General features: G+C 46.1%; 80 protein-coding genes, 1 other RNA gene, 1 pseudogene and 1 other annotated feature (2 of these 83 cut by a window edge). Of the genes and pseudogenes, 3 read left to right on the top strand and 79 right to left on the bottom strand.

All coding sequences use genetic code 11. The features are described 5' to 3' along the window. The 63 genes and pseudogenes from BLR06_RS00680 to yunB form a co-directional block, all read right to left on the bottom strand. Positions 1 to 868, bottom strand: the 5' portion of a protein-coding gene (locus tag BLR06_RS00680; RefSeq protein WP_092067285.1) for a peptidase U32 family protein. It extends 359 nt beyond the left edge of the window; only the first 868 of its 1,227 coding nucleotides appear in the window; its start codon is at positions 866 to 868; the stop codon falls past the left edge of the window. Further along, positions 861 to 1,472, bottom strand: coding sequence for an O-methyltransferase (locus BLR06_RS00675; RefSeq protein WP_092067283.1), 612 nt, complete (start codon positions 1,470 to 1,472; stop codon positions 861 to 863). Before BLR06_RS00675 ends, BLR06_RS00680 begins: the two co-directional genes overlap by 8 nt. Further along, positions 1,472 to 2,476 carry an endolytic transglycosylase MltG gene (gene mltG, locus BLR06_RS00670; RefSeq protein WP_092067281.1) on the bottom strand — a complete coding sequence of 335 codons (1,005 nt, stop codon included), beginning with the start codon at positions 2,474 to 2,476 and terminating at the stop codon, positions 1,472 to 1,474. The genes BLR06_RS00675 and mltG overlap by 1 nt, the downstream gene beginning before the upstream one ends. Before the next feature lie 173 nt (positions 2,477 to 2,649). Continuing rightward, positions 2,650 to 3,402, bottom strand: coding sequence for a class I SAM-dependent methyltransferase (locus tag BLR06_RS00665; RefSeq protein WP_092067279.1), 753 nt, complete (start codon positions 3,400 to 3,402; stop codon positions 2,650 to 2,652). A gap of 141 nt (positions 3,403 to 3,543) precedes the next feature. Next, positions 3,544 to 3,867, bottom strand: coding sequence for a DUF1292 domain-containing protein (locus BLR06_RS00660; RefSeq protein ID WP_092067277.1), 324 nt, complete (start codon positions 3,865 to 3,867; stop codon positions 3,544 to 3,546). Positions 3,868 to 3,922: 55 nt separating this feature from the next. Then, on the bottom strand, positions 3,923 to 4,351 hold the full coding sequence (ruvX, locus tag BLR06_RS00655; protein ID WP_092067275.1) for a Holliday junction resolvase RuvX: 429 nt from the start codon (positions 4,349 to 4,351) through the stop codon (positions 3,923 to 3,925). Positions 4,352 to 4,373: 22 nt separating this feature from the next. Further along, positions 4,374 to 4,628 carry an IreB family regulatory phosphoprotein gene (locus tag BLR06_RS00650; RefSeq protein ID WP_092067273.1) on the bottom strand — a complete coding sequence of 85 codons (255 nt, stop codon included), beginning with the start codon at positions 4,626 to 4,628 and terminating at the stop codon, positions 4,374 to 4,376. 141 nt (positions 4,629 to 4,769) lie between these two features. Beyond that, the gene (gene alaS, locus BLR06_RS00645) at positions 4,770 to 7,388 is read right to left on the bottom strand and encodes an alanine--tRNA ligase (protein WP_092067272.1); all 2,619 of its coding nucleotides are present in this window, start codon (positions 7,386 to 7,388) and stop codon (positions 4,770 to 4,772) included. Between the two features lie 91 nt (positions 7,389 to 7,479). Continuing rightward, on the bottom strand, positions 7,480 to 8,505 hold the full coding sequence (locus BLR06_RS00640; RefSeq protein ID WP_092067270.1) for an AI-2E family transporter: 1,026 nt from the start codon (positions 8,503 to 8,505) through the stop codon (positions 7,480 to 7,482). Positions 8,506 to 8,571: 66 nt separating this feature from the next. Continuing rightward, positions 8,572 to 8,781 carry a hypothetical protein gene (locus BLR06_RS00635; protein WP_092067268.1) on the bottom strand — a complete coding sequence of 70 codons (210 nt, stop codon included), beginning with the start codon at positions 8,779 to 8,781 and terminating at the stop codon, positions 8,572 to 8,574. A gap of 41 nt (positions 8,782 to 8,822) precedes the next feature. Further along, positions 8,823 to 9,002, bottom strand: a complete 180-nt coding sequence (locus tag BLR06_RS00630) for a hypothetical protein (protein WP_092067266.1) — start codon at positions 9,000 to 9,002, stop codon at positions 8,823 to 8,825. 14 nt (positions 9,003 to 9,016) lie between these two features. Continuing rightward, positions 9,017 to 9,532 (bottom strand): PRC-barrel domain-containing protein, encoded by a 516-nt coding sequence (locus tag BLR06_RS00625; RefSeq protein ID WP_092067264.1) that lies wholly within the window; start codon positions 9,530 to 9,532, stop codon positions 9,017 to 9,019. Between the two features lie 98 nt (positions 9,533 to 9,630). Next, positions 9,631 to 10,725, bottom strand: coding sequence for a tRNA 2-thiouridine(34) synthase MnmA (mnmA, locus tag BLR06_RS00620; protein WP_092069722.1), 1,095 nt, complete (start codon positions 10,723 to 10,725; stop codon positions 9,631 to 9,633). A 7-nt stretch (positions 10,726 to 10,732) separates the two neighbouring features. Beyond that, a complete protein-coding gene (gene nifU / locus BLR06_RS00615; RefSeq protein ID WP_092067262.1) occupies positions 10,733 to 11,107 on the bottom strand; it encodes a Fe-S cluster assembly scaffold protein NifU in 375 nt (124 codons plus the stop codon). A gap of 19 nt (positions 11,108 to 11,126) precedes the next feature. After that, the gene (gene nifS / locus BLR06_RS00610; protein WP_092067260.1) at positions 11,127 to 12,332 is read right to left on the bottom strand and encodes a cysteine desulfurase NifS; all 1,206 of its coding nucleotides are present in this window, start codon (positions 12,330 to 12,332) and stop codon (positions 11,127 to 11,129) included. Positions 12,333 to 12,335: 3 nt separating this feature from the next. Continuing rightward, positions 12,336 to 12,770, bottom strand: a complete 435-nt coding sequence (locus BLR06_RS00605) for an RrF2 family transcriptional regulator (protein ID WP_092067258.1) — start codon at positions 12,768 to 12,770, stop codon at positions 12,336 to 12,338. A gap of 201 nt (positions 12,771 to 12,971) precedes the next feature. Continuing rightward, on the bottom strand, positions 12,972 to 14,285 hold the full coding sequence (locus BLR06_RS00600) for a replication-associated recombination protein A (protein ID WP_092067256.1): 1,314 nt from the start codon (positions 14,283 to 14,285) through the stop codon (positions 12,972 to 12,974). 4 nt (positions 14,286 to 14,289) lie between these two features. Continuing rightward, on the bottom strand, positions 14,290 to 15,321 hold the full coding sequence (gene ltaE / locus BLR06_RS00595; protein ID WP_092067254.1) for a low-specificity L-threonine aldolase: 1,032 nt from the start codon (positions 15,319 to 15,321) through the stop codon (positions 14,290 to 14,292). Positions 15,322 to 15,445: 124 nt separating this feature from the next. After that, a non-coding RNA gene (gene ssrS, locus BLR06_RS00590) (6S RNA) lies at positions 15,446 to 15,623 on the bottom strand. Positions 15,624 to 15,709: 86 nt separating this feature from the next. Further along, positions 15,710 to 17,500: an aspartate--tRNA ligase gene (aspS, locus tag BLR06_RS00585; protein ID WP_092067252.1), complete on the bottom strand. Its 1,791-nt coding sequence runs from the start codon at positions 17,498 to 17,500 to the stop codon at positions 15,710 to 15,712. 2 nt (positions 17,501 to 17,502) lie between these two features. After that, positions 17,503 to 18,768, bottom strand: a complete 1,266-nt coding sequence (gene hisS / locus BLR06_RS00580; RefSeq protein WP_092067249.1) for a histidine--tRNA ligase — start codon at positions 18,766 to 18,768, stop codon at positions 17,503 to 17,505. 14 nt (positions 18,769 to 18,782) lie between these two features. Continuing rightward, on the bottom strand, positions 18,783 to 20,297 hold the full coding sequence (hemZ, locus tag BLR06_RS00575; protein WP_092067247.1) for a coproporphyrinogen dehydrogenase HemZ: 1,515 nt from the start codon (positions 20,295 to 20,297) through the stop codon (positions 18,783 to 18,785). After that, positions 20,287 to 20,739, bottom strand: coding sequence for a Fur family transcriptional regulator (locus BLR06_RS00570; RefSeq protein ID WP_092069717.1), 453 nt, complete (start codon positions 20,737 to 20,739; stop codon positions 20,287 to 20,289). Before BLR06_RS00570 ends, hemZ begins: the two co-directional genes overlap by 11 nt. A 9-nt stretch (positions 20,740 to 20,748) precedes the next feature. Beyond that, positions 20,749 to 21,789 (bottom strand): AI-2E family transporter, encoded by a 1,041-nt coding sequence (locus BLR06_RS00565; protein WP_092067245.1) that lies wholly within the window; start codon positions 21,787 to 21,789, stop codon positions 20,749 to 20,751. Between the two features lie 78 nt (positions 21,790 to 21,867). Then, a complete protein-coding gene (locus BLR06_RS00560; protein ID WP_218039423.1) occupies positions 21,868 to 22,488 on the bottom strand; it encodes an MBL fold metallo-hydrolase in 621 nt (206 codons plus the stop codon). A 28-nt stretch (positions 22,489 to 22,516) separates the two neighbouring features. Continuing rightward, complete coding sequence (locus BLR06_RS00555) at positions 22,517 to 24,730, bottom strand: RelA/SpoT family protein (RefSeq protein WP_092067243.1); 2,214 nt, start codon at positions 24,728 to 24,730, stop codon at positions 22,517 to 22,519. A 30-nt stretch (positions 24,731 to 24,760) separates the two neighbouring features. Then, positions 24,761 to 25,279, bottom strand: a complete 519-nt coding sequence (locus tag BLR06_RS00550) for an adenine phosphoribosyltransferase (RefSeq protein ID WP_092067241.1) — start codon at positions 25,277 to 25,279, stop codon at positions 24,761 to 24,763. A gap of 14 nt (positions 25,280 to 25,293) precedes the next feature. Beyond that, the gene (gene recJ / locus BLR06_RS00545) at positions 25,294 to 28,839 is read right to left on the bottom strand and encodes a single-stranded-DNA-specific exonuclease RecJ (RefSeq protein WP_092067239.1); all 3,546 of its coding nucleotides are present in this window, start codon (positions 28,837 to 28,839) and stop codon (positions 25,294 to 25,296) included. Between the two features lie 267 nt (positions 28,840 to 29,106). Then, complete coding sequence (locus tag BLR06_RS00540; protein ID WP_092067237.1) at positions 29,107 to 30,867, bottom strand: vWA domain-containing protein; 1,761 nt, start codon at positions 30,865 to 30,867, stop codon at positions 29,107 to 29,109. A gap of 1 nt (position 30,868) precedes the next feature. Next, positions 30,869 to 32,293 carry a magnesium chelatase ATPase subunit I gene (locus BLR06_RS00535; protein ID WP_092067235.1) on the bottom strand — a complete coding sequence of 475 codons (1,425 nt, stop codon included), beginning with the start codon at positions 32,291 to 32,293 and terminating at the stop codon, positions 30,869 to 30,871. A 177-nt stretch (positions 32,294 to 32,470) separates the two neighbouring features. After that, positions 32,471 to 32,941 (bottom strand): DUF456 family protein, encoded by a 471-nt coding sequence (locus BLR06_RS00530; RefSeq protein WP_173812512.1) that lies wholly within the window; start codon positions 32,939 to 32,941, stop codon positions 32,471 to 32,473. Positions 32,942 to 32,974: 33 nt separating this feature from the next. Next, positions 32,975 to 33,988 (bottom strand): hypothetical protein, encoded by a 1,014-nt coding sequence (locus BLR06_RS00525; protein WP_092067231.1) that lies wholly within the window; start codon positions 33,986 to 33,988, stop codon positions 32,975 to 32,977. A 150-nt stretch (positions 33,989 to 34,138) separates the two neighbouring features. After that, positions 34,139 to 35,047, bottom strand: coding sequence for a protein translocase subunit SecF (secF, locus tag BLR06_RS00520; RefSeq protein WP_092067228.1), 909 nt, complete (start codon positions 35,045 to 35,047; stop codon positions 34,139 to 34,141). A gap of 11 nt (positions 35,048 to 35,058) precedes the next feature. Beyond that, positions 35,059 to 36,264 (bottom strand): protein translocase subunit SecD, encoded by a 1,206-nt coding sequence (secD, locus tag BLR06_RS00515; RefSeq protein WP_092067226.1) that lies wholly within the window; start codon positions 36,262 to 36,264, stop codon positions 35,059 to 35,061. Between the two features lie 92 nt (positions 36,265 to 36,356). Next, on the bottom strand, positions 36,357 to 37,022 hold the full coding sequence (locus BLR06_RS00510; protein ID WP_092067224.1) for an HD domain-containing protein: 666 nt from the start codon (positions 37,020 to 37,022) through the stop codon (positions 36,357 to 36,359). Next, positions 36,982 to 37,359, bottom strand: coding sequence for a hypothetical protein (locus tag BLR06_RS00505; RefSeq protein WP_340148007.1), 378 nt, complete (start codon positions 37,357 to 37,359; stop codon positions 36,982 to 36,984). Before BLR06_RS00505 ends, BLR06_RS00510 begins: the two co-directional genes overlap by 41 nt. Before the next feature lie 13 nt (positions 37,360 to 37,372). Next, positions 37,373 to 38,077, bottom strand: a complete 705-nt coding sequence (locus tag BLR06_RS00500) for a PP2C family protein-serine/threonine phosphatase (protein WP_092067220.1) — start codon at positions 38,075 to 38,077, stop codon at positions 37,373 to 37,375. A 40-nt stretch (positions 38,078 to 38,117) separates the two neighbouring features. After that, positions 38,118 to 38,708: a 5-formyltetrahydrofolate cyclo-ligase gene (locus BLR06_RS00495; RefSeq protein WP_092067218.1), complete on the bottom strand. Its 591-nt coding sequence runs from the start codon at positions 38,706 to 38,708 to the stop codon at positions 38,118 to 38,120. A gap of 16 nt (positions 38,709 to 38,724) precedes the next feature. Next, complete coding sequence (gene yajC, locus BLR06_RS00490; protein ID WP_092069707.1) at positions 38,725 to 39,009, bottom strand: preprotein translocase subunit YajC; 285 nt, start codon at positions 39,007 to 39,009, stop codon at positions 38,725 to 38,727. Positions 39,010 to 39,088: 79 nt separating this feature from the next. After that, the gene (gene tgt, locus BLR06_RS00485) at positions 39,089 to 40,201 is read right to left on the bottom strand and encodes a tRNA guanosine(34) transglycosylase Tgt (protein WP_092067216.1); all 1,113 of its coding nucleotides are present in this window, start codon (positions 40,199 to 40,201) and stop codon (positions 39,089 to 39,091) included. 42 nt (positions 40,202 to 40,243) lie between these two features. Then, complete coding sequence (gene queA, locus BLR06_RS00480) at positions 40,244 to 41,263, bottom strand: tRNA preQ1(34) S-adenosylmethionine ribosyltransferase-isomerase QueA (protein WP_092067214.1); 1,020 nt, start codon at positions 41,261 to 41,263, stop codon at positions 40,244 to 40,246. 84 nt (positions 41,264 to 41,347) lie between these two features. Next, positions 41,348 to 42,715: a SpoIID/LytB domain-containing protein gene (locus tag BLR06_RS00475; protein ID WP_245697971.1), complete on the bottom strand. Its 1,368-nt coding sequence runs from the start codon at positions 42,713 to 42,715 to the stop codon at positions 41,348 to 41,350. Positions 42,716 to 42,734: 19 nt separating this feature from the next. Then, positions 42,735 to 42,965, bottom strand: a complete 231-nt coding sequence (locus BLR06_RS00470; protein ID WP_092067212.1) for a DUF2905 domain-containing protein — start codon at positions 42,963 to 42,965, stop codon at positions 42,735 to 42,737. After that, positions 42,926 to 43,510: an epoxyqueuosine reductase QueH gene (locus tag BLR06_RS00465; RefSeq protein WP_092067211.1), complete on the bottom strand. Its 585-nt coding sequence runs from the start codon at positions 43,508 to 43,510 to the stop codon at positions 42,926 to 42,928. Before BLR06_RS00465 ends, BLR06_RS00470 begins: the two co-directional genes overlap by 40 nt. Before the next feature lie 15 nt (positions 43,511 to 43,525). Further along, a complete protein-coding gene (ruvB, locus tag BLR06_RS00460) occupies positions 43,526 to 44,551 on the bottom strand; it encodes a Holliday junction branch migration DNA helicase RuvB (protein WP_092067209.1) in 1,026 nt (341 codons plus the stop codon). A gap of 3 nt (positions 44,552 to 44,554) precedes the next feature. Continuing rightward, a complete protein-coding gene (gene ruvA / locus BLR06_RS00455; protein WP_092067207.1) occupies positions 44,555 to 45,154 on the bottom strand; it encodes a Holliday junction branch migration protein RuvA in 600 nt (199 codons plus the stop codon). Next, positions 45,151 to 45,645, bottom strand: a complete 495-nt coding sequence (gene ruvC / locus BLR06_RS00450) for a crossover junction endodeoxyribonuclease RuvC (RefSeq protein WP_092067205.1) — start codon at positions 45,643 to 45,645, stop codon at positions 45,151 to 45,153. Before ruvC ends, ruvA begins: the two co-directional genes overlap by 4 nt. A gap of 171 nt (positions 45,646 to 45,816) precedes the next feature. Continuing rightward, positions 45,817 to 46,398 carry a BofC C-terminal domain-containing protein gene (locus BLR06_RS00445; RefSeq protein WP_092067203.1) on the bottom strand — a complete coding sequence of 194 codons (582 nt, stop codon included), beginning with the start codon at positions 46,396 to 46,398 and terminating at the stop codon, positions 45,817 to 45,819. A 599-nt stretch (positions 46,399 to 46,997) separates the two neighbouring features. After that, positions 46,998 to 47,813 (bottom strand): alpha/beta hydrolase, encoded by an 816-nt coding sequence (locus BLR06_RS00440; protein WP_092067201.1) that lies wholly within the window; start codon positions 47,811 to 47,813, stop codon positions 46,998 to 47,000. Positions 47,814 to 47,833: 20 nt separating this feature from the next. Then, complete coding sequence (locus BLR06_RS00435) at positions 47,834 to 49,021, bottom strand: MFS transporter (protein ID WP_092067199.1); 1,188 nt, start codon at positions 49,019 to 49,021, stop codon at positions 47,834 to 47,836. Positions 49,022 to 49,167: 146 nt separating this feature from the next. Next, positions 49,168 to 51,069: a beta-ketoacyl synthase N-terminal-like domain-containing protein gene (locus BLR06_RS00430; protein WP_092067197.1), complete on the bottom strand. Its 1,902-nt coding sequence runs from the start codon at positions 51,067 to 51,069 to the stop codon at positions 49,168 to 49,170. 573 nt (positions 51,070 to 51,642) lie between these two features. Further along, positions 51,643 to 68,832, bottom strand: a complete 17,190-nt coding sequence (locus tag BLR06_RS00425) for an amino acid adenylation domain-containing protein (RefSeq protein ID WP_092067195.1) — start codon at positions 68,830 to 68,832, stop codon at positions 51,643 to 51,645. After that, the gene (locus BLR06_RS00420; protein ID WP_092067193.1) at positions 68,829 to 79,310 is read right to left on the bottom strand and encodes an SDR family NAD(P)-dependent oxidoreductase; all 10,482 of its coding nucleotides are present in this window, start codon (positions 79,308 to 79,310) and stop codon (positions 68,829 to 68,831) included. Before BLR06_RS00420 ends, BLR06_RS00425 begins: the two co-directional genes overlap by 4 nt. Before the next feature lie 14 nt (positions 79,311 to 79,324). Next, positions 79,325 to 80,146 (bottom strand): class I SAM-dependent methyltransferase, encoded by an 822-nt coding sequence (locus BLR06_RS00415; protein ID WP_092067191.1) that lies wholly within the window; start codon positions 80,144 to 80,146, stop codon positions 79,325 to 79,327. Between the two features lie 569 nt (positions 80,147 to 80,715). Beyond that, complete coding sequence (gene loaP / locus BLR06_RS00410) at positions 80,716 to 81,219, bottom strand: antiterminator LoaP (protein ID WP_092067189.1); 504 nt, start codon at positions 81,217 to 81,219, stop codon at positions 80,716 to 80,718. A gap of 511 nt (positions 81,220 to 81,730) precedes the next feature. Next, complete coding sequence (locus BLR06_RS00400) at positions 81,731 to 82,468, bottom strand: YebC/PmpR family DNA-binding transcriptional regulator (protein WP_092067185.1); 738 nt, start codon at positions 82,466 to 82,468, stop codon at positions 81,731 to 81,733. A gap of 78 nt (positions 82,469 to 82,546) precedes the next feature. Beyond that, the gene (gene tyrS, locus BLR06_RS00395) at positions 82,547 to 83,764 is read right to left on the bottom strand and encodes a tyrosine--tRNA ligase (RefSeq protein WP_092067183.1); all 1,218 of its coding nucleotides are present in this window, start codon (positions 83,762 to 83,764) and stop codon (positions 82,547 to 82,549) included. A gap of 58 nt (positions 83,765 to 83,822) precedes the next feature. Then, positions 83,823 to 84,052 (bottom strand) — a binding site (T-box leader). 51 nt (positions 84,053 to 84,103) lie between these two features. Further along, the gene (locus BLR06_RS00390; RefSeq protein ID WP_092067181.1) at positions 84,104 to 85,600 is read right to left on the bottom strand and encodes a 4Fe-4S dicluster domain-containing protein; all 1,497 of its coding nucleotides are present in this window, start codon (positions 85,598 to 85,600) and stop codon (positions 84,104 to 84,106) included. A gap of 30 nt (positions 85,601 to 85,630) precedes the next feature. Then, positions 85,631 to 85,870, bottom strand: coding sequence for an NAD(P)H-dependent oxidoreductase subunit E (locus BLR06_RS00385; protein WP_092067179.1), 240 nt, complete (start codon positions 85,868 to 85,870; stop codon positions 85,631 to 85,633). An 18-nt stretch (positions 85,871 to 85,888) separates the two neighbouring features. After that, a complete protein-coding gene (locus BLR06_RS00380) occupies positions 85,889 to 87,040 on the bottom strand; it encodes a SpoIIE family protein phosphatase (RefSeq protein ID WP_092067177.1) in 1,152 nt (383 codons plus the stop codon). After that, positions 87,040 to 88,734 (bottom strand): [Fe-Fe] hydrogenase large subunit C-terminal domain-containing protein, encoded by a 1,695-nt coding sequence (locus BLR06_RS00375; RefSeq protein WP_092067175.1) that lies wholly within the window; start codon positions 88,732 to 88,734, stop codon positions 87,040 to 87,042. Before BLR06_RS00375 ends, BLR06_RS00380 begins: the two co-directional genes overlap by 1 nt. Further along, positions 88,725 to 88,982, bottom strand: a pseudogene (locus BLR06_RS00370) ((2Fe-2S) ferredoxin domain-containing protein); the annotation flags it as partial. The gene BLR06_RS00375 and the pseudogene BLR06_RS00370, both read right to left, overlap by 10 nt. Before the next feature lie 238 nt (positions 88,983 to 89,220). Further along, positions 89,221 to 89,916, bottom strand: coding sequence for a sporulation protein YunB (gene yunB / locus BLR06_RS00365; RefSeq protein ID WP_092067171.1), 696 nt, complete (start codon positions 89,914 to 89,916; stop codon positions 89,221 to 89,223). A 191-nt stretch (positions 89,917 to 90,107) separates the two neighbouring features. Between yunB and BLR06_RS00360 the strand changes: the two genes are divergently transcribed. Beyond that, positions 90,108 to 92,252 carry a transglycosylase domain-containing protein gene (locus BLR06_RS00360; RefSeq protein ID WP_092067169.1) on the top strand — a complete coding sequence of 715 codons (2,145 nt, stop codon included), beginning with the start codon at positions 90,108 to 90,110 and terminating at the stop codon, positions 92,250 to 92,252. Positions 92,253 to 92,353: 101 nt separating this feature from the next. On the opposite strand, the gene BLR06_RS00355 is transcribed toward BLR06_RS00360, so the two are convergent. Then, on the bottom strand, positions 92,354 to 92,734 hold the full coding sequence (locus BLR06_RS00355; RefSeq protein WP_092067167.1) for a hypothetical protein: 381 nt from the start codon (positions 92,732 to 92,734) through the stop codon (positions 92,354 to 92,356). A gap of 186 nt (positions 92,735 to 92,920) precedes the next feature. Between BLR06_RS00355 and BLR06_RS00350 the strand changes: the two genes are divergently transcribed. Beyond that, positions 92,921 to 93,241, top strand: coding sequence for a YbaB/EbfC family nucleoid-associated protein (locus BLR06_RS00350; RefSeq protein ID WP_092067165.1), 321 nt, complete (start codon positions 92,921 to 92,923; stop codon positions 93,239 to 93,241). 13 nt (positions 93,242 to 93,254) lie between these two features. After that, positions 93,255 to 93,809 (top strand): hypothetical protein, encoded by a 555-nt coding sequence (locus tag BLR06_RS00345; protein WP_092067163.1) that lies wholly within the window; start codon positions 93,255 to 93,257, stop codon positions 93,807 to 93,809. Positions 93,810 to 93,875: 66 nt separating this feature from the next. Here the strand turns inward: BLR06_RS00345 and BLR06_RS00340 are convergent, their stop codons facing one another. The 15 genes from BLR06_RS00340 to BLR06_RS00275 all read right to left on the bottom strand — a co-directional run. Continuing rightward, a complete protein-coding gene (locus BLR06_RS00340; protein ID WP_092067161.1) occupies positions 93,876 to 96,230 on the bottom strand; it encodes an endonuclease MutS2 in 2,355 nt (784 codons plus the stop codon). 12 nt (positions 96,231 to 96,242) lie between these two features. Further along, on the bottom strand, positions 96,243 to 98,759 hold the full coding sequence (locus BLR06_RS00335) for a U32 family peptidase (protein WP_092069698.1): 2,517 nt from the start codon (positions 98,757 to 98,759) through the stop codon (positions 96,243 to 96,245). A gap of 92 nt (positions 98,760 to 98,851) precedes the next feature. After that, complete coding sequence (locus BLR06_RS00330) at positions 98,852 to 99,514, bottom strand: DUF421 domain-containing protein (RefSeq protein ID WP_092067159.1); 663 nt, start codon at positions 99,512 to 99,514, stop codon at positions 98,852 to 98,854. A gap of 125 nt (positions 99,515 to 99,639) precedes the next feature. After that, positions 99,640 to 99,888: a cell division protein ZapA gene (locus BLR06_RS00325; RefSeq protein WP_092067157.1), complete on the bottom strand. Its 249-nt coding sequence runs from the start codon at positions 99,886 to 99,888 to the stop codon at positions 99,640 to 99,642. Positions 99,889 to 100,423: 535 nt separating this feature from the next. Continuing rightward, entirely contained in the window at positions 100,424 to 100,648 is a 225-nt protein-coding gene (locus tag BLR06_RS00320) for a hypothetical protein (RefSeq protein ID WP_092067155.1), read from the bottom strand. Positions 100,649 to 100,735: 87 nt separating this feature from the next. Then, positions 100,736 to 102,367, bottom strand: coding sequence for a nuclease-related domain-containing protein (locus tag BLR06_RS00315; RefSeq protein WP_092067153.1), 1,632 nt, complete (start codon positions 102,365 to 102,367; stop codon positions 100,736 to 100,738). A 129-nt stretch (positions 102,368 to 102,496) separates the two neighbouring features. After that, positions 102,497 to 102,826: a hypothetical protein gene (locus BLR06_RS00310; protein WP_092067151.1), complete on the bottom strand. Its 330-nt coding sequence runs from the start codon at positions 102,824 to 102,826 to the stop codon at positions 102,497 to 102,499. A 73-nt stretch (positions 102,827 to 102,899) separates the two neighbouring features. Beyond that, the gene (locus BLR06_RS00305) at positions 102,900 to 103,679 is read right to left on the bottom strand and encodes an REP-associated tyrosine transposase (protein ID WP_092067149.1); all 780 of its coding nucleotides are present in this window, start codon (positions 103,677 to 103,679) and stop codon (positions 102,900 to 102,902) included. Positions 103,680 to 103,729: 50 nt separating this feature from the next. Continuing rightward, positions 103,730 to 103,846, bottom strand: a complete 117-nt coding sequence (locus BLR06_RS20310) for a hypothetical protein (protein ID WP_422699895.1) — start codon at positions 103,844 to 103,846, stop codon at positions 103,730 to 103,732. Between the two features lie 108 nt (positions 103,847 to 103,954). After that, positions 103,955 to 104,326, bottom strand: a complete 372-nt coding sequence (locus BLR06_RS00300; RefSeq protein WP_092067147.1) for a hypothetical protein — start codon at positions 104,324 to 104,326, stop codon at positions 103,955 to 103,957. Positions 104,327 to 104,346: 20 nt separating this feature from the next. Beyond that, entirely contained in the window at positions 104,347 to 111,522 is a 7,176-nt protein-coding gene (locus BLR06_RS00295; RefSeq protein ID WP_092067145.1) for an RHS repeat-associated core domain-containing protein, read from the bottom strand. Positions 111,523 to 112,014: 492 nt separating this feature from the next. Beyond that, the gene (locus tag BLR06_RS00290; protein WP_245697970.1) at positions 112,015 to 112,443 is read right to left on the bottom strand and encodes a DUF4280 domain-containing protein; all 429 of its coding nucleotides are present in this window, start codon (positions 112,441 to 112,443) and stop codon (positions 112,015 to 112,017) included. Positions 112,444 to 112,445: 2 nt separating this feature from the next. Beyond that, a complete protein-coding gene (locus BLR06_RS00285; RefSeq protein ID WP_092067143.1) occupies positions 112,446 to 112,997 on the bottom strand; it encodes a hypothetical protein in 552 nt (183 codons plus the stop codon). 2 nt (positions 112,998 to 112,999) lie between these two features. Continuing rightward, positions 113,000 to 114,067, bottom strand: coding sequence for a pentapeptide repeat-containing protein (locus tag BLR06_RS00280; protein ID WP_092067141.1), 1,068 nt, complete (start codon positions 114,065 to 114,067; stop codon positions 113,000 to 113,002). A gap of 18 nt (positions 114,068 to 114,085) precedes the next feature. After that, positions 114,086 to 115,343, bottom strand: partial view of a hypothetical protein gene (locus BLR06_RS00275; RefSeq protein WP_092067139.1) — the 3' portion only. It continues 140 nt past the right edge of the window; the window shows 1,258 of its 1,398 coding nt (coding positions 141–1,398); its start codon lies beyond the right edge, outside the window — the gene reads right to left on this strand; the stop codon is at positions 114,086 to 114,088.

The following is a 115,343-nucleotide window of genomic DNA, read 5'->3' as shown; positions in this document are numbered from 1 at the left end:
TTAATTCCTCCAGCCATTCCGGACGCACCGTAAAGCTTTGGGGATCGGCAAAATATTCGTCAATCGCCTGACGGTAGGTTTTCACTACGGTTGCCACATAATGCACGCTTTTCATCCGGCCTTCAATTTTGAAACTGCTGATACCGCTTTCGATCAACTGCGGCAAATGAGGCAGCAGACATAAATCCTTGGAATTAAAAATATAAGTGCCCCGCTCATCCTCCAGCACCGGAATATACTGATTGGGACGCTTTTCTTCGACAAGATAATATTTCCAGCGGCAGGGTTGGGCGCATTCTCCCCGGTTAGAGTCCCGGCCCGTAAAGTAATTGCTCATCAGACAGCGGCCGGAATAAGATATGCACATTGCGCCGTGCACAAAAGCTTCCAGCTCCACCCCGGCCTTTTGCCTGATGATGCCGATATCTTCAAGGGAAAGCTCCCGGGCCAGAACCACCCGGCGTGCTCCCAGCTCCTGCCAAAACAACACCGCAGCCCAATTGGTAGTATTGGCCTGCGTACTAATATGCAAAGGAATTTCCGGTACTGTAGTTCTGGCCAGCCGATACACGCCCGGATCGGCAACGATCAGCCCGTCGGCGCCGGCATCGCGTAAAAACGCCAGATACGCAGGCAATTCTTCCAGGTCGGCATTATGCGGAAAAACATTGACCGTAATATAAGCTTTTTTCTGCAGCCGATGTGCAAAGGCGATCCCTTCCCTAAGTTCAGCATCGGTAAAATTAGCGCTAAATGCTCTCAGCCCGAAAGCTTTGCCACCCATAAACACAGCATCGGCCCCATATAGCAATGCCATCTTCAGCTTCTCCAGATTGCCCGCAGGAGCTAACAATTCTGGTTTATTCACACGTTGTCCCCCTATAGTAAGAAATCGCTATCCCATCCCCGTCTTGCCGTACTGTTGTCGAAAAAGCAGGATGCGTATTCACATATTCGAGATATTGGCGCAATCGCATAACAATTGTCCGGTAGCGGCGGGGCGGCGCCTGTCCGCTTTCCACAAAACCGCGAAATAAAATGTTATCAGCGGCAATGACAGCTCCAACGGCCAGCTTACCTTCCAGCTTGCGAAAATAATCAAGATACTGGCCCTTGGCGGCATCAATGAAAATGAAATCATATGGTCCGCGCAATTCAGTAATGATTTTGCCGGCATCGCCGGCAATGAGTTCAAGCCTGGCGGCAGCTCCGGCCTTGGCGACAAATTGGCGGGCCACGGCAATTCGCTCCGGATCAAGCTCAATTGCGGTAATTTTACCGTCAGCAGGCATATTTTCAAGCATTTTTAAGGCAGAATAACCAATGGCTGCGCCAATTTCCAAAACAGCCAGCGGCTTGCAGCCGGCAATTAAGCCGGTAAGCACTTTGGCCCCGGCCTTACGAATGATTGGCACCTTGTATTCCTCAGCATAGGCTTCCATTACACGAAACAACGATTGACTAATTTGCATTATTGCTGTACCCGTTCAATTGCCGCCAAATGTTCCTCATAATTTGTACTGAAGTGATGTTGACCTTGCTTATCAGCCACAAAATATAAATACTCGGTTGCAGCCGGATACAGTACGGCATTGATTGCCGCCATGCCCGGATTGGCAATGGGCCCCGGCGGTAATCCGTGATGCTGATAGGTATTATAAGGAGAATCAATTTCCGTATCCTGAATGGTCAGCTCCGGCTTGGCGTATCCCAGGATGTACTGAATGGTGGCGCATGATTGCAGCGGCATATGGTATTGCAGGCGATTGAGAAAAACGCCCGCAATGACCGGGCGGTCACTGTCAAGTTTGGCTTCTTTTTCAACTAACGAAGCCAGTATAACCACCTGAGGGATGGACAAGCCCAGCTCATCCGCCCGGTTCCTCATTTCCGGAGTAAAACGCTGATCAAATTCACCAACCATCATTGTTAACAACTTTTCTTCCGTTACACCCTTGTCAAATTGATACGTATCAGGAAAAAGATAACCTTCCACTTGATAACTGGCCGCATCGCTGCCTGCCATATAAGAATGAGGCCGGTAGTTCCGCGCCGCAGCCTTGAATTTCTCCGCATCGCCGATTTGCTTTTCCTGGATGAGCGCAGCAATTTGATTTACCGTATAACCCTCAGGAATGGTTATCAGCTGCTGGGCAGTTGCCCCGCGCGCCAGTCTGTCCACAATCTGCGTCACCGACATATCGGTAGTAAAACTATAGTCCCCGGCTTTGAGCGTGTTGTCCAAACCGTTAAATTTCGCAATCACCCGAAAAGCTAAAACATTTTTAATCAGCCCCTGCTCGTACAATTGATTGCCGATATTGTCGGCCGTCATGCCTGGCTGAATAGAAACATAAGCAATATCTTTAGCCGTGGAATTTACCGGCTTGGCTAATCCATAGACAAAACTGCCCAATAGTACCGCCAAAACTCCTGTCATCAACACCCGGCGCATACTGAACTTATACTGCAGCATTTGCTCACCTCACTTCGGTGTTAACCAATATGGTAATAATCTAATTTCGTTTCTCTATTATACACGATTTATTGACACCCTTCAACAATCCTCGCATTTTCCCGGCTGCATTGTTATAATATTTGATTTTACGGCCATTTTATGCACCTTCTTCCAGCAGCCCGCTGCTACTCTCACCCCGTCAAATCATGCTTTGGTTTTTGGACTTTAACAATAAGGAAAGAAGGCCTGCGCCGTTGCTCCTGCAACTGCTGATTTAACGCTTCGGCTTCATCGTCCGCCAGCGGCTCAACAACTCTTTTAATGATAAATCCGGCATCAATCAGCCCATTTAGGGTCGTGGAAATGGTACGATGGTATTTAATTACCCCATCAACAAACCAATGTTGTCTTCTGATGCCTTCCTGTCCATAATGATCTAAAATCCAGTGCAGCTTCCGGCCTGCGGCATCTTTCGCCCACCGGCCTGATCCTTCAGCAGTAACCACCGGATGCTCCTGGGAAAACAACAGGATACCGCCCGGAGCTAACCATTGATAGACTTTACCAATAACGCCGGCAAAATCTTTAATATAATGAAACGCCAGCGAACTGGTCACTACATCGAATACTTGTCCGGGCAAAGCCAAATCTTCCATCGGAGTGCATCTATATTCTATTCCAGGGTGGCCGTTGACAGTTTGCGCCAAATGAATCATTTTACTCGAAATATCTACGCCGACCACAGATTGAGCACCCTGCCGGCGATACCAATGACAACTCTCACCAAAACCGCAGCCTAAATCCAGTACCTTTTTTTCAGACAAATCGGGCAATAGACCGCGAAAAGCCGGTATCTCCAAAACATCGTTTAACCCGGCGTTGGTCTGACGCAAATGCATATAACCGTGGTAAAAAGACGCATTATCATAAATATTCTGCTTCATAAAAAAAACCTCCTCACAGCCGCCATTGCACTCTGTTAGCCGCGTTTCCTGCCGGAGAAGTAAACAGTGCTATTACTGCCCCGTCTTAACGCCGGACGCTGCATTGGCATCGTTGGACATTTCACTATAAAAAAACGAAGCCTATTCGGCTTCGTCTTCCTCTTCAATTAATTCTTCATAAGCTTCACGAACCTGCTCAAATTCCTCGTCCGTAGGATCTACATAAACTTCCTCGCCGCTTTCGTCGACGTCAATCCGGGCTATGTACACATCCTCTTCATGGCTGGCTTCACAACCGCAATCGCAGTCGGCATCATCAATGGACACCAGTATGGCATAACGTTTTTCGCCGATCGGAATGATTAACTCTTCACGGTAATAATACTCGTTGCCTTCTTCGTCGGTCATGACAACAACAAGGTCTTCATCCAGTTCCTCAATGTTATCTTTTTCATTATCAGCCATTCTTTTCACCTCATAATCATTGTACTTGTAATTTTATCTTAGAAAACTTTACCTGTCAAGGAAGTTGTTGGTGCGGCAGACTATCGAGATATCCTTGCAGAATAAAAACTGCAGCCATTTTATCTATTACCTTGCGGCGCTTGGCCCGGCTAACATCGGCTGCAATTAACGATTTCTCCGCCGCCACGGTTGATAATCGCTCATCCCAATAATGAAGCTTGAGCGCAGGCATTGCCTCTGCCAACTGAGCTGTAAATTGCTGCATCAGTTCACCGCGCGGACCAATTGTCCCATTCATATTTTTGGGCAAACCCACCACTACCGTCGTTACTTCGTATTGGTCAATTAATTGCTTTAACCTGGCAAAATCCTTAGCCAAGCTGGTCCGCCTGATAACTTCCACGCCCTGGGCGGTAAATAACAGCTCGTCACTGACCGCTACTCCGATCGTTTTATCCCCGACGTCAAGTGCTAGTATGCGCATGATTCCTCCAAAATATACCTGCTTATTTATTTTTTAAGTACGACCGTACCAATTCTTCCAAAAGTTCGTCTCGTTCCAGCTTACGGATCAGGCTGCGGGCATTATTATGACTGGTAATATAGGTAGGATCACCGGATAAAAGATAACCAACCAACTGATTTATCGGATTGTAGCCTTTATCGCGAAGCGACTGGCAAACATTGCCGATAATCACTGCCGCCTCGGTAGTTTCTTCATTATCCACCTTGAACATCATGGTTTCTTCCAAGTTGGGCATTGAGCATCCTCCTCCCACAATATTATTAACGCTTTACTACCAATTATATTCTACCTGGCCTATATTTTTCCTGTAATCTGAAAAATAATAAATATCCCAGGGCAGACACTTTGCCCACCCTGGTACTTATTCTTCAGCGTATTACTTTGCCTGACGGGTAATAACGGTAAATGCGGCATTTAGGGCCGGTGTTACCATCTCCGGCAGTTTTCCGCCGGCCTGAGCCATATCGGGCCGGCCGCCGCCGCCGCCGCCGGCTATTTTAGCGGCTTCCTTTACAATGTTGCCGGCATGAATCCCTCTTGCCACAGCGTCTTTTGTCGCCATAGCCACGAAATTGACCTTATCGCTGCCGACAATGGACGCCAGAACTACAACCCCGCACATCAGCTTGGCCCGTACGATATCGGCCGCCGATCGCAAACCGTCAATATCAGCGGAATTGACTACCCCGGTTACCACCTGAATTCCGTTTACTTCCTGCAGGGAATCAAACAGTTTTTGTACTTCCAGCTTTGCCAGCCTGGTATTGGCGGCCTGTAAACCGGCCTCCAGCTCTTTCATGTGGCTCATCAGGCTTTCCAAACGGTTGACCAGTTCTTCCGGACGGGTTTTAAGCAAGACTGCAGCCGCTGACAGAATTTTATCCTGGTCATTTAAATAGCGGATTGCACCACTGCCGGTTACCGCTTCAATCCGCCTTACGCCTGAAGCTACCCCGGATTCGCTGAGAATTTTAAATAAACCGATTTGTGCTGTATTCTCGACATGGGTTCCGCCGCACAGCTCCTTACTCCATTCGTCAATACAAATCACCCGGACAATATCGCCATATTTTTCGCCGAACAGCGCCATTGCCCCCATTTCCTTAGCCTGATCCTGGCTGGTTTCTATCGCCTTCACCGGTATGCTTTGTAAAATGACAGCATTGACATATTGTTCTATCCCAGCCAATTCTTCAGCAGTAACCGCCGAAAAATGAGAAAAGTCAAACCGCAGCCGGTCCGGCCCGACCGAAGATCCGGCCTGATTAACATGAACGCCTAAAATATGTTTCAGTGCAGCCTGCAATAAATGCGTGGCGGTATGATTACGGGCGGTGGCCAACCGCCTGCCGGCATCGGCGGCCAGCTTGACTGTTTCACCGACCTTTAACACCCCTTCATGAATAAACCCGAGGTGATAAATTGCCCCATTCGGCAGTTTGCGGGCAGTGGTGACCGCCATCTTGCCCAGAGGTCCGTCCAGCCAGCCGCTGTCGCCAACCTGTCCGCCGCCTTCAGCATAGAAGGAAGTCACATCCAAAATGACGGCAGCCTCCTCTCCGTCCCGCACTGCCTCTGTCAGCTTACCGTCTTTCCACATCCGCACAATAGTGGCTTGCCCGGCATTCTCATTATAGCTGAGCTGCTCAACAGCCAAACCGGTCAGATCCGGCAAGGCAACCCGCTGATTTTCCTGTCTTGCCGCCCTGGCCCGGTCCCGTTGCTCATCCATCTCCCGGTCAAACGCCGCTTGATCAAGTTCCATATTATGCTCAGCTAAAATTTCCGCCGTTAATTCCCAGGGAAAGCCAAAAGTATCATATAGCTTGAAAGCCGCTGAACCGGACAGCACGGTTTGCTTATTTTCTTCAAGTGCCGCAATTTGCTTATTCAGGAGTTCAATTCCCTGGGCTAAGGTAGCCTGGAACCTTTCTTCCTCCTGCTGCACAACTTTTTTTATGTACTCCTGCTTATCCAGTAAATCCGGATATGGTTCGGCGAAAATAGCCACAGCGGCATCCACGGCCTGAACCAGAAAAGTTTTTTCAATGCCCATGAGCCGGCCATGGCGCACAGCACGGCGAATAATCCTGCGGAGCACATAGCCGCGCCCTTCATTTGACGGCAAAATCCCGTCTGCAATCATCACGGTCATGCTTCTGGCATGATCCGCAATCACCTTTAACGATACATCGGTATGCGCCGCTTGCCCATAACTGACGCCTGCCACCTGGGCGGCATATTCGATAATGGGAAACAGCAAATCAGTCTCAAAGTTAGACCGTTTGTTTTGCAACACTGAGGCAATCCGTTCCAGACCGGCGCCAGTATCAATATTTTTTTTCGCCAGCGGCTGGTAATTGCCTTGCTCATCTCGGTCAAACTGGGTGAATACCAGATTCCAAATCTCTAAATAGCGGTCACAGTCACAGCCAATTGCACATTCCGGCGACCCGCAGCCCCGCTCCTCACCTAAATCTACGTATATTTCCGAACAGGGACCACATGGTCCCGGGCCTATTTCCCAAAAGTTATCAGCCAGTTTAATAATCCTGTCAGGCGATATTCCTATTTCTTTTTCCCATATTTCATAGGCTTCATCATCAGTCGGATGAATGGTAATCCATAATTGCTCAGCAGGGATTTCCAAATGCTCGGTAAGAAACTCCCAGGCCCAGGCAATTGCCTCGCGTTTAAAATAATCGCCAAAAGAAAAATTGCCCAGCATTTCGAAAAAGGTATGGTGGCGGGCAGTCCGGCCGACGTTTTCGATGTCGCCGGTCCTGACACATTTCTGGCTGGTCGCAATCCGCGCTTTGGGCGGCTGAAGTTTACCGGTAAAAAAGGGCTTGAATGGAGCCATACCAGCACCAATCATCAGCAAGGTAGGATCGTTTTCCGGAATAAGAGAATAGCTTGGTAAAACTAAGTGGTCTTTACTGGCAAAAAATTGCAAAAACTTTTGGCGTAGCATGTTTCCAGACATATAATTCAAAATTATCAACCTCCATATGGGTTAGGCCATTCTTTTGGCATTATACATAAATTATCTTTAAATGTCAATAATTGGCGTTGATCACTTTTGGTTATACCAGTAATTTGATGAAGTGACGAATGAACACTTTGCCAATTGCGGCGAGCGGAACACCAAGCAGCATACCGGCCAAGCCGCCCACTTCCCCGCCAATGAAAACAAAAAAAATGACCGACAGCGGATGAAGTCCGACGCTTTCACCCATGATTTTCGGCTGAATGACCGCCCCTTCCAATTGATGAACCACAAAAAATAACAGGGCAACCTTCAAGGCCAGCACCGGGGAAAACAAAAGCGCCATTGCCACTGCCGGCGCAGCCCCGATAATCGCCCCAAAATAAGGAATAACATCCAGAACTCCGGCTAAAATGCCAATTAACAGGGCATATTTCAGATTCAGAAAATATAAGCCGGTACTAATCAGCATTCCTACAAACACAGCAATGATAATTTGTCCGCGAATAACGCCGTTCAATACTTTATTAATATCCTTAAATATCGAGAGTATCTCCGTCCGCCAGCGGCCCGGCAGCAGTGACAGCAGCTCCTCCTTGATCAAATACCAGTCATGCAGCAAATAAAACGCCAACACCGGGCTGACGACCAGCCCGATGGCATGACTCAGCATATTTACGATTCCCTGGGCTACCGCCGAGACAAACATTTGGGTTTCCGTTTCCATTCTGAGTACAGCCTGATCGAGGGCTGTCCGCATGGAAAACGGCAAACCGGCATTTTGATACTGATTTTGAATCATTTGAATAAGCTCGGCAACCTTAGCGGCCATTTGCGGCAGTTCAGCGCCGAAGTCTTCCAATTCCCGTACCAATAGAGGAATAAGCTGGCTTCCACCGCCAAGCAGGATACTGAATAAAAGGATGTAGAGCAAAAGAATAGCCCACAGCCGCTTGAACCCTTTGGTTTCCAGGTAACAGACGGCCGGGTTAAGCAAATAAGCCAAAAACAGGCCAATGATAAACGGATACAAGCCGCTGCGCACCAGCCACAGAAAATACACGGCGGCAAGCGCCACCAGCAAAATAATGGATAAACGAACCTGTTGCTTGCTTATGATCACTTAACCGCCTCCGCATCAGCCGTTTTTTCCGGTGGTGAAAAAAAGAGACCTTGCCGGTCTCACAATCTATGCATCCAGTTTTTTTACCAACCGCCGGCGCGCCCGCCGCGCTTGTTTAATCAGTCTTTCAGTCGTGGCTACCACGGCCTCGGCGCTACGCTCCTTCAAAAGCTTTTTTACCGGCTTTTGCTGAGTTTTGTTCATTGGGCCGATGATAGCACCTACTACAGTCCCTACCATTCCACCCCATAGTAACCCTTGCAAAAAGCTGCGCATCACGTCACCCCTTTTTTATTTTTTAAACCGGCGGGTTCAGCTTAAGTCTGAGCCGTCGGCGACAGCTCGGAATACTGGATCAAGGTGCCGTCATCCAAGACATTATACACCTTTACTTCCGAACCCTTCATTACAAATTCCACGCAACATTCCCAGCAATAATATTGCTCAACACCCACTTTGCCTATACCGCGTTCACCGCATACGGGACAAGTCAACATCTGCTCCACCTCACCTAAGATAACTCTGCTTCGGTATGAAGAAGTTTAGCCATTGATTCAGGAACGATGACTTTATCCTGTCCTACAATTTGGGCTTGCGGCAGCGGCAGACTCATACGCCCATAAAGCAAATCGGTAATAACGCCATCTGATACGCGATACGCTTTTATCTCGCCGGTAGCCGGTTCGAAGCCCAGATCAACGAGCATACCCAGTTGTAAACCGCTTTCGGTGTAAATATGCTTATCCAATAATTCCTTCAGACGATAAACCTTGTCAGTTGCTGAAATAAATACGTCAACGGCTTGTACAACAGTTTCGCTGCGCACCATTACCGCATCCCGGCCGATACTGGATAAATCGCCAAATGCAATGCCCTGCTCGCTCGTAAACCAATTGGCGTTAGCAATAATAATACCGCGCACCATCGCCTGATCAATATCAATGATCACTTCTTGTACCTCGCCAATCTGAGTGCCGTTTTCCGTTTCCAATACCGGCAAGCCAAGTAAATCTTTGATTTTTTGCATAGAAGGCCTCCAACAGATTGTAGTATTATTTATGCCCTGGTCAAGGCGATTTTATAAGTATAACTTCCGCAAAATTTTTTATTATCTTGTATCACCGGTCATTTCAGCTTTTTTCTGATAATTCCGCCGCCCACAACAATATCCCCGTCATAAAACACAACCGACTGGCCCGGGGTAATCGCACGCTGGGGCTGTGTAAAGCTGACATGAACCTCGCCGCTGGCCGCAGGGCTGACCAACGCCTCGGCTTCCTGCGCGCTATAGCGAATTTTGGCTGCAACCGTCATCGGCCAGTCCAGTTGATCAATCGTAATAAAATTCAGATCTCCGGCCAGCAGCTCGCGGCCGAACACATCCTCATTCGCACCGACAATGACCTTGTTTTCGGCACTATCCAGCGCAACCACATACAGAGGTTTGCCGGCGGCAATTCCCAGGCCTTTGCGTTGTCCCACCGTATACAGCGGCAAGCCTTGATGACGGCCCAGCACATTGCCCGCCAGGTCAACAATATTGCCCGGTTTCAGCGCCTGAGGCGCTCTTCCTTCCAGAAAACCTTTGTAATCATCGTCAGGTACAAAACAAATTTCCTGACTATCCGGTTTATTGGCCACTGCCAGACCAAACTCAGCCGCCATTGCCCTGGTTTGAACTTTGGTATAAATGCCCAGCGGCATCATGAAATGTCGCAGTGTTGTTTGATTTAAATGATACAAGGCATACGACTGGTCTTTGGCCGCATCCAGTCCTTTGCGCAATAAATAGCGCCCGGAGGCGCCGTCCCGCTCAATCCGCGCATAATGTCCGGTAGCCACAAATTGAGCTCCCAGCCCTAATGATTTTTGCAGCAACCCCTCAAACTTAACATAGCGGTTGCAGGCAATACAGGGATTGGGCGTCTGTCCTTTGGAATACTCATCAATAAAATAGTCGACAACGGTTTCATTGAACATCTGCCGGAAATTTAAAACATAATAAGGAATACCGATTTTATCTGCTACCCGTCTGGCGTCATCGACCGCCGACAGCGAGCAGCAGCCCCGGTCCTCGGTATCATCCTGTTCACCGGTATTGTCCCATATCTGCATTGTTACCCCAATTACCTCGTAACCCTGACGCACAAGAAGGGCGGCAGTTAAAGAACTGTCCACCCCTCCGCTCATGGCTACCACCACTCTGGGTTTAGCCCCCATGATCAAATCACTTTCCTTCTTTTTTGTTAATATAATCTTTAATGGCTTCATGCAGCGCATCCGCAGCCAGATTCGAACAGTGCATTTTCGCCGGCGGCAAGCCGTCCAGAGCCTCGGCCACAGCCTGATTGGATATCTTTAAAGCCTCTTCCAGGCTTTTGCCTTTTACCATTTCTGTTACCATACTGCTGGTTGCGATGGCGGCGCCACAGCCAAAGGTTTTAAATTTCACATCTTTAATGATATTATCCTCAACCTGCAGATAAATTCGCATAATATCGCCGCATTTGGCATTGCCGACCTCACCTACGCCATTGGCTTCTTTCAGTTCACCAACATTACGGGGGTTGGTGAAATGATCCATCACTTTTTCTGTATACATCGTTCATACCTCTCTTCAATTAATGCTTATGACAGCTGCTGCACGGATTGTTTTCAGCCATTGTACTCGTACTGCTGAGTGGCGACATGCTGCGCAGGCGTTCTATGATTTCCGGCAATACCGTAAGGCAGTAATCAATATCCTCGGCAGTGTTGCCACGGCCCAGACTGATCCGCAGCGAGCCATGGGCAACCTCGTGGGTTAAGCCCATTGCCAGTAGAACATGGGACGGATCAAGCGAGCCGGAGGTACAGGCCGAACCGCTGGACGCGGCAATTCCTTTAAGATCCAGATTCAGCAGCAAAGATTCACCTTCAACATAACTAAAGCTAAAGTTAACATTGCCAGGCATACGAATGGTTGGATGGCCGTTCAGTTTGATATCGGAAATTCTCTCCCGGATGCCTGTGGTCAGCTTATCCCGCAAGGCGGTTATATGGGCAATTTTCTTCTCCATATCACGCTTGGCAATTTCGGCCGCTTTACCTAAACCAATTATACCCGGTACATTTTCAGTGCCTGGCCGGATGCTGCGTTCCTGGCCGCCACCCTGCTGGACGGATTCAATTCTTACGCCACGCCGGACATACAGCGCGCCAACTCCCTTCGGCCCATGGAACTTATGACCGGAAAGCGTAAGCAGATCCAGATTTAACTCCTTAACATCAATGGGATAATTGCCCACCGCCTGTACCGCGTCCGTATGGAAGTAAATCCCTTTTTCTTTGGCAATTTCGCTGATTTCTGTAATCGGCTGAATCGTTCCAACTTCATTATTGGCAAACATTACGCTAATCAAAATTGTCTGATCGGTAACTGCGTTGCGAACATCTTCAATTTTTACCCTGGCGTGTTCATCGACCGGCAAATAAGTAATCGAAAAACCCTGCTTCTCCAAATATTCACAGGTATGCAAAATAGCATGATGCTCGATTGCCGTCGTAATAATATGGTTGCCTTTTTTACGGTTGGCCAGGGCTACACCCTTTAACGCCAGATTATCGGCCTCGGTTCCGCCGCTGGTAAAAAATATCTCATTGGCATTGGCGCCAATTAATGCTGCGACGTGATTGCGGGCTTCATCCACCGCCTTATGCACTTCACGGCCAAAAGAATGGATACTGGAAGGATTGCCAAATTTTTCCGTCATGTATTCCAGCATTAATTTTGCTACTTCTTCGTCAACAGGCGTAGTAGCCGAGTGATCAAAATAAATACGTTTCATGAACTATTCATCTCCTTGTACTTTATCATCACGACATAGATCTGCGAGAGAAATGGAATGTAAAACATCATTTATACTATCACGTACTTTAGCCCACACCCCTCTGGTTACACATTGGCCGGCTCGATCGCAGTAAGCATTGACAACATCATCGGTCAGCAAACAGTCAACAGGGGCGATCGGACCTTCCATAATCGTGATGATATCACCGACAGTGATCCGGGACGGGTCTTTCGTCAAGGTGTAGCCACCCTGCGCCCCCCGCAGGCTTTTCACATACCCCGCCTTGCGCAGCGTTCCCATCAGTTGCTCCAGATAATGTTCTGAAATTCCCTGCCGCTGAGCTACGCTTTTTAAGGATATCGGACCTTGTCCATAATGCATGGCTAAATCATACATTGCTGAAACACCATATCGTCCTTTGGTTGATAATTTCAAAAAAATCTCTCCCGTTTATCCCGAGTAAATCGATAGGTTTTATTGAGTATAAATATACCAGAAAAAATCTCCCTTGTCAAAACTAAAATATCGTTTTTTCTGATTCATTTCTATTCTATTATGCTTAAAATCTATACGAAAAAACCGCAGGTACAGTCCTAAAACTTTAAGTGACCAAGAAAATCAGCCGCCCGGAGCCACCTAATAGCGGTTGCCCCAAATTTTGCGCAGCCTCGCTTTCATCCCGGCCTCAGCGCCATGATCGGTTGGCTGATAGTAACTGGCTGCGCGCAGGGTGTCCGGCAAATAAGCCTGCTGAACAAAATTGCCGGCAAAATCATGCGGATACTGGTAACCACTTCCATGGCCAAGTTTTTCCGCGCCCTGATAACTGGCATCACGCAAGTGCCCCGGCACCAAGCCGCTGTCTTTGGTTTGCAGATCAGCCAAAGCAGCGTTGATCCCCCTGTACGCCGCATTGCTTTTTGGCGCTGAAGCAATATAGGCAACCGCCTGAGCCAAAGGTATTCTGGCTTCAGGCATTCCGGTAAACTGAGCGGCATTGGCCGCCGCCATAGCCACCACCAGCGCCTGCGGATCGGCATTTCCTACATCCTCGGCCGCACAAATAACCACCCGCCTGGCAATAAAATTCAAATCTTCACCGGCTGACAACATTCTGGCCAGATAATGCAAGGCGGCATCGGGATCTGAGCCGCGCATGCTTTTGATGAAGGCCGAGACAACGTCATAGTGGTTATCGCCCTGCTTGTCATAGCGCTGCATTTTCTCGCCGACAATAGCCTGAATGGTTTGGCTGGTTATTTTTCCGGTTCCTTCCAGCATGGCCGCGCATTGTTCCAGAATATTTAAGGCCACCCGGGCATCCCCGTTGGAAACAAGATAAATTGTTTCAAAAATAGCTTCCTCATAAGTTATTTGCTGATTGCCCAAGCCTTTCTCGCAATCAGCGATTGCCCGCTTTAAGATCTTGGTAATGGCCGTTAAGTCCAGCGCTTTAAGGCGCACCACCCTCATCCGGGACAAAAGCGGTGAATTTACCGAAAAATAGGGGTTTTCCGTGGTTGCACCGATTAGGATAAGACGGCCGTCCTCCACATAGGGCAGCAATACATCCTGCTGGCTCTTGTTGAAGCGATGAATTTCATCAATAAACAGAATGGTCCTGCGCCGCTCCAGCTTCAGCCGCTCCTTGGCGGCTTCAACAATTTTCCGGACATCGCCAATACCGGCAGCCACTGCGTTTAATTTTTCAAACTGGCTGTTGGTGGCATTGGCGATAATTTCGGCTAAGGTTGTTTTTCCGGTGCCTGGCGGACCAAATAAAATCATTGAAGGTACTTTATCAGTGTCAATCATACGCCGTAAAAACTTGCCGCTGCCGGTGATTTCCTCCTGGCCAACATAGTCTTCAAGTACCTGCGGACGCATTTTAGTCGCCAGTGGCGCATTGCTTTCCAGCAGCGACTGGCTGGCATAAGAAAACAAATCCATATGATCACCCTTTGACAATTTGGGCCAATGCCCTGATCGTATTTTCAACATCGGCTCCGGTCACGCCATAATGCGTAACAAACCGTACTTTATATTCACCAAAAGCATTGGCTTTTACACCTGCCTGTTGGAGCAATTCAATCACTTGCCGGGCATTTTTCCCCGTTTTTTCCACGTCAAAAATAACAATATTGGTTTTGACTGTCGCCAGATCAACTTCCAAGCCCAAATGAGCAGCAGCCTCGCCCAATTGCCGGGCATGGTGATGATCATCAGCCAGCCGTTCAACCATACTGGTTAGGCCGACCAGCGCCGCGGCGGCGAGAATGCCGGCCTGGCGCATTCCGCCCCCCAGCATTTTCCGGAATCGCCGCGCCCGGACGATAAACGCAGCGGAGCCAACCAGCAATGAGCCTGCCGGAGCGCCCAGGCCCTTAGACAGACAGATGCTGACGGTATCGCTGTATTGGGTCAGTTCGGCAATTGTCGTTTGTTGGGCCACAGCCGCGTTAAACAGCCTCGCGCCATCGGTATGGACAGCTATTTCCCGCTCTGCAGCCAACCGGCTGATTTCCTTGAGTTGGTCAATACTGTAATAAGTGCCGCCGGCGCGGTTATGCGTATTTTCCAGGCAAATCAGACTGGTATGCGGCTGGTGGATATCAGCCGGGCGTACCGCGGCATCAATGGCGGCGGCGGGAAGTATTCCTTTATCGCCAGTCAGCGGCCGGGCCTGAACTCCGGCCAGATAGGCCAGGCCGCCAACCTCGTAGTAAAAAAGATGAGACTCCGCCTCACAAATAATTTCATCGCCTTTTGGGCTGTGCGTCATAACGGCCAGCTGATTGCCCATCGTGCCGCTGGCGACAAACAGAGCCGCTTCCTTTCCGGTTAGTTCAGCTCCCAGTTGTTCCAGTCTGTTAACCGTAGGATCTTCTCCATAAACATCATCCCCGACTTCGGCTGTATACATGGCTCGGCGCATCGCTTCCGTCGGCTGGGTTACTGTATCGCTGCGTAAATCGATCATTGGCATTCGGTAAACTCCTTAGGTTGATAGTAAGTATAATATAATGCTTTTCGTGACATTATACCGAATTCCTGGCAAATAAAAAACACTAACTCCAAAAGTTAGTGTTTTTTTTAAATTAAAAATATTCACCCGGCCCACCATGCCGCACTGCCGCTGTTTTGAACCTGCCTGAGCAGGTGGGTGTCCGCCTGTTTATTCCTGGGTTTCCCTCAATTGGGCCTACACGCCATAAACAGAGATAAAACTCCCAATGTTAAAGTGTTGGATCAAAACATATCGGCATTACGCGTACACAGCAGGATCAAATCTAATATTTTCTACATGCTTATATTATCAGATAACTCACTCAATTGCAAGCGCCGCCCGCTTGGAACATTGTGCCAATTGCTGGTCAGATTTTCTTGCCCGCCCCAGTTGCCCGTATATGCAATTCTTTCAACTGCTCGGCGGCAACCTCTGAAGGAGCCTGGGTCATGATATCGGTTGCACTCTGTGTTTTGGGAAAAGCAATCACATCACGAATGGAACTCCGCTTGGCCATCAGCATAATCAGTCTGTCCAAACCGAAAGCAATGCCGCCGTGCGGTGGCGTTCCATATTCAAAGGCGTCCAGCAGATAGCCAAACTTAGCTTTGGCTTCTTCGGGAGAAAGACCAATGGCCTGGAAAACCTTTTCCTGTAATTGACGGTTGTAAATTCTAATACTGCCGCCGCCAATTTCCGTTCCGTTTAAAACCATATCGTAGGCTTTGGCTTTGATCCGGCCGGGATCACTGTCCAGGTACGCAATGTCTTCATCCCGGGGAGAGGTAAACGGATGATGCATGGCTACCCACCGCTGTTCGGCGTCGTCATATTCGAACATCGGAAAATCAACAATCCACAAGAAAGCCAGCTTATCAGGATCAATTAATTTCAGCCTTCGTCCCATTTCCAGCCGGAGCTGCCCCAAGGCCTGAGCCACTACCTTCGGCTGATCGGCAATGATCAGCAGCAAGTCGCCGGTTTCCGCTTTCGTGGCAGCCGTAACAGCCTTGAGAATGTCATCTGAGAAGAACTTGGCGATGGGTGATTTTATCCCCTCGTCAGTATGGCAAATCCAGGCCAGACCCTTTGCGCCGTAAGTGGAAACATAATCAACCAGACCATCCAGCTCACGCCGGGGAATGGCGGCATAGCCTTTGACATTAATGGCTTTGACCTGACCGCCGTTTTGTAAAACGGTTTCAAAGACTTTAAAATCTGACCCCTTGACTACCGAAGAAATATCGACCAGTTCCAGGCCAAACCTGATATCCGGTTTATCCGAGCCGTATGTATCCATCGCTTCATCATAGCTTAACCGCTTGAACGGCAGCGCTATATCGGCGCCGATGGATTCTTTAAACATTTGAGCCGCCAGTGCTTCCATCATTCCGAGAATTTCCTCACGGTCAATAAAAGACATTTCAATATCAAGCTGAGTAAACTCCGGCTGGCGGTCAGCCCGCAGGTCTTCATCCCGGAAACATCTGACGATCTGAAAATACCTTTCCATTCCGGCAACCATTAAAATTTGTTTGAATAGCTGCGGCGACTGGGGCAGAGCAAAAAATTTCCCGGGGTTAACCCTGCTTGGCACAAGATAATCTCTGGCGCCTTCCGGGCTGCTTTTGGTCAGCATCGGCGTTTCAATTTCAATAAAGCCGTTCCGGTCAAAAAAATCCCGCATCACTTTGGTTACACGATGACGCAGCATCAGATTGCGCTGCATCTCGGGCCGGCGCAAGTCCAGATAGCGATATTTCAGCCGCAAGGTCTCATCTACGTCAATATTGTCCTGAATATAAAACGGCGGCGTTTTAGCCTTATTCAATATTCTTAATTCCTGGCAATACACCTCAACATGACCGGTTGGCATGTTTGCATTGACCGTGTCGGCTGCTCGTAATCTAACCGTTCCCTTTACTGCAATGACAAATTCTGTTCGCAGCGATTCGGCCTTGATAAATGCCTGCTCAGCCATTGCCGAAGAAAACACTACTTGCACAATACCGGACCGGTCCCGCAAATCAACAAAGATTAATCCTCCATGGTCCCGGCGTCTGGCTACCCAGCCGCACAGTACAACCGCCTGATCCGCCTGTTGTTCTGATATCGTACCACATGAGTGAGTTCGTTCAAATCCTGCCAATGTATCCATGACTAATCTTTCACCTCAGTATTCAACTTGTTCAGTAAATCCGCTATTCTTATCTGCTGTTGCTCGCCGGTTTCCATATTTTTTACATTGACCTGGCCGGTTTGCACTTCATTGTCGCCAATAACAGCAGCAAATTTAGCCGAAAATTTATTGGCCAGTTTCATTTGCGCTTTTACGCTCCGTCCCATAAAATCCATATCGGCAGTAAATCCGGCCTGCCGCAAATCACATAATAATTTAAACGCCGCCGCCTGCGCCTGCTCACCCAGCGGCAGGACAAACACATCCAGCGATCCGGTTACGGCTGGCAGCAATGCTTGTTTTTCCAAAGCCAGCAACACCCGCTCCAAACCGATGGCAAAACCAATGCCAGGTGTAGGCTGACCGCCGCATTCCTCAATCAAACCGTCATATCGGCCGCCGCCGCATACTGCGCTTTGCGCTCCCAGCGGCGCATACTGGATTTCAAAAGCCGTCTTGGTATAGTAATCCAGTCCGCGAACCAGGCGGGGGTTAAACGTAAACTCCAGCCCGGCAGCGGTTAAAAGCAGTTTTAACTGGGTAAAATGACGGCTGCAGTCATCACAAAGGCAGTCCACCATTTGTGGAGCTCCCTGCGACAAGCCGGTGCATTTTTCTTCCTTGCAGTCCAGTATCCGCAGCGGATTTCGCTCAAATCGCGACTGACAGTCGAAACATAAATCCGCTAATTTTTCCCGTAAAAAATCCTGCAGGGCTTTACGGTATTGAGGACGGCACTCCGGACAGCCCACCGAATTGAGCTGGAGCACCAGCTCATTCAGCCCCAGCTTCTGCAAAAAATGCACAGCCAGGCGGATAACTTCGGCATCAATTGCCGGACCTTTGGCCCCGGCGGCTTCAATGCCAAATTGATGAAACTGGCGGAAACGGCCGGCCTGAGGGCGATCATAGCGAAACATCGGTCCGATATAGTACAGCTTGGCCGGCGGCGTCTCAGCATACAGTTTATGCTCCAAAAAAGCCCTGACCACTGCGGCGGTATTTTCGGGGCGCAGGGTAATGCTGCGGCCGCCCCGGTCGTTAAAGGTATACATCTCTTTCTCGACAATATCAGTAGTTTCACCAATACCGCGCAAAAATAATTCGGTATGCTCAAATACCGGCGTGCGGATTTCCCGATAGCCATAAAGAGAGCAAACATCCCGGGCTGCTTTTTCTATATACTGCCAATAGGCGCTGGCCTCAGGCAATATATCTTTGGTCCCGCGCGGACCTGAAATTAACATAAGAAAACTCCTTCCTAGTGAGCAAACGCCTGAGCCAGCAACTGACAACGTTCGAAATGAGCATCATCAATTTTATTCACATATGTGGCCGGATCTTTGGCGTTAAACCGGTTTTCCAGCGACCAGCCGGCCGGGTTGACGATCTTGGTGGTAGCTGCCGGCCCAAGGCCAAATATGGTCTGGCGTTCTTCCATGATTTGAATGTTATACACACACTCTGCGCCTGGTTTGGCATAACCGATATTCTCCAGGTTACCGCTTATGTGCTTCTGGCGGTATAAATAGTAGGGCTGCATTTGCAGTTTCCCGGCATAAGCCGCCGCTATTTTATGCATATTTTGCGTTGTCTCAGGACTGGGCAAAATATGCTCCGCCAAGCTGGCTTTCAGCAAAGAACCTCTTTTTAGGGCCAATGTATGTAAAGTTAGATTATCCGGCGCTAAATGGCAAATTTGTTCCATCGTATCAGTGATATCAAGTTCATTTTCACCCGGCAGGCCGGCAATCACGTCCATATTAATGACCGGAACGCCTGACTGCCGGATTTTTTGGAATAAGCTTATTATATCGCGGACAGTATGCTTTCGTCCAATTTGTTTTAACGTTTTTTCCTGCATTGTTTGCGGATTGACACTAACGCGGGTAACGCCCATTCGGCGCATTGCGTCAATTTTCCTGTCATCAATACTGTCGGGCCGGCCGGCCTCAACCGTAAACTCCATGGTTTCAGCAGTGACAAAAGCCGACCGTACCCCTTCAAGCATCTCGGCGAACTGTCCGCTGTTCAGGCTGGTCGGTGTACCGCCGCCGATATAGACTGTCTGAGCGCTGAAACCATACCGCTGCATTAACGCCCGCACCAGTTTGATTTCCTTGGCCAACCCCTGTAAAAAACGGCCCGTCTGCTGCACGCCCGGCAAAACATAAGCTGGAAAAGAACAGTACAGACAGCGGGACGGGCAGAAAGGAATGCCAATATAAATACTGACCAACCGGCTTGCCTTCTCCGGCAGCAGCAAAAAGCGGCGCTGCCGGAAAGCAATATCCGTAATCAGCTCAGCTTTATCCTGCTCGATGCCATAATGAGCATTTAGTGTATTGACCGTCTCCGTACGGCTTAACGCCTGATCAAGCAGCCGGTGAACAATTTTACCGGGCCGGATGCCTCGCAAAATCCCCCAGGGAACCGCGCCCCTGCCGGTCAGCTGACGCATGGCGGCCAGAATATTCAGTTTGACGATTCTTTTTACCGCCGCAGGCTGATTGTTCGCCAGGCGATCGCAGTTACTGACCACAAGCTTGTCAACACCATCGTCTGTTTTGGAATGGTAGTACATTGTCGTTGTTACAGTCACGAGATCAGAATCCACAGCCAGGCAGTTTTCTAAGAAAACGGTATGTTTGCCAAGACTGACCGTACAGCCAGCCGGCGCTGCGGCTGGCTGTACGCCAAATAACTCCATGACCTCATGAATCGCGCCAGTCAGTATCACATCCTGATCAGCCAGACAAAACCAGTCAATCTTCACGACTGCTTTGGCACTTGTCGCAGTAGCCGTAGAATTTCACCTGATGATCCACGATTTTAAAATTACTCTTGCGGGCAATCACCGTTTCCAGTGTTTCCAGCAAATCATCCTCAAATTCTTTTACTGTTCCGCAGCTAAGACAAATTAGATGATGATGATGATGCTCAGATGAGTCTTCGTTAATTTCATAACGGCTGCGTCCGTCGCCAAAATCCATTTTTTGCAACACATCCATATCACTTAACAGCTCTAAGGTGCGATAAACGGTTGCCAGTCCAATTTCGGCCGACTGCTTGCGCACAATGTTGTGAACGTCTTCGGCGCTCAAATGCTTGCCCGGGTTGTCAACAAAAGCCTGCAGCACGATCTGGCGCTGCGGGGTCAGCTTATACTGCCGTTCCTGGAAGCGTTGCTTAAGATCACCCATATTAATTGTAGCCATACAAATCACCTATCTTTCCTCTTTTATCCATAAATGATTGAGCAATACTTTCACTATCGCCGCCACCGGCACCGCCAGCATCATCCCGGCAACACCGAATAACTGGCCGCCGATCAGCAGGCTGATGATGACAGCAATCGGATGCAAGTCAATCACATGCCCCATAATTTTCGGCACAATAATCTGATTTTCAAATTGCTGCACCACTAAATAAAAGATGATTACTTTTACCGCCAGCGCCGGAGCGGCTAAATACGCCAGGACTACTGCCGGTACGGCCCCGATGATTGGTCCGATAATCGGGATGGTTTCCGTAATCGTTGCCAACAGCCCCAGCACCAGCGGATATTCTACGCCAAAGCCGTACATACCGCCAAACACCAATAGTCCCACAATAATGCTTACTATAAATTGCCCGCGGATATAGCCGCTCACTGCCGTCCCCATTTCGTCAATGATCAGGCCGGCCTTGCCTCTGGTTCCGGGTGAGAATAACAGGATGACATTCTCTTTTATCAATTGCCAGTCCTTCAGCAAGTAGTAAGTGAGCACCGGAACAATAATTAATTCTATTATACCCGAAGCAAGGTTGAAAATGGAATTGACAATTCTCCGTACCAGCCCCAGGGAGTAAGCGGCGGCACTGGACATGGCCTGTTCCACCGCCGTAGGCAGATGCCCGGCAATTGCAATATAATTAATCTGTTTTTGAACCTCAATGGTTAATGTCTGAATTTGTTTCATTAGGTAAGGCAGGTTGTTGACCAATTTATTGAATTCATTAAAGAACGGCGCCAAAATGAAGGACAGGACAATGGCGATAATAAGCAGTGTCAGGCAAAAAGCAAAAAAAACCGCCGGACCTCGGCCCAGATCCCTTCTCAAAGGCCACAATCGCTGCCGGGACAAAACATTGACCAGCGGATTCAAAATAAACGTCAGTATAATGGATAAAATGACCGGTAAATAGATGGAAGTCACCTGACTTAACAGATAAATACCGGCCAAAATAACTGCCAGCTTCAACCAAAATTCTGTTGACTTAGCCATTGATGTCCTCCCCAATCCAAACCGCCAAAAGTTTGCCTCACTGTCCGTTCGGCGCTGGATTAAATCTGTTGGTCCTGGTTAAACAAACGGATTATTGGCAATTTCCCAGCCAATCGTGGTTTCCGGCCCATGGCCGGGAAATACTTTGGTCTCTGCCGGCAAAACAAATAATTTTTCTTTAACGCTTGCCATTAGTTTACCCATTGAACCGCCTGGTAAATCGGTCCTTCCCACAGATTGGTAAAATAATGTATCGCCGCAAAACAGAACTTTATCGTAACTTAAACAAATCCCGCCCGGCGTGTGTCCGGGAGTATGGAGTACCTTAAACTGAATATTGCCGACCTGAATCATATCACCGTCCTTGAGTAAACGGTCGGCCGGCGGCAATACTAAACCGCCCCCAATATAGCTCGACAAATTGAGACTTGCGCTTATCAGCATGCCGGCATCGGCTTCATGAATCAGAACCGGCGCCCCGGTAGCCTGCTGGACCTTGCCATTAGCCGCAATGTGGTCAGCATGACCGTGCGTATTGATAATCGCTACTGTCTCAAGCTGCTCACCACGCAAATAAGCAATGATTTCTTCGGCATTGCCGCCGGGATCAATGACTGCCGCCTGCTTTGTTTCACTACAATGGACAATATAACAATTCGTTCCCAGTGCTCCTACGGCCAGTTTGACAAATTTGATCATACGCATCCTCCAATGCAGCTGTTCACTGCTAATTACTGCCGGACATTCCCATATTGGGTATACTGCGGTATACGCTGTACACCTCTTTAACCCGGCGCAATTTGGTCATAATGGTTTCGACCTGACTTGCATTGCTGATATCCAGCGTTAGGATGATTGTGACGGTTTTATTTTTGTGGGTTCTGGTATTGACCGAGCTAATGTTGGTCTTACTCTCAGCGGGAATCATCATTAACTCCGATAGTATGCCCGCCCGGTCGCTGCAGGTAACCTCAATGGTAACCTTATACGTATTGTCGGTATGAATATCCCAGTTTACCTCGATCATCCGTTCATACTCGTCCGGCTGATTTAAAATATTCGGGCAGTCGGACCGGTGAACGGAAACGCCCCGGCCTCTGGTAATATACCCCACAATGCCGTCGCCGGGAATCGGATTGCAGCAGCGCGCCAGCCGCACCATCAAGCCGGCCTCGCCTTCAACCAGCACCCCGTGGCTGGATTTGCGTTTGGTATTTTTCGGTTTTAGTCCGGCTAAAATCTGAGAAATATCCGGCGGTGTAGTGCTGCGTAATTCTTTTTTATGTAATTCAATCAGCTTGGTCATAACGCCATGAATGGTTACACCGCCAAAACCCAGCGCTGCCAGAAGATCTTCTTCATTAAGAATATTAAACTTTTTGGCCACCTCAATTAAGCGATCGCCCTTGGACAATGCTTTCCAGTCATACCCCAGTTTTTTACTTTCTTTTTCAATCAGTTCCCGGCCTTTGGCTACGTTTTCCTCGCGTTTTTCCTTTTTATACCATTGACGAATTTTATTGCGCGTTTCGGAGGAACCGACAATATTCAGCCAGTCTCGGCTGGGGCCGTTATTCTGCTTGCTGGTAATAATTTCAACAATATCGCCATTGATCAATTTGTATTCAAGCGGAACAATTTTACCATTGACCTTGGCTCCTACGCACCGGTGGCCGACATCGGTATGAATGCGATAAGCAAAATCAATCGGTATTGATCCGGCCGGCAAATCAATCACATCGCCTTTCGGCGTAAATACAAACACTTCATCGGAAAAAACATCCAGTGTCAGAGCCTCCATGAATTCACGGGGATCACGGAGTTCCTGCTGCCATTCCAGCAATTGCCGGAGCCAGGACAATTTTTGATCAAATTCCTTATCAGCGCCCTTACCGCCTTCTTTATAGCGCCAGTGTGCGGCAATGCCATATTCCGAAACCTGATGCATCGTCCAGGTTCGTATTTGGATTTCCAGCGGCTGTCCCCGGGTACCGATTACGGTGGTATGCAAAGACTGATACATATTGGACTTCGGCATTGCAATATAGTCCTTAAAGCGGCCCGGAAGCGGTTTCCATAAAGTGTGAACAATGCCCAGAGCGCCGTAACAGTCTTTCACGCTGTCCACTAAAATTCTGATTGCTGAAAGATCATAGATTTCACTTAAATCTTTATTGCCTTTCTGCATTTTTTTATAAATACTGTAAAAATGTTTGGGACGCCCCTGAATATCAGCGATAATTCCGACCGTTCCCAGCCGCTCAATTAAAATTTGAATTGAGGCATTTACCAGTTCTTCCCGTTCTTTGCGTTTTTGTTTGACTTTTTCCACCAGTTCATAATACTTTTCCGGTTCCAGATAACGTAACGCTAAATCCTCAAGCTCCCATTTAATATTGGACATACCCAGACGGTGCGCCAGGGGAGCAAAAATTTCCAAAGTTTCTCCGGCTATTTTCCGTTGCTTGGCTTCCGGCATGTGTTTTAAGGTTCGCATATTGTGAAGTCGGTCAGCCAGCTTGATCAGTACCACCCGGATGTCTTTCGCCATTGCGAGAAACATTTTCCGGTAGTTTTCCAGTTGCTGTTCTTCCTTCGATTTGTATTCAATGCGGTTCAGCTTTGTTACCCCATCAACCAGCAAGGCGATTTCCTTACTGAAGTGCTTTTCCAGTTCCACCAGGGAGTAGCCGGTATCCTCCACAACATCATGCAGCAGGGAAGCGCTAATGGTAACAGCATCAATTTTCAAGTCCGCCAGAATCTGGGCAACGCCTAACGGATGAATGATATATTCTTCCCCGGAAACGCGCAATTGACCCTCATGCGCATCATAAGCAAAGGCATACGCTTTTCTGACCAGCTCGACTGGCGCGTCCGGCTGATATGCTTGTATTTGTTTAATGATATCCTCTATTGGCGCTATCGCTTCATTGCCCATCTAGATTTTTCAACCCCGTCAAATTCCATCTCACTGCTTATATTTAAGCAGTGAAGTAATATTATCATGCCCTAATAATTGCCGGCCTTTTAAATATAGCAGTTCAATCATAAACGTCAAGCCGACAACCTCGCCCCCCAGCTGCTCCACCATTTGGACAACCGCCCGGGTTGTTCCGCCGGTTGCCAGCAGATCATCGGCAATTAACACTTTCTGGCCCGGCTTAACCGCATCCCGGTGAACCTCCAGCACATTCTCGCCATATTCCAGTGTATACCGGTAGCTGAGCGTCTCACCCGGCAGTTTGCCGGATTTTCTTACCGGCACGAAGCCCACACCCAAGGCATAGGCCACCGGAGCTCCAACAACAAATCCCCTGGCCTCCGGCCCGACGACCAGATCAATGTCCTGATGGCGAAACGGCTGGGCCAATTGGTTGATGGCAGCATGAAACGCTTTGCCGTCTTTGAGCAGTGTGGTAATATCTTTAAACTGGATTCCCTTTTCAGGAAAATCCTGGATTTCTCTAATCTTTTCCTTAAACTTCACCGATTTGACCTCCCTTATGCATCCTGCGGATATAATGGGCTGTTGATCCACGCTAAAATTTCGTCCTGATCTGCGTTCATCAAGCGGTGAGCAAACAAAGAAAATTCGGTTTTCTCAAGCAGGCCTTCATAATAGGTCGCCGATTGCTCTAAATTACGTTTATGGTCAGGCTGCGGCTGAAGAAAAATTGTCCGCCTGCCGCCGGAAGTTTCCCGCCAGATTAACTGCAAGTCTTCCAATATGCGCAGCGCAACGCCAACGCCGCGCTCCTGAACGGAACCACGGCCTCGCAGCCGTACTTGCTCGGCAATCTCCCGATTGGTTAAGTTTACTTGCTGATGCTGTTTATATTCTGCTTTTAGCACTATGTAAATATTGGCAATCGTTTCCCGCTCCGGTGCTGTATCCTGCAAAATCAACTCATTAAGACGGATATCCTCCTGGCCAAACAAGAGATGAATGGTAGCGGCTCCGCCATCCCGTCCGGCCCGCCCGCATTGCTGATTAAACGTGGTTAAATTAAAGGCCAGGTGATACTGAATCACATGACGGATGTCAGGGAAGTCAATCCCTTCACCAAAAGCGCTTGTGGCCACCACTACCTTTATCGTTCCCTGTCTGTACCATTCTTCAACCTTATTGCGCCATTCATTCGTTAAACCGGCATGATAAAAGGCGATTTGCTGGTCCAGTTCAGGCAGTTTTTCCCGCAACTGACCGGCCAGTTCAACTGCTTTTTTCCGGCTGTTGACAAAAACAAGGGTTTTCTCCTGCTGTTTGACAACATGTATAATATAACTTAATTTATCGACAATATTCCGCCTGTCGGCCAGTGACAGATTATTGCGGATCGTTTTATCAACAATGATTTGATCAATATTGAGCATTTGCTGTATCCCGGCCGCGGTCTCCCTGTCCGCTGTCGCTGTTACGCCCAGCACCAGGGGACGGCCCAATTTTCCGATCATACTGTCCAGCCTGCGATAAACAGGACGCTGCTTGGCGCTATGGCTGATATGATGGCATTCATCAATAACGAAAAATCCAATGCGGTCAATTTGCGCGGTCAATAAACCCAAATGAGCTTCGGCAAACTCCGGTGTCGTCAGCAGTATGTCGACACTGCCTTCATGCAGCGCGGCAAGCAGCGCCGCCCGTTCGTCGGTGCTTAACGTCCCGTTGCCCTTCAACACCCGTAAACCCAACTTGTCCATCTTTCTGCTGAGATGAATGAATTGATCATTGACCAAGGCCCGCAAAGGATAGACAACAATCGTCATCTGCCGGGCGCTAAGGGCCAAAGCGGCGGCGTGAGCTTGAAAAATTGCCGATTTCCCCCGGCCTGTTCCCATAATTGCCAATGTATTTTGCCTGGCTGACAGTCTTCCCAGCACCAGCCGCTGACTGTCATGATACGTCCGGTCTCCCAGCAGCGCCATACGGATGGTTTCATGATCAGCCGGCTTGGAAAGTATCCGGCTGCCGGCAAGGCAGTCCCTAAAAATCAGAACATTTACCCCCAGCTGACAGTCGCTGCCGCCGGTAAGTGCAGTTATCACACAACTGAACAGACGGCCTGCATCCATTGCGCCGGCCATTTCCTTCGCCAGAGCGGCCTTCAAATAGCCAACCATTCGGCCACTCTCGTCCAGTACTTTGATTGCATTGCCGTCATAACAATTTAATGGCTCGCGCTGCAGGGTTAAAGGCTGGCCGGGCTGCAGCCCGGCGATGACAGCCTGGCGATTGTCAAAAGTCACCCCGACGATTTTCGTAAAAAACTGTTCGGAATCTATCAGGTTTTTATATTGATTAAACGAATGATCGGCTGAATATAATTGATCAAGTTCACTCAATTGCTGATCATTCCCCCGGATATCGCGGGTTTTTAATTGAATGTTGCTGCGACCGTTCCAATGGTTTATTTCCGGCTGAAAAGCAACATCAACTACAGCATTGCACTGCAACTGCGCAGTTAATTCACCCATTTCCCAGGCAATACCATCACCGCTGACATTCTTTCGCCGCACCCGGAATTTAAGATGGCGCCCTTCCTGCCCAATCGCCCGGAGATCAGACAGAATAACATTTCTACAGGCAAAAACCGGACTTGGATTGCCCATGCCAAAAGGCTCCAGACAGGCCAGCTCTTCCACCAGCCCGGCATTGATTTCCTCCAGGGCCACTTCGGCATCAATATTTAACACCGGAATATAATCTGTTTCGGATAACAACTCTGCAGCTATATTATTCAGCCTGTTTCGCAATTTGTCAATATCAGCGGCGGCAATACTTAAGCCGGCGGCCTGACGATGGCCGCCATACTGTATCAAAAGGTCCTCGCACTTTGCCAGCGCCTGATAAAGATCAAAACCGGCGATACTGCGGCCTGAGCCTTTGCCGATCCCATCCTGAACGCCAATAATAATGGTAGGACGGTAATAACGGTCAACCAGACGCGATGCGACAATGCCAATTACGCCGGAATGCCAGTTATCCCCCGCCAGTACGAGCACCTTGGCCGTCGCAAGGTCAAGGTCTTGCAGTTGTTCTTCCGCTTTGGCCAGAATCTCTTTTTCCACCAGCTGTCGTTGGGCATTGCTGTGATCCAGCTGGCTTGCCAGTTCAGCCGCTCTACTTTGATCGTCTGTCAGCAACAGCTCCACACCGCCTGCCGCCTGCCCCAAACGCCCGGCTGCGTTTAGACGGGGCGCCACAACATAACCGATCTTGCCGGCATCCAATTGATCAGGCGTCAGGCCGCAAACCTTGATTAATGCCTGTAATCCGGTATTGTCCGTTGCTGCCAGCCGCTTCAGTCCCAGTTTAACCAAAATGCGGTTTTCACCCACCAACGGCACGATATCGGCAATGGTGCCAACTGCCACAATATCGAAAAAATCCATCAACTCCTGGTTCTTCACTTTGCGCCACAACGCCTGGCAAACCTTAAACGCCACGCCGACTCCCGCCAGGTTTTTTTCCGGGTATAAACAGTCCTCCTGCTTGGGATTAACGATTGCTGCAGCCTCAGGCAGCACCGCCGGAGGCTGGTGATGATCGGTAATAATGATATCCAGTCTGCGATTTACCTGCGCCACAGCCTCGACAGCGCTTATTCCGCAATCTACTGAAATGATCAGACCGGTTCCGGCCTGAATAAACTGCTCCAAAGCCTGGGCATTCAGTCCGTAACCCTCACTTTGGCGGTCGGGAATATAATAGTCAGCCTTGGCGCCAAGCTGCTGGAGTACTTTTAACATAACCGCCGTGGCCGTTATCCCGTCCACATCATAATCGCCATAGATCATTATTTTTTCCTGACTGTCAATTGCTTTTATGATCCGCCTAACGGCTTTGTCGCAATCTTTTAACTGCCCTGGACTGCCCAGACTATCGGCTGTGCCGTGCAAAAAGGCCTGCACCGTCTCGTCCTCAATCTGACCGCGGTTAATCAGCAACTGCGCGATCACCTTTGAAACAGCAAACGAACTGGCAATTTTTTCATTCAGGTCCGGTTTAACCGGAAAAAAACGCCATGCCTTAGGTAGTTTGGCCATAATACCTCCATCGGTGCTAAAACATCGCTTATCTATCGGTTAAATACTCTATTTGCTTTTCTTATGTAGGCTAAATTGTTACATAATCATGTAATATTCTCGGAAAGAATACAATAATCCTTTTCACTTGATAAAATAAAACAGGCGCTGCTCCGTTCACGGAAATAGCGCCGGACAGACGGTATTCTTTTTCAACAACATAGCTCCGCAGCAGAACCGTAAATCAAGCCCGCCGCCGGCAGGCTTTAGAGCAAGCAGACCTTCGGGTCAAACCAGTTTCAGCCGCTGCTCCCAGGCCGCCTGCACCAGCAGTTGTTTTTCCAGCTCCTCCAGCATATAGGCGCTTCCCCCGGCCAGCTCGGCCAGCTGGGTAAGATAGCTGTGATGAGGTTTCAACCCAATACAGGTAAAGCCATACCCCTGTTGTTTTATTGCCCGCGCCGCCGCCAAAGCATCGGCGACCGGATCACGGGATTGGTCGGCCAAAGTCGGCAGGCCGTCGCTGATTAACAACAGCAGCGGATTGTGCGTTCTGGTATTGGTTAAATAGTCCAGGCAGGTCTTGATCCCCAGGGCCAACGGGGTTGCCCCGGCAGGTTTTATTGTCCGCAGGCAGTTCTCAACTTCCCGGTAATCACGGGTCAGCGGAACGGTAATATTGGCATAGTTCTCCTGAAACGTAATAACACCGACCCGGTCAGGTGTTGATAACAGCAAATATCTGACTAGAAACTTGGCCGCTCTCCATCTTGCTCCCGTCATGCTGGCGCTGGTATCTATCAGTACGCATAATTCAGCTTTGCTGACCTTCTCCCGGGCAAAATAGCTTATGTCCTCATCATTAATCTGAAATTCAGGCTGTTGGTCAATCACCATCCGCCGGGCGGCAAGGGCAACGGTATCGGCGACAGCCAGTTCCCCGTCTTTTTGGTCATTATTCTTCTGCCAGGCGGCAACGCCGGTATTCCATTCATAGCGGCAACACTGAATTTTATTTTTTCCCGCCTGCCTGGACAGCGGTTTAATCGCCCGGAAAGATTTTCGTAGATGAGCTTCAATTTCAAGAAAATGCTCCTTTAGGTACTGTTCTAATTCTTGGCCATAAACGGTAAGTTCCAGTGATCTTTGACCCGCTTTGACAATTCCCATACCGGTCAGCCGGTCCAGTAAGCGCTGCCTTTCACCGTCATCCTCCAGATCTTGCATGAATTTGCTCTTATTGGGCGAATGTAGTTTATTCATAAACTGCTGCGCATCCTGAATAGTGTCAAAATGATCGGCCAATTCGAGTGCATCCTGAACCAATTTGTGCTGTTTTACCGCTGGGGACAGCTTTTGTCCAAACCCACTGCTGTTGCGCTGCATAAAGGAATCGGTTTCATCCGTATAGTCCGCCATCTCCGGCTTCTCCTGCTTTCCTTTAATATGAATCAGCCGCTCGTTGCGGCGCAGCTCTAAATGATTGGACAGAATAACAGCCTCTATCGCCAACACGGCATAAAATAAAAATGCCTGGTGCTGCGCCTCGAACATAGCGGCAAAATGAACATGATTTTCATGAGCCTTGCGCAGCGATAATTTTTTACCGTAGGTTAAAGCGCCGGTAACCCGCCCGCCGCCGGTACCGGTTTGGATGTCAATATAGTCGGTGTTCACTCCGCGGCTGCCATTTTCAGCAAAAACAATACTGCTTAACGAAAATTGAAACTGATAAACATCCGCTGCCCTTTTTAAGGCTGCCGCCACCAGGTGATGGTCAATCAAGCCCTGCTGATGAAAGATATCCATATGATATACCCTGCCGGCGGCTGTTTGTTGATAAAACGTCTGCCCGGCGTCGACATCCTGCAGAATATGGATAAATTGCGGCGTCAATGGATTGAAGGTGTGAACTTTTTGGCTGACCACTGTACTTTGTCCGATTCTTGCCCCTTTGCCCTGTTTCATCGCAGCAGCCAGCTTTCGTACCGGCAGCGCTAAATTGGCTAAAAATTGAACGTCCTGTTTATCCCAGTTTTGCGCTTTCATCCTATTTTTTATCCTCACCGCTGACAAATTGCTCCAACGTATGCTCCATCAAGGGCAATGCCGTCTGTGGCGGCGCCATGATAACGGAAGAATTGGCTGGGGCCGGCGGTTTGTTTGCCGCCCGGCCTGCGGCGCTGCCGGCCGGACACCCTCGCGCCGGACCGTTCGCCGACGGCCTGGAAGAGTTTTCCTGCGGACGGCCGTTACCGGCGTTGCCGGACGACTTTGCGCTGCGCCCCGCGGTATTGCTTGGACCGGCATTGCTTTCCCGGCGCTGCTTTGGTTTCACCTTAAAGCGGTTAAGCAGGCTGGTCAAAAATTGTTTAAGCCGGGCCCAGCCGTAAGGCGGCTGTCCGCTAGTTTCCGCCTCATCCAGGCTTTCTTCCGGACCGGCGGCTGTGCTGGAGCCTGCGGGCTGAAACTCACTCAACCGTTCTAAGTACCGCAATATACCGGCAATGGTCGACCGGTCCGCCCGGTGCCCCAACACCAGTGGAACTGCCGCAATTAAATCTTCGACTGCAACATCATTACGGCCCTTCATGAGAGCGGTTAAGCCGGCGGCCGTTTCCATGCCCTCAACTGCCCGAATACTTTCCAAGCCATAATCCACATAAATATTCGCCAGCGCCTGCTTAATTTTGGCCTCTGTCACTACCTTGTGGATGCTGCCGGGAATAGCGAGCAGCTGTTTAGCCGCGTCAACCGGCAGCCCCTGCTGCTCCAGAATGGCCACTATATCCCGATAGGCGCTGGGACGCCCCATGCTTACCGCCAAATCAAACCGGTCAGACAGCTGCTTGCGGACGTACGACAACGGACCCGGATCTTCATCCGGATTGGATGCAGCCCATACGGTTACGTTAACCGGCAATTCAACTTTTGGCAGTCCGGTTTCTTCCACTTGAATGCGCCCCGGTTTTGTGCCCATTACATCAAGTAATACATCAGCCAATTCCGGTGAAGTATCGGCCAAACGGTTGATTTCATCAATAAAAATGATGCCCCGGTGAGCCTGCGGTATCGTTCCGGGCAGCAAAGCTGCGGTTGGCTTTTTCTTATCGGTTAGCTTTCTTAAGTCAATACTGCCGACGACAGTGCCTATTTTGGCCGATTGCGATATTTCCAAAAACGGGCAGGGAATTAGCTCAGTGCCGATCGCCGCAATTTCCGCGGACGATAGCGTCCGGTGCTCAGGACAATGCGGCCTGGCCGGATGACAATTGTAGATACAGTTTTTAATTCTGACAATGGGCGGCAAAATTTCTTTTGCTGCCCGTATAATACTGGTCTTGCCGGTTCCGCGCAGTCCTTCGGCATGAACATGGAAGGGATGCGAGTCATTCAATGCAATGATTGACATTTCCACAGCGCGAAATAATTCTCGGTTCCCGTCATGTCGAACCAATTGGTAGTAAGATTTCAACCAAACCCCTCCCTGATGTTGAAACTCGGCAACATGATGATTGGGTCCATTGCTATCCGGCATTCTTTTGCCATAACTGCTTTTTAGCCGTACTCATATTTTGCCCGTCCTAAAAACTTCAATACCACCCCCAACCGTCTCATTTCGCAGACATCATAGTTTAAACTGTCAGCCACATTAAAGAAATACATACTCAATGATCAAGTAGATCATGACAAGTCCGAAACAAAACCGGATAACCGCCACCAGGATTAGCCTTTTAAGAATTTTGGCAACGCTTGTCCAGCGGGAAAACAAAGCCTTGCCGGCCAATAATTCCCACAGGATTGTCCCGGCCGACGGGCCTAAGATTGCTTCGCTGACAATTAATCCGGCCATATTTCCCACGGTGGTATCCGTACTAAACGTTCTGGTAACGTCTTCCCGCCCTGTTACATATGCTCTGAGCGCTCTTAAGCCTGCTTCAGCTACCGCCACCGCCGCGATCAGTACATAAGCCAGCCACGGCTGGTAGGTAACAAAACCGGTAAACCACCAGTAAGCAGCTGCCCCGGTAAATATGATCAGAGTTCCCGGAATGCGGGGAAACACTGTACAATATAAGCCAATCACCATAATGATCATAACTCCAAGCTTCAGTACCAGCATTTTCATCCTCTTTTTGGCATCAATTTACTATCATTATGAGTGATTTAGCCCGTATTTATGTAAGGTATAGGCAGTATAAAGAATAAAGGCTCCGGTAACCATTCCGCTTAATCCCATTACCGTAATAATCGTGGTTAAATTTAATAAACTGCCCAGATAGACCAGCAAGCCGGAAATAAGCAAAGAATAGTTGAATGATAAACCAGTTAGTATCCGCATTTGCCGGGCATTAACATTCATTGCGGGAACCATAGCGCTCATAAAGGTGCAAAATAAAATCAAATTAAACAGATAAAAGCCGGCCGGACCGGCAATATGACCGGCAATCATACTAATCGCCAGCGGTCCATGCAGCCCGGCGGTCAGTATTAAGTGAACAATCCCCAAAGTAATCAGCCCTTCAACCACTTTAGCCAAAATAACCAGGGCAATCGTTTTACAGCCCCGGCGGGACAGATGAGCGGCTATTTCTACGATCAGCGCTGATTTCATGCCACCCGCATTATAACCAACCAAGGCTGAAACCAATAACCAGTTAACTTCGCCGATATCCAGTTCACCGGCCGGAAATGAAAATCCGGAAACGCCAAAAATTGCAATGATTACCGGCACCAATAAAAACGCGGCATAATTGGAAAGTTTCAGCAATTCATCCGCATAGCCGGCCGCCAATAAGGAGAACAGCAGAATACAGGCAGGAATGGCGGCTCCCAGGGGTATACCCAGGGAAGTGTTGGTAATCCAGCCCGAATAAAAACCGCCGGTAATCACACTGGCCGGCAGGCAGATGGATAAAATAACCGCTGCAGCAATTTTTTTCCCTTGGCAGCCAAAGAGCTTATGCACAACAAATACCAGTTCATTCCCGGTCTTTACACCGATCCAGGCCGTCAAGCCGGCCATGAGGGAACCAAAAATGATGTAGGCCAGTATTGTTACAATATAAATATCTTTTCCCAGCATAACCGCCATATCCGGCACTACCGCGACATTATTGCCGGCAATGTGAGCCAGAGCTAAACATATGGATGGCAACAAAATCCACATCGTTTTCACCTGCCCTCTCTGTGCTACATGATATTAACATCAGAAGCTTTTGGTGAATTATACTTTCAATAGTAGCCAAAATAAAACAGGGCGCCTGTCAATGCTGCTGCATTTTCAGACACCCTTGATGATTGCCGAATAAGCATTTTTTTATTTCGCCGGATTAGTCTTCCCGGCCAGCCGTTTGCGTTCTTCCGCCTGCCTCAGCATAACCCAGACCGGGCTGGCAATAAAAATGGAGGAATAAGCGCCCACGGTAAACCCGATCAATAAAGCCAGGGAAAAATCTCTGGTCGTATCCCCGCCAAAGAAGTACAGTGAGCCTGCGGCGAACAATACCGTCAGCACCGTATAGATGGAGCGGGTCATGGTCTGGAGAATACTTTTATTCACCAGATGCTCCAAGCCTTCGCTTTTCCGGTAAGCCTTTAAATTCTCCCGGATACGGTCAAAAATGACGATGGTATCATTAATTGAATAGCCGACGATGGTTAGCAAGGCCGCCACAAAGGAGGCGTCGATTTCTTTCTGCAGCAGGGAAAATGCTCCCAGCACAACCAAAACGACATGGACCAAACCAATGATACCGGCAATTGCAAATTTAAATTCAAACCGGTAAGAAATATAAGCAATCATTAATGCCCAGGAGAGGACCAGCGCCAAAATCGCCTGTCTGGTCAGTTCGGAACCAATCGTTGCGCCGACCTGCTCTATTCTGAGTACTTCAAAATCGCCAACCTTCTGTTTCAAATCAGCCAAAACAGCCAGCCGGTCTTCCTCACTTAACATTGTTGTACGGATAAACACATTTGGCGCTGCATCGGTCTGTCCCTCAGCCGCCAGTTGAATGGTACTTCGCTCAAAATGATGCTCTTTTAACGCTTCGCGCACCTCAGTTACCGTAACCGGCCGCGTAAACCGCAAGTCCAGCAAATTGCCCCCGGTAAAATCAATGCCCAGATTAAATCCCTGTACTGCCATCGAAATAAAACCGGTGATGATGATGAGCGCAGAGAACGAAAACCACCATTTGCGTTTGCCAATAAAATCAAAGTTCATCGTTTTCCCTCCTACGCCCCAAACATTTTGCTGTTTTTCACCGCATTGGCATAAATGAGCGTTCTTAACAGCCACCTGGTCACGGTAATAGCAGTAAACATGCTTAAAATTGTCCCCAGAATCAAAGTTACCGCAAACCCTTTGATTGCGCCTGTACCTAAATAAAACAGGACGGCGGCCACAATCAAAGTTGTCACATTGGCATCCAAAATGGTATTGAACGCCCGGCTAAACCCGGCATCCATGGCGGCCCGCAAGGTTTTGCCGCTGCGAAACTCTTCCTTAAACCGTTCAAAGATCAAAACATTGGCGTCAACAGCCATGCCTACCGACAAAATAATCCCGGCAATTCCCGGTAAAGTCAGCGTAGCATTCAGCATTTTCAGGGCCACTAGCAGCAGCAGCACATAGACCAGCAGCGCAATATTGGCCACAAAGCCGGACAAACGATAAAACGCCAGCATAAATAAAATAATTGCCGAAACGCCGATCGTAAACGCCAGTATACTTTTCTGTTTTGAATCCTGGCCCAGTGTCGGCCCCACCGTCCTGGTTTCCATAACCTCAACCTTTACCGGCAGGGAACCTGAACGAAGCAGAATGGCCAATTGCTGCGCTTCCTCAATCGTACGATTGCCGGTAATGACCGCTTTCCCGCCGGGAATCGCCTCTTCCACCACCGGGCTGGTCAATACCTGCTTATCCAACAAAATAGAGATATGCTTCCCAATGTTTTGGGCGGTCAGATTGGCGAATTTTTTCGCACCCTCATCGGAAAATTCCAATGAAACCAAATTACGGTTGCCTTGATCAATTTGGGCTTTGGCATCTTTTAAGTCTGTGCCGGTCATGACTGTAGCGCCGCTTTCATCCTGAAATTCAAGCAGCGCCGTCTTGCCAATCAGTTCTATTGCTTTTTCCGGTTCTTTGATCCCCGGCAATTCTACAATAACCCGCCGGTCACCCTGCCGTTGAATAATCGGTTCAGTCAGCCCCAGCTCATTGATGCGCCGCTCCATGATCTTGACAACCCGCTGAACAGCATCATCATCAACCTTAGCTTCCGGAGTATCCACAGCCTCAAGCACAATATGCGTTCCGCCCTGTAAATCCAGACCCTGTTTAATCGATCCGGCCAGGGGTGCTATATAGTAACCAAACACAGCTACTATTGCCACTACAATTACCAAAAACTTGGTAAGATTACCCCATCTCAACTACTTCTCCCCCATTTCTGTTCGTCGACCATTGGTCATTCGCATTTAATTATAGCTGGAATGTTATGACAATGTCAACGAAAGCGCCTGTCTTAAAGCAACTGATAATCATTGATAATTAAACCAAAACGACAGTCCAAAAACTGCGCCGCCCGGCGGCACATAACCATCCGGGCCAGGAATATCTCAAAATATTCCATGACCGGGCAGATTGAAGTGTCAATTTTAACCTCTAACGTAACCGTGTTTAATTCTTTATTGACCGTAAGCAGGCTGCTTTCAGCCGCATAATTCACCCGGTCGTGAATTTCAAACTTAGCAAAATCCTTGCTGGTCACCCGGGTGCGGTATACATCCGACTTATCAGCCAAAATGAGCGCCGCAGCCACATGGTTGACCGCATTGCCCCGTTCCTCCTCATGATTGCCGATGGCTGAAACCACCAGGGCAATTTCTTCCGGCGGCATTCCCAGGCGCGACAGTATTTGATGCGCCATGACAGCGCCGTTACCGCCATGATTATAGCGGTTGACCATATTGGCGATATCATGCATATAGCCGGCAACCGCCGCCATTTCACAGTCACGCTGGCCATACCCCAAATCAGCCAGCACCCGGTAGGCTCTGGTCGACACAATGCCGGCATGGCGCTGACCATGCTCGGTAAAGCCTAAACGGCTGAGATATTCGGTACTGCATTTGAGATATACTGTAATTTCATGATCCTTCTTCAGATCCTCTACGGTTATCCTGGCCATAGTGAAAGTCCCTCCGTATGTAGTCCAGTACAGTTTGCGCCACATCTTCTTTCGATAACAAGTCAGTTTGGATAAACAGGTCGGCATGTTGTCTTGCATCCATTAACCGCTCGCGCTGCAGCGCCAGCCGTTCTTCGCCCCACGGCACATCCCGCCGCTTGCGAATGGCCGGCAGTGTTGCATCCAGCATCACTAGTATATCCGGTTCTCTGCGTTTCCATAGCTTTTTAATCCCGGAATGCTCCTGGGCGACATTATAGGCTTCAAAGCCCAATTCCCGCAACCGTTTGACCAGCGTAGTTTTGCCTGCAACACAAACACCAACAACTGCAATCAACAAAAAACCACCTCTAACACGGAAAAGACACGCTCATCCGTCTGATTTTATCCGGATTCTCGCTTTCACATATCGACAGTACCACCACTGTCATATCATCACCGGGACGGTATTCATCGACTTTTAGGGCGTATTCCAGAATACTGTCGGCGATAAAGGCAACATCGGCAGCGCCATTTTCCTCAATAATTGCCAAAATTTTGGCAAAGTCAATTTCTTTGCTTTTTTTGCGGCCGGCTGCCTGAATGCCATCAGTATACGCTATGAAAATCATACCGGCTTCCAGCGGAACCTGGTACATTAACGGTTTTGTCCGCTTGTGCACCCCAATTGAATTTACCTCTTCGTCGTAAATCGTTAGTCCATAAGCATCCTTAACAATGACCGGACAATTGGAATTCCGGCTGATGACCACTGTACCGGCATCCAAATCGGCGCTGATTAATGTAAGGGTAGAAGATACTTTACCATCCTTGAGCGCATAAAGATAATCGTGAACAGCCCTGGCGACAGCGCCATCCCGGGCCCCATCGGCAATCAGCGCAGCCGCTTTATTGACCACCAGGCTGCTGGTATTTCTGGCCGCCCTGCCGCTGCCCTGTCCATCCGCCAGGATGGCGGTAATGCCGCCTTGCGGACGCTCGGCGACTTCAACGCTGTCACCACTGTGCGAAACGGCGTATTTATTGATTTTTGCCATGCCAATCTTAATTTCCACTTTATACTCCTATCACGAAACAGGCAAAATGCCGCCGAAGCTACATTTTGCCTGTTTGACAATTGATGATGCCAGCGTGTGTGGCCAAATGGTCAACCAAATAATCATGATCCTCACAAGGGATGCTGGCGGCTATTTGGCACTGCAGCGCCAGTCCTATCCGTACCGCCTGGCCGGACTGCGCCAGAAAGCGGTCATAAAACCCGGCGCCCATCCCCAGCCGCTGCCCGGTTAAGGTAAATGCAACGCCCGGCACGATAATCAACTCAATGCACCCGGGGTCAATCACCGCTTTTTCCGGCGGCGGCGCCAGTATTCCGTACTTTCCCTCCACCAGCTCGGCCAGGCTGTTTACCTCAGCCGCAGCCATGCTGCCATAAGGACCGTCAATTCGGGGCAGACAAAGTTTTTTCCCCTGCTGCAGAACATCCTGCATAATCAATTCCGTCTGCGGCTCATCAGGCATTGCCGCGAAAGCCAGCACAACTCCGGCAGCGGCATAAGGCTGGCAGGCAAGCAGTTTTTGGGCAATTAAGGCGCTTTCGGCGACAATCGCCGCCGGACTCAATTTACGCCGCTCCAGCAGCATCATCGTACGCAGCTTGCTTTTTTCAGCCTGTATTGATTCCATAAAACAGCCTCATCCACTATTTTTTAGGGTTATTTTTTGTGTCACTCTCATTCACACTGATTGCCGTACGGGAGACGTTGATTTCCACTTTATCAGCAATTTTAATTGTTACAAGTTTCTCCGTAAGGGCGGTAATTGCCCCATGAATTCCGCCGGCAGTGATTACCCGGTCGCCTTTTTTCAGACTATCGAGCATATTGGTACGGCGTTGTTGTTCCTTCTTCTGCGGCCTGTACAGTAAAAAATAGAATACAAACCCCATAAAGAGAATCGGGCCGTACGAGGCTAACATTTGCATCATTTCCGGTGATAAATTCACGTTTAAATCCCTCCATCATCATAATACTACCTATATTCCGCCTGACTGCCTGATAATCCTGTCAGCTAAGGCGATAATTCGCCAGGAATTCCTCGCGAAAAGCCACAAACCGGTTTTCAATAATTGCCTGACGCATTTTTTTCATAAAATCCAACAGGAAATGCAGGTTATGAATTGTTGTCAGCCGCAAGCCGAAGATCTCCTCGGTCTTTAGCAGATGCCGGACATAAGCCCGGGAAAAGTTTCGGCAGGTATAACACCCGCATTCCGTATCAACCGGTGTAAAATCACGGGCAAACTCGGCATTTTTTACCACAAGCCGCCCCCGGCTGGTCATTGCCGTACCGTTACGGGCAACCCTGGTCGGAAACACACAGTCAAACATATCAATGCCGTGCATTACCCCTTCCACCAGGCAATCCGGCGTGCCCACGCCCATTAAATAACGCGGCTTGTTTTCCGGCAGCTGCGGCGCCGTATGTTCCAGCAACTCATACATCAGCGGCTTTGGCTCGCCGACGCTTAACCCTCCGACCGCATAACCGGGGAAGTCCAGAGCAATCAAATCTCTGACGCTTTGCGACCGCAAATCCTTATACATGCCTCCCTGCACAATACCAAACAGCGCCTGATCTTTTCTGGTATGCGCTTGTTTACAGCGTTCGGCCCACCGGGTAGTACGTTCTGTTGACAGTCTGGCGTAATCGTGTTCAGCCGGGTAGGGCACACATTCATCAAAAGCCATAATAATATCAGCGCCAAGCGCCATTTGTATTTCAGTCGCTTTTTCCGGTGATAAAAAATGCTTTGAACCATCAATATGCGAACGGAAGTTAACGCCATCCTCGGTAATTTTGCGCAGGGGACCCAAACTAAATACCTGAAATCCCCCGCTGTCGGTTAAAATTCCCCGGTCCCAGTTCATAAACCGATGCAACCCGCCAGCTTCGGCAACCAGGTCAGCGCCTGGCCGCAGATACAAATGATAGGTATTGCTAAGAATGATCCCGGCGCCCATTGCTTTGAGTTCGTCCGGCGACATTGCCTTTACTGTGGCCTGGGTACCGACAGGCATAAACATCGGTGTATCGAAAACGCCGTGCGGCGTATGGAGCCGGCCAGCCCTTGCCCCGGTCTGCGGGCAGCGTTTAATTAATTCATAAGTTACCGCCAACTTGCTTCCTCCTACTTCGGTAAATATTAGATAAATATTTCTTCAAATAATTAGCATTGCATCGCCGAAGCTAAAAAAGCGGTAGCGCCGTTCAATCGCTTCCCGGTAGGCGTCCATCACCGCATCCCGTCCGGCAAAGGCGCTTACCAGCATCAGCAAAGTAGATTTTGGCAAATGAAAATTCGTAATCAGCCCGTCAATCATATTAAATTGATAGCCGGGATAAATAAAAATATTGGTCCAGCCGCTGCCGGCCGCCACTTTGCCGCCGGCGCCGGCCGTTTCCAACGTCCGGATGGCCGTAGTGCCAACGGCGATTACCCGTTTTCCCCGCTCCCTGGTACGATTGATCAATTGCGCCGTTGCCTCCGGCACCGAGTAATACTCGCTGTGCATGACATGCTCCGTAATCTGCTCAACATTGACCGGCCGGAAAGTTCCTAAGCCGACATGAAGGGTGACATATCCTAAATGAACGCCCTTGTCTGCGATTTCCTGCATTAATTCAGGCGTAAAATGCAATCCGGCTGTCGGCGCGGCCGCCGATCCGCTAAACCGGGCATAGACCGTCTGATAACGGTCCTTATCGGCCAGTTTTTCTTTGATATACGGCGGTAAAGGAGTATCTCCCAACCGGTCCAGCAGTTCTTCGAAAATCCCCTGATAACTGAACCTTGCAATTCTTCCGCCAAAATCGGTAGCGGCAATGATTTCGCAGGACAGCTCATCACTAAAACGGATGACTGCCCCCGGCCGGACCCGTTTGCCGGGTTTAACCAGCACTTCCCAGTCATCGCCATTCTTCCGGTTAAGTAAAAACACTTCAATTTTGGCCCCGGTTTCCCGCTTTATTCCAATCAGTCTGGCCGGCAAAACTTTTGTATCATTAAAGATCAGCGTATCGCCTGATTCCAAAAAACCCGGCACATCATAAAAATGACGGTGCGCGAGCTTTCCGGTTTCCTTATTCAGTACAATCAGCCGCGAACCGTCGCGTGGTTCATGCGGCCTCTGGGCAATTAACTCTTCCGGCAGTTCATAATCAAAATCGGCTAACAGCATAACAAGCTCCTTAAACGAATCCTAGTACCTTGACCGGATTAGAATCTCCCCCAACCTAACCTCCAATCCAACCCAGTCAAGGTACTAGTACACTTTTTTTACTTCGGTAGATTGATAATAGTGTTTCAATATCTGCTGAAAGTATGTGACATCCTCTTTAGGAGCCTGCTCAGCCATACTTTTTGCGCCCCATTGCGACAAACCCACCCCATGCCCGGAGCCTGCGCCGCTAAACAGCCATACTTCATTTTTGCGGCCGGATATCCGGATGATATTTTCCTTATCGGTCAGCAAACCTTTCTCTTTGCGCGGCGGCACATTCACATCAATCACTTTCGTTTCACGGTCGCCATAGCGGTCGGTAATTTTAACATCAATGCCCTTGGGTCCCGGAACGATTGATTTAATGTCAAACAGGGTACTGCTTAATGCCAGTATTGCTCTGGCCTGGTTCCCGCTAAGCTCGGCCCGGCCCTTTGTTCCGATAAAACCAATGGTTTTTACCCGTCCTGACACGCCCCGGTCCTTGGCCTTAACCGGAGCCTTGCCCAGCGGCGACAGTTCAATTGCGATCACCGGGCCAATGGCATAGCCTGCCCTGGTCAGGGCCTGATCCAGATCCTGCGGCGTTATTTCTTTTTGCCAGTGTACGTACGGCGACTGTTGGTCATAATCGGCAACCGACCGTAAATAGGGCATGCTTGTTCCCCAGACATTTTCACTGTCCTCGGTAAAGGTACCGCCTGCGCTGCTATGGAAAATTGCTTCAATCGGCTTACCGTTAGCTAAAAGCACCTGACCGTAAGTATCGGCAACAGCTTTGGTCGTTTGCACGGTTTCACTGTTTTGTCCGCCATATACCTGACAATGCGTTGTGGCGCAAACATCATAACCATCTTCACTGTGCTTATTCAAGTGATGAAGGGCAAAGGTCCTGGCCGCCACCGCCTGGGCTTTTACCGCTTCCATCGGCCATTCAGCAGGCATCTCCTCCGGAACAACGCCATTCAAATATTGCTCCAACGGCAAGGTATTGACCACTGTCAGGCCTTGCTTTTCAGCTGTCCGGTGAATACCGACAGCGCCCCGGTACCGCTTCCTGTTGATCTCAATATAATGCTCGCCGGTTTTGGCGCTCAACAATACTTTGACGGCTTCGGCTGCAACCGGCTTGCCGTTAAGCAATATCCGGCCGTTCTTAGCGGTAACATTTACTTTTTCTTTAGCTGAAAACCCGCCCAGCCGGCGGTTGGTTTTAGCGTCAGTCAGCGCAAAGTCACTGTCCGCCGAAACCATGATGCTGACTTGATCGGACCAGATTCCGACCCTGATCTCAGGCTGTCTGGCTATTGAAAAATGATTCTTGGAAGCTGCTTCGGCATAGCCGGTCATTGCCGGCCACAGAAAGCTTGCGATGAGCAGCCCCAGCAAAAAAATCAGTCGGTTTGACAAGCAAATTCTCCTCTCAGCATTACCGTCTGGTAAAGAAATTTAAGATGATCGTAAGAATAATACTTAACACAATTGAACTGACAATAGGAAAATAAAAGCTGAAATTTTCTCTCTCAATCCTGATATCCCCAGGCAGCCGTCCAAAATTAACGGCTTTGCCGCCAAAGTGAATGATCACGCCAATGATCGCTATCATGACGCCAAGGTAAATCAGACTTTTGCCGATGGATTCAAATCCGCCTGAAAACATTGCTTTTGCTCCTTGCATCCTTTGTAATAACGCTCTTGTTCACTAAAAATGCAACCACAATACGGCTGCCGGTACAATTCCAGCTCTTTGCTGATCCTTACCCCTTCGTTCCAGCCTGACCGGAAATCAATGTACAAAAACGGAATCTGCTCGGTCAGCGCAATCTGCTCGCCGATTGTCCGAATTAATTCATGTTTCTGGAAAGGACTGACCAGTAAAGACGTACTGAAACAATCGCACTGCTGACGTTTGGCCATCCTGGCGGCTTCCCGCAGTCTGATTTCATAACACATGCTGCAGCGGCCGTTTTCGGCATTCAGCGCACCGCGCAAAAACTCCTCCAGCTGATACCGGTCGTCAACCAGCAGGTTCAGCTGGCGTTTTCCGGCAAACTCCCTGGCAGTTTCCAGCCTGCGGGAAAACTCTTTATATGGATGAATATTGGGATTATAAAAAAAGCCAACAACCTCATGCCCGTCCTCACACAGCCGCTGGAGAGGATAAACGGCGCAAGGGCCGCAACAAACGTGCAGCAGCACTTTCATCTACTTCACCTGTCTTTAATATAAAGTACCTTGGCCGGACTGTCCTGCCGGTTTTACCGGAATTTCCAGATGCTGATAAGCGGCCAAAGTGGCGACCCTGCCGCGGGCGGTACGGTTAATAAAGCCCATTTGCAGCAAAAACGGCTCATAAACATCCTCAATGGTATCGGTTTCTTCACTAATTGCCGCCGCCAGCGTCTCTACGCCAACCGGACCGCCATTAAACTTCTGGATGATTGCCAGCAGCATATTGCGGTCGGTTTTATCCAGGCCGCACTTATCCACCTCCAGCATCGCCAGCGCCTTGTCGGCAATCATGTCGGTGATGACGCCGTCTCCGGCAATCTGCGCATAATCGCGCACCCGTTTGAGCAAACGGTTGGCAATCCGGGGCGTGCCTCTGGAGCGCTTGGCAATTTCATAAGCGCCGCGGTCTTCAATGGCAATATTCAATATTTCGGCGGCCCGTTTAACAATGCAGACCAAATGCTCGGCCTGATAATACTCCAGCCGGCAAATGACCCCAAACCGGTCGCGCAGCGGCGAAGCCAGCGCACCGGCTTTGGTGGTTGCGCCAATCAGTGTAAAGGGAGCCAGATCCAGCCTGATCGAACGGGCGCTTGGCCCTTTACCAATAATGATGTCCAACGCAAAATCTTCCATCGCTGAGTATAATATTTCTTCAATATTTCTCGACAGCCGGTGAATTTCGTCAATAAATAATACATCTTTTTCGCCAAGATTCGTCAATAATGCCGCCAAATCACCGGCCCGCTCAATCGCCGGACCGGAAGTTATCCGGAAATTGACGCCCAGTTCATTGGCTACAATACCGGCCAGGGTAGTTTTTCCCAGCCCCGGCGGACCATACAACAGCACATGATCCAGGGCTTCATTTCTGGACCGGGCAGCCTGAACAAAGATTGACAGGTTATTTTTCACATTATCCTGTCCAATATATTCAACCAGCCGCCGGGGCCTTAAACTATACTGCCATTGATCGACATCCTGCTCACTGCCTGCAATGATTCGTTCTTCCATTCCCTACCTCCCGCCAAAGTCCCTGAGTACCAGCTTGATCAGTTCCTGCACTGACTTCGCCGCTCCGTGCCTGTTGATGGCCGGCATTACTTCGGCCTGCGTATAGCCTAAAGCCGTTAGCGCCGCCAGCGCTTGCTGGGTTGCATCGTCTGTTTCGTCAACGACTATTTGCTCTTCTTTATTGAGCTGGGAATCGGTACCGACAACACCGATTTTATCATGTAATTCAACGATAATCCGCTCCGCGGTTTTCTTGCCGATGCCGGGGATCTTGGTTAAAACAGTCAGATTCTTGCTGCCAACCGCCAGCCGGAAAGCATCGGGGCTAATGGCCGAAAGTATTCCTAACGCCACCTTCGGTCCAATACCGCCCACCGAAGTAAGTTTTAAAAACAATTGATATTCATCCTGGGTATAAAATCCGTATAACATAAGCGCATCTTCGCGCACATTCAGATAGGTAAACAGCGAGGCCTCCGTTCCCGTATTCAGCTTCTGCCGGGTAGACGCCGCTATATAAACCCTGTAGCCGACCCCCTGAACGTCAATAAAGCAATAATCGCCAAAAATATGACTCACTATGCCGCGCACATAACCAATCATCGTCCGCTTCCCCATACCGCTTTATTTACACAGTGAGTGGTGCAAATCGCGATCGCCAGGGCATCGGCCACATCATCAGGATGAGGCTTTGCCGGTAAATTTAATAACCGCTGCGTCATATAAATCACCTGCTCCTTCTCGGCCTTGCCATAACCGACCACCGACTGTTTAACCTGCAGCGGCGTAAATTCGGCCAACTCAATTTCATTCTGCGCCGCCGCCAGCAGGATTACGCCTCTGGCCTGACCGACAGTCATTGCCGTACGGACATTTTTGTTAAAAAACAACTGCTCCACGCCAACAATATCCGGCTGATACTTTTTAATCAGTAAATCAATATCCCGATGTATGATCACCAGCCGCTCGGAATTACTCAGCCGCGGGCTGGTCTGCACTGCTCCGTATTCAACCGCGCGCAGCGTGCTGCCGCGGTGCTCAACCAGGCCATAGCCGCAAATGGCGGTGCCTGGATCGATGCCTAAAGCCAACATATACTTCCCCTCCGGCCAGATAACTTCGACAAACCGCCACTTTATTCCTTTTTTTTATTACGACAAAACCCCGGCTGGCTTCAATGGAACTGCCAGACGCGGCAGCTGCCCTTGCTGTATTTAGAACGAAAAAAGAGCCGCCTCCTGTTTGAAGCAGCTCCAACTCTTACGCTAACGCGCCTGCATTCCTTCTAAAGTCCGTAACAGTTCTTCCCGCGAATTGACGACCAGTCCCCGCTTTAATTCTTCAATATCCTGCGGCATGATATGCTTGACCGGTATCGCAGTTACCTCCTTTAATACCGCTCTGGCGCCCGGCTTGCCGTAATATACCGCTACATAACCGTCTTTAATGGAAAGAAACATATTGTTGGCATGCTCCCGGCAAAAACTGTCTACCTTTAATGTCATTTCCACTTCAAGATCATCGAATTTATCAATTGTCCAGCCGGAATATACCTTCTGCATTTCCTGGTAATTCAGCCCGATGATATGTTCAGCCGGCTTGGTTGTAATCACTTCTTCATCCTTGCATTTCAGGTACTGGATCCGCTGCTTAATGTTGGTATTGCCGGATATCTTAATTTTATTATCCTGCTTGGCAACCTGCGTTTCCTGCGGCAGCAATGGATAGCCGTCCTGGCTGCCGGGATAATAGACAAAGTAATATGTGAGCAGACAAACCACCGCTAAAATACTTCCAGCCAGAAATGCCTGTTTTTTGCCAATTTTTCTATTTTTAAATGACAACATAACAATCACACTCCTCATAACCATACTATGTTGTCATTAGGATTGCCAAAAAATACAAAAAATATGCTATATCAGGTGAAATTCTCTTAACTTTGAAATTCTACAAAACAGCAGGCCCGCCGGGAGTCTTAACACGGCGGCTTTATCACAGATACTACGCCAGCCAAGTACATCTCAATGAGTGCTTCTTCTACAGAACTTTTCCCGACGTTGACAGCTTCGATAATAGCGGTTTGAAAGAAATTCCTTGCAAGTATTGAGCGTTCCCTCACTATGGCGCGTGCCAGATTTCTTCATTTAATTAAATTAAATAAACCGTTATGAATTTATAGTAATAAAAAAGCTCATCATCCTGGATTACGCAGGATAACGAGCTTTTTCGCCAAGTTAAAAGATAACTTTCTTTTGTCTTTTCAAATTGATTCATTTCCTAAATAGCTCTTTCAGCCGGGTTAATCTTTTCAAGATCAATTCCCAAAGGATAAGCTTCCGGAAAAGCAAGCACGCCTCCAAATTATTACAATAAGTAATACTGACCTGAGTATTTTGCTTGTTTGATACTACAATTGGGAGGAAAAACCCGAATTTCCAAGTACTATTTATAAATTCAGTTTCTTATTCTTCTTTTCGCCTTTAACTACAACTTCATTCAAAAAAACAAGAATTTGATCGGCAACCATTTTCCAATTAGGATCTAGCATCATGTCATGACACATAAAAGGAAAAATAACTGTTTTTGCATTGTAAGCCTTTCCAATATGAATAGTAGTTTTCTCAGGAAAAAACCAATCTGTCCTTGAACCAAGTACTAACATTGGCACATTAGTACTTAAAAACGCAGGAACAATTTGTCCACAGAAATCGTTACGTGCTTTAGTCGATTCCGGTTGCAAAAGCCTAACAAACCGCTCCGTCTTTTCAACTGGTAGTTTTTCGGAAAAAAAAATACCGCCAGGGAAATTTCTACTTTTCCCTCTGAGAAATAATACCATTTGAGTAATGTCTTTAAAACGAGTAAAAATTAACCTCGATAAGTCTCTTAACATGCCATTGGGAGGAATAGAGGCGATTAGAACTGCTGCTATTATTTTATCTGGATACAAATGCAATAACTTTTGAACAACCGCCCCTCCCATTGAATGTCCAATGAGAACCGGCTTATTTTTTAAAAATTTCATCGTTTCAAGTACATCATCCATATAATCCGCCAACGAAAAAGAATGAAGTTTTTCATGACCTTCACTTCCGCCATGTCCTCTAAAGCTAAGAGCATAACAGGGAAACTCTTTTGAAAAAAAATAGGGGAGGAAATGCTCTTGCCAACACCAGGCCCCATGATTAGCTCCATGTATGAAGATAAGCGGGGGTAGTTCCGAGTTCACCTCAGGTAGATATTCTAATATTTCCAATTTCATTTTAGCACTTCCCTTTCATCCTATTGGTCATCAACCCTTACACCGCTTTCATCGGAGCTTACGGTGTGGTGTTCATACCAAAAATACAGGATCAGTGCTATTATTCCCCCTACAGTGGAATAAAGGTACATAGTCGCATAACCTACAGTCTGGGCAATTAACCCCAGCAGCATCGCCCCGGTGCCAATGCCGAAATCAGCCCCTAGCGTCAGTGTCGCTGTAGCCGTTCCCCGGCGCTGAGGATCAACAACAGTAATCACCATAGCCTGCAGTGTCGGTTGGGTGGCCCCGAAGCCCAAGCCCATGAATACCCCGCTAAGCAAAAAAAGGACAGGATGATCGGACACGCCAAGAATTAGCATAGACAGGGTAACCAGCAAAAGTCCCGGCGCCATTACTACCCGCATTCCTGATCGATCATAAAGCCTGCCGGCAATTGGGCGCGCCACGATTACAGCAACAGCAAATACACTAAAATACACGCCTGGATTGGTTATTCCTTGCTCCAGCGCATAAAGGGTCATAAAAGCTACAATCCCCCCATAGATGGTAGTACAGCAAAAGCTAATTGCCGCAAAGGGTAAAGCAGCGGGTTCAATGAAGCTTCCTCTCGGCCCAGCAGCAGCTTGTACAGGACGATAGCGGATACTGTATGCCAGCGCCAGACCAATTAGGGCGCAAAGACCCGCTAGATTAAAAAGGATAGGAAACCCCCACTCTACGCCGATAAACACTCCTGCAGCCGGTCCTATCGTCATAGCCAGGGTGTTCGACAGTCCAAAGAAACCCATGCCCTCTCCCCTGCGCGATGCGGGAATAATATCTGCCGCTACAGTTCCCGCCGCCGTGTGTGACGCGCCCCAGCCGAAACCGTATAATACTCGTACCGCCAAAAGACCTGCTACCGTTCCTGCCCATTGATAACCAATGGCAGCAATGCTGAGGATCCCCAAGGCGCCTAGATAAATGCTTCGTCTCCCCCACTCGTCAAGAGCCCGGCCGATCACTACCCGTATAGCAACGGCGGAAAAAGTAAAAATGCCAACAACAAGTCCGACAACAGCCTCTGTGCCGCCGAGCTGTTTAACATAGAGTGGAAGCGTAGGCATAATAAAATATAAGCTGGTAAAGGCAGTAAAATTCGCCAGGCAAATTCGGATGAAATCAGCACTCCATAGTACTGGTCGTGTTTTGTAAGTCTCGTCCATTTTTCTCCTCCTCAATTCTAGACATGTAATGTTTCATTTACCAGTCCATAAGGTTATTGATCTTTAGCTTGTCATTGTTACTCGTAATATCTATATAAATTCCATATCCAACCGGTTATTTTTGTTATGGATTAACTTCATCCAAATTAGGGACGCGTCGGTTTCGGGATAGGAAAAGATTGTCGTTGAAAGCAATATGTCGGTAATGATATGTGCCGTACATTATATAAATTAAAGAACACTTCCCAATCAATATTTTCACCCTGAACCCATAGCTTAGCCAAATCATTCCATGATTGGTTTTTTATGTAGCCTGGAATCTGGGACTGATTGTTTCCATTTCTTGCATTGACTGTGCTATCTTTATGTTTTGTAATAATATTTAAATTACTATCTTTTCTTTTAAATTGATGAAGTTGTTTCACTAAAGTTTCGAGATTATTAACAATAAACACTACTCGTTCCTGAAAGGGTATTCTACCAATACAAAGCGTATACATTATATTTAAAAGCGTGTAATTAGATTTCCATTCTGAATCCCAATTTTGATACTGTTCAAAAAATTCAATGTATTTTTTTGCAGTTTCTTCCAGTTGATCGGCTGTTTTAGATGATAGCGGAATAAAATAATAATCTAATGTCTGTTTTAGAATATCCGTTGCGATATGTTCTTCTAAAATGAGATGACCAATATTACCGCCAGCGCCAAAAGATGATATTGTTGCTCGACGAGGAAGTGTAAATTGTTTCTTGTTAATTTCTATTATAGGAGGTTCCCACTTTTGGGTTGTTGCCTGAAAATAAAAAGGAGAGTTCTCGATCTTTATATTGAAATTAGTTTTTTCAAAATTAATTAGCGGAATAAGCGTTTTAGATTTAAACTGCAATAATACTTTTGTTAATTGAAGTAACGTAGATACTCCTTCACCATGCCCTACATAAGACTTGATTGAGCCAATAGGACAAAACTCCTTCTTATTCGTAAATCGGCTAAATGCTGCCGTTAATCCTTCCAGTTCTATGGCATCACCTAGCAATGATCCATTTGCGGCTGGTTCTACGTAACTGATGGTTTCGGGATGTATCCCGGACTTCTCAAAATTATCCTGAATAAGTTTCGCTTGCTGCTTTGGGCTGGACGACATAAACCAGGATGTTTTACCTTCTTGACAAATATGACTGGATTTGATAACTGCATAAATATTATCCTTGTCCTGTAAAGCTTGTTTCAAGGGTTTTAGTAATATAGATACAACTCCCTCAGCTGGAATCCAGCCATCATCGCTTCCAAAGGGACTAGAACATGGTTTAATTGTTGGACTAAGCATATGAGATGCGCTTGTATAATGGTCAGGGTGCAGTATAACATTCACTCCGATGACAAGTGCTGTTTGACATTCTTTTCTCATTAAGCTTTGACATGCCAAGTGTATAGCTATTAAAGAAGAGCAACTGCCTGCATCTGAAGTTACTGCTGGTCCTTGGAAGTCAAAAAAATAAGCTATCCTACTGTTTAGTACATAGCAATGACTTGAAATAGGGATTAGTTTTTGATACTCACTATAGGTCATTCCGGAAAATATCCCCACATCTTTTCCTAACTTTGCAGGGGTATAACCCGCATCTTCGATACAGGACCATGTAGTCTCTAAAGCAATTCGCTCCTGGGGATCCATAAAGAACACGTCATCAGGATATAAATCAAAAAAAGCTGCATCAAATTTATCATGTGTTTTCAGAAAAGCACCAAATTTACAACGCGTTTTATGAGGAATAAATGTTTTACCAATCTGAGAATCATAGTATTCACTATGATTCCAGCGACTTATAGGGACTTCCTGGACGAAATTTGTTCCTTGTTGAAGTTTAATCCAAAATTCATAATGACTATCTGACTGAGGATACCGGCCACCTAATCCGATAATAGCAATATCATACTGTTGAGGTTCTAACTGTTTTGCTTTCTGCTGAGTAAACGCTTCATATAAAGATTGCTGCTGTTCTTTTGTTAGTAGAGCTACTAGTTCTTTTAGTTTTACATCCAGCATGTTTAAGACCTCCCTTGTATACTTACCATAATTAGGATGCTATGATTAGCTCAACTTCGTCCAAGCAACGCCTCAACCAGCTCAATAAGATCACCACATATTGCAAAAAAATGACCTGAATTCTCCTTGCTGACATTGCTGCCGGCAAAGAATACTATATCGTAGGCTACTTAGCATATCATAGGATATAGACAATATTTCACGGTAATTTCGGATTGACAAATATTACTAAAACAAAAAGACTGTTTTCCATCTTAAAATTAATGAAAAACAGCCTCTAGCTTTTAGCCAGTCAGTTGTCTGAGTAGTAATTAACTTAATTTATAAAAGTTATTCAGAAAGCATATTTAAAGAATAGGTAATGAAAATTTTTACATTTATTCTATATTATGTATTATGCTATAAATGAATTATAGTGTCAAGATGTATTACCAGTAATTTTTTTACAAAGGTTATTTTAAAAATACTCCTAAAGCGATCTTAACTTCTTTGATAGAAACTTGGTAAGTTCACGTGAATTGGCTACATTTTGCTGGGCCATATTGATTTTTTGAAGTAGGAAAGTTGAGTTTATTAATTAAAGAAGCTGTGTAATTTATTATATATATTCTCTTCGTCCATTTTTGTTAGACCTAGTGGGATGGCTAAACGAATGCACTGATCAAGAATTGTATTTTTCTGCTTACCAACCTGATGGATACTCCCACGAATACCCGTTTTCAAAAATAATTGTTTAAGAAATTGTTGCTTTTTTTGAGTATTTGTTTCCCCATCAATAAATTGTGATATATTAATAACTATTGCATGTCCATAGGCGGGCTGTAGTATGGAAACTCGCGCCTGAATCAGCATATCCTGCAAACGCTTTGTAAATTCTATTTGCTTGGCTATAAGACAAAGGATGGTCTCTTTTTCTGATAATGCTTGTATAATCATATTTTCACAATCTGTGGGAATTGTTAGTCCATCGCGAATTTGAATATTTCTAATATCTGTTGCTAATTGACTATCATTTGTCGCAATCAGCCCACCTACTGGAACTGCAAAATCTTTGGTTAAACTGGTTACAACATGTTCAGCTTGTTGCAAGGTTTGATTGACAATATCCCAAACGTTGTTTTGGTTGTAGCCATTTTCATATTGTCTAGAAAGAAATGCATTTCGGACAATTCTTGAGGCATCAAGGACAAGAGGTATTTTGTACTGTTGAAGTATTGATTTTAGTTGACAAATATGAGAGTATCGAACCGGATGACCACCACTTGCATTGTTTAATAATTCTAAACCGGCTAAGGCAATATTATCACTCTCCTTTTCTAACTGTCCGTTTAATGCTTCTAAATTCATTTCTCCTTTAAACAAATGAGCTGATTGTGGTTGTATTACTGATAAATCGGGTAGTTCAATGACATCGAAACCATTACTCAGCTGATGCTTGAGAGAAGTCGTCCAGGAAACTGTGGTAAGTATTCTTGTCTTTTCTTTAGGATAAGCCTGATAGAAAATCTGTTCAGCTATTCGCCCTTGAGTTGTTAAGATAATATGTTTAAATGGGAAAATAGTATGAAGAAGCTCTATTGTTTCTTGCTGAGGCTTAGTTTTTAAATAAGTGATACGTTCTTTTACCGCATCGGATCGGACAACAAACCAGGAGTCTGTCATTAAATCCAGCGGGCTACTATTGTAAGCAAGTTGTTCCAGCTTATCTGTTTCAACAAGTAATTCTATAAATTTATTTTCATTTAAATTATGATTGATTTGAATACTGTTTTCGCTTTTTTTTTCTACATCTGAATTTAATAACGATATTTCATCTATTTGCTTGGCGAGTTGCGTAAAGGTTAGTGAATTTTGATAGAAAACAGTCCAATAATTTAATACAAAAGAATAAGGCGTATTTTTCGGTATATAAGCAAAAATCGGTTCTCCGATGACACCAAATTTCTTTTTAAATTGATAGTTTGTTTCACCTTGGTAAAAAATTCGACTTAAAAGAGCTTGCTTCTTATTTTGTTCTTTCAACCATACCCAACCTCCAGCATCATTAGCAGGATGGTCTTCAAAAACAAACGGATACCAGGTTAATCCAAGAGAAAAAATCTTCGCATTTTCTATTTTTAGTTGCTCGATTATCTGAAGGATTGCATACTCCATATGACCCAATGGTGCAGTTTGGGGATCATAAAATTCCTGATCCATTATATATATTCCGTTTTCAATTTTTCCTATTACTATAACAGAGCATAGTTTTTTATTATGAAATGTTAAGAAAGCCCGGTGTTCAACAGAGAATGATTGTTGCAAAAGTTCCGCCATACATATATAGGAATGATGAATTATATTTTTTTTACTTTCACTCCATTTCATCATTAAATCTTTCATTTCATTTATTGGCATCTTTGATTTATTATGATATTCTTCAGTTTTAACCTCTCCACATTTTTTAAATTTTTCAACTAAATAGCGCAATTTTCGCATTTTATTACCTGCTAATGAAAACTGCTTTACGTCAAGGTTTTGCCAAACACCCAATGGAATAAGTTTCATTCCGTTGCTAATAAGCCAATCATGATAACAATCCACAATGAGTAACTGTTGCTGATTTTGTTGACAGTAAGATTGAAGCTCCTGATACATATCTTTATTAATAGAAAAAAATGGAATAATAAGTGCCTCATCTATAATGACTCTTATATATTTATCTTTAGTTGCCGAAATGAAAAAATATGGATAAAGTAATCGCTCATATCCTGCTGGTGGATATTTATTGTCTATATCCAGGATAAGCTTTGCAATTTCGGGATTAGTTTGCAATTCCTTTTCATGAATCAATAATGGCCTTATCTGTTCTTTAAACTCTTCTTTCGGATTATATACTGAATTTTGAACTTGTATCATTTCTTTTTTTGTTTCTAAGTAAAATTTAATAATGTCATCCAGGTTAAAAAAATGGCTGGTTTCTATTTGGTTAACTAATACGTTTAAAATATCATCCTTTTGTGTTTGCTGATTGAACAACATAGCGGAACTATATTTGATATCACTGTTGTTTTGTTTTGCAAGATACTTAATTCGTTTAGACTTGGAAAAAGGTTTAATTACTATATGCTTTGAATTTTGATTATCCTGTTGTAATACATTTGCTGAAAACTCCGTTTGATTCAATATTTGGGGGGATTGAAAAATTTTATCTACGCTTTCTTTATGTGCTTCTATAAAATAATCGGCTAAATCATCAATGGTACTATATTCAAAAAATAATGCCTTCGAAAGATCCGGAAAATGCTGTTCGACTTTATTATTAATTTCAATTACCATAATGGAATCTAATCCATATTTCTCAAGACTCTCATTTATGTCCATTCGATCGGGGTCCAATTTAAGTGTATTGGAAAGGATCTGTTTTAGATAAGCAATCATACGCGCTTTGATATTTTCATTTTCAGGTACATCAGACTGTTTCTTTGTAATAGTATGTTCCTTTAAGTATCGCATTTTTGCTGTTCTGTTTTTTGCCATAACAGTAGGCCTTCCCGTTAACTTACCTTCCATCACCATCACCTGCTCATGCTTAGAAGCCAGGCAATGGTAAAAAGCCTTTATGCCAGCTACCGTGGTCAGAGCGATCATATCCATATCTTTTTCCGCCATGATTCTGGTTTCTCTAGCAACATGCATTCCGCCCTCTTTCCACAATGACCAATTAATTGATATCGTTTGGCCTTGACGTTGTTCTAAAGATACTAGACTGTTACGATATTTAGCATAGGCATCCATAAAAGCATTAGCAGTAGCATAGTCCGCCTGGCCGATATTGCCTATTGATCCGGCTATTGAGGAAAAAAGAATAAAAAAGTCAAGACTTAGATTCTTACTAGCTTGATCTAAATTAACCAGTCCTCTTACCTTCGGGGCCAGAACTTCTTGCACTTCTTCCTTTGTTTTCTTAATGATGAAATTGTCCCGAATCACACCGGCACTGTGAATGATGCCGTGAAGACTGCCATATCCCTCCTGGATGCTTTGAATCAACCCGTAAACCGCCTCCTTTTGGGTCACATCTAACTGCTTGTATATAATCTGAGCGCCTAAGGCCTGAAGTTCCTTCAGTTTAGCTTTTTTATCCTCATTTAATGGGGACCGGCCTGTTAGGATCAATACTGCTGCTTTGACTTTTTGCGCGATTTCTTTGGCAAAAATAAGTCCCAGCCCCCCTACGCCGCCAGTGATTAAATATACCCCTTGGTCTTTCCAAGGAATCATCACCTCGCAAGGAACTTCTATCTCACTCCAACCAGCAATCCACCGCGTTCCATGCTGATAGCGAACCTGATTATCAATTGGATTTCGGCTACTCTGCATCAGTTTCTCTACAATTCCCGCAGAATCTTCCTCAGAACCCAATTCAATCAGTTGTCCAATTAGTTTTGGATTCTCAAGTTGGGCAGTTTTCAAAAGTCCGAAGAGACCGGAGAACAGTTGTCGTGCCTCTTGAATAGGAACGACAAGCTGAATTAATACTGTACCCTTAAGCTTATTTTGGAGAATGCTTTGAATTCGAGTAAACATTTGCACAGCATAGGTCTGAAAGCGCTCCGCTATGTCTTCGTGCTGGGATTGCAAGAGAAGGCAACTCACACCATTGATATGTTTTTCAATACTTTCCCGTAAGACTTCCCCTGGCTCGCACAGCACCAATATATGCTGTGCATAGGCCGGTTCTGAGGCTGCCTGGACAACCACGCTTTCTTTCCAACAAGGATGAAGCATCAAAGTCCCAAATGTTGCCGAGGCATCAGCTTCACCTACTTCACCTTCCAGAAGCCGCAATGTCAATCCCTTCATCTGCACACAAATCGTACCCTTTGCATCACTCAAATCAATATCAATCTTCTGCACATTGTCTCCTGCTTTACTATCTTTACTGTATCGAATCAGAGCCCACATTACGGCAGTACATTTTCCATTTATATTCAGTTCTTGTAATGCAAAGGGTAAAATTGGCCTGCAATGAACACCGCTGTTGGATGATAAGGACTTATCCGAGTCCAGCATTAAACCGATTGACGCTTGCAAGGCAGCATCCAACAAACTGGGATGAAGAACGAATTGATCATTTGTATCAGAAACAGCCAAAGGCAGGGAAAGCTTAGCCAACACTTGTCCCGCACCCACATACACAACCTCTATCCCTTGATGTGCCGGACCGTAATCAAACCCCAACGCTCTAAAGGCCTCGTAACATTGGTAAGACGACAAACTGCTTTGGCCGCACTGAGATTGTAAGAAAGGTATATCCAGCGTTGAAGCTTCGCTGGCTGACCGGGGCACTGCCCTGCCCCGGCTATACACAACAGGCTCAGCATTGTCCGTTGTTGACTTTCGATAGATTTGATAGGAAATTTCTCCGTTGTCCTCAGGACATAGTCCTATGTGTACTTGAACCGGCTTTTCTCCTACAACAACAGGGCAAGACCAAACAATGTTTTTGAGCTGGATTCCAGCGTCTAACTCTGCCGTTGCTCCTGTTGCCTGTTCCACTGCTGCGCGTGCCATCTCAAGATAAGCCACGCCGGGCAAAACCCGCTGACCCTTAACAACATGGTCAGCCAGGAAAAACTCCTGACCCGTAAAAGTCGAGCTGAACCGCTGCTCGGTAAAATCTGAAGAATTTTGATGCAATAACGGATGCATAAATGTAATAACTGCTGAGCTTGTTGACATATTGCTGGCAGATCTAGTCTTGATTTCTGCCACCCAGTAATTTTCTTTAGTAAACGGATACGGTGGTAAACTGATTCGACGTGGTTTAATGCTATATAGGGAATTCCACGAAATTTCATAACCCTGGCAATAAAAGTCCGCTAAAGCGCAGAGTACTTCCCGATATTTGTTCTTGTTTCCTTTCACTGACTGGCTGTGTTCTAACAAATATTGGGTATACTCCACGATCAGCTTCTGACCGGAAAAGTTCCGGGGAACCGTTCCGTGGAACATTCTAGGCAATTCCTCTTTACGCCCAGCCTTTTTTAATTGATATAAAGCGTCCTCCAGATCCCGGACTATAATCGCACAACGATGAGCAAAATGCTGGCGGCCTGCTAACAAGGTATAACTGATCTGGGGCAAGTTTTTCTCTGACCAATGACTGTTTTGCATTGCATCAATTATATCTTGAATTTTTTCTTGCAAAGCGGCCGGAGTCTTAGCTGAAAATGCGAGCAGGTGGTAATACGGTCCCTGCTCTGAGGATGTTACCGCTTCCTTGCTGGTATAACCTTGGACCACCATATGTACATTGGTTCCGCTCATTCCAAAAGCGCTTACTGCACCAGAACGGCGCCTGCCTTCCCGCTCCGGCCAGGTTCTTGCTACTTGGTTAACGTAAAAAGGACTTTCCTGCCAACGGATATAATCATTTTTTTGTTCATAGTGCAGACTAGGCGGAATTATCCCGTAACGCAAAGCCTGTACCAGACAAATCAAACTGACTAGGCCCGAAGCGGCGAAGGTATGGCCGAAATTTGCCTTTGTTGAGGTAAGAGCGCAAAATCCCTGTTTACTTGTATAAGTTTTAAAAGCATTATATAGTGCATTGATTTCAACGGGATCTCCTAGTTTAGTTCCGGTTCCATGGGTTACGATATATTCGATTTCCTGCGGATTCACCCTGTATTGATCATAGACTGATTTTAGAAGATCTGTTTGCGCAACCCCGCTTGGTGCAGTAATGCCGTTAGTCTTCCCATCATAGTTAATACCGCTTCCCTGGATTATTGCATAAATTGGATCTCCGTCGGACTCTGCTTGTGATAATCGCTTAAGCACCACTGCAGCCACGGCTTCTCCCGGTACCATACCGTTCGCTCGTGCATCAAAGGCAAAGCACTTGCCGTCTTCAGACAACATCCCAGCTTGGCTCATTCCAATAAATGACTCCGGAGTCAATATCAAATTCGCCCCTGCCGCAATCGCAGTAGTGCATTCCCGATTTCGCAAACTTAAAATTGCCTGGTGTACGGCAACTAAACCGGAAGAACAAGCTGTATTAATTGCCATAACAGGACCATTCAGATTTAAAAAGTATGCCAAACGAGCCGCTAAAATTGCAGTATGATTGGCTGTAATACTGCCCTTTTCTTTAACAAGCAGGTGATAATCACCCTCTTCAACACCAACAAACATTCCAATCTTATTTGCGCTAAGATGAGTTGCCCCATATCCCGCATCTTCCAACGCCTTCCATGCTTCCTGCAGTAAAAGGCGTTGCCTCGGATCCATAATCTCCGCTTCTCGTGGTGAAATTTCAAAAAACAAGGCATCAAATTCACTAACGCCTGAGATACAACCGCATTTCCATTTAGTTTTCCCCGGCCCCGGGCCTGGAAACCGTTCTTCGGGAATAGCGGTAACCGCATCCTGTCCTTCTGTAACAATTCTCCACATTTCGTCGATATTCCGGGCTTGCGGGAACCTTCCGCTCATCCCGATAATGGCAATGGGATCGTCCATGTTCTGGGAAGAGCTCCTAACAGCAAATCTAAATTTTCCAGGTGGCTGTCGTTTTGTTGTGGCTGCTATACCAGGAATCCTTGGCGATAAATCCTCTTCGATAATCATTTCACGATAAAACGCCTCAATGTTTGCTTGGTGCTCCTGTAAAAAGTATTGAGTCAAGCTGTCAATCGTGGAGTGTCCAAAAAACAAGGCGGGTGTTATTTCTATTCCATAGTAATTGGTTAATGATAATGCAAATTCCGCCAGGCTAACCGAATCAAACCCTAAATCCGCCAAGTTTTCTGCTCTACCTAACTTATCACGCGGAATCTTGAGTACTTTACCGATATGTTCTTTCAAATCCCAATCTAAGCATTGCGCCAGGTTTAAGCCTTTTAATTCCGCTCTTTTGCTTGTGCTGGAGGAATTGGGCGTATGTATAAATGAGGTAGTGGCTTTTTTATTAATTAAACCTAAAAAGCGATGTACCCGGCTTGGTTGCCCCACCAACAGCAAATGTTGCGTCTTATTTTGGACCAGTAAGCGTTCGAACATGGCCATGCCCTCTGTGGTTACCAAAAAGCGCTGACCACTGGATTGCAAATACGTTTTACTATTTTCATCATCGCCAAAACCCATGCCGCCGTCTTTCCATAGAGGCCAATTGATTACAACAGTCTTTCCCTGACGCTGTTTCTGGCATTGCAATTGCTGTCGATAGTGGGCATAGGCTATTAGAAAACGGTTAGCGACGGCATAATCGCAGGAACCAAAATCTCCAAGAATTGCTGCCGCTGAAGAGAAATAGCAAATAAAATCAAGGCTCTCTTCCAGGAGCAAGTTATCAAGCACCAGAGTCCCTTTAATTTTGGGATCGAGTACCGCAGTGAAGCTTCGCTTGTTTTCTTTAAGAATGCTTTGATTACTTTGTACCCCTGCGGCATGAATGACGCCGTTTATCTCACCGAAACGTTTTTGGGCCTGGTTCAGTCCTTCTTTCATACGCTTTGGATCGCAAATGTCCGCTTGCACATACAAAACCTGACTACCTAACTCTTCTAGTGCTTTTAGCTTCGCTTGTTTTTCTCCTTCAATTGGGGAGCGACCTGTTAAAATCAGATTCACGGGGTGTTTCCTGGCGATATACTCCGCAAACAAAAGTCCAAGTCCTCCTCCGCCGCCTGTAATGAGATAGGTACCACCTGATTTTAACATACTGTTGCCGGACTGTAGTGTTGTTTGCCGGATTTGCAATACATGCCGTTTTTCTTTTTGATACAAGACACTCTGAAGTTTAGGAGCTTGTAATTCTGCCCATATTTTCTCCAACCAATCTCGCAATACTGTTTCTTGGTTTTGATCGCAAGCCGCCTGATAAATGATGGACATTTCGGTATTCGGCAGAACGAGTCCTAATGAACGCTCAAAACCAATCCAGGATTCCAAGTAACAACGGTTCAGTTCATTATCAAATTGAGCGGCTAGTAGGAATCGCTTGGCTTTTAGCTTGGCGGCGGCAATGCCCTGCAGAATATTGACAATGCCCAAATAATCCTTTATAGCGCTGTGATCCTCCAGCGGCCATAGATAGAGCATAGCATCCACTTGACCATAATCTTCCGCAATGCTCTGGAAAACCTGCTGAAAACTGTTTTGATCCTCTCGGGCGATCCTATATTCGTATTGAGATTGTTTTTCATAAATTGTACCTTGGGAAACAAAAATAACCTTCGTTTGTTGAGCAAAGTTTGGCAGCGCTTCAAGAATTGCTTGTTTATTCGCTGGCTGCGAAATAAAACATACCAGAGTGTTAATCCCAACCGGATAAATAGCTGCCAAGGGTTGCTCTTGCCAGACCTCTTCAAAAGTCATCATCGCAAAGTTTTCCTGTGTTTTAGGAACTGGAACACTTGGCTGTTTTGAGTCTAAAGAGGTCATCAGCAAAGACCTCGTGTTCTCTTGTTGTTCCAGCCCTTTCATTCGTACACAAACATGGCCTTGGTCGTCACACAAGTCAATATCGAATTTTTTAACTTGATCTTCCGCCTTGCTGCCGTCACTGTAGCGAACCAGCGCCCACATGCTGGCAGAACACTTGCTGTAAATTTCAAGTTCCTGCAGCGCTAAAGGCAAATACGTTTTAAGAGGAGCGATAGTATTCACGTCATCGGCGGAGACCATTGCTAAACCTGCTGACACCTGCCATGCTGCGTCCATTAAACCGGGATGCAGGACAAACTGGTCTTGGGTAGCAAAAGCGACAGCTGGCCAGCACAGTTTTGCCAATACCTGATCCATTCCTCCATATACTTTCTCAATTCCCTGGTGTTGGGATACACATTCCACCCAATTCGCTCGTAGAGAACTTTGACTGCATTGAGCTTGCAAGGCGAGTATATCCAGGCTTGGTACTTTTGAGGATGAGCACAATGCCGCTCGCCCCTGGCCGTGCACTATAGCTTCAGCTTCAGACTCGCTATAAATTTCATAGAAAATTTCTCCGTTGTCCTCGGGGAATAGTCTGATGTGTATCTGTATAGCCTGATCCTCTACAATAATCGGTCGATCCCACATCACATTTTTAAGTCGGTTTATAGTTTGATTTTCTAATAAATTCCCGGCAGCCTGTTCCACTGCCGCCCGAGCCATTTCAAGATAGGCCATTCCGGACAAAACACGCTGGCCTTGGAGAATCGGACTAGCCAGGAAAAACTCCTGACCTGTAAAGGTTGAACTAAATTGCTGTTTGAAGAAATCCGATGTATTTTTATGTAATAAAGGATGAATAACTAATGCTGTGGCCTCCCGGTTAGTTTTGCTACCGGCCTTGCTTTCAACTACAGGTATCCAATAGCGCTCCTTGGCAAAAGGATATGTCGGCAGACTGACCCGGTGAGGTTTTGATTTCCAGTATAGCTTGCCCCAATCAAAAACCAACCCATTGACCCAAAGCTCTAGCATTGGGGCATATTTCCCCTGTTGGATCCATTTCCTGAGTGGTTCCTGCATTTCTTTATTGTCCGCCAATACGGATAGAATTCCTTGATTGTCTTTGGCCTGTCCGTAATATAGACCTTTAATACTGGTTTGTCCTTTTATAAATTGTTTCAGTTTTTCCTCAAGTTCTTTGACTGAGCCTACAACTACAGCTAAGCGCTCCTCCATTGCTTCCCGTCCTACCTGAAGAGTGTAGGCTATATCAGAAAGCCTTGTCTCAGAAAGCTGTTGTGTTTGAATCGCGTTCAGGAAGCGCAACACATATTCTCGCAGCCGCTCTTCATTCTTTGCTGACAATACTATCATTTGTAAATCCTGTCCTTGATGCTCCGGTTCCTGAGGTGGTGATGTATATTCCTCAATCACAGCATGCGCATTAGCGCCTCCCGCCCCAAAAGAACTGATTGAGGCTCTTCTTGGATATATCTTTACTTGCCCATCAACATGAATAACAGGTTGCTGCCAGTCGGTTAGCTCCTGCTGTACAAAAAAGGGAGTATCCTCAAAATTAATATTTGAATTGAGCTGCTTTGAATGTAGTGACGGAACAAGTTGTTTATTTTTCATCTGCAGTAAAACTTTGGTAAGTCCGGCAATGCCGGCTGCCGATTCCAAGTGACCGATATTCGATTTTACTGACCCGATAGAACAATACTGCTTTTCGTTGGTATACTCACCAAAACTTTTCGCTAATCCGTCAATCTCGATTGGATCCCCCAGGGATGTACCCGTGCCGTGTGCTTCAACATAACTGATTGTCCTTGGATCAATTTGCGCTCTGTGCAATGCTTCCAATATCAGCTTACTCTGAGCTGTAGGGTTGGGAACCATATATCCATTCGTTTTGCCTCCATGATTTACTGAAGTTCCTTTTATGATGCCATATATATGATCGCCATCATTAATAGCCTGTTGCAGGGGTTTTAATAAAACAGCACCTACTCCTTCGCCTGGTACAAACCCGTCACCTCCTTCGCCAAAACTTCGGCACCGGCCATCAGTCGCCGACATCAAAAGCTGGGAATGTACCAGATATTTATTAGGATGTATTGATATATTGACCCCGCCTGCTATTGCAGCTTCACATTCGCCGCGTTTAATACTTTCCACTGCCAGGTGGAGAGCAGTTAGCGAAGAGGAACATATTGTATCAATGGACATACTCGGGCCATGAAAATCAAAGTAATAGGAAACCCTGTTGGCAATAGAACCGTATGACGAAAGAACTCCTAATTGGTCATTACCTAATAATTGATACTCTCCATACATAACTCCTACGAAGATACCCACCTTCCCATTGAGAAGTTGCTGCAAAGAGTAATGATTGTAACCGGCATCCTCGAATGTGTGCCAGACGGTTTCCAGAAACAAGCGTTCCTGGGGGTCCATTTTTTCAGCCTCCCGCGGGGAAATATTGAAAAAAAGCGGATCAAATTTATCTACATCATCAATAAATCCGCCCCATTTACTGCCTGCCTTTATCGGCGTGGTTTTATCGCCATTATAATATGCTTGATAATCCCACCTTTCTTTTGGTATCTCTATAATACAATCAATTCCGTTCTTCAGATTCTCCCAGTAATCTGCAAGAGTTCTTGCCTTTGGATACCTGCCGCTTACACCGGTAATAGCTATATCTAATATTTCATTATTTCCAAGTTCAAGACTATTGACAGGTGAATATATTTGTTCCTCCTTTGGTGTAACCACCGCGCAATCATCGTTTAGTTGCGCGTGTATAGGCAGTTCTGCATAATGAAATATCTCCTTCGCCTGGTCTTGATGATATTTCCAAAAGTATTTGGCTAATTCACGAATAGTTTTATATTCAAAAAACAGTGTCTTGGGCAGTTTTCCAAACTCCTCTTCCAGATATTGGTTTAAGCTAGTAATCATCAAGGAATTTATGCCGTATCTCTCTAATCCAGCCATTTTATTAATCTGGGTCACGGGAATTTCTGAAACTTCGGAGAATATCTCTTGCAAATAATCCTCAATTTTTGCCAACAAACTGTTTTCGGCAAAGGAAGCCGGCTCTCGCTCTTTAGGCAAAGCTGTTATAGGTTCTTTAACCCAATGCCTCTTTTTCGCAAACGGATACGTAGGCAAAAGAATTCTTCTTTCGCTTCCATCATTAACACCACTCCACTCAAGCCTAACGCCTTGTACCCATTTGGCCGCAATATCCAGCAAATCCTGCTGATCGGTTGTTATTGGTGACCCTTCTGCAGAAACAGCAGTCCCCCGGTAAAGGCCATCAATATTTTCTGCCGCACCGTTTAAAAACCTATTTAGCTTCTCTTTCAAGCTCTGAATGTTTTCAGCTACAATTGCGATTCTCTCTTTCATAGCAACACGCCCCATGCGCAGCGTATATCCGATATCAGCTAATGATAATGTCTCATTGTGCGCTAAAAATTCAGATAGCTCTATCAATTGTTGGTTAAGTTGCTCGCTAGTGGCTGCTGATACGGGAATTAAAGTAGGTTTTAAACTTGCTACTTGCTTATCAGCTCCACGAATGTACTCCTCAAGGATTATATGACCAGCCGATCCCGTTGCACCAAAAGCGTTAATTAATGCCCGGCAAGGGTTCTTATCCTGTCCGGCTTCGGATGGTTGATTACGCCAGGTTCTCACCGTGTCCACGATTTCCAGTCCACTCTCTTGCAGCTGAATTAACGGATTTACGGGGTTAAACTGTATTGTGGGCGCAATTTGTCCATGCTGCATCTGCAGCAGGACTTTGGTTATTTGCGACATAGCCGAAGCAGCTTCCAAATGTCCTATATTAGCTTTCACCGATCCGATATAACGCGGATATAGAGGATCAGCATGAGGTTGAAAAACATTTTTTATTGCGTTTATTTCCGAAGCATCTGCGATATTGGCTCCTGCTGCTGCTGTTTCAATGTAACTTATAGATTCCGCAGATACACCTGCATTCTCCATTGCCTTCTGCATCAATTCAGACTGCTTTGCAACACTTGGAGCTCCATATTGTACGGTTTTTCCACTGTGACCGATGGCCGTCCCTTTAATAACGCCATAAATATAATCATTATCTTGCTGGGCGGCTTCAATTGATTTAAGTAAAATTGCACCGACCCCTTCTCCTGGTAACCAACCACTTGATTGCCTTCCTAAAGGTCGACATTCACCATCTTTTGATAGCAAATCAAGTCCGCGCAACAAATCCTGGTGGTATGAATGCGTAATTAAATTAACGCCACCAACTACAGCAGCATTACACTCTCCCCTTTTGATGCTTTCGCAGGCAAAATGGATGGCAGTCATTGCTGATGAACAAGAAGTGTTAAGGGCTATGCTGGGTCCGTCGAAATTGAAAAAATAAGATGTTCTATTGGCTATGGAGGAGTGGAAAGCTGATGCTTGCATTGCCTGCCTGTCCTTATTTAAATTGGAAGTTTGGTTCTGATAATCGTTCCACATCGCCCCCACAAACACGCCAACTCTATGGCATGAGCGAATCAAATTTTCGGCAGTATAGCCTGCATTTTCAAGGCATTCCCATACTACCTCCATAAACAACCGTTCCTGCGGATCCATAGAACGGGATTCGACTGGTGAGATATTAAAAAGCAAATTATCGAAACACTCAATATCATCTAAATAGCCGCCGCGGCTTGCAGCTGTTTTTTGCTCACAAATGGTTTCATACCAATCGTTCTTCCACAATTTCTTCCTGCTCTCGGGTAATTCTTGAATACTATTTTTCCCTCTTTTCAAATTTTCCCAATATTCAGCCAGCGTCTTGGCGCCAGGATACCTCCCCCCCAGCCCCACAATAGCAATATCCTTTTGGTCCGCTGCTTCTCTGTTCTTTATGAGGGCAACTTTACCACCAAGCTTTACAGTTTCGCGTTCACCTCTACCAGTCTCAAGAAACTCCCATTCTTTTGGTATTTCTTGAAGAAAACTGCCACAAGTGAAACTATGCAGAAACACTTGTTCACCGTTAAGTTTAAACTCTTGACAAATCCTATCAAAGTCCAAACCGCCAATAGGGCAGACGCCAATATCAAATTCCGCCTGCTTATCCATTAATAGCTGCCCCATGTAACCGGCTTCCAACAACGCAACATATAGGCTGTCCTCTTGGTAAATGGGTTTTAGAACATCAAGTTCACCTAACAAAAATAAACAGAAAGCCGAATTTTGATAATGCTTTCTGTTAAAAGGAGTATAACTAGGTTTTATTTTTTTGGACAACTCTGATGTAATCAGCGCTAATACATGTTTTTCAGTATTATAATAATAAATTCCTTCGTCGAGACCTTCGACTCCATTTTCTTTAATGTAAAGATAAGTATGAATGCCTTTAGTCCCTGATAGAGCTGAATATAGACAACAAGAATTTCCGGCTTCATTTATCGGCCGCAAGAGCGTCATAAACTTACTAAATTGCGCAAAAGGGACAGGCTCACTCAAATAATCTCGCTGACAAGATCGCAGGATATAGCTACTCTGCGAAAATTTATATTTATCGAGGGCTATCATTGTCTCGCCGTCAGAAAATCGTCTGATATTTAGGGACTGTGCATGGAAATTATCATGCTCTTCCTTATTTAAATACTTCATATTTTTTAATGTTGTATGCCAATTGAATTCTAGAAATGAGGAAAATGTTTTATCGCCGGAATAATTTAGAAAATGCTCGGTTATCTGCTTACTCGTTTTTTGCAAATAGCCGGCAAGCCCGATAGGCGCATCACTGCTATTATCTAAAGCATTCGGAACTCCGCCTAACAGGCAATGAATAAACCTATGTCCTTTGTCCAGCTTAAAGAAAGCAGCAATTTTATCAAAATCAACCCCTAATACCGGACATACACCCAAGCCGAAATCCGCCTGTCTGCTTAGCATCAGTTGTCCCATATACCCTGCATCAAGCGTTACTAAACTAGGACTTGCAGATTGATATACCGGCGTTATAGCATCAAGTTGCGCAATAAAGAATAACACAAAGCCAGTATTGTCAAAAACCGGACGATCATATTCGAAAAATATTGACCGATCTATTGTTAACACATCATTAACAAGATAAAGCGCATGATCTGACGGATGGTAATAATAAACTCCCTTTTTAACTCCTTCTACCGCGTTTTCTCTAACATATAGATAAGTTTGAACCGCATTAAGCCCTCCCGCAGACGGATATAAGTACTTTCCTTTTTCTTGTATTGTCTCCTGTTTTAAAAGTGAGATAAATTTGCTAAATAAATTGAAAGGTATTACTTTCCTAACATAATTTCTTAACACCGTGCTTTGTGTATAAGCAGCTTTTTTAAAGTCTGCTTTCTGCAATTCAGTCACTTTTCCTGAGTCATCAATATCGCTATAGTGCTTACTGTCTTTCATATTAATTTGAGAACGCTCTGTTATATCCTGTAATTGTTTACATAAATAGTCCACTATGGCTTTGATAGTGGGGTCATCCAAAAATATTTCTACCGGAATTGAAATACCATATTGATTCTTAATCTTTTCAACCATCCGGACCATAGTCAAAGAGGTTGCACCTAAATCAAAAAGATCATCTTCAATTCTAAGTTCGTCAGTTCCCGTAATTTCCTTGGTATATTCCAATAAGGCCTTTGTTACGTTTTCTCTAAGATTTATTTCCGGTTTACCTGTGGTTATTGCGGTGGTTTCCCGGATTTGTTCTTTTGTCGGCCACGGTAATGCTTCTCGGTTTAGCTTGCCATGAGGTGTAACAGGTATAGCCTTCAGAGGCATGATAATATTAGGAATCATATAAGCAGGTAATCTTTTTTTCACAAAATCCCGCAGCTGTTTAGAAGCAGGCAATTCTCCTTTGGCAACGATATAAGCTACCAGTTTTGGATCACTACTTTCTCCGTTTCTCACCAATACAACTACTTCCGCAATCGCATCATGTTCTCTGAGCGCTGCCTCTATTTCGCCCATCTCAATTCGATTTCCCCGCAGTTTCACTTGAAAATCGATTCGTCCCAGAAATTCGATATTGCCATCAGGCAAATAGCGCGCCCTATCTCCAGTCTTATATAGTTTTGCTCCGGTTTTGTTGCTAAAAGGATCGTTGATAAATTTTTCCGCACTCAGTTCTGGTCGGTTGAGATATCCCTTGGCCAGACCGATGCCGCCAATATGCAACTCTCCTTCTTCGCCAATAGAAACTTGCTTCAACGCATCGTCCAGAATGTAAATCTGAATATTTGAAATCGGGCGGCCAATCGGCACTTTTTTATCCACGCGTTCCTCGCATTCCCAATAAGTCACATCAATAGCTGCTTCTGTCGGACCATATAAATTATGAAGTTTTGCCGACAATTTATCCTTAAAATCCATCATTAAATCAAAAGCCAAAGCTTCTCCACTAGTAAATACCTGCCGCAATGTGTCGCATAATCTTACATTGGAATTGCTAACAAAAAACCTGAGCATGGATGGCACAAAATGACAAGTTGTTATTCTTTCTTTATTTATTATCTCCACCAAATAATTGCTGTCTTTATGACCTTCCGGTTTTGCCACGACAAGACAAGCGCCGGATAACAACGGCCAAAAAATTTCCCAAACCGACACATCAAATGTAAACGGTGTTTTTTGTAAGACCTTGTCCTTGTCAGTCAGCTGGTATTTTTCCTGCATCCACGCCAAACGATTACAAATGGCCTGATGTGATAGCATGCAGCCTTTCGGTTTCCCGGTTGAGCCGGAAGTATAGATGATATAAGCTAAATTTTCGGGAGTAGCAATAAGATCGGGATTACTGTCCGACTCTCCCAACAGGTAATCCCATTCGCTGTCAAGACAGAATTTCGTGCCATTAAATTTGCCAGCCAGACTCTTATATTTTGCCTGAGTGAAAATGATGGAAACTCCGGCATCCTCCAACATAAATTCTAATCGTTCTTCAGGATAGGTCGGATCAAGCGGCAAGTAGGCCCCGCCAGCTTTGAGAATTCCCACAAGAGCTATGACAATTTCCAGCGATCGCTCCATTAATACTCCTACAATACTGTCAGGCCCTACCCCCATTCCCTGCAGATATCGTGCGCATCGGTTTGCCCGACTGTTTAATTCAGCATAGCTAAGCTGTTCCGCCCTAAAACGAAGCGCGGGTTTGTCTGGATTTTTTATAACCTGTTCTTGGATTAGCTCATGTAAGCACTTATCTAAACAATAGTCCCTCTTAGTATTATTCCAGTCAAGAAGTACCTGCTTTTCCTCAGCCTTCGACAAAAACTGTTGGACTATCATACTTTTTCCTCCTTGTCATTCTTTAAAATTCCGTACTTTTCCGGCTGGGCATTGATCAGCTTTGGAAAATCTATTTTATTCCAATTATCAGGAGTACTAGCTAGCGCTTCCAATACTCGCTTATACCCGGCAAACATGTCTTCTATTAAGCCATCGGAATACAGCCCTTTTGCAACATCCCAATAAAAGTGGAGGCATCCTTCACGCTCTTCACTTATGTTATCCAAGTAGACTTGTGGTGTTTTGGTTATAGTCTCTATCTTTGTAAAGTTATTGTCCAAATTGACGCTTGACTGAGTCAAATTACTGAAAACTACCGGAAAAGCTAACGTCCCTCTCCGACCGGCTTTCAATACAGCTTTCCGGAGAACCTTTAAACCGCTCACTGCCAAATGCGCTAAATCCTCGCGTACAGCCTGATGGTATAATTGCACGTTTTCCTTAAAATTGTTCTTACCCTCTCTGAATATTAACCAGCTCATAGCGGTAAAATCACCTACCACCATATTAATACCATTGTGAAGGGGAAGCCGTTCCCAGCACGGAATTACGATAGAAAATGGTTTATGATATAACCATGCTGACAGAACTTCGACATAAGCGGACAACAATATCATGCCTGGCGGCACTGCCAGGATTCTTGCTGAATTTTTGAGTACATTCCAATTCCAGAGCACACTTTTGAACTGCTCTTGCTCAAAGGAGACCAAATTGTCACAGGTATTCATTGGTAATTGCGGCCCGGGTGGAATTATCCTAAACTTTTTTTCCCAATATTGAATGCTGTCTTGATATCCGTCCTCTTTTTTATATTTTTCCAATGCTATGATGTAATCTCGAAATGAAACATCGTTTTTCTTCAAATTCTCAGCAGGATATTTATAAGCATGAAAAAACTGATTCAATAAAAGCTGAATGCTATCCCCGTCAGCTATTAGCATATCAATGCTAAAATGAATGCGGAATTTGTTGTTGTTTAAAATTGATACACGCAAATCAAAATAGGGCCATTTATTTAACTCGAATACCCGTGTTACCATCAAACGTTTAATTGTATTTAATTCCGCCTGTAGCGCTTCTCCTTTTTTGTCGATAAGATCAACCACTTCGATTTTAAACTCTGGAACCTCCTGCAGAATTCTTTGAATACCATCTGACTGGATCACTGCAACAAGCATGTCATGAGTCTGCAGCAATTTATTCCATGCTTTTTCAAGTCGACCAATATCAAGTTCTTCCACTTCAAATTCGTGATATATTTGACAGGCATTATTTCCACCTGGCATTAACGCACTTCTGGCATAAGCATATGCCTGCTGCTGATCAGTTAAGGGAAAGGGTTTAAATTTATCATCTGGCAAGACTTCAAGCTTTAGACCTTTTGGTAAAGTTCCTTTTACCGGAGCCGGCTTTACATTATCGCTGGCTTCAGAATACGCTCCACTCTTAAGGTTACCATCAAAAAGTTTTTCACTAATTATTTTAGAAGTTAAAGTATCCAAATTCCAATCATCCGTTGTGCATGAAAGCATATAAATGAACCGGCAGTAAGCGGCAAACATACTCCTAATTACATTCGCACCAAAATATTCTTCCGCAACATCCCAGCTGAATTTTAGTTTTTGATCCTGTTCAAAGATTTGATGATCTAAATAAACTTGAGGTGTTTGCGTTACCATATATGAAATTCGCTTAAAAAAGCTCTCTTTATTGTGACCATTCTGAGTCTCGAAATTATTCACTAACGATGTAAAAACTACAGGTAAATATATCGAAGTTGGTATTTTATTTCTTGCTTTAATTTCTCGTAACACTCTAACGCCACTTACATAACTGTGGTCCAAATCATTGAATAAACAATCTTGATTGTAGCTTATCCATGCTTCAAAGCTCCGACCCCTTTTTGGCTCCACAACAAATATATTTGTCGAAATATATGGACCAAGTACCTGCTGTATCTGTGGGTGTAGTGGCATCCGATTAAAGAAGGTTATGATGAGTGAGAATGCTTCATTATCACTCCAAGCACGAATAAACTCACTAAAAATACTAAGTACCAGGGTCGTAACGGAAACATTTAATTTCTTAGCTTTCCCTTTAAGAAACAGCCACTGCTGCTCTGCAAGCTCACCGTTCAATCTTCTACGATAATAAATCTCCTTGCGTTCTACGCTATCTGCCTGTTGTTGGCAGGATAGTGTTGGCCCGTTCGGCATCTGTTCTAATCTCTTGACCCAATATTCCAAATCCCGCTTATAACGTTTTGACTCTTCAAATTGCTTAATCGCAGATACATAATCGCGAAATGATATATTTAATGCCGGTAATTGCCAGCCAGGCTTTTCATATAATTGCTGCCATTGCTGTAATAGCATATATACTCCATTTGCATCTATTATCAACTCATCAATACTGAAGTGAATAACATATTTACAATTCGGACACACACTGATACGGACTTCAAAAAGCGGCCATTGCTCGGCCTCATATATTTTATGAGACATATTTTCCCGCACATCCTCAAGGTATTCGGACTGCGCAATCGCAGTTTTTCGGCGTAAATCAACTATCTTCAAATTATATGGTGGCGTTTTATCCAGGATTTTCTGTTGACCATTATTTAGAATTACACAACGAAGCATTTCGTGATATTTAATTAAGTTTTCCCAAGCGCTTCTTAAACGGTAAATATCCAGGCTGCTTACTTCTATCTCAAAATAAATATGGCACCCCACCCGGTCGCCGCCAAAACAAAGTTTACGTCCAGTCAAAAAAGATTCCTGAATATCATTTAGTGGAAAAGGTTGATGGCGGTTAGCATTGTCTGGAATGATTACAGGTAGGATATCTAGCATATTAGATTGTTTTGGAGAATTGCTGTTTGTTCGAAAGTCAGCCTTAATTTGCGGTTTAATTAGTTTGTTCAAGTACCTGTCTAAAAGCTCAATAGTATTATGTTCGCTTACAAGAGAAATTGGAATTTCTGTACTATACACCTGTTCAAGCATACCCCTTAAAGTAACCGACTGCATTGAATTAAACCCTAAATTAGCCAGCGGCTCCCGTATCGGCAGTTCCACTGCAGGAATGCCTAAAAGCTCGCTGATCATTTGTTTAATTCGACTATTCAAGCTAATAGGCTGGTTATCATCCTGATGAATTAAATATCGACTATCCATCATTACTGGCTGGTCACTCACTTGAGCAAGCCAATATTTCTTTTTCTCAAAAGGATACGCGGGCAGGGAAATCCTATGAACAATTGCTCCTTCGTGAAGGAATTCCCAAGGAATATTACCTCCCTGTGACCAATATAACGCCAGTTTCTCGTAATTTTTTTCGGCTAAAAGTATTTGAAATAGAGTCTCCCCTGTTCTGCCATGTAGCAGGGACCCAATCACGGAATGCTCCTCTTCCATATTTCCCGAAAAAATTGGTATGGAAACCTCTAGCTGTTTGTCTTCCTGCCTGGAGACTAAATATTCCTTCAGGCCCTGAATAAGCTCTTCTTTGCTGCTCACCACCATAGCCATTCGATATTTCATTGCCTGTCGTCCAATCTGGAGTGTATAAGCAAAATTTGCTAAAGACAGCTCTTTCTGTACTGTTAAAAATCCTAGCATTTGTTTAACAACCGCCAATAGTCTATCCTCATTTTTAGCTGAAAAAACCACAATCTGTGGTGAAATTGCGGCAATGTTATCAGCAGCTTCTGTATAAGAAGGAATATATTCTTCTAAAATTATATGCGCATTTACTCCGCCAAACCCATAACTGTTAATACTGGCGCGCCGAGGAAACCTGATACCATTTGAGTCAATCAACTCTTCCCATTTATGGTTCTCTGCGGATAATTGGAACCTACTCCCACGTAGCGAAATACTTTCATGTAAAGTTGTAAATTGCGGAATACCTGGAATAACTTTATCACGTATGGCAAAAATCACTTTAAACAGTGCCGCCATTCCAGAGACTATTTCGCCATGGCCAATACATGGATTTAAGTTCCCAATATATTGTGGGCTGTTTGCTTGTAAATTGTTCGTATGTAATGATGTAAGTTCCTGAAAACCCGCCTTCAAAGCGTTGATTTCAATACTATCGCCTATAGGAGAAGCAATCCCGTGCGCTTCAATATAAGATACCGTTCGGGGATCAATCTCAGAGGCCTGGTAGGCTTGGAGCAAGGCAGTTTTTATCCCTGCTGCATTGGGTGCGGTCATTGACATTCCGCGACCACCGTGCGCGACTCCAGTACCTTTAATGATGGCATAAATCAAATCTTTATCTTCAATGGCTTTTTGTAAAGGTTTGATGATCATTGCACCAACGCCTTCACTGCGCACATACCCGTTTGCCTCTGCCTGGAATGCTTTGGTCTGTCCATCCGGACTAAGAAAACCCATTGATTCAAAAGCAATAAATCCCATCGGTGTTAGAAGTAAATTAGCGGCACCTATAACGGCCTGTTCACATTCATTGCGATGTATACATTGAATCGCGCGATGTAAAGCGACAAATACCGATGAACAGGCTGTTTCGCAATATTCGCTTGGTCCCCGTAAATTTAATGTATAAGAAATACGATTGGGAATCATGGACGAAACAATAGACGTCATCGCCAAGGGATTATCTTTAGGAATAGAAAAAATGTTCAAATACTCACTAAGACCTGCAGCACTGATATAAACGCCTGTCCGTTTATGCGCTAATGTTTCAACAGTAATACCGGCATCTTCAATAGCCTTCCACACCTGGGTTAGTAGCAATCGCTGCTGTGGATCCATCAGCTCAGCTTCTCGCGGAGAAATTCCAAAAAACAACGGATCAAATTCATCTACTCCGTCAATGAATCCCCCCCATTTGATATTGGTTTTATTTGCCTCTTTCATGGGGTCACCAAAATACTCTCGCCAATCCCAACGGGTTTTAGGTATTTCGGTGATACAATCCTTGCCCTCCACAATGTTTCCCCAAAAATCATTCAAATCTTTGGCCATAGGAAATATACCACTGATTCCTACTATCGCAATGGGTTCATAGGTTACCCGTTCCGATTGCCCTGCGACTGAAGCCAATGCTCTTGCAAATCTTGAATATCGTTCGTTTTTGAGCAGACCTTCCTTTACTGTACAACCTTCAGGTTGAGCTTGAACTGAGGATTCCAATCTGCTTTGAATAAAGCTTGCGCCAAACGCTGCATGCTTCTCTGCACTTAAATATTCAGCAAAACTTTGAATGGTGGGATATTCAAAAAATACAGTGGGAGTTAATTCCAGGTTGTATTCCTGGTTTAATATATTCACAAATTCAGTCAGCATGATTGAGTCAAATCCATATTTGCTCAACTCGGTATATATATTGATAGCCTCTGACTTTAACTTCAAAAATTTTGATACGCTTTGAATCAAAATCCGCTTTATTTTTTCAAACGATGTGTTGAGATCAATTTCCGGCCTTATAATTGTAGAGGCAAGTTTGAATCGTTTTACAAAGTCCTCTTTGTAATTTTCCACTAGGTATTCTGCTAAGCTATAGAGTGTCGGGTGTTCAGAAACTATACCAGTCGTCAACTCAAACTGATATTCCTGGTTGATTTGATTTATGAATTCCGTCAATGTAACGGGATCAAAACCGAATTCATTCAGTTGGATATTTCCGTCGCTATCTTCAGTTTTAACCTTAAGCAAATTAGATGCGGCTTGCAACAAAGCAGCTTGCACTGTATCTAATAAACCAGTATCGATCCTGCAATCAGCTCTTATAGTAGCTTTCTTAAGTTGTGCAGCAGCACCGCTCTTAATAGAAAGCATTAATTTTTTCATTTGTACAAGATTACCTTCCATGACCAATACCTGGTTTTCTTGTGAAGCAAAACCTTGATATAACGCTAGGATGCCACTTGAGGTTTGCATAGCACTCATTCCCACGCTTTGTCTCATCATTCTCGCAGATTCTTCGTTTATATGCATACCGCCTTCTTTCCACAATGGCCAGTTGACTGATAAGGTCTGCCCGCAGCGTTGTTTCTTTGCAACCTGAGCATTGCGGTACCCGGAATAACAATCCATAAAGGCATTGGCAGTTGCGTAATCGGCTTGACCCAGATTACCTAAACTCCCTGTTACTGAAGAAAAGAAGATAAAAAAGTCAAGGTTTACCTTCTCGCTTGCTTGATCTAGATTCACTAGTCCTAAGACCTTAGGGGCAAGGACTGCTCGCCATTCCTCCTTAGTTTTATTTAGGATATAGTTATCGCGAAGCACGCCAGCAGCATGAATGATGCCATTGAGTCCCCCGAAATCTTCCGTAATTTTTTGAATTAAGTCCGCAACCGCTTTCTTGTCAGTCACATCTGTTCGTCTGTATTCAATTCTAGAGCCCAATGCTTGCAGTTCTCTAAGTTGAGTGTGCTTTTCCTCACTGAGTAATGATCGCCCAGTGAGAATGAGAGTCACATGCTTAACTTTCTGCACAATCTCCCTGGCAAAAATAATTCCTAATCCACCAGCACCACCTGTAATTAGATAGACCCCATGATCTTTCCAGGGAATACGTGACTCTTCTTCCGATGATATAATTTCATTCCACTCCACAACCAACCGCTGGTCATCCCGATAGCAAATCTGGTTATCAAAAGGTCTCCGGCTGTTTTCCTGCAACTTTGCAATGATTGTCTCAGTATTTGCTAAAAAATCCCACTCAATTAGCTGCCCTATTAATTTGGGATTCTCCAGTTGAGCGGTTTTCAATAGTCCGGCCAGTCCGCAAAATAGTTGCTGTTCATTCTCATTCGTAACTACAATTTGAATCAATACCTTACCGCTAGGTTTACTCTTAATAATATTTTGAATTTCATCAAATACCCTAAGAGCATATGTCTCAAAGCGATCGACTATATTATCCTGTTTAGATTGCAATATAATACAATGGCTTCCTGGTATATGACTTACTACTTCTTCCTGAGAAATATGGCCCATCTCGCACAAGATCACCAGATGCTGCATATATATTGGGAACTTATCTTCTCTGTTTATGGGTTTCTTATTCCAACAAGGTCGGAGCAACAGCGTCCCAGGGGTTGCCGAGGCTTTTGCCGTCTCCCCTTCCGCTTCCAATACTCTTGTTGAAAACCCTCTCATCCGTACACAAATCGTCCCATTTTCATCGCATAAATCAATATCGAGCTTTTCTACTTTATCCCCGGCTTTACTCCCCTCACTGTAACGGAGCCAGGCCCACATGCGGGAGGTGCATCTGTCAATAATTTCAATTTCTTGCACGGCAAAAGGCAAGGCAAGCTTGCCAGGCTCAATACAATTGCCAATCTTTAAGCCTATTGACGCCTGTAGCGCTGAATCCATGACACTTGGATGCAGTACATATTGATGCAGCGTATTGGAAACGAAGCCTGGCAGAGACAACTTGGCCAACACTTCTCCTAATCCGATATATACCAGCTCAACTCCTTTGTGGCCTGGTCCATAGTCAAGCCCCATAACGCAATACGCATCATAGCATTGTTTTGCCGAAAGGGTGTTTAAAGTGCACTTCGCTTGTAAAGCCGCTATATCCAAGGTTAATCCCTGCCTAAGCGTACTACTCAACACGGCACTGCCTCGACTGTGAATAACCGGGCCTGTATCCGTCTCATTCGCGTAACTATAGATTTCAAAGGCAATTTCTCCGTTATCTTCAGGGTCAAGTCTAATAAATACCTGAACAGATTGCTGCTGTATTGACATTTGGCGAGTCCAGCTCACGTTTTTTAATCGAATTCCCATCGACTGTGATCCTGATGCCAAATCTACAGCGACACGAGCCATTTCCAGGCAGGCCACGCCAGGCAAAACCCGTTTACCCTTCACTATATGATCCGCCAAAAATAATTCGCGCCCCGTAAAGGTCGAACTAAACTGCTGTTGCGCAAAGTTGGAGATATTCCGATGTATCAGCGGGTGAATGATGCCCGCAAAGTCATTATCGAAAAGATAGTGTTCTGTGCTTGTAAGTATACAATAATTGTCTTCGCAAAATGGATATGTGGGCAATGGAACACGACAGTAACTTCCCTTTTTGTATAACATCGCCCATTCCAGATTATATTCATTAGCGTATAGCTCTGCTAAAAACAGCAGCTTTTCTTTATAATTCTCCCAATCTGAATTATCAGATTGCTGTAATTCTTCAACAAGTCGTTCACCATATTTTTTTAATATTAATTGTATTTTAGGAGAACTTGTTGCTTCATAACTAAAAAAATCATCTGTGGTCTCATTTTTGTAAATTTCCATTATTTTTTGTTTCAGTTCATCTATATTACTCGCGATAAAAGCACATCTAACTGAAAAATGACTTCTGCCAATTAAGAGAGTGTAGGAAATATCTCCTAAGCAATATTGCTCTGCTTCTTTTTCCAGCCATGCGTTCATATCGATAATTCTTTGATTTAAGGCTGTTTTTGTTTTTGCAGAGAACGTGAATAAGTAATAGGGGCGAACATGCTTATTTGCACCCTGTTGCACTGGAGGCTCTTCAATAATCACATGACAATTCGTACCACTAAATCCAAACGAACTTACCCCTGCACGTAAAGGATTTCCATCACTGCTTTTCCATTCAGTAAGTCTAGTATTTATAAAAAAGGGGCTTTCATTAAAATTTATATGCTCATTAATCTTTTCGACACTAATAGTTGGAGGAAGCATTTTATATTTCATCGCCATTAAGATTTTAAAAACACCTGCAATTCCGGCTGACATTATAGTATGTCCAATATTTGGTTTGTGCGATCCGATGGCGCAAAATTGAGTTTTAGCAGTAAACATCCGGAATGCCTCTGATAAGGCTTTAATTTCAATTGGATCGCCTAATTTAGTCCCTGTGCCATGTGCTTCAATATAGCTAACTGTTTCGGGATGAACAGCAGCATTTTTATATGCTTCATATATCAATGCTTTTTGGGAAAGCATACTTGGTGAAGTAATACCTTTTGTCTTCCCATCTTGGTTTATGGCAGAACCTTTAATTACGCCATAAATATGATCCCCGTCCCTAATTGCTGATTCTAACCGCTTTAATACTACAGCCCCGACACCTTCTCCAACTACGATCCCGTTCGCACTATTGTCAAAGGTTTTACATTGGCCATCAGGTGACAACATGCCTGTTTTTGAGGTCATGACATAAAATTCCGGTGAGCTAATAATAAAAACTCCACCGGCTAACGCAATTTCTGATTCTCCTTTAAGGAGACTATTGCAAGCCAGATGGATGGCTACCAATGATGATGAACACGCAGTATCTACAGCAAGACTTGGTCCCTTAAGATTTAAAAAATATGAAATTCTTGCCGCTAAAATTGACATGTCATTGCCTAAAAATGTTTGAGAATTTATCTCTTCCTGATTCAATGTTTGTTCCTTATAATCCGAGGTTCGACCACCAACAAAAACCCCTACCTTTGTCCCCGATAGCTGTTGGGCGGAATATCCCCCGTCTTCAAAAGCTTTAAATGCTTCTGTTAAGAACAATCGCTGCTGCGGATCCATTCTTTCCGCTTCCCGCGGTGAAATATCAAAAAATGCGGGATCAAATCTGTCAATGTTTCTTAGTAAACCACCCCATTTACTGACCGATCTATTCTTTTGGGCAAAATCCGGATGGAAATAGCTAATTTCGTCCCAGCCTTTGCGATCAATTACCGCTATACAGCTATGCCCCGACTTAATGTGATCCCAGAATTCTTCAATTGTGTCTGAATCGGCGAATTTGCCTGAGATACCTATTATTGCTATTGAATCTCGTTCTTTTACAAGAAATGCCTGATTGTTATTACTTTCTTCGCTTGAAATTGCTTTTTTTATTCCCAGGCTTCTTTCCCTTAACAAATGATTATAACCGGCAGATCGTTTACCATTTTTCTGTCGCCATTCTTCACCATAGCGACTAATAATAACTTGAGCTAACTCCTTGACCCCGCTATAATCAAAAACAACTTCAATTCCTAGTTGAATTTCGAATTTTTGATTGACTGCTTCTATCAATTCCACAGCCAATACTGAGTTAATACCCAAATCTAAAAAGCTCTTGTCTAAATCCAGGGTACTATCCCTTAATAAATCAGCTATTATTTTTTTCAATTCCTGTTCAATAACTTCGTGACTACTTATGTCACTGTATTTTTTATAAGCTTTTCCCTTATTTGCACCATTTGCTATATGGTATTGATTTGCTATATGATTTGCCAAATCTTTGACATTGCTATAATCAAAAACCACTTCAATTCCTAACTCAATTTCCAATTCTTGATTGACCGCTTCCACTAATTCAACCGCCAGCACCGAATTAATACCTAACTCTGAGAAACTTTTATCAAAATTCAAGGGATAACTTGTGTTGTTTACTATTCCCGCAAGTACTTTCTTTACTTTGTTTTCAATATTTTTTTGATAAACATGTAGATTAGCATTCATCATACTATATTCTCCTTTCACACCAACTTTTCACCAATTCCTATATATAACTGCCGAAGAATAGAATGATTTTCATCTTTAAGCATATTTCTCCATTCCATGGAAATTTTTCCGAGAGATTTACTTGATAAGAAACCGTCCTGTACCAATTTTACTGGAATACCGATCCCCTCGGATTTAAAAAATATTTCCTCACAAACTATTTCGCTATGCGCATTAATAATTTCAAAATCAACTTTAGAAAACCCACCCCTTTTAAGAATATTAGGTAGTTCCCGGCCAATTTTGGGGTTACCGCCTTCCGCATACCGGGATCTGCAGTAGGCATCATAGAGTTCTCTCAGCTCTAAAATATTTGGATAGGTCATTATATGCATTTCAAAATCATTATCAACGAATATCGCTTTCCCCCCGGGTTTTAATATTCGAAATACTTCGCGAACAGCATTAACAGGATCAGGTAAATGTTCTAAGACTAATCGTATAACCGCAAAATCAAAGAAATTTTCGGCTAATCCAGTTTGCATTATTGATTTTTGAAGCACTTCAACTTGACTAAACTTTTTTTGAGACAAATATTTCCGGGCATAATCCGCCAGGAATGGATCAATCTCTATAGCTGTAATTTTTGTATTGGGCAATCTGCCCAATATTTTTTCCGTGACAAATCCTGGACCTGAACCAAGCTCGGCGATTAACATTCCATCGCTCAAACCAAATTCAATATAATGCTTAAATTCCTTGTCCCAAAACAATTCAACTTGAGCTTTCAAACGACTTATTTCTGCTTCAACACAACTTGAAATTGTATTAATCTGATAAGAGCCTTGCTGATTCATCAGATCACCTCTTCCACTTTTGCCACTGGCTTTATTTAGCACAAATAATAGAAATAATTCGGTTATTTAAGGAGTTTTCGCTGTTTTATCAGATGTTTTTCAGCAATTGATCGAATGTCTATTTTTAGTTTTTAAATCAATCCCTGCAACCCATTGCTTAAAAGAACCTAGCGCCGAACTACAATGAACTCGATAATAAATTGTATCCCTTCTCTTCACTTCAAACAAATCGATCATTAACTGAATAACAATATTTACTTCTTTCAATGAATTAGCTGCACACAAAAAGTTTGAAACTTACACAGGTTAAGTAGAGAGAACGTGGTAAAGAATTTTACGTCAGCTAGAGTGTAGAGTTAACAATAAGCTGGCATATGATAATTCTTTACCACGTTTGATAGTAATACTTATTCATTAATTCTATCAATTATTAAAGCACACCATTAATAAGGCATACTCTTACCTTTCATGCAAAATATATTACACTACCGATACGACAACTATAACCTCATAGATTATCTAATGGGCCGAAACACCAAAGATATCCTTATGATTTTGTTTATCATGATTTAATTTCTAAGTACTTCAATGCCCAAATCAATTGGTTTTGGCACTCCCATGAAATTCACCAGTACCTTAACCCTATTTTTACGCTTATCTACTGCTATAATGATCCCTTCCATTCCTTTAAGGGGGCCACTTTTGATAAAAATTTTGGAATTAAATATATAAATTTTGGAATAATCTACCACACCTTCATGATCTAACAATTTAAGAATGCAAACCATTTCATCCTCTGCTATTTTTGTGTAATACTCTCCAGTTTTTAATATCCGAATAACATGTGGAATTTTTTGAACCATATAATAAGTTTCCATATTCATTTCAGTATGAAAAAAAATATAACCTGGAAACATCTTTTTTAGTACCTGCTTTACTTTTCCGCCTTTTCTCTCCATAAGCCTTCTCTGCGGAATAATGGTAGATAAAATAGATTCATTAAAATAGATTCGAAGCCATTGTTGAACTAAATCTTCCTTTCCTGTTTTAACGAAAAGCGCATACCAATCCATCAAAGCTTACCTCTCGTATAATAATGTTTTACAGACGGTAATTACTAATGTTTAGAAAACATATTTAGTAGTTTGACAAATTTACTATGGACTGACTCTAATACTAAAAAACTCTCATGGAAAGATGCAGCAAAATTACTTCTTATTTTCTTGCAAAGCTTTTATATTATCGCTCAAATGGAAGGATAATGTTTCTACATAAAAAAACTAAAAGCTATAAAAGCCCTTATTTCAAGGGTCTTTATAGCCTTCAGTTTTTTCTGATCAGCTTTTCAATATTATTCTTAGTCTTTTTATTTTTACTCTTTCCCAGTCTTTCAAATATAATTGAAATGTCATGGAAACGATATTGCAATGCCACTGAATATCATTCCCATATTTTGTTTATTCGCGATAATAACTTAAACCCCTTTTATTTTAATCTCAATTTTTTCCATCAAATTATTACATTTTTTTACATTGCGCTGTGATTCCTCCTCATAAAGAACAGGTCCCTGACGGGACCTGCCGCTTACATCATATCATCAGGAAAATCAACGTTTGCATAAACTTCCTGAACATCATCATGATCTTCCAAAGCTTCCATCAGCCGCATCATTTTGGCGGCCTCATCGCCCTGCAATTCAACCGTTGTATCCGGTAGCATAGAAATCTGCGCCACCGAGGTTTCAATATTGTTTTTCTCCAATGCTTCCTGCACTTGATCAAAATCCTCAGGAGCCGTCGTTATTTCAAAAACGTCATCCTCAGTTTTAAAGTCCTCAGCTCCGGCTTCCAACGCCAGCAGCATTAGCGCTTCCTCATCCGGGGCGGCCTCCTGTTCGACAACAAACAGTCCTTTGCGCTTAAACATCCAGGCCACGCAGCCCGACTCACCCAAATTGCCGCCATGTTTCGAAAACAAGTGCCGGATGTCGGCGGCAGTGCGGTTGCGGTTATCGGTCAGAATATCAACCAGCAGGGCTGCCCCGCCGGGGCCATAGCCTTCATACGTCAGTTCCTCATAAGAACTGCCCTCCAGCGCGCCTAACCCTTTTTGCACGGCCCGCTGGATATTATCTTTGGGAATATTATTGGCTTTGGCTTTGGCTAAAGCCAGCTTAAGTTTCATATTGCCGGTAGGGTCGCTGCCGCCCAGACGAACGGCGACGGTAATTTCACGGCTGATTTTCGTTGTTATCTTACCGCGGACAGCATCCATTTTACCCTTGCGATGTTTTATATTTGCCCATTTAGAATGCCCTGACATACATTTCTCCCCTTTACTCCAAATCAGCCACTATTTTACCATAACATGGCGGAATTGGCAAAACCTCCAGACAAAAAATCACGCAATGACGATGCGGATATAAGTCTTCTTGCCTTTTCGCATCAGCAGGCTGTCATCGGTAAATAAATCAGCAGTCAGCTTCATCTCCGGGTCAGTTACTTTATCATTGCCGATATACAGCCCACCCTGAGCAATCAGCCGCCTGGCCTCGCTTTTAGATGCAACGATGCCGGTTGCCGCCATAATATCCAGTAATTTTGTACCGACCATTGCCGGGCTGATTACCGCCTTCGGCGCATGATCCAGCGCTCCGGCGCCGCCAAACAGTGCTTCAGCCGCCTGCCGGGCTTTTTCCGCCTCTTCACCGCCGTGAATGAGCTTAGTGACCTCCAGGGCCAGCCTTTTTTTGGCAATATTAATTTCCTGGTCTTTCAAAGCGCCCAGCCGTCTTACTTCCTCCATCGGCAAAAAGGTCAGCAAGGCCAGACATTTTTCAACATCGGCGTCATCGATATTGCGCCAGTACTGGTAAAACTCATAAGCTGAGGTTTTCTCCGGATCAAGCCATAGAGCGCCTTTTTCCGTTTTGCCCATCTTGCGTCCGTCACTTGTGGTAAGCAGCGTAAATGTAAGGCCGTAGGCCGGCTTGCTTTCCTTACGCCTGATCAGATCAACGCCCGCCAAGATGTTGGACCATTGATCATCACCGCCCATTTGCATGATACAACCGGTTTTCCGGTTCAATTCAAGAAAGTCATAAGCCTGCATAATCATGTAGTTAAACTCTAAAAAGGAAAGACCGCGCTCCAGGCGCTGCTTGAAGCATTCGGCAGTTAACATCCGGTTAACGGAGAAATGGGCGCCAACTTCACGCAAAATCTCAATATAATTAAGCTTTGCCAGCCAGTCGGCATTATTCATCATCAAGGCCTTATGATCATCAAAGTCAATAAACTTTGCAAACTGACGCTTAAAGGCATTTCCATTATGCTCAATCGTTTCCGCGGTCATCATTTTACGCATATCGCTTTTACCGCTGGGATCACCGATCGTCGCCGTCCCGCCGCCAATTAAGCAAATGGGCCGGTGGCCGGCCTGCTGCATATGGGCCATGACCATCAACCCTAAAAAATGGCCTACATGCAGGCTGTCGGCGGTCGGATCAAAACCAATATAAAAGGTAATTCTCTCTGAGGACAATAGATCCTCAATTTCTTTTTCGTGTGTAATCTGGGCAATATAGCCACGCTCTCTCAAAATGTCCAGTACCGACATCATCAAAACCTCCTGATTGCTGCTTAGAATATTTAAAAACAGAAAAGCCCGCCCCCTGAACAGGGACGGGCAAAAACCCGCGGTACCACCCAAATTGCCGATAAAGCCGCTTTGTCGAGGTATATAAACTATACTCTCGGAGCTTTTTAACGGCGGCTAACCGGCTTGGCCAAAATCTTAAGCCTGCTGTTCCCGGGTGTATTTCGTCAGGTATGCCTGCCGGGTTCCAGCCTCCCCCGGCTCTCTGTAAAGCAATCCCTGATTACTTCTTCCATTCATCACATTTAAATTATTAACTTAAGTGTAATATAACAAAAATCCGCCAAACTTGTCAATCTTCTATTTTACGTGCCAATGCCCGCCTTTATGCAAAATCTGAACTACCTGTTCATTATCTGAAGCGGTTTTATATTCCGCTTTTAAAGCGTAATTCTCCACCAGTTTCCCGGTAACTCTGGGATTTGTTAAAATCCCCGGCCCGCCCACACAACCGCCGGCGCAGGACATTCCTTCGAAAAAGTTCGCATCCAGCTTGCCGGCTTTCATTTGCAGCAAAGCTGTTTTGCAATTGCTCAAGCCTTCCGCCCGGTGTGCTTTAATTTCAACGCCGGCATCGATCGCTTCCGCATGTTTGATCACCGCTTGCACGACTCCGCCGGCTCTGGCAAAATCATTGCCGGTCGAGGAAGCTGTTGTCTGATATTCAGTATCTTCAATTGCGGTAATATTTATTCCCGCGCCAACCATCATGCAGGCCACTTCTTCGAAGGTTACTGTAAAATCAACAACTCCGGCATACCGGACAGCTTCAGCTTTTTTGGCAATACAGGGCCCAATAAAGACCGTTATCGCTCCCGGGTCACGTTCTTTGATCACTTTGGCGGTTGCAATCATCGGCGAAACCGTACTCGAAACAGCGCCCGCCAGATCCGGCAAATGCTTTTCCACCATACTGACATAAGCCGGGCAACAGGAGGTTGTCATAAACGCCCGCGCCTCAGGCACTGATTTCAGGAACTCGGCAGTTTCCTCAATGGTGACGATGTCCGCCCCGTAGGAAGCCTCATAAACCTCATGAAAACCGATTCGCCTAAGTGCGCTGACAACTTGACCCGCCTGGACTTTGGCACCAAATTGGCCAATGAAGGCCGGCGCCACCATTGCGTATACTTTTTGCTCCGACTGCAAAGCCTGGATCAATTGAACGATCTCCGAACGGTCAGCGATAGCGCCAAACGGACAGGCCGACTTACAGCCGCCGCATTGTACGCATTTATCATAATTAATTTGCGCCCGCCGGTCGCTGCCGGCGGTAATCGCTTTAAGATCACAGGCGCCTTCGCAAGGGCGGCTTACCTCAATAATGGCGCCATACGGGCAGGATTTTTTACAAAGGCCGCACTCAACACACCTGCTCTTGTCAATATAAGCACGATTTTGCACAACCATGATCGCTTTTTTCGGACAGCTGTTGATACAATGATGCGCCAGGCAATTACGACAGGCATTCGTGACAATAAATTTATCGATGGGACACTGATCGCAGGCTGTCGGTATCACTTGAAGAATGGGCATATCGGCAACAACGCCCTCAACGGCATTTTGCGCCGCTGTTTCCAGTAGAGCCTCAGCCGGCTGACTGAGCGCTAATTTAATCCGTTCCTGCAATACGGCCCGTTCTTTGTGAACGCAACAGCGATAACGCGGTCCATCTTCGGTTACTACAGTATGAAGAATATTGTTTACATTTTCTATTAATTCTCCGGTGAAAGTCATTCTGGCGATTTCCGTCAGGACTTTGCGGCGTAATTTAACAAGCTCCGTAACTTGAGACATCTAGAAACTCCTCTCTGCTTACAAGAATAGTCAACCGTTCATTTTTTCGCCAATAATCTCTAACAGCCGTTCGGGCGTTACATTGGACATCAGGGCGCCATCAATTTTAATATTAGGACCTGTTGAGCAGGCTTTAAGACAGGTGGCCCCCCTTAAATCTATTTGCGCCTTCTTTTCCGGCGGAAGAGCTTCAATTGCCTCGAGTAAATCCTGTCCACCTAATAAATAACAGGCTGATCCCATACAGATTTCTATTGATATAAGTGCCATAACTTCTCCTCCTTAGGGTTAAAACCACTCCAGTTTAACTTGTTTGCCCTTGGCCTCCAGCAAAGCTTTCAGGTTGGCTAACACTTGTGATTTTATATTGATTTTAAAGGGATAATTGGGATTTTGATGAGCCGGATTTACAGCCTTACCTGCCATTATATCAATCATGTCCGCTTCTAGCAACAGGCGCGCCAACAACGTAGCGCCGTCGCATTTGTCCGTTTCATATAACTTTTTAACGTCATTCAGCCGTTCTAAAACAACATTAAGGGTAAGAATTCCTTCCGTAACCAGGTCGATATCGTCCATATAGCTGATCGGCGGCACTTGCTGATCGCAAAGCGCTAAATCCACCGTCAAAGGCTTGCCGGTAACTTTACTTACGATATTCGCAGTAGTACCGCCAGCCACCACTTTTCGGCCCGGCTGATTTAAAAAACGCCGGATAATCTCTTCATCGCTGCCGGAGTCGGCGGGCGGACCGGTAAACAGCGTCAAAAAGCGGGCCTTGTGAACCCTGACGGCTACCGCAGTCGAATCATCGCCCGGGTGGCCAAGATAATACCCTTCCGAACACTTGATTAGCTGATTGGTTATATCGGATGCTTTACGTCCGGTCTTGCATAAGGCTTTCAATTCATCGGCTACGCCGTTCCAGCCCCAGCCAAGCTTTAGCAGGCCGCCAATTCCGGCATGAATAACCCCGTCGCTAACAGCCGTTATGATATCGTTTTCCAGTAAAGTCAGCCGTCCCACCTTTATTTTTTTACCGCCAATGACATTTACCTGTGTCGGAACCTTACTGACTTGTCCATCCCTGATCAGAAAAGTCGGCGGGCAGTCAAATTCCACAATTGTCGCCAGGCCATTATCTTTAACCTTGATAATCTGTAAAGTAGAGTACGCAATCTTACGCTGCCGGCAAACCGGCAGGGTTTCCGCGATTGTATTAACAACATCCTCCAAAGGAATACCGCGTTTTAACATCGATGATGCAATTTTGGTCGTTAATGTTGCTAAAATGTTGGCCTTGACACCACTGCCCAGCCCATCGGAAAGAACAATAATCGTTGCTTGCGGCGTTCTGGCTATGACAACATTGTCGCCGCATAACTCTTCACCGTCTTTTGATAACTGAGTCACTCCTACCTCAGCATGGAGCCGCTGCATCACTGTTCCTCCCTGCCTTTAAGCACCTGCATCATCTCAATTAACGTTGACTTTGTTTCGGCCGTAGTTTCGCCCAACAGTCCGGCAATTTCCTGAGCAACCTGCATCTGCTTGTTAATGATATCCGTCGCCTTGGCAACCGTTTCTTCTTTCATTTTCTGCCATTCCTGCATTCTTTTTTCTTGATCGGTCACGTTGGATATAACCCCAATTACAATACTATGCTCGGGTACCCCAACGATCATTTGTTCTGTAACAATGCCATATTCCGGATACTCAATACGTTTGCTGATCACTTTATCGCCAAAATTAGAAGCAGCGGCAAAGTCAGCGCAATCAATAAACCCGGCCAGACTATCCCCTTTTTCCATGATTTTCTTGCCATTGAACATCTGCTGGGCCGCCGGATTAATTTCCTGAATGATCATTTTATCGTTAACTGCAATGATGCCATTGAGTGAGTGTTCCACTATAATACTGGCAAAAGACTCGGCTTTCGACCGCATATAAGGCATGCACATCTCAATTTCGGCCAAGCCGCTGTAAACAGCAGCCGCTTTCTCCCGGCAGCTATTATAGCCACAGGCGCCACAGTTTTTTTCATCGACTTTGGTAAATTTACCGCTCTGGTGTAATATTTCTTTGATTTCCTCTTCACTGGGTTCGGCCACTGTAACTGCTTCGGGCAGATGCTCACAGGAAAAATCAATACCCTGAGGCAATTGCCTTACTACTTGCTGTTCAACAGAATTGGCATGATCAATTGCCTTAAGCCGTCTAACCGGCATTGGCTGCGCGCTGCCGCCGGCCGGCCCGCCGATACAGCCGCCTTTGCAAGAAAAAGCCTCAATAAACCGGGGTGATATTTCCCCTCTTGCCAGGCTGCCGAAGACCTCTTTACATTCTTCAATGCCATCGACAGCAATGATTTCGGTACCAAGCAAATCAAAATTCATAAACGATTTTAAAATTCCGCCGGCCAGTGAAAAAAATCTGGCATTGCTAAGCGGCTCGGACTGATATGGCGCAGCGGCGATTTGCTTTTGTTCAGGCTTTTGCCGGTTTAACCACTGGCGCAATTGCACAAAAGTCATTACCGCATCCACCGAATGGTGCTCATTGTGTTCAGAGAACTTAGCCATACAAGGCCCGGCAAACACAATAAAAGCATCTTGACCAAACCTCTGCCGGATAATCTGTCCATGCGCCATCATTGGTGAAACTACCGGAGCAAGGTTGCCGGTCAATTCCGGATAATATTTTTTTATAATATTCACGATGACCGGGCAATTGGAGGATATCACCGTTTGTGCCGTGTTTTTCACCAGATTTCTATAGAGCAGGGAAACCGCTTCAGCGCCAACCGCGGTTTCCTCAACCTGGTGAAAGCCCAGCGATTTGATTGCCGAAACAAGCTCACTCGTGCTATATTCAGGAAATAATCCCGAAAATGACGATCCCAGGCTTAAAATAGTCTTCCTGCCGCTGGCAATTGCGGCCTGTATAGCCGGAACATGGCTGATCAGGCGCTTAGCATGCTGCGGGCATTCTGTCACACATTTACCGCAAAATATACACTTATCATCAAGTACCCGCGCCCGCCCCCGGTTAATGCCAATGGCTTTTACCGGACATACCCGCAGGCACCGGTGGCAGTCTTTACAGTTTACCTTACGGGTTGTAATTATTTGCATGCCAGTAGCCTCAGCACTTTTTGCTGAAATATTTCGTTTACATTCTCTACTTTCACATTGGTGATGATTTCATCATTGATTTTTATCACCACACCCTCATTACACCGCCCCTGGCAAAAATGCCCTTCCATATCAATGTCCCCGGGAAGTTTATATCTATCAAATAAAACTTGAAAAGCATGCAACACGCCATATGCGCCACGCAAATGGCAGGCGCTGCCAAAACAAATAGAAATCTTCAATATACCGCTCCTTTCCCTGCTTCAACAAAAAATGCGTTTTTCATCTACAATTTTAACCTAAATATCAGTTAGTATCAAGAATAAGCAGGGACAGGGGAAAGAACTGGGGTGCTCCTTCAGGGTGAACCAAAAAACGCCTTAGGAAAAAGCTCTCCTTGAGGCGTTCATATTTGTTATTTATAACGCGCAGCCGCTTCATTTCAGCTGCTTGCTGCGAGGCGTCTGAATTCAGCCATGGTTTTTACTAGTAAGGATTGCCATTTTCGCTGCTTGCTTCATCACCATGCAATTCATGCGGAATCGGAAACGGAAATTGAACATAGGTGCTTGGCACTTCACCAACTACTACATACTCAGCAATCGGTACCTGGGTATTTACGCTGACACTCTTGCTTACTAAGGGTACAACAATTTTCACTTGCGTGGTGGCCACTAAATAGACCATATGTCTCGTTTGGTTGATGCCCGCCTGTTCAAACTTATCAATTACTTTGACCTGTACGGTCCCTACGGGAATAATGGTAACAGTTATTTTAGGTCCCATACTTGCCAGAAACTGACTGCCGAAAATCTGGCCTATTGGTATTTGAATTTTTTCAGATGAGAGTTCTTTTAGGGCATCTTGTACCTTTATCGTTGTATCAGCTGCAAGTTTATTAAATTCCATTGTATTGGGCTGAATCAACACAACCCGTCCCCTGCTGTCCACCTTTACTGTCACCAGGGTTTGCGGGTCAATGCTCTGGCTAACCTTCTGATGAATAACCTTATTGATTGCCTCGGTCGCAATCAACATTGACCGCGCTTCGGCAATAGCCAGAACGGTCGGCTTCAGATGAATTTCCATCACCCATAATGTAGCGGCCGTAAGCATCAGAAGAACAATGAGCAGCAATGGCAGGGATGTTCGGTTTCTTTTTTTACGCACGGTAAATCTCATGGGTTTACCTCCCCACTGCAAATTAGCTTAATGTCATGTATTATATGGTAGCATATGAAACGGGGTGCATCTTTTAGAATGAATAAAACCCCCCGGACGGCAGTAACGCCTGAAATCACTGAAAAAAACCGACGAATCGGCTCTTTTGTGGTATAATATTTGTCATATGGTATTTCGCAAGGAGGTTGTCCATGAGTTACTCCCGCAATGATGGTCCTAAAGGAGGACGCAAAAATATTAAAAAGGAATACAGTAGAATTTTAGCAATTATATTACTCGTTTTTGTTGTAATGATTACCGGAGCCGGCTTAGGCTTTTTAACCGCCAGTCTCAACACCAAGCCCGGACTTACCAATGATATTAGACCACCTGCCTCATCGCAGATTTATGATATAAACGGTCATCTAATTACAACCGTACATTCTGTGGAAAACCGTGTTCCGGTTACTTTAAATAAAGTACCCAAAAACCTGCAAAACGCTTTTATCTCCGCTGAAGATACGAGATTCTATCAGCATATGGGCATCGATCCCCGGGGAATTTTGCGGGCTGCCTGGTCCAACATTAGTAACCGGGGAGTTTCGGAAGGCGGTAGCACCATCACCCAGCAACTGGCGAAAAATGCCTACCTCTCCCAGGAAAGAACCTTGAAGCGCAAAATTCAGGAAGCATTTTTGGCATTGCAAATTGAACGTCAATATACAAAAAATGAAATACTGGAGCTTTATCTCAACCAGATTTACTTTGGGCAGGGGGCTTACGGCGTACAGGCGGCAGCCCATCTGTATTTCGGCAAAAATGTGGAAGATCTTAATTTGGCGGAATGCGCCATGCTGGCCGGCATACCGAAAAGTCCCAATTACTATTCGCCGTTCAATAACTTGAAGGCTGCTACGGAACGTCAGGCTATTGTTCTTGATCAGATGACCAAATACGGCTATATTGATCATGCCACAGCCCGCAAAGCCAAAAGTACCAAACTGGATCTTTCTTCCCACCGCACTGCCATTAACGAAGGCGGAATTGCCTCGTATTTTGTAAATTACGTTACCCAGCTGCTCATTGATAAATATGGCGCTGATGCCGTATATAAAGACGGCTTAAAGGTTTATACCTCTCTTGATCTGAATATGCAGCGGGCGGCGGAAAAAGCAATGACCAAACTGCCTACCTACCGTACGGATGATCATGGCGTTAAACAGCCGCAAGGCGCACTGGTCGCCATTGATCCCCGCACCGGCCATATTAAAGCCATGGTCGGCGGGCGCGGCAATGATCAATTCAACCGGGCGGTCATGGCCGAACGTCAGCCAGGTTCGGCTTTTAAGCCGTTTGTCTACTTAGCGGCAATTGAAAGCGGCCTGACCCCTTCTACCGTCATCGAAGATTCGAAAGTAACTTTTGGCGATTGGTCGCCAATCAATTATGACGGAAAACTGCATGGCCGGGTTACCATGCGCGCCGCACTGGAACGCTCACTTAATATTCCAACAGTCAAGCTTGCCCAGGAGGTTGGGCCTGACAGACCGCTTTATTATGCTCAGCAAATGGGTATATCGACTTTAGTTATGCAAGGTTATACCAATGACCGTAATCTTGCCATGTCACTGGGCGGCCTGACCAAAGGGGTAACGCCGCTGGAAACAGCCAGCGCCTACGGTGTATTCGCCAACCACGGCGTCCGGGTAGATCCGGTTGCCATCCTTAAAATTGTCGACCGCAACGGTAAAACGCTGGAACAGGCCTCGCCGCGCGAGCAAGCCGTCATTAGCGAACGCAGCGCCTATATCATTACTGATATGCTGCGGGGCGTAATTACCAAAGGCACCGGGACCGCCGCCAACATCGGACGTCCCGCGGCAGGCAAAACAGGCACTACCAGCGACTATAAAGATGCCTGGTTTGTGGGTTACACACCAGATTTGGTTGCCGCTGTCTGGATGGGCAATGATAATGAAGGCTACTTGAACGGTATTACCGGCGGCACCACTCCTGCGGTTATCTGGCAAGCCTTCATGACCGATGCCCTGGCCGACATTCCTCAACGGGATTTCATCAAACCTGCCGGACTGGTCATTGAACCTCCTCCGGCGGAAGATCCGGATAAAGAGGAAACTGACCCGAAAGACGGCGAAGATAAAGATAAAGACTCCGCTAAGGACAAAAAGGACACAGGAAAAAATAAGAATAAACCGGACTCCGCCACTGCCGGTCAGGAACAAAAAACCTCATCCGACAAAAGCCTGGCGCCGCCAAAGCCCCAAAAACCGCAAACCGCCCCGGCCGCTCCACCGCCGCCGCAGAGCGGTAGTGAGGAAAAAAATAATTCGCAATAACAAAAAAACACGCGTTTTTACGCGTGTTTTTTTTTGTAACGCATATACATTATTAGAGAGTGTATCAGAGCTTAAACCTAACCTCAAACAATCCAGTTTCACTACTCTAATAAACGTCTGATTGTTTTAGGCGCTTCAGCTGCAACTTTTACCGAATTCATCGTGCTGTTGATCACTTCAGCAATACTTCTTACCCGGTCTACGGTGGAAGTCATTCCGTCAATTCGCCTATCCATTTGTACATTCTCTGAAGCCAGTGTTAGTATGATTACCATTAACTGAAAGCTGAAATTGGGATTATCCAGGACCCTTCTAATAAACCGCAATGGTGATTGTACAGATTTTTCCGGTTTAGCAAGTTTAACTTCATTATCCTGAGTTTGTTCCGGATCAACATCTGTACCATCTAATGATTCGGTCGATTCGAAAATCGGTCCGGGAGTTACCTCTTCTGTTCTTCTTTTATTTCTGCGCAAGCGCATCCCAACCCCTCCTCACAAATTCCTCACCTATCTTAATATATGTCAGATAGTTAAATTCGGTATCATACAAAAAAAAGTTGGACACTCACAAAATTATTTTCTTCGCATAGAGTGGCATAAAGTGAGACTTGCACGCAGGCATTCCAGGGCTTTCTGATTGTTAAAAAATACCGGAGGTGGCTGTTAATGTTTGAAAACCTTGGCAATATGATGGAAATGGTAAAAAAGGTTCAGCAAAATGTCCAGACCATTCAGGAACAGTTGAAAAGCGAACGTATTGAAGTATCAAGCGGTGACGTAATTAAAGTCATTGTCAACGGCCAGCAGGATGTTGTATCGCTAGAATTAAACGGTAGATATTTATCGCCCGACAATGCCGCTTTACTCCAGGATTTGCTGGTAGCTACACTAAACAGCGCAATGTCAAAATCGCGGGAACTGAATCAGACGGCGATGGGCAAGCTGACCTCGGAGTTAAATATACCGAAGATTCCGGGGTTATTTTAAGGAGGGGGGCTTAATGTCAAACATAACTCCTGATAAAACACTTTTGCAAAGTATCATCAGGATGGTTGATACGGTATCGGCGGAAGGCAGCTACGACACGCTAATCAACGTACTAGCTCTGCTGTGTATAATTACCATATTAAATAAACAGTCGCCCCAGGCCCGGCAGCAAGCCGCAACCAGCACACCGGCAGCAAGCCCTATACAAAAACTTCTCGGTGAGCTAACCAAAAATGATGGCGGCGGCGGTGGCAGCGGCGGCCCGTCCCTTGACACCATCATGTCACTGCTGCCGTTATTAAATAGCCCGCAATTAAAATCAAAACTCAATCCTGCCAATATGTCGACAATTCTCGGCTTAATTAACAGTTTAAGCGGCAGCGGCAATGATAAGCATGAAAGCTCCAAAAATGATAAACAGGAAAAACCCGAACCAAAAGCAGAGACGAAAAAAGCAGCTCCGGCCGCGGCAGTGACTGAGTCTATTCCCCTCCCGTCTGAACCTGAGACTGAGGATGATGCTAAAAAAACAGCCGCCCGTTATTTAAACTGGAAAACAAATTTTTAATCTAAAAAAGGTGCGGGATTTTCCCCCGCACCTTTTTAGATTGTCATAGCCCCCAGTACAGCCCGCTCAAATCAAACGTACTGCCGTAGCGCCGTCGCCGCCTTCATTAAGCTCGCCGATACTAATATCTTTCACATGATGATGGTTTTTCAAATAAGCTCTGACCCCTTTACGCAAAGCACCGGTGCCTTTGCCGTGAATAACCAGCACCTGGTGTAGACCTGCTAAAATAGCGTCATCCAGGTATTTTGCCAATAATATTTCCGCTTCCTCTACATTTGTGCCGCGAACGTCAATCTGACGGGGAACGTCATAGACCTTGGCAAAACTCAATGGTTTACTATTTGCTTTGCTAACCGCCGCCGGTTCGCCTTTGACCAGCCGGCAGGAGCTTAACGGCACATTTACTTTCATCAGGCCGATCTGTACGGTAACCTGATCCTGACTGGCAGTGATGACTGATCCGGTTTGATTCAGGGAGGTCACGAAAACCTGACTGTTTGGCGCCAATGCTTCCGGCGATACGGCTGGCATTGCGCTGAAATCAGGCTCAGCAGCCAATGCACCCAGGCTTTCTTTTAACACCCGCCGGGCTCCATCAATGGCCTGTTGGCGGGCTTTACTGTTTTCATTTTGAAACTGGGCCTTTAGTTCGGCAATCACTGACTCGGCTTCACGGCGGGCCTGCCTGATTAACACCGCGGCGTCAGACTGGGCCTTGGTCAGCATTTGATCTTTTTTCTTTATGAGCTCCTGCTGCTCTTTCGCCAGATGATTGCGTAAATTGGTCAGCTCGGACTGCTGGGCCCTTGCTTGACGGTTCAGGCTTTCATAATTAATTTTTTGCGCCTCCAGATCATTCAGCACATCTTCAAACTCAGCATGGTCTTTATCAATTAGCTGCCTTGCCCGGTTGATGATCTCCGGCGAAAGTCCCAGCCGCCCGCTAATGGCAAACGCGTTACTGCTGCCCGGAATGCCGATCAACAGCCGGTAAGTTGGCCTTAAGGTCTGAATATCGAATTCTACGCTCGCGTTTTCGATACCCGAACGGGAGTAAGCGAAGGTTTTAAGTTCACTATAATGCGTAGTGGCAATCGTTTTAGCGCCGCTATTCATGAGATATTCCAAAATTGCCATAGCCAGGGCGGCCCCCTCCTCGGGATCGGTGCCTGCCCCCACCTCGTCAATCAATACCAGATCATTGGCCGACACCCGGTTTAAAATCCGCACAATATTTGTCATGTGGGCCGAAAATGTACTCAGGCTTTGCTCAATGCTCTGCTCATCGCCGATATCCGCAAAAACATGCTGAAATACCGGCATTTGAGAGCCGCTCAGCGCCGGGATGAACAGTCCGGCCTGGGTCATTAAGGCGAATAACCCCAGAGTTTTCATTGTCACGGTTTTACCGCCCGTATTGGGTCCGGTGATCAGTAGAGTATGAAATTTATCTCCCAGCGTCACATCCACCGGCACGACAATATCTCCGGGAATCAGCGGATGTCTGGCTTGCCTTAATTGAACTATGCCCTGGTCATTGAGCTCCGGCATTACCGCTTGCATATCCAGGCCAAGACGGGCTTTGGCAAACGCAAAATCAAGCTGCGCTAAAATTTCACAATTGCCTTGTATACTATCGGCATTCACGGCAATCTGGGCTGATACCATCTGCAGTATCCGTTCAATCTCGTTTTTTTCAGCAGAAAGCAGCTGCTTAATGTCATTGTTTAAATTTACGATAGCCATAGGCTCAATAAACACCGTAGCCCCGCTTGACGACTGATCATGAACAATGCCGGGGAAATTGTGGCGGTATTCCTGCTTAATAGGAATAACATAACGATCGCCCCGCATGGTAACCAATACATCCTGAAAATACTTCTGGTATTCAGTTGACCGCAAAATGCTGTCCAGTTTATCTTTAATTCTGGCTTGCGACTGCTTAATTTCCCTTCTTAGGCGCTGCAATTCAACACTGGCGTCATCGCGAATTGCCCCTTGTTCATTAATCGTATGCTCAATTAAATTCTCGATATTGCGCAGTACGGCAATCCCCTCGGACTGACTTGCCAGAACCGGCGCACTGACAGTTAATTCTTTAAAAAATGTTTTCATCCGGCGGCTTGCATATAATGTGCCGCCAACGCCAACAATCTCCGCCGGCTCTAAAATACCGCCAACCCTCGCTTTCTTAAGGGAAACCCTGATATCGCGTATACCGCCCAGCGGAACATTCATCGCTGTCATCAATACCTGTGTCGCTTCCTGCGTTTCGGCAATCCGCCGGCTGACCGCGCCGGCATCGCTTACTGGCAGCAGAGCGCCGGCTAACTCGCGGCCCAGCACCGAACCGGTTCGCTGCGCCAGCATTTCACGAATTTTATCGAACTCCAGGGTATGTAAAACTGATAAATCCATCGCTGCTCTCCCTTACAATACACCCCTGAAATAATGCCCTCTGGTAAGCGCCTGGTTTTCATTCGCCGGAATAGACGGCTCAGCCAGACGGGGATGCTTTTCACCCTGATCCAGAATTTCGCGATACAGCCTGGTTATTTTGCCTAACGCCCCGGCCTGGCTGTACTTGCCCTCAATTCTGATCCGGTCAACGCCAATATTACCGAATTTGAGCACATGGGGCAACATATTTAATTCTTTGGCATTCAGCACATGCATCCGGCAAAACTGGTCGGTAATTACCGGAAAACGCTCATTTTTTCTGTCTTTAAGCCAGAAGTATCCTTGCCGACAAACCTTACTGCAGCTTCCTGCATGCAATCCGCCCAGATAGCTGCCCATTGAGCAATGCTCGGATACCATTAAGGTTAAATGGCCCTGCACGATGCATTCAACTGGTATCGGGCTTTTACCGGCGATATCTTCCACCTGGCTAAAATTAAGTTCCGGCGATAGGGTTACACTGCTTAAGCCTTGTCCGGCGAGAAATGCAATTGCCGCATTATTATAGATATTCAGCGGATAGTCGCCATGTAAAGGCAGCTCCAGCAAAGTACGGGCCAACTGCAAAGTTCCAACATTGCCTACACTGACAGCATCCGGCTTAAGCTCCCCAAACAGTCTGAACTCCTCTGCCAAAACCTTCCTCTGCCATTCCTTGACCAGACGGGGCGTACTCAGCGTGATTTTCCGTCCATACCGTCGCACCAGCTTTACAGCCTCGCGATACTCTGTCAGTCCAATTGGCTGATGACTAAAATTCTCACCGCCAAAAACGATAACATCAGCGCCACCGGCCAAAGCAGCTTCGACTTTGTCCAGCTGATCAACATGAACGGACAGCTCCGGCTTGCGGGCATTGGTTAACGCCTTTCTCCGCCTGACGGGGTCATGGACTGAAAGCTCAGCCTGCTGTACAGACTGTATTTTTTCCAGCGCCGGCCGCTTAAACCGTTCCAGTCTGGCCTTTTCCAATTCCGCAACCGCTCTGCGACGCGCATCGTTTATTTCGCTGATTGGCACCATTACCTCACCGTCTACTGAACACTCCAGTTCGCGCAGTTCAAAAACAGTTGTGCCAAGCCGTTCAATTTGTTTGGCGATGGTTTCACGATTCAAGGGCCGTTTTAAGGCCCGTTCAGCAATAAAGTTAGTCTGGGCAGTACCGGTAAACCCTTCACTATCCAATATTTCAACCGTTAACGGCCGGCCTTCCGCTACGCTTACTTTGACGGCAATCCCGATACGGCGTACTGCAGACGGGCCGGCAAAAAAGCTTTGGGCCCTCTCCATCAGCCGGGCGTCATAAACCTTGAACACCCGGTCATTGATGCGGACCGGCGACTGAACTGTTATGGTCACCGCAGCTCCGGCCGGAGCTGTCATGACTGACTGACCATTCACCGTCATTGCTGTCACATTAGCGCTGACCCGCCCCCCGACTTTAACCCAGAATTCCACAATATCACTTACATTCAACGGTTCATCCAATTTTATTGTGACAAGTTTTCCGGCGGCCTGATAATTTGTTACCCGCCCAATGCGGACACCGCGATTGTTGGGCCGGCGGTCGCTCATCATGTTCCGGCCCGGTCTGCCGCTGAGGTAGGCTGTCGTAAAATCCCGGTTAAAAATTTGCGCCAGATCCTTTTGCTCCTGCTCACCAATCGCCGCCGCTTTATCATTTAAAGCCGCATCGATCGCCCGCCGGTAGGTATCAACAACAATAGCAACATATTCCGGCCGCTTCATTCTTCCTTCGATCTTAAAGGACTTTACCCCTGCTGTAATGAAGTCCGGGATTAGCTCAAGCGTATTTAAATCCTTGGGGCTTAGCAAATATTCACCGGTATCGGCTTGCTGCAATACGTCCTGGCCTTGTTCGTCCACCAAAGTATACGGCAGGCGGCATGGCTGGGCGCAGCGACCGCGGTTGCCGCTGCGTCCGCCGATCATCCCGCTCATTAAGCATTGTCCTGAATAACAGATACACAGAGCGCCGTGGATGAAGGTCTCAATTTCCGCTTTGCTGTGCTGACAAATATACTTGATATCGGCCAAAGCCAGCTCGCGCGCCAGAACAACCCTGCGAAAACCGGTCTCACTCAGAAACGTAACCCCTGCCAGATTATGTACAGTCATTTGGGTACTGGCATGCAGCGGCAGGCCCGGCGTTACTTGCCGGGCAATATAAGCCACCCCCAGGTCCTGGACAATAATGGCATCAGCTCCGGCCTGATACAGAAACTGCAAATAAGCGGCAAGCTCCGCCATTTCATTATTATCAACAATGGTGTTGACAGCCACATATACGGCCACACCGCGCAAATGCGCAAACCTTATCGCTTCAGCTAACTGCTCATGATCAAAATTAGGTGCATAGGCCCTGGCTCCGAATAACTTCCCGGCCAAATATACCGCATCCGCGCCGCTTTCGACAGCCGCGCATAATGCTTCTTTACTCCCGACAGGAGCCAACAATTCAACCAACTGTTTCAATCCCTTCACTCCTGGTGCTGTACCAGGATGTCGCTCTTTGTCCATCCCATACATTAAAAAGAAAGGGCGCACCCCTTCCTTTGCTAAGGTAACTCTTTGGTTATCGCCGAATCAGCCTGCTGCTCCTTTAGCTGCTGCTCTTTCAGCAGTGCAGTCAGCGCCTGTACATCCTGGCTGAGTTGCTCTATTTTCGACCATTGCCGGCCCCAGGGACTGAGTGGATTATCCTGAATACTATTAAGAAATTCTTCAAAATCCCGCCTGGTAAGCGGCTCTTTATCTTCAATTTTAATTACCGAAAAAACGCCGCAGCTTTCCAGCCTGGCCATTTTTATATCTTTTATATCAGTCATATCCATTCCCTGCCGGTGTAGTTCCTGACGAAAATCGTCAAAATTAAAGTAGGTTTTAGCAAAATTATCCTTCAATAGTTTGCCGTCTTTAATTAGCGTTACCGGCGTACCTTCGACCCATTTGCGCATCGTATTGTTTTTCAAAGCCAAATAGGATAAGACTTGCTGCAAAACCAGCAGTGCAACCAACCCTTCGATTCCAAACCAGATATTTTGCGCTTTATCCATTGAAGCTGAAACAATGATATCCCCTATACCTACCATGATGATAAAATCAAAGGGTGATAATTGCCCTACGGTACGATTTCCCATTAAACGCACCGTAATCAGTGCGATCGCACACAGGACAATGATATGGAGAAATACCCGGCCAAATTCCGCTGCCTCGAACACATTATCACTCCTTTTGTTTGTTATTATGAACAAACAAAAGGAGTTTATACCAGAACCTTGCTTCATTTAATACAGCGGACAGGTTTGCCAGGACTTTTTGCCTGCGAGACTCTGAGGCGCCGCGCCTATTTTTCCTTTAGCATTTCAATCAGCTGGTCATAATCCTGCTCTAATTTTACATATTCGTCGGCAATATGAAGCGCAGCCAGTACGGCTATTTTCAACGACGACAATTGTGAATTGGTTTTGGCAATCAGTTTCATTCGCTTATCCACCAGATCGGCTAAATGCATCACTTTTTCCGGTTTAATATCTCCCTTTAAGGCATACAGCTCACCATATATCTCAACTGTTACTTTATTTTTACTTTCCATAAATTCACCTATTCGTTTTACTTCCTAAACAATTATATTTTGCGTTAATTCTATTTTCATCATAATAAATCCTGCTCATTTCATAAAAACTCCGGCTCTTTTTACACTGCCGCGACAGGAAGAAAAGTCAGTTGCTAAGGGGTATGAAATTTTCAGGAAGTACGAAGAATGGATGAGCCGCAAAGTACTCGAAGGACGCAAAGGTGACTCGAAAGTAACTAAAAAGACCATTTTCAATACAAATTTTAAAATGTCCCCATATGTGGAGTGTAGCTAATTACAATAGGTAATATGAACTTTGGATCGACACCTTTTATAACCGCCAACGGATTCATGCCACCAATGGATACAAAAATCCCGAAGAGTACTATTTGTTGGCTACGGCTGCTTAATCGCGAAATAGTAAGATAACCTGTGATAAACTATGTTATCCTTGTGTTTTTCCTGTCTATTGAACGGGGGGACGCCGCAGTAGCTTCTCTTTATAGTGCTAAATCACGCTTTCAATTATAAGCATATTGTACTAAAGCAAGGCTTACTGCAGGTTTCTTATTAATGGTAATTCAGTAACTACCCACGGATGGGTAGTTACATGTTTACCTTTGTCCACCCCTTCCAACATGTTCGGCTTCACTAATACTCTATCTCCAGGCTGAATAAACTGTGCCATGCCACCAAATTCAGCCAATATCTCTGCCATCGCCTGCTCTACGACTTGCGTATCGTAGGAATCGGCTTTTACTACTGCTACCTTTGTCATAGGATTACAGCCTCGCAATCTAAGCCTTACTTTTAAATTCATTTGTATCCTTATCTTAGATAATAAAATATTATCTAAGATAAGGATTTAAAATTCATTTTTCGACTTTATCCAATCAATAAGTGAAGAATAATTAATTATTGGGAGTTGATTAGTGAGTAATTCTCCCACGGAAAAGTTTTTAGTTACAAACAATCCTGTTACGTTTTCTATACTGTCTGCTTCTAAAATATCTACCCCAATTAAAGGTAAAATACTCCTTAAATTTTCTTTTACAAACCTAACTTTCTTTTCTAATTTACCTATTTCATCATTTTGAATTCTTTTAACTTCATTGGCAACAGATGAAATATTTGTTTTTAAATCATAGTTTTTACACTCAATGACATATAAATTATATTGATAATATAATAATATATCTATTTGTCCAGGTGGTTCAATAAAAGGTGGCTTGCTACCGATTTTTGTAAAATTATAAAGGATTTTTTTTGAAAGACTATTCTTTAACAATTCATAGATTTCGACCTCAAATTCTTCATTTATTTCTGTGTGAATTTTCTCAAGTTCAATATTGAATTCTTTTAACTCAATATTGTTATAAAACACATCATTAATGAGAGACATCAGTGAAGATATTAATAGATTTATAGAAATTATTGCAGTCCCCTTATAAAAAAATACACTTTTCTGCAAAAGCTTATTTTTCTTATTTCTAAGATAATCAGCATTTTTATTTGGCTCTCTACTAATAAACTGTAATAATTTATTTATTTCTATCTCATTTTTATTTGTTAAGGTTTTTAATTCATTTTCCCAATCACTTGGCAAAAACATTATAATACTTCCTGATTGAGAACTATATTTATGACATAGTGAATCAATAAGATCAAATAACTCTTTAATTGAAAATCCAATAAATTTATTGCACAATGGATTTAATTTTTCGATTATCTCATCAGGAATATCAATATATTCTTTGCTTGTTGTCCAATTTAAAAATTTGTTTCCAACTGAATAAAAGCTCAAATTTTTTTCTTGCTTAAAATAAATTTGACCCTCAATATCAAAATTTAATTCTTTTACACATCCTATTGCTTTGCTTACTTGATCACGAATTATTATAATTTTCCCTAATGCACGTGAGTAATCAAGTATTTTATCTATATATAATTGGGGTTGGTTATCGGTTTTCACTTCTAATAAATTATCATAACAAATTTCCAATAATAACCTTAATAAAAATTTTTCTGATGCAATATGGCATTGCAACTTATAAAATAATTCGTTAAATTTCTCATGATTTTCTATAGTTGAGAAGTAAAAATCTAATTGTTTCTGAACTTCTGAATTATCTGCGTCTATAGTATGCTTTGTCTTATACCAGAAAAAAATTTCATACGTTAAAGATAAATGACGATTGAAGAAAGCTAATGCGGTAATAAAGCAAAGAAAAGGATCTGGGCTAATTAATTTTTTTAGTTCTTGTAATAACTCCTCTGCCATTTTATTACAAACATTTTTTATATCGGTAGTAAACGTTTTATTATTCAACCCGTTTTTTCTTGCCAAATTCTTTAAAATTTCCGAAGTTTTATCAATTGAATCTTTCTCCATAAAATTACAATCAATCCAAGTTTGAATATCCGAAAGATAATAAGCTCCTACATCTTGAACTAAATTGTTTATTTTATTCAATGCAAAATTTATATCATTGTTCATATTTTACATTCCTCCGTCAATAATAGATTAGAGTAACATTATTAATATTCCTGTCAAACCAAAAAGCTCCTGCTAGATAGTCCAAGTTCTAACAGGAGCTTTATCAATCACTACTTTTAGCAATAATTATCAGTTATACTGAATCCCCAAATACACATTATTTGCTTCCCGGTTATACGTTATCTTCCCCACAATCCGCTTTAACAGCCTATTCCGTTCCTGTACGCTCTCTAAATGCCGCCATTTTTCTTTAAATACCTTAATTTTTTGCTTTAGCTTGTCCAATGAAGGCATATTGCTTTGTTCCCGAATAATCAGCTTTAAACCGCCAATTTCGTGCTTCAGCGTTTGAATTTGCTCTTCACGCGAACTTTTTCGTTCCAGAAAGGCAATTTTATCAATACTGTCCTCCTCCCGCATTTCATATAACCGTTCTATGGCATGTTGATGTTTTGCCAACTCTTTTTCTTTAACAGCTAACGTCTTCTGGTATTGGGAAGCAACGGGACGGTTCGCATGCTTCTAAGATATGTTATGCCTTAAAAATAATACTTTGATGTATGCCAGTAATTCTTGCTATTTGCCGTTGTGTTGCCCCTTCTATACTTTTCATTTGCCTTAAGACATCATTTCTCCTAGGTTTTTCCATAGCCTGTAATTCTGCCAAAGATTGTCCCTTAAGTATAGTTTGGATCTCTTTATATATACTTTCATCGCTTTTCTTTTTCAATCTTATCTCTATTTCAAGAAACTTATTATCACTATTTTCTTGCTTCATGTACACCTTAAATCTATCTCGCGCGGACTCTTTATTCTCTGCGAATATTCCTAGTATAAATGCAGTATTAGTCAAATCTCCTGGATATTCCGATTGATTATAATAGGTCTCACAACTGCTCCATTTGTATTCCTCTGGCTTTAATACCATTTCTGCTTTTACTGGATTCTTATGTATATATCGTAATACACTTAACAAGTATTCATCAGTTTCTACAGTTTCGCTTTTATACCGATCCTGGAACACGTGCCCTGCTCGATCATATTTCTTGTTATACCACCACGCATAGCTTACCCCTATTCGCTTCATAACAGATGACATCGTTTCTTCTTTTTCGTGCAGCAACAAATGAACATGGTTACTCATTAGACAGTAACCGTATATTTCAAATTTGCCTATACTTTTAGCACGATTTATTGCTTCTAAATACTGTGAATAGTCTTCTTCATCATGAAATATATCCTGGCGATTTATTCCTCGAACCATAAGATGATAGATACCACTTTCACTTTTCTGTCGCGCACTTCTCGGCATCACATTTCACTCCACTATCTGTTTTATACTAATTTTAGCATAAAACAATATCAGGAGCAACAGAACCGTCCCTCAGCTTCGCGAATGTCTGCTCCCGTTTCTTTCATTGCTCTATTCATATATCTTTTGCACGAAGGATAAGGTGGACGTTGACCAGTAATAATCATTAATATAGGTCAGCGGATTTTTACGTCCACTGACCTATATTTTTTCAAAATTATGTAAGAATTATCTCTATGACATCAGACTGCCTCCTAATTAGTCCAAAACCATTCTTATATTTCTTCATACCTTTCTTTACTAAATCTAGATATCCAACCATCTTCTGTATATAGCTCACCCGCAAGACCATCACTCAATTCCCTAATATTACCACTTTGTCCATTGTTAACAACTTCGACATTTATATCTTCATATTCCTCTATCATAGCAAGATAATTATGTAAACTTACATCCACTATTTTAGGTACTAGCCATCTTAATGCCTCTTTTTGCTCCTCATTAAATCCTCCTATTTTTTCTAGTACCTGTTGAGCTGAAAGACCTTTCATCTTTCCACTTAATATCTTATCCCAATTTGATATCGTTCTATCTCTAACATTCTCCACTAAGACTTCTCCGAACTTATCCAGAACGCTTTTACTCATTTTATTAATACCTCCACATTTTATTTTGTATACCAAGGAATTCTAGTTGGTTGCGTCACACCTTGCTCTGCCAAGTTTTCTAATGACTGTTGAACCAAACGACTTGCTTCTTTCTCCGTTGCACCTCCAGCTTTTAATGCTTCATTTGCAATTCGTGTATGTTCTTCAAGTGTATTTGGACCCCCACTCTCATTAAGTTCTTTAAATAACTGTCTTTGCTTTGCAGTCATATCAGCATGGTTCAAACCATTCTCTTCCATAAACTTCTGACTAATACTAAATCCTTTATTGGGATCATAAGCAACGTCACCTTTAAACGCAGCCTTCGCATGAACATGATGTCCTCCGACGTCCCCATATTCTCCCACTTCAGCATTACTCGACCCCTCATATGGTTGAGACTTCTTCTCGCACGCATACCCGCTCGGGTCAGCATACGCCACCGGGTTATTCGCACAATACGCATATAGGTTCAGCCCGTCGCCCCGGTATTCGTCCTCCTGCGTAAATCGTGCAATTACAGGATTGTAGAATCTTGCCCGTAAATAATACTGCTGGGTTACCGGGTCATACTGCTGGCCGGTATACCGGTAGCGGTTTTCTACCTCTTCTTCGCAGACTACCGTATTGCCCCAGGCATCGTATTGATACCGGTTCTTTACCTCTGTTTCATCCGCTATAAATAGTATACTTCTCTGTTCGTCAGAAGCATAGTGATACCACGTTTTTTCCTGCATACACTCGCTAGCCCACAGTTCAAAGCTGCGGATAAGCCTCTTTTGCTCTTGATTCGTCTCTTCTACGACAACTTCCCTATTCTCATTAAAGATAAACTGGACAAGCTTGCCATTTTCCTCCAGCTCGCAGCGCAGGCCTTCAGCGTCGTAGCGGTTGATTTGAATACTTCCGTCTTTGGTCGCTACCTTGACCGTCCGATTGAAACCGTCGTAACTGTATTGCCTATCTCCGTCATCAAGCAAATTTCCTGCCTTGTCGTAGCTGTACTGTGTCGTCCGCCCCTGCTTTTCATGGCTGGTCAGCCGGTTTCGGGCGTCATAAGTATATTGTTCTTCTATACCTCTTGCTATGCGTCTTGTCCGGTTACCGGCTTTATCATAGAACAGTTCTTCGCCGTAGTCCGGGTACTGGACACGTGCCAGACGGTTCTGACTGTCATAGGTATATTGGGTCATCCCCCGAAGCTGCTCTTTCACCATGCGGTTGCCGTTGCCGTCATAGGTATACCGGTTTTGCTTAAGCAGTTGCCCGTTAAGCTCTATCTGCAGACTGCTGATGTTCTTGTCCGCGTCGTAGCCGTAGCTTGTCCGCATGCCGTTGACGCGAATAGCTTCTTTGAGCGTCCCATCGGGGTTATGCGTAAATTGGGCAATTCTTTGCCCTCCGTCGCGGATTTCCCGCAAGAGGTCTGTCGCTGTATAGCCATATTCCGTCGTCTTGCCCGTCACATCCGTCTGCCTGATTTTGTTGCCGTTCAGGTCGTACTCGTATGCCAGCAGTTTTCTGCCGCTGGCCGTTTTTTCCTTTAGCCGGCCGTCGGCGTGGTAGCGGTAGCCGTAGCGCATTCCCTGGGCTATGGCGGCTTTTAGGCTGCCGTCCGGGTAATATTCATAGGTTTCCCGCAGACCGCTGCTTATTTCTCGCTTTTCGGTTAGGGCGTCATAGATGTTGTAGCTGTACTCGACCTGGTTGCCGTTGCGGTCGGTGTGGCGTTTCAGCCGGCCTTCGGCGTCATAGAGGAAGGTGTCGGTTTCTCCGGTTTGATCGGTGACGGTTTGGAGCTTGTTGATGAGGTTGTATTCGTAGCGGATGGTATTGCCTTCGCCGTCAACGGTTTCGCTGATATTGCCGGCATAGTCGTAGGCATAGTATTCTTTGGTCCCGTCGGCTTTGATGATACCGGTGATTCTGCCCCATTTGTCCAGCTGGTATTGAGTTTTGTTGTTGTTGCCGTCAATAACGCCGGTAATGTTGCCCCGGGCGTCGTATTCATAGGCCTGGCTGGTTCCTCCCGCCGTGTAAATACTTTGTACACGCCCCGCCAGGTCATAGCTGTAGTCAACGCCGCTTTGGGCTGCGTCGCGCCGTTTGATCAGCCGGCCCGCCTGATCGTAGGTATTGGTCTCCGTTACGCTGCCGTCCGGTGCGATTACGCTGACAATCCGGCCTGTCTGATCATAGGTGTAGCGATAGCCTGTTCCGTCGTCGCCTTTGTTCCGGTATTCGTTCGGCAGTATCCGTCTGCTGACGCGTCCGTTTTTATCGTAGACTGTCCGGGTGACGCCGCCGTTTTTGCCGCGGTGTTTGATTTCCCTGTTTAAGAGGTCATATTCGTAGTGTTCTTCTACGCCCTTGACGTCTCTGATTTTGATGATGTTGCCGGCTTTGTCGTAGGTGATTTCGGTTTTGTTTTGGATGCCGTTTTGGTTGTCTTTGTGGGTTTCGGCGATGAGGCGGTCGGCGGCGTCGTATTGGCGTTCAATGCTATAGCCGGCCGGGGTGATGATTTTGACGACATTGCCGGTTTTGTCAAGCTCATAGCAGGTCCGGGCCGTGAAGTCGCCGCTGCCTGCCCGGTCGGCGCGCTGCTCGATTTCGGTGAGTCTGCCCGCCGCATCGTAGCGGTAGCGCAGGCTCTGGCAGGCGCTGTCGTTGATTTTGCGTTTTTCAAAGGTCCTCTGATTCAGGCAGTTGTAGCCGTATTCGATCACCGCGCCGGTATTGTCGCTTACTTTTTTGAGCCGGTTTTGCCGGTCATAGGACAAGCGGAGGCTCAGCACTCTGCCGCTGGCGCTGGTCTCGTCCTGTTCGTCAAGATAGCGGCGTTCTTCAATGAGGTTACCGGCGTTATCGTAGTGATATTCGGTCGCCTGGTAGCGGATTTCCCCGTCCGCTTGCCCGGCCGGAATGCGTTTTTCCGTCAGCCAGCCCAGGCAGTTGTAGCGATAATGGCTGCCGGGACGGGTGGCGATGCTGTCGCCCCGCGGCCAGCCGGCCGCATCGATTTCCTTGATGATGTTGCCGGACAGGTCGTAAACATAGGCCTTCTCCACCACTCCCTGCGGGTTGGTGATTTTGGTCAGCCGGTTCATTGCGTCATAGGCATAGCTGTAGCCGGGACCGTCGTCAGCCGCTTGGTCATAGTCCTGCGGCTGAATTTTTTTAATGATGTTGCCGCTTACGTCGTATTTGATCCGTTCTATGCCGCCGTCAGGATAGAGTATTTTGATTTTGTTGTTGTCGGTGTCATAACTATTTTCAATACCGGCGCCGGCCCGGCTTATTTCATCATAGACGTTAGGGTTGATTTCTTTGATGATATTTTCTTCGGCATCACGGTTGGCCGCCAGGGTGTTGCCCAGCGGGTCGATGCTGGCTACCAGCTTGTCCAGGGCGTCGTGACAATAGCGCCAGCCGGGGCCGGTGTGGCTGTTGCTGTCGTACTGGTTGGGCCGGATTTCTTTGATTAAATTGCCGAGCTTATCGTAATCGGATTTCCAGGTGTTGCCCAGGGCGTCGATTTCAATTGTTTGGTAGTTGAGGTTGTTGTAGCCGTACTCTTTCCTGCCCAGCGGGCTTTCTACTATCATCAGCCGGCCGGCCGCGTCGTATTCGTAATGAAACACGTCGCCGGCAGCGGTGGTTACACGCTTGGGGCGGCTTTGCCCCTCGGCGTAGTCGTAGGCCGTCCGGTTGCCGCTTCCGTCGGTGTAACTGACAATCCGGCCTCTGGCGTCATAGCTGTAGCTGATATTCTGCCAGCGTTCTCCTTCAATCCGGCTGCTTATTTCTACCAGGTTGCCGCGTTCGTCGTAGCGGTAGCGGATGTCGACGCCGCTGTTGTCACTCTCGCCTATTTTCCTGCCTGCCGCATCGTATTCGAGGGTGTGCATCAGTCCGTTGGGATAAAATTCGGCTGTCAGCTGGCTTGCCTGGTTGTAGGTGCGGCGGGTTTCATTGCCGCTGCGGTCTTTTTGCCAGATGATATTTTCTTTATCGTCGTATTGGGTTTCCTCTGTGGTTTTGTCGGCATAGACGATTTTTTCAACGAGGTTGCGCCGGTTGTAGTGATAGCTGGTCCGCTTGCCGTTGTGCGGCTGGGCGACGGTGGTCGTCCGGTCCTGCTCCTGGTAAAAGAAGAGGGTTTCGCCGCCATTAGCCAGGGTTTGCCGGATGACGCGCCCCCAGCCGTCGTATTCGTTAGCGACGTAGCGTTGTCCGTTCTGGTCGGTAATGGCGGTGATCCAGCCTTCAGCGGTGTATTCGTATTTGATCACGCCGTCGTTGGGGTAGACGACCTCGGTGAGCAGTTCTCCCTGGTAGCGGTAGCAAACCTGCCGGCCGAGCATGTCGCTGATTGCCGCCAGTTTGTCGTTCTCGTAGCTGAAGCGGAGGGTTTGCCCATTGGCCAGGGTGACGCGGCTGATGACAGCGCCGGTGTAGTGGATGTTCACCCGGTTGGCGTTGGCGTCCCTGATCGCGGTTAGCTGGCCGAATTCGTTATACTCCCGGGTTTTGTTGGTGTTAATCTCTTTAAGGCTGTAGCCGTGTTTTTCTTCTGTCAGGACCAGCGACCGGTCGCCGTCGCGCAGGTTTTCGCAGCGGCCGTTTTTGTATTCGAAGGTTTCGATGCGCAGGCCGTCCAGCAGGATTCTGATCTGGTTTTCCCGCCGCTCCAGCCGGCTGCCGAGGTTGAGCAGCCAGCGGCTGCCCAGGTGCTGGCGCTTGTTTTCGTACATGGATTCGTAGCTTCTGGTGAGGACAAAGTCTTCGCCCAGGTCGGTTACAACAAGGTCGGTCATTTGCAGGCTGAAGGAGCCGTTCACTACGTTGACCGGATCGCCGGTGCAGGTGGTCGTGGTTTCTTTGAGGCCCTGCGCCGGGGTATCTTTATCAAGGCCGTGTTTTTTGCCGCCATTGTTGTCCGCCGCGCTGCTCCGGCCGGCAGCCTTGCTGTTGCTGCCTTTTTGGAGCCGCCTCGCTCCCGATCCGACGATCGCTCCGTCCTGCAGTACGCCGAATGCCAGATTGAGCGTTTCGGGGTCGTCGAAGCTGAAGCTGCCGTCTTCAATTTTTCGGCCCAGGGCGGCGATCCCCTCTTTGCTCCGCATTAGGGCGTTAAAGGCCAGTGCTCCGGTGATCAGACGCTCGACGGTCCGGATGGTGTTGGCGGCTTTGGCTGTTTTGGCGGCTGTGTTGGCAAGCCGGGCGCCCGCTACTGCCAGTTTGAGGCCTTTGCCGGCTACGTTGGCGCCGGGGGCCAGGCAGCCGACCAGTGAGCAAGTAGCGCCGAAATAGTCGCCCCGCGCCAGGGAGATGGCGGCGTTGAGACCGTTGGCAAGCACGTTGCAGACCGGAATGCAGCCGGCTATGTCAAGCAGAATCTGGGCCCCGTCGAGCAGGGCGTCAAACAGTGACGGCTCGCTTGCGGTAGCGTGCTGGTTTTTGGTGTAGCCCAGCTGGCGGTAAGCCGGCGTGCTGATGGCAATGGCGCCGCCGCTGAGCCGGAGCTCGCTGGCGCCGATTCCCAGGCTGCAGTTTTCCAGCCCGTAAAGCAGCAGGGATTGCGCCGGCGGTCTTTGGGGTTCCGCCGCTTCATCCGCCGGAGACGGCACGGCCGGGGCGCTGCTCCCGCCGCCGAAGACGGTTTGAACGTTTTGGACGGTGGCCGGGATTTCCGCCGCCACAGACTGGACGCCTTCGCGAAAGCTTGCGGCGATGTCAGCCCCCATTTGCTTAAGGATTTCCTGACCGGCATTGGGCGGCTTGCTGCCGCCGCCGGCCATATAGCCGGCCGCTCCCTGGTTGTGCCGGGTATCGTATTTTTCTTTTGTTTGGACAAATTCATTTTCGGCAATCGCGCTGTTTGCCGCCACCAGCTTGAGCCGTTTGTTCGCCTGGATATGGATGTCCTGGCTGCTTCTAATGACAATGCCGGCCGCGTCGGTCATGTGGATGAGGGCCTGGTTGCCGCCCCCCTGGTCGTACGCTCCCCGCGCCGCTACCAGTTCGCAGCTTTCCGGGGTCATTTTGAGCATTTTGTTGGTCGAGTTGAGCATTTTGCTGGCCGGGTCAACGTAGTCCTGATGGCTGGCGCTGTTGGAACGCCGGCTGCCCAGTGCGACCGCTTTGCCGTTGTTTTCGTAGTAAACAAAGACTTCATCGCCTTCGTCAGGCATGGAGTAAAAGTAGTTGTTCATGGTGTTTTCAAATGGCAGCCACATGGCGCTGGCTTCGTCCTGTTCGGGGTCGCAGTAGAAGTGGACTTTGATGTGCGTTCCCTGCACCCGGATGATTTTGCCTTTGATGGCGTCGTGCTGGTTGAGCGCGCCGGCGCTTGTCCGGCTGTCCGGCCGGCAGCCCTCGGGGTGCGAGAGCGTCAGGCGGTTTTCCACGGCTGCGCCAACGGTGACGATTTCGCTGCGCTGGCTCCAGCGCACGCGTTCGCCCTCGCTTTCAATCCGGCAGCCTGCGCCGATGGTCAGATCATAGCTGGTTTTTTCTTCGGTTTCAAATTCGCAGGCTTCAGCCTGTTCATCGAAGTTTTGTTTGATTTTGATGTATTTCAGGATGTCTTTGCCGCTGTCGGCCGGTTTTTTGCGCGTTTCCTCCCCCAGCGCCTTGCTGGCAAGGGGATAGACGCCGATTGCCAGCCGCATCAGTTCTGATTTACTGTCTGTGAAAAGGTATGCGCCGTGTTGATTGGCGATCCGCCGCAGGAACTGCCAGTCGGTTTCGGCGTTCTGGTAGAGCATTTGCCTGATGGTAATGTCGGCGGCGACTTCCACCCGGATGCCATAGGCGGCCATGACGCTGTTGGCGACTTCGCTCAGGGTCTTGACTGTGCTTTGGAAGGTGCGGCTGATTTTTTGGCGGTCGGCGCGCATGCTGATGGATTTGGCGTTTAGCACGAGTTCGCTGTAGCCGGCTTGGTTCACGAGACTCACGGTTTGGCAGATGCCGGCGAAGACGATTGCTCCGTCGGCGTCGGTCACTTTTACCGGCGCGTCTTCAAGTTCGAGCGCTTCGGTGACACTCAGCATGGTTTTGCAGATAAGCTCCAGCTTCATTTGACCGTGTTCGTTGGCTTCGTCCAGGATATGGATATGTTTAATTCGCAGGCAGTTTTTGGCGAATTCCACCTTCAGACGCCCCAGTTCCTGCAGTTGTTTTGCCATGGAAGTTCCTCCTTTCTTTGACCCTGACTTTTCTTTTTTCTACTGTACTCATTTCCTTTCTCTATTAAAAATTGCCAATGACACTGCTTTTCCATATCCTGGCTGTATTCGTTAGGCAAGCATGCTTTCACAAGCACAGGTTCCACAGATCACCAAATATTTGGATAGCTTGATCGATAAATTCTATATTTCCAGAATCGGTTGACATTGCAACTAAGAATAACGCTATAAAAGGGTAAACAATATACCCAATCCCATCTGCAATTCCAGCCACAATCCTATGTCCGATACTAGGAAAATCCAAATAACTGAAGAAAATATGTATTTATTTCTGAAGCATGATCAAATGGTCATATTCATTTTACAATTAAGATCTGATATAGCTGATATAACCACACCAGTTTCTTTATTTATCCCTATACTATTAATGTTGCCTTTATTTTTCACCGGCATAGCAATTCCACTTCCTTTTCGTTTGGACTGCCCAAAACACTACGGATTTACCGCCTCCACAGCGGAAGCGATGGTCTCCACTTTGTCGCCGTCAGCTTGGTTGCGTTCGCCGATTTGAGCGCTTCCGGCGTTGACCGGTATAATGGAGATCACGCCGCCTTTGACGCAGGTGAGCTTGCTTTGTTCCGTCAGTGCCGGCGCTCCTTCAAGGATATGCTTCTTATTGACGTTGATCCAGGCCAGCGGCGTCACAGGCGCGCAGGGCAAGCGCATCGCCGCGCAAAAACCGAATTTGAGAATGTGCCGGCCCGGCACGTGATCGTTGGCGTTCAACAACGGCTCCATGCCCGGCGTATAGGCCACGCCATGATCTTCAGGCAGATTTAGGATATTGGGCGAGCTGCCCTTGCTGCATTTGCATTTGGTCCCCCGGGGAGTATAGGCAGGCCCTGATGCGGTTGTCGACATTGTTATTCCCTCACTTTCACTCGTTCCAGACCCGCCGCCAGCGGTCTGCGACGCAAAATGCATTCGGCTGCCGTCAGCGATACGAGCCAGATTTCTTCGACCAGCCCGGCTACCTTCAGGATATGTTTATGCCGGACCGCGTTTTCTTTGACGACAAGTTCCTCAATTATGCCGGTATCATAGATCCGGGCCGCCGGATGCAGGCACCAGGTTGGTTCAATGTCAGGAATCCAGTATAGCGGCGCCGGTGATTTGAGGCCGGCCGCGGCATCAAAATCCAGCGGGTAGAGCTGGATGCCCTTGAACCGGAGTTCCGGCTCCAGGAGCGCAAACAGGTCCCGGAACCGGTTGGCGATCATAAAGCAGGGCGACTGCAGGATATCGCAGATTTCCAGCCCCATATCCGGCTGATAGTAAGCGACAATCAGGTCCTCCAGCGCGGCAAAGGCGCTCTGGTTCATTTTATAGGGATAATGTTCTCTGTCAATGGCTTGGATGACGATAGGATTGGAGGCGGTCTTGCTTTGTATCAGCCGGAAATATTCGCGTTCCATATTTATTCCTCCCCGCCTTCCTTCATCCGGGCGACGGCAAATTCCTGGAAATTGGAATCCGTATAGTCGCCGCCTTCGATTTCGATTTGGGTCAGCAGACAATCTGTCAGCAAAGCGCCGGGAAAACGGCAGTCTGCCAGACTTACCGCCGCCAGCGCGCAGCCGGCGAATTCCAAGTGGCGATAGGCGTCGTTTTTTTCATACGCCCGGCACAGCGGCGCGGCCAGCACGTCCCGGAAGCGGACTTCACTGAACCGCGTGTCCAGAAACAGCGCGCCAGGCAGCCGGACCCGGCTGAACAGGCTGCGGTCAAAACGACAGCCGACAAAGGTTACGTCGCTCAAATCAACCTCCTCAAAGCTGCAGTCTTCGAAGCTGCAGTCCCGGAACCGGCTGCCGCTTAAATCAAGCTGGGCAAACTTCTTTTTGCTATAGCGGCATTTTTCATAAACCCGAAAGCGTAAAGAGTCATCGCTGCTGCGATTGAAAATGTCAATGGGCGTCAGAAGGGCGTAAACCGCGCCCTGCCAGTCCTGATACTCACCAAACAGGATATAGAATTCATCGGTACGGCGCAGAGCGCAAAGGGCCGCCCCTATCGCCGGCGACTGCAGCCAGTATTTCAGCCGCGTGTACAGGCCGTAGGCCAGCAGCCGGAAGGATTGCCAGCGCATGCTCTCCAGATGCGCCGGCCGCACCCAGGCCCGCTGCCCTTTGGCCGCCTCCGTCATGGCGTCTTCGTGCTCCTGCCAATGAACGAACAGCCAGGCGGCGTCTATGTATTCGCTGTAAACCGGCTCTGCCGCAAGCCATTGCTCGCTGTAAAAATCAAGACGCAGTTTGGGCTCGCCAAAGTAGACGCTGGTGTACATCGCCGCCATGGTCAGATATGCTACCGGCGGCAGGCCGTGCTGCTGCAGCCGCGCCGCCTGGTCAACCGCGCCGGCCACGGCAACGGTGCAGGACGCGGCGGCAGTTCCATTCTCCATATCCCGCAGGGTGTCAGCCAGCAGCCGGCGCGCCAGCGGAGCATAGCGTTCCTCCTGGAACGCGGCGACAAAATCCCTCATCTGTTCCGCCTCCTTCGCTCAGGTAATGATGACATCCTTGGCTGCCAGGGTGATCTGGTTTGGCAGCATATTGATAAACGACTCGCCCGATTGCAGCAGGATTTGCTCCTTTGCCAGCACCTGGATGTCTTTCTTCGCCTGTACGGTCACATTAGCTTCTGATTCCACGACGATATTCTCCGAAGATACGATCTTAATGCCGTCGTCCTGAGTCAAATCGATGAAGATTTTTTGGTGCTGGCAGATGATATACAGGCCGCTGTCAGTCATCAGCAGCTCCTTGCCGCTGGGGGCTTTAAGGCTTTTATGGCGCGGGTTGGCCAGCGGCGCCGTGTTGATCGAACTGGCGGCAAAGCCGTCCGCTTCATTTTTGGAAGGAAACATAATGCGCACGTAGTCGCCGATTTCCGGCATGCAATACCAGCCGCTGCCGTCGTTGCTGGAGTAGGCGGTCGAATAGGGGAACCACCAGTCGCCGCTGCCGTCGTACTCTTTGTCGATTTCTAAAAGATGCACTTTGACGGTATCGCGTTTCACGTCTTTGACCTGACCGATCAAAACCCGGCCGGCGCAGGCGGCATTGGACACGTGCGGCGCGACAAAACCGGTTTTCCCGGCCAGGAGGTACTCCATTTCCAGAATGCCGTCGACGAGGCGGGCTTCTACTTTCTTGACGCGGCACTCGCTGCCGTTGATGGAGATGATGTCGCCAAGGTAGACATAGTCATAGGACCGGGCGATCAAGGCGGAGAAATCCTGCCGCAGTGCCTCGCCGCCGCCTGGCATGTCGTTTGCGGTAACCCGGTTATACGCATCGTCTTCTTTGCCGTGGAGAAAGGAGGTGGTGGTAATTTCCTTGGTGTTGGCCACCGGCGGCAGGCCGACGAATACCATCGGCTTAGGTGCGGTGATGCTGGCGAAAACCGGCACGTTAAAGCGGGAAGCCATGCGTTTGGTGAACTCCCAGTTGGTCTCATCCATTTGCATGATAAGCGCGCCGGTGGCCTGATCGGTTATGGTCAGCTCGACGCTCCCGTTGCCGGCGTACGCTTGGTTGAGTATCTGTTCATAGGTTTTGCCGCCGTTCTGATAGGTGCGTGATATTTTTTTGATGTCCTGTAAAAAACTGGAGGTAATGCCATGAACGGTCAGCAGGCTGTAGCCGGCTTCGTTGGTCACCGACAGGTTTTGTACGCCGCCTTTAAACAGGGTTAGTGTTTCTTTGCCAACCGAAGCGGTCACGGTGAGCGCGGTGGTTTCATCGGCCCGCTGCTCG

The sequence above is a fragment of the Dendrosporobacter quercicolus genome (assembly GCF_900104455.1).
Lineage (GTDB): Bacteria > Bacillota > Negativicutes > DSM-1736 > Dendrosporobacteraceae > Dendrosporobacter > Dendrosporobacter quercicolus.
Note: the sequence above shows the minus strand (reverse complement) of the source record. Positions and strands in the feature narration are given on the sequence as shown.

Coding starts and splice junctions, on each gene's coding strand:
- BLR06_RS00465 (WP_092067211.1), bottom strand. CDS start 43,510: ATGAAAGTGCTGCTGCACGTTTGTTGCGGCCCTTGCGCCGTTTATCCT.
- queA (WP_092067214.1), bottom strand. CDS start 41,263: ATGCTGTTAGCCGATTTTGATTATGAACTGCCGGAAGAGTTAATTGCC.
- BLR06_RS00495 (WP_092067218.1), bottom strand. CDS start 38,708: ATGGAATCAATACAGGCTGAAAAAAGCAAGCTGCGTACGATGATGCTG.
- tyrS (WP_092067183.1), bottom strand. CDS start 83,764: ATGTCGGTACTGGACATTTTGAGAGAGCGTGGCTATATTGCCCAGATT.
- BLR06_RS00360 (WP_092067169.1), top strand. CDS start 90,108: ATGAGTTACTCCCGCAATGATGGTCCTAAAGGAGGACGCAAAAATATT.
- ruvA (WP_092067207.1), bottom strand. CDS start 45,154: ATGATTGGTTATGTGCGCGGCATAGTGAGTCATATTTTTGGCGATTAT.
- BLR06_RS00305 (WP_092067149.1), bottom strand. CDS start 103,679: ATGCCGAGAAGTGCGCGACAGAAAAGTGAAAGTGGTATCTATCATCTT.
- BLR06_RS00560 (WP_218039423.1), bottom strand. CDS start 22,488: ATGATCAAATTTGTCAAACTGGCCGTAGGAGCACTGGGAACGAATTGT.
- BLR06_RS00345 (WP_092067163.1), top strand. CDS start 93,255: ATGTCAAACATAACTCCTGATAAAACACTTTTGCAAAGTATCATCAGG.
- BLR06_RS00385 (WP_092067179.1), bottom strand. CDS start 85,870: ATGGCACTTATATCAATAGAAATCTGTATGGGATCAGCCTGTTATTTA.
- nifU (WP_092067262.1), bottom strand. CDS start 11,107: ATGTATACAGAAAAAGTGATGGATCATTTCACCAACCCCCGTAATGTT.
- ruvB (WP_092067209.1), bottom strand. CDS start 44,551: ATGGAAGAACGAATCATTGCAGGCAGTGAGCAGGATGTCGATCAATGG.
- BLR06_RS00355 (WP_092067167.1), bottom strand. CDS start 92,734: ATGCGCTTGCGCAGAAATAAAAGAAGAACAGAAGAGGTAACTCCCGGA.
- BLR06_RS00280 (WP_092067141.1), bottom strand. CDS start 114,067: ATGAGGGATTTTGTCGCCGCGTTCCAGGAGGAACGCTATGCTCCGCTG.
- BLR06_RS20310 (WP_422699895.1), bottom strand. CDS start 103,846: ATGATTATTACTGGTCAACGTCCACCTTATCCTTCGTGCAAAAGATAT.
- hisS (WP_092067249.1), bottom strand. CDS start 18,768: ATGTTAATTTCAGGTCCGCGCGGGACCAAAGATATATTGCCTGAGGCC.
- BLR06_RS00325 (WP_092067157.1), bottom strand. CDS start 99,888: ATGGAAAGTAAAAATAAAGTAACAGTTGAGATATATGGTGAGCTGTAT.
- BLR06_RS00375 (WP_092067175.1), bottom strand. CDS start 88,734: ATGCAAATAATTACAACCCGTAAGGTAAACTGTAAAGACTGCCACCGG.
- BLR06_RS00650 (WP_092067273.1), bottom strand. CDS start 4,628: ATGCCCAACTTGGAAGAAACCATGATGTTCAAGGTGGATAATGAAGAA.
- BLR06_RS00635 (WP_092067268.1), bottom strand. CDS start 8,781: ATGCGCAGCTTTTTGCAAGGGTTACTATGGGGTGGAATGGTAGGGACT.
- BLR06_RS00675 (WP_092067283.1), bottom strand. CDS start 1,472: ATGCAAATTAGTCAATCGTTGTTTCGTGTAATGGAAGCCTATGCTGAG.
- secF (WP_092067228.1), bottom strand. CDS start 35,047: ATGAACTTTGATTTTATTGGCAAACGCAAATGGTGGTTTTCGTTCTCT.
- BLR06_RS00390 (WP_092067181.1), bottom strand. CDS start 85,600: ATGTCTCAAGTTACGGAGCTTGTTAAATTACGCCGCAAAGTCCTGACG.
- BLR06_RS00600 (WP_092067256.1), bottom strand. CDS start 14,285: ATGGATTTGTTTTCTTATGCCAGCCAGTCGCTGCTGGAAAGCAATGCG.
- BLR06_RS00380 (WP_092067177.1), bottom strand. CDS start 87,040: ATGCAGCGGCTCCATGCTGAGGTAGGAGTGACTCAGTTATCAAAAGAC.
- BLR06_RS00300 (WP_092067147.1), bottom strand. CDS start 104,326: ATGAGTAAAAGCGTTCTGGATAAGTTCGGAGAAGTCTTAGTGGAGAAT.
- BLR06_RS00630 (WP_092067266.1), bottom strand. CDS start 9,002: ATGTTGACTTGTCCCGTATGCGGTGAACGCGGTATAGGCAAAGTGGGT.
- BLR06_RS00425 (WP_092067195.1), bottom strand. CDS start 68,832: ATGATAGTCCAACAGTTTTTGTCGAAGGCTGAGGAAAAGCAGGTACTT.
- recJ (WP_092067239.1), bottom strand. CDS start 28,839: ATGGCCAAACTACCTAAGGCATGGCGTTTTTTTCCGGTTAAACCGGAC.
- nifS (WP_092067260.1), bottom strand. CDS start 12,332: ATGAAACGTATTTATTTTGATCACTCGGCTACTACGCCTGTTGACGAA.
- BLR06_RS00530 (WP_173812512.1), bottom strand. CDS start 32,941: ATGCTGGTACTGAAGCTTGGAGTTATGATCATTATGGTGATTGGCTTA.
- mnmA (WP_092069722.1), bottom strand. CDS start 10,725: ATGGGGGCTAAACCCAGAGTGGTGGTAGCCATGAGCGGAGGGGTGGAC.
- ruvX (WP_092067275.1), bottom strand. CDS start 4,351: ATGCGCATACTAGCACTTGACGTCGGGGATAAAACGATCGGAGTAGCG.
- mltG (WP_092067281.1), bottom strand. CDS start 2,476: ATGCTGCAGTATAAGTTCAGTATGCGCCGGGTGTTGATGACAGGAGTT.
- loaP (WP_092067189.1), bottom strand. CDS start 81,219: ATGGATTGGTATGCGCTTTTCGTTAAAACAGGAAAGGAAGATTTAGTT.
- ltaE (WP_092067254.1), bottom strand. CDS start 15,321: ATGCCAATGATCGATTTACGCAGCGATACAGTAACCCAGCCGACGGAA.
- BLR06_RS00435 (WP_092067199.1), bottom strand. CDS start 49,021: ATGGACGAGACTTACAAAACACGACCAGTACTATGGAGTGCTGATTTC.
- BLR06_RS00290 (WP_245697970.1), bottom strand. CDS start 112,443: ATGTCGACAACCGCATCAGGGCCTGCCTATACTCCCCGGGGGACCAAA.
- BLR06_RS00525 (WP_092067231.1), bottom strand. CDS start 33,988: ATGTGGATTTTGTTGCCATCCATATGTTTAGCTCTGGCTCACATTGCC.
- BLR06_RS00440 (WP_092067201.1), bottom strand. CDS start 47,813: ATGAAATTGGAAATATTAGAATATCTACCTGAGGTGAACTCGGAACTA.
- BLR06_RS00350 (WP_092067165.1), top strand. CDS start 92,921: ATGTTTGAAAACCTTGGCAATATGATGGAAATGGTAAAAAAGGTTCAG.
- BLR06_RS00565 (WP_092067245.1), bottom strand. CDS start 21,789: ATGGCTAAGTCAACAGAATTTTGGTTGAAGCTGGCAGTTATTTTGGCC.
- BLR06_RS00420 (WP_092067193.1), bottom strand. CDS start 79,310: ATGATGAATGCTAATCTACATGTTTATCAAAAAAATATTGAAAACAAA.
- aspS (WP_092067252.1), bottom strand. CDS start 17,500: ATGGATACATTGGCAGGATTTGAACGAACTCACTCATGTGGTACGATA.
- yunB (WP_092067171.1), bottom strand. CDS start 89,916: ATGAGATTTACCGTGCGTAAAAAAAGAAACCGAACATCCCTGCCATTG.
- BLR06_RS00660 (WP_092067277.1), bottom strand. CDS start 3,867: ATGGCTGATAATGAAAAAGATAACATTGAGGAACTGGATGAAGACCTT.
- BLR06_RS00555 (WP_092067243.1), bottom strand. CDS start 24,730: ATGGGCAATGAAGCGATAGCGCCAATAGAGGATATCATTAAACAAATA.
- BLR06_RS00400 (WP_092067185.1), bottom strand. CDS start 82,468: ATGTCAGGGCATTCTAAATGGGCAAATATAAAACATCGCAAGGGTAAA.
- BLR06_RS00285 (WP_092067143.1), bottom strand. CDS start 112,997: ATGGAACGCGAATATTTCCGGCTGATACAAAGCAAGACCGCCTCCAAT.
- BLR06_RS00510 (WP_092067224.1), bottom strand. CDS start 37,022: ATGGCCAGGATAACCGTAGAGGATCTGAAGAAGGATCATGAAATTACA.
- BLR06_RS00625 (WP_092067264.1), bottom strand. CDS start 9,532: ATGCAAAAAATCAAAGATTTACTTGGCTTGCCGGTATTGGAAACGGAA.
- ruvC (WP_092067205.1), bottom strand. CDS start 45,645: ATGTTGGCTTTAGGCATCGATCCAGGCACCGCCATTTGCGGCTATGGC.
- BLR06_RS00540 (WP_092067237.1), bottom strand. CDS start 30,867: ATGAAAGCGCAAAACTGGGATAAACAGGACGTTCAATTTTTAGCCAAT.
- yajC (WP_092069707.1), bottom strand. CDS start 39,009: ATGATGCAAATGTTAGCCTCGTACGGCCCGATTCTCTTTATGGGGTTT.
- BLR06_RS00340 (WP_092067161.1), bottom strand. CDS start 96,230: ATGGATTTATCAGTTTTACATACCCTGGAGTTCGATAAAATTCGTGAA.
- BLR06_RS00315 (WP_092067153.1), bottom strand. CDS start 102,367: ATGAACAATGATATAAATTTTGCATTGAATAAAATAAACAATTTAGTT.
- BLR06_RS00320 (WP_092067155.1), bottom strand. CDS start 100,648: ATGACAAAGGTAGCAGTAGTAAAAGCCGATTCCTACGATACGCAAGTC.
- BLR06_RS00665 (WP_092067279.1), bottom strand. CDS start 3,402: ATGAAGCAGAATATTTATGATAATGCGTCTTTTTACCACGGTTATATG.
- BLR06_RS00415 (WP_092067191.1), bottom strand. CDS start 80,146: ATGAATCAGCAAGGCTCTTATCAGATTAATACAATTTCAAGTTGTGTT.
- BLR06_RS00295 (WP_092067145.1), bottom strand. CDS start 111,522: ATGGCAAAACAACTGCAGGAACTGGGGCGTCTGAAGGTGGAATTCGCC.
- BLR06_RS00430 (WP_092067197.1), bottom strand. CDS start 51,069: ATGCTGGATGTAAAACTAAAAGAACTAGTAGCTCTACTAACAAAAGAA.
- BLR06_RS00445 (WP_092067203.1), bottom strand. CDS start 46,398: ATGTTGTCATTTAAAAATAGAAAAATTGGCAAAAAACAGGCATTTCTG.
- BLR06_RS00470 (WP_092067212.1), bottom strand. CDS start 42,965: ATGTTTTCAGGCGGATTTGAATCCATCGGCAAAAGTCTGATTTACCTT.
- BLR06_RS00570 (WP_092069717.1), bottom strand. CDS start 20,739: ATGGCTACAATTAATATGGGTGATCTTAAGCAACGCTTCCAGGAACGG.